The sequence below is a fragment of the Acinetobacter terrestris genome, from assembly GCF_004331155.1.
Lineage (GTDB): Bacteria > Pseudomonadota > Gammaproteobacteria > Pseudomonadales > Moraxellaceae > Acinetobacter > Acinetobacter terrestris.
This window is the reverse complement of record NZ_SJNZ01000012.1, coordinates 1-103,563: the sequence shown is the minus strand read 5'-3', so window position 1 is coordinate 103,563 and position 103,563 is coordinate 1. Positions and strand designations below refer to the sequence as shown.

Annotated in this window: 95 protein-coding genes, 2 tRNA genes and 7 pseudogenes; 63 read left to right on the top strand and 41 right to left on the bottom strand. The window is 40.1% G+C overall.

The genetic code is table 11. From position 1 onward, the window contains the following. The 4 genes and pseudogenes from E0H81_RS08610 to E0H81_RS08595 all read right to left on the bottom strand — a co-directional run. Window positions 1-551, bottom strand: a pseudogene (locus E0H81_RS08610) (hypothetical protein); the annotation flags it as partial. A 10-nt stretch (window positions 552-561) separates the two neighbouring features. Then, the gene (locus E0H81_RS08605) at window positions 562-741 is read right to left on the bottom strand and encodes a hypothetical protein (RefSeq protein WP_131268466.1); all 180 of its coding nucleotides are present in this window, start codon (window positions 739-741) and stop codon (window positions 562-564) included. Between the two features lie 346 nt (window positions 742-1,087). After that, the gene (locus E0H81_RS08600) at window positions 1,088-1,273 is read right to left on the bottom strand and encodes a hypothetical protein (RefSeq protein WP_131318198.1); all 186 of its coding nucleotides are present in this window, start codon (window positions 1,271-1,273) and stop codon (window positions 1,088-1,090) included. Window positions 1,274-1,505: 232 nt separating this feature from the next. Continuing rightward, a complete protein-coding gene (locus tag E0H81_RS08595; protein WP_131318196.1) occupies window positions 1,506-1,745 on the bottom strand; it encodes a glycine zipper domain-containing protein in 240 nt (79 codons plus the stop codon). Window positions 1,746-1,988: 243 nt separating this feature from the next. On the opposite strand from E0H81_RS08595, the gene E0H81_RS08590 reads away from it, so the two are divergent. Continuing rightward, the gene (locus tag E0H81_RS08590) at window positions 1,989-2,189 is read left to right on the top strand and encodes a dodecin family protein (RefSeq protein ID WP_131268460.1); all 201 of its coding nucleotides are present in this window, start codon (window positions 1,989-1,991) and stop codon (window positions 2,187-2,189) included. A gap of 92 nt (window positions 2,190-2,281) precedes the next feature. On the opposite strand, the gene E0H81_RS08585 is transcribed toward E0H81_RS08590, so the two are convergent. Beyond that, entirely contained in the window at window positions 2,282-2,980 is a 699-nt protein-coding gene (locus E0H81_RS08585) for a DsbA family oxidoreductase (protein ID WP_131318194.1), read from the bottom strand. Window positions 2,981-3,160: 180 nt separating this feature from the next. Between E0H81_RS08585 and E0H81_RS08580 the strand changes: the two genes are divergently transcribed. Further along, complete coding sequence (locus E0H81_RS08580; RefSeq protein WP_131318192.1) at window positions 3,161-3,910, top strand: hypothetical protein; 750 nt, start codon at window positions 3,161-3,163, stop codon at window positions 3,908-3,910. A gap of 142 nt (window positions 3,911-4,052) precedes the next feature. Here E0H81_RS08580 and E0H81_RS08575 read toward each other — a convergent pair whose 3' ends face one another. The 3 genes from E0H81_RS08575 to ompR all read right to left on the bottom strand — a co-directional run bounded on the left by E0H81_RS08575 (window position 4,053) and on the right by ompR (window position 8,273). Continuing rightward, on the bottom strand, window positions 4,053-5,570 hold the full coding sequence (locus tag E0H81_RS08575) for a succinyl-CoA:acetate CoA-transferase ScpC (RefSeq protein ID WP_131318190.1): 1,518 nt from the start codon (window positions 5,568-5,570) through the stop codon (window positions 4,053-4,055). 205 nt (window positions 5,571-5,775) lie between these two features. Then, the gene (locus E0H81_RS08570; protein ID WP_131318188.1) at window positions 5,776-7,236 is read right to left on the bottom strand and encodes an ATP-binding protein; all 1,461 of its coding nucleotides are present in this window, start codon (window positions 7,234-7,236) and stop codon (window positions 5,776-5,778) included. A gap of 272 nt (window positions 7,237-7,508) precedes the next feature. Continuing rightward, the gene (ompR, locus tag E0H81_RS08565) at window positions 7,509-8,273 is read right to left on the bottom strand and encodes an osmolarity response regulator transcription factor OmpR (RefSeq protein ID WP_067726874.1); all 765 of its coding nucleotides are present in this window, start codon (window positions 8,271-8,273) and stop codon (window positions 7,509-7,511) included. 336 nt (window positions 8,274-8,609) lie between these two features. On the opposite strand from ompR, the gene E0H81_RS08560 reads away from it, so the two are divergent. Then, window positions 8,610-10,976, top strand: a complete 2,367-nt coding sequence (locus E0H81_RS08560; RefSeq protein ID WP_131318186.1) for a Tex family protein — start codon at window positions 8,610-8,612, stop codon at window positions 10,974-10,976. A 50-nt stretch (window positions 10,977-11,026) separates the two neighbouring features. On the opposite strand, the gene E0H81_RS08555 is transcribed toward E0H81_RS08560, so the two are convergent. The 3 genes from E0H81_RS08555 to E0H81_RS08545 all read right to left on the bottom strand — a co-directional run bounded on the left by E0H81_RS08555 (window position 11,027) and on the right by E0H81_RS08545 (window position 13,904). Further along, window positions 11,027-11,341: a hypothetical protein gene (locus tag E0H81_RS08555; protein WP_131268449.1), complete on the bottom strand. Its 315-nt coding sequence runs from the start codon at window positions 11,339-11,341 to the stop codon at window positions 11,027-11,029. An 82-nt stretch (window positions 11,342-11,423) separates the two neighbouring features. After that, window positions 11,424-12,311 (bottom strand): SDR family NAD(P)-dependent oxidoreductase, encoded by an 888-nt coding sequence (locus E0H81_RS08550; RefSeq protein WP_131268448.1) that lies wholly within the window; start codon window positions 12,309-12,311, stop codon window positions 11,424-11,426. Between the two features lie 315 nt (window positions 12,312-12,626). Continuing rightward, window positions 12,627-13,904 carry an O-acetylhomoserine aminocarboxypropyltransferase/cysteine synthase family protein gene (locus E0H81_RS08545; RefSeq protein WP_131318184.1) on the bottom strand — a complete coding sequence of 426 codons (1,278 nt, stop codon included), beginning with the start codon at window positions 13,902-13,904 and terminating at the stop codon, window positions 12,627-12,629. A 305-nt stretch (window positions 13,905-14,209) separates the two neighbouring features. Here E0H81_RS08545 and ettA point away from each other — a divergent pair, with 305 nt between their 5' ends. After that, window positions 14,210-15,868 (top strand): energy-dependent translational throttle protein EttA, encoded by a 1,659-nt coding sequence (gene ettA, locus E0H81_RS08540; protein ID WP_131318182.1) that lies wholly within the window; start codon window positions 14,210-14,212, stop codon window positions 15,866-15,868. Between the two features lie 74 nt (window positions 15,869-15,942). Here the strand turns inward: ettA and E0H81_RS08535 are convergent, their stop codons facing one another. Continuing rightward, a complete protein-coding gene (locus tag E0H81_RS08535; protein WP_171458585.1) occupies window positions 15,943-16,443 on the bottom strand; it encodes a tetratricopeptide repeat protein in 501 nt (166 codons plus the stop codon). A gap of 331 nt (window positions 16,444-16,774) precedes the next feature. On the opposite strand from E0H81_RS08535, the gene E0H81_RS08530 reads away from it, so the two are divergent. After that, window positions 16,775-17,737, top strand: a complete 963-nt coding sequence (locus tag E0H81_RS08530; protein WP_131318177.1) for a cation diffusion facilitator family transporter — start codon at window positions 16,775-16,777, stop codon at window positions 17,735-17,737. A 30-nt stretch (window positions 17,738-17,767) separates the two neighbouring features. Here the strand turns inward: E0H81_RS08530 and E0H81_RS08525 are convergent, their stop codons facing one another. From E0H81_RS08525 to E0H81_RS08505, 5 genes are all read right to left on the bottom strand, one after another. Further along, window positions 17,768-18,109 (bottom strand): hypothetical protein, encoded by a 342-nt coding sequence (locus tag E0H81_RS08525; RefSeq protein WP_131268439.1) that lies wholly within the window; start codon window positions 18,107-18,109, stop codon window positions 17,768-17,770. 138 nt (window positions 18,110-18,247) lie between these two features. Beyond that, window positions 18,248-18,323, bottom strand: a tRNA-Glu gene (locus tag E0H81_RS08520). 30 nt (window positions 18,324-18,353) lie between these two features. Further along, window positions 18,354-18,429, bottom strand: a tRNA-Ala gene (locus tag E0H81_RS08515). 58 nt (window positions 18,430-18,487) lie between these two features. Further along, the gene (gltX, locus tag E0H81_RS08510; RefSeq protein WP_131318175.1) at window positions 18,488-19,996 is read right to left on the bottom strand and encodes a glutamate--tRNA ligase; all 1,509 of its coding nucleotides are present in this window, start codon (window positions 19,994-19,996) and stop codon (window positions 18,488-18,490) included. Window positions 19,997-20,127: 131 nt separating this feature from the next. Beyond that, on the bottom strand, window positions 20,128-20,430 hold the full coding sequence (locus E0H81_RS08505; RefSeq protein ID WP_131318173.1) for a hypothetical protein: 303 nt from the start codon (window positions 20,428-20,430) through the stop codon (window positions 20,128-20,130). 350 nt (window positions 20,431-20,780) lie between these two features. Between E0H81_RS08505 and E0H81_RS08500 the strand changes: the two genes are divergently transcribed. The 9 genes from E0H81_RS08500 to E0H81_RS08460 all read left to right on the top strand — a co-directional run bounded on the left by E0H81_RS08500 (window position 20,781) and on the right by E0H81_RS08460 (window position 31,600). Next, entirely contained in the window at window positions 20,781-21,797 is a 1,017-nt protein-coding gene (locus E0H81_RS08500; protein WP_280526100.1) for a sulfate ABC transporter substrate-binding protein, read from the top strand. 244 nt (window positions 21,798-22,041) lie between these two features. Further along, a complete protein-coding gene (locus E0H81_RS08495) occupies window positions 22,042-23,061 on the top strand; it encodes a sulfate ABC transporter substrate-binding protein (RefSeq protein WP_131318169.1) in 1,020 nt (339 codons plus the stop codon). A 521-nt stretch (window positions 23,062-23,582) separates the two neighbouring features. After that, complete coding sequence (gene rsmH, locus E0H81_RS08490) at window positions 23,583-24,506, top strand: 16S rRNA (cytosine(1402)-N(4))-methyltransferase RsmH (protein ID WP_131318167.1); 924 nt, start codon at window positions 23,583-23,585, stop codon at window positions 24,504-24,506. Beyond that, window positions 24,506-24,838: a cell division protein FtsL gene (gene ftsL / locus E0H81_RS08485; RefSeq protein WP_131318165.1), complete on the top strand. Its 333-nt coding sequence runs from the start codon at window positions 24,506-24,508 to the stop codon at window positions 24,836-24,838. Before rsmH ends, ftsL begins: the two co-directional genes overlap by 1 nt. Window positions 24,839-24,851: 13 nt before the next feature. Continuing rightward, window positions 24,852-26,675: a penicillin-binding protein PBP3 gene (gene ftsI, locus E0H81_RS08480; RefSeq protein WP_131318163.1), complete on the top strand. Its 1,824-nt coding sequence runs from the start codon at window positions 24,852-24,854 to the stop codon at window positions 26,673-26,675. A gap of 10 nt (window positions 26,676-26,685) precedes the next feature. After that, on the top strand, window positions 26,686-28,182 hold the full coding sequence (locus tag E0H81_RS08475) for a UDP-N-acetylmuramoyl-L-alanyl-D-glutamate--2,6-diaminopimelate ligase (protein ID WP_131318161.1): 1,497 nt from the start codon (window positions 26,686-26,688) through the stop codon (window positions 28,180-28,182). 9 nt (window positions 28,183-28,191) lie between these two features. Next, on the top strand, window positions 28,192-29,598 hold the full coding sequence (locus tag E0H81_RS08470; protein ID WP_131318159.1) for a UDP-N-acetylmuramoyl-tripeptide--D-alanyl-D-alanine ligase: 1,407 nt from the start codon (window positions 28,192-28,194) through the stop codon (window positions 29,596-29,598). Further along, window positions 29,598-30,716 (top strand): phospho-N-acetylmuramoyl-pentapeptide-transferase, encoded by a 1,119-nt coding sequence (mraY, locus tag E0H81_RS08465; protein ID WP_131268421.1) that lies wholly within the window; start codon window positions 29,598-29,600, stop codon window positions 30,714-30,716. The genes E0H81_RS08470 and mraY overlap by 1 nt, the downstream gene beginning before the upstream one ends. 80 nt (window positions 30,717-30,796) lie before the next feature. Beyond that, a complete protein-coding gene (locus E0H81_RS08460) occupies window positions 30,797-31,600 on the top strand; it encodes a putative RNA methyltransferase (RefSeq protein WP_131318157.1) in 804 nt (267 codons plus the stop codon). 39 nt (window positions 31,601-31,639) lie between these two features. Here E0H81_RS08460 and ponA read toward each other — a convergent pair whose 3' ends face one another. Beyond that, a complete protein-coding gene (gene ponA / locus E0H81_RS08455; RefSeq protein WP_131318155.1) occupies window positions 31,640-34,168 on the bottom strand; it encodes a penicillin-binding protein PBP1a in 2,529 nt (842 codons plus the stop codon). 165 nt (window positions 34,169-34,333) lie between these two features. On the opposite strand from ponA, the gene E0H81_RS08450 reads away from it, so the two are divergent. The 17 genes and pseudogenes from E0H81_RS08450 (at window position 34,334) to E0H81_RS16170 (ending at window position 53,836) form a co-directional block, all read left to right on the top strand. Then, window positions 34,334-35,395: a pilus assembly protein PilM gene (locus tag E0H81_RS08450; protein WP_131318153.1), complete on the top strand. Its 1,062-nt coding sequence runs from the start codon at window positions 34,334-34,336 to the stop codon at window positions 35,393-35,395. Beyond that, the gene (locus E0H81_RS08445; protein ID WP_131318151.1) at window positions 35,395-36,036 is read left to right on the top strand and encodes a PilN domain-containing protein; all 642 of its coding nucleotides are present in this window, start codon (window positions 35,395-35,397) and stop codon (window positions 36,034-36,036) included. The genes E0H81_RS08450 and E0H81_RS08445 overlap by 1 nt, the downstream gene beginning before the upstream one ends. Next, on the top strand, window positions 36,033-36,758 hold the full coding sequence (locus E0H81_RS08440) for a type IV pilus inner membrane component PilO (protein ID WP_131318149.1): 726 nt from the start codon (window positions 36,033-36,035) through the stop codon (window positions 36,756-36,758). The genes E0H81_RS08445 and E0H81_RS08440 overlap by 4 nt, the downstream gene beginning before the upstream one ends. Continuing rightward, window positions 36,758-37,285: a pilus assembly protein PilP gene (locus E0H81_RS08435; protein WP_131268410.1), complete on the top strand. Its 528-nt coding sequence runs from the start codon at window positions 36,758-36,760 to the stop codon at window positions 37,283-37,285. The genes E0H81_RS08440 and E0H81_RS08435 overlap by 1 nt, the downstream gene beginning before the upstream one ends. A gap of 16 nt (window positions 37,286-37,301) precedes the next feature. Beyond that, window positions 37,302-39,407: a type IV pilus secretin PilQ gene (locus E0H81_RS08430; RefSeq protein ID WP_131318147.1), complete on the top strand. Its 2,106-nt coding sequence runs from the start codon at window positions 37,302-37,304 to the stop codon at window positions 39,405-39,407. A 36-nt stretch (window positions 39,408-39,443) separates the two neighbouring features. Further along, complete coding sequence (gene aroK / locus E0H81_RS08425; RefSeq protein ID WP_131318145.1) at window positions 39,444-39,992, top strand: shikimate kinase AroK; 549 nt, start codon at window positions 39,444-39,446, stop codon at window positions 39,990-39,992. 17 nt (window positions 39,993-40,009) lie between these two features. Continuing rightward, window positions 40,010-41,095 (top strand): 3-dehydroquinate synthase, encoded by a 1,086-nt coding sequence (aroB, locus tag E0H81_RS08420; protein WP_131318143.1) that lies wholly within the window; start codon window positions 40,010-40,012, stop codon window positions 41,093-41,095. A 3-nt stretch (window positions 41,096-41,098) separates the two neighbouring features. Then, window positions 41,099-41,941: a hypothetical protein gene (locus tag E0H81_RS08415; protein WP_131318141.1), complete on the top strand. Its 843-nt coding sequence runs from the start codon at window positions 41,099-41,101 to the stop codon at window positions 41,939-41,941. Window positions 41,942-42,396: 455 nt separating this feature from the next. Beyond that, window positions 42,397-46,872 carry a glutamate synthase large subunit gene (gene gltB / locus E0H81_RS08410; RefSeq protein WP_131318139.1) on the top strand — a complete coding sequence of 1,492 codons (4,476 nt, stop codon included), beginning with the start codon at window positions 42,397-42,399 and terminating at the stop codon, window positions 46,870-46,872. A gap of 74 nt (window positions 46,873-46,946) precedes the next feature. Then, a complete protein-coding gene (locus E0H81_RS08405; RefSeq protein ID WP_131318137.1) occupies window positions 46,947-48,368 on the top strand; it encodes an FAD-dependent oxidoreductase in 1,422 nt (473 codons plus the stop codon). A gap of 331 nt (window positions 48,369-48,699) precedes the next feature. After that, window positions 48,700-49,575: a metal-dependent hydrolase gene (locus E0H81_RS08400; protein ID WP_131318135.1), complete on the top strand. Its 876-nt coding sequence runs from the start codon at window positions 48,700-48,702 to the stop codon at window positions 49,573-49,575. Between the two features lie 153 nt (window positions 49,576-49,728). Next, window positions 49,729-50,319: a LemA family protein gene (locus E0H81_RS08395; RefSeq protein ID WP_131318133.1), complete on the top strand. Its 591-nt coding sequence runs from the start codon at window positions 49,729-49,731 to the stop codon at window positions 50,317-50,319. A 28-nt stretch (window positions 50,320-50,347) separates the two neighbouring features. Continuing rightward, the gene (locus E0H81_RS08390; protein ID WP_131318131.1) at window positions 50,348-51,430 is read left to right on the top strand and encodes a TPM domain-containing protein; all 1,083 of its coding nucleotides are present in this window, start codon (window positions 50,348-50,350) and stop codon (window positions 51,428-51,430) included. Further along, complete coding sequence (locus E0H81_RS08385) at window positions 51,424-51,984, top strand: TPM domain-containing protein (protein WP_131318129.1); 561 nt, start codon at window positions 51,424-51,426, stop codon at window positions 51,982-51,984. The genes E0H81_RS08390 and E0H81_RS08385 overlap by 7 nt, the downstream gene beginning before the upstream one ends. Before the next feature lie 313 nt (window positions 51,985-52,297). Continuing rightward, a pseudogene (locus tag E0H81_RS08380) lies at window positions 52,298-52,840 on the top strand (hypothetical protein). Window positions 52,841-53,051: 211 nt separating this feature from the next. Next, window positions 53,052-53,195 (top strand): hypothetical protein, encoded by a 144-nt coding sequence (locus tag E0H81_RS16175; RefSeq protein ID WP_244926523.1) that lies wholly within the window; start codon window positions 53,052-53,054, stop codon window positions 53,193-53,195. A 134-nt stretch (window positions 53,196-53,329) separates the two neighbouring features. Further along, window positions 53,330-53,836, top strand: a complete 507-nt coding sequence (locus E0H81_RS16170; protein WP_244926522.1) for a hypothetical protein — start codon at window positions 53,330-53,332, stop codon at window positions 53,834-53,836. A 32-nt stretch (window positions 53,837-53,868) separates the two neighbouring features. On the opposite strand, the gene E0H81_RS08370 is transcribed toward E0H81_RS16170, so the two are convergent. Together E0H81_RS08370 and E0H81_RS08365 are read right to left on the bottom strand one after the other, a co-directional pair. After that, window positions 53,869-54,489, bottom strand: a complete 621-nt coding sequence (locus E0H81_RS08370; protein ID WP_131318202.1) for an HAD family hydrolase — start codon at window positions 54,487-54,489, stop codon at window positions 53,869-53,871. A 102-nt stretch (window positions 54,490-54,591) separates the two neighbouring features. After that, entirely contained in the window at window positions 54,592-54,858 is a 267-nt protein-coding gene (locus E0H81_RS08365) for a hypothetical protein (RefSeq protein WP_005024237.1), read from the bottom strand. Between the two features lie 159 nt (window positions 54,859-55,017). Here E0H81_RS08365 and E0H81_RS08360 point away from each other — a divergent pair, with 159 nt between their 5' ends. After that, window positions 55,018-55,245: a helix-turn-helix domain-containing protein gene (locus tag E0H81_RS08360; RefSeq protein WP_004994336.1), complete on the top strand. Its 228-nt coding sequence runs from the start codon at window positions 55,018-55,020 to the stop codon at window positions 55,243-55,245. A 19-nt stretch (window positions 55,246-55,264) separates the two neighbouring features. On the opposite strand, the pseudogene E0H81_RS16400 reads toward E0H81_RS08360, so the two are convergent. Both E0H81_RS16400 and E0H81_RS08355 read right to left on the bottom strand, forming a co-directional pair. Continuing rightward, window positions 55,265-55,372: pseudogene (locus E0H81_RS16400) on the bottom strand (Arc family DNA-binding protein); the annotation flags it as partial. A gap of 7 nt (window positions 55,373-55,379) precedes the next feature. After that, on the bottom strand, window positions 55,380-55,976 hold the full coding sequence (locus E0H81_RS08355) for a LexA family transcriptional regulator (protein ID WP_165492610.1): 597 nt from the start codon (window positions 55,974-55,976) through the stop codon (window positions 55,380-55,382). A gap of 75 nt (window positions 55,977-56,051) precedes the next feature. Here E0H81_RS08355 and E0H81_RS08350 point away from each other — a divergent pair, with 75 nt between their 5' ends. The 6 genes and pseudogenes from E0H81_RS08350 (at window position 56,052) to E0H81_RS08325 (ending at window position 62,632) form a co-directional block, all read left to right on the top strand. Continuing rightward, window positions 56,052-56,249 (top strand): hypothetical protein, encoded by a 198-nt coding sequence (locus E0H81_RS08350; RefSeq protein WP_131318125.1) that lies wholly within the window; start codon window positions 56,052-56,054, stop codon window positions 56,247-56,249. Window positions 56,250-56,266: 17 nt separating this feature from the next. Then, window positions 56,267-56,620 (top strand): phage antirepressor N-terminal domain-containing protein, encoded by a 354-nt coding sequence (locus tag E0H81_RS08345; protein WP_131318123.1) that lies wholly within the window; start codon window positions 56,267-56,269, stop codon window positions 56,618-56,620. Window positions 56,621-56,862: 242 nt separating this feature from the next. After that, entirely contained in the window at window positions 56,863-58,290 is a 1,428-nt protein-coding gene (locus E0H81_RS08340; RefSeq protein ID WP_131318121.1) for a tyrosine-type recombinase/integrase, read from the top strand. Beyond that, complete coding sequence (locus tag E0H81_RS08335) at window positions 58,287-60,224, top strand: hypothetical protein (protein WP_131318119.1); 1,938 nt, start codon at window positions 58,287-58,289, stop codon at window positions 60,222-60,224. The genes E0H81_RS08340 and E0H81_RS08335 overlap by 4 nt, the downstream gene beginning before the upstream one ends. After that, window positions 60,221-62,278, top strand: a pseudogene (locus E0H81_RS08330) (hypothetical protein). Before E0H81_RS08335 ends, E0H81_RS08330 begins: the two are co-directional and overlap by 4 nt. Window positions 62,279-62,281: 3 nt before the next feature. Continuing rightward, entirely contained in the window at window positions 62,282-62,632 is a 351-nt protein-coding gene (locus tag E0H81_RS08325; protein WP_131318117.1) for a hypothetical protein, read from the top strand. Between the two features lie 102 nt (window positions 62,633-62,734). On the opposite strand, the gene E0H81_RS08320 is transcribed toward E0H81_RS08325, so the two are convergent. Further along, window positions 62,735-63,268 carry a pilin gene (locus E0H81_RS08320; RefSeq protein ID WP_131318115.1) on the bottom strand — a complete coding sequence of 178 codons (534 nt, stop codon included), beginning with the start codon at window positions 63,266-63,268 and terminating at the stop codon, window positions 62,735-62,737. A gap of 766 nt (window positions 63,269-64,034) precedes the next feature. On the opposite strand from E0H81_RS08320, the gene E0H81_RS08315 reads away from it, so the two are divergent. Both E0H81_RS08315 and E0H81_RS08310 read left to right on the top strand, forming a co-directional pair. After that, window positions 64,035-64,907, top strand: coding sequence for an O-antigen ligase family protein (locus E0H81_RS08315; RefSeq protein WP_131318113.1), 873 nt, complete (start codon window positions 64,035-64,037; stop codon window positions 64,905-64,907). Further along, complete coding sequence (locus E0H81_RS08310; protein ID WP_131318112.1) at window positions 64,885-65,319, top strand: hypothetical protein; 435 nt, start codon at window positions 64,885-64,887, stop codon at window positions 65,317-65,319. Before E0H81_RS08315 ends, E0H81_RS08310 begins: the two co-directional genes overlap by 23 nt. A gap of 235 nt (window positions 65,320-65,554) precedes the next feature. Here E0H81_RS08310 and E0H81_RS16325 read toward each other — a convergent pair whose 3' ends face one another. Continuing rightward, window positions 65,555-65,764: a pilin gene (locus tag E0H81_RS16325; RefSeq protein ID WP_131318110.1), complete on the bottom strand. Its 210-nt coding sequence runs from the start codon at window positions 65,762-65,764 to the stop codon at window positions 65,555-65,557. 223 nt (window positions 65,765-65,987) lie between these two features. Between E0H81_RS16325 and E0H81_RS08300 the strand changes: the two are divergent. Together E0H81_RS08300 and E0H81_RS08295 are read left to right on the top strand one after the other, a co-directional pair. Continuing rightward, window positions 65,988-66,651: pseudogene (locus E0H81_RS08300) on the top strand (IS5 family transposase). Window positions 66,652-66,751: 100 nt separating this feature from the next. Further along, a complete protein-coding gene (locus tag E0H81_RS08295) occupies window positions 66,752-68,389 on the top strand; it encodes a PglL family O-oligosaccharyltransferase (protein ID WP_131318108.1) in 1,638 nt (545 codons plus the stop codon). Between the two features lie 51 nt (window positions 68,390-68,440). Here E0H81_RS08295 and bfr read toward each other — a convergent pair whose 3' ends face one another. The 6 genes from bfr to gmk all read right to left on the bottom strand — a co-directional run bounded on the left by bfr (window position 68,441) and on the right by gmk (window position 73,272). Beyond that, window positions 68,441-68,905, bottom strand: a complete 465-nt coding sequence (bfr, locus tag E0H81_RS08290) for a heteropolymeric bacterioferritin subunit Bfr (protein WP_131318106.1) — start codon at window positions 68,903-68,905, stop codon at window positions 68,441-68,443. Window positions 68,906-69,153: 248 nt separating this feature from the next. Then, window positions 69,154-69,348 (bottom strand): bacterioferritin-associated ferredoxin, encoded by a 195-nt coding sequence (locus tag E0H81_RS08285; RefSeq protein ID WP_131318104.1) that lies wholly within the window; start codon window positions 69,346-69,348, stop codon window positions 69,154-69,156. 164 nt (window positions 69,349-69,512) lie between these two features. Next, entirely contained in the window at window positions 69,513-69,896 is a 384-nt protein-coding gene (locus E0H81_RS08280) for a RidA family protein (RefSeq protein WP_067726797.1), read from the bottom strand. Window positions 69,897-69,964: 68 nt separating this feature from the next. Continuing rightward, window positions 69,965-72,070 (bottom strand): RelA/SpoT family protein, encoded by a 2,106-nt coding sequence (locus E0H81_RS08275; RefSeq protein WP_131318102.1) that lies wholly within the window; start codon window positions 72,068-72,070, stop codon window positions 69,965-69,967. Between the two features lie 220 nt (window positions 72,071-72,290). Continuing rightward, window positions 72,291-72,572, bottom strand: a complete 282-nt coding sequence (rpoZ, locus tag E0H81_RS08270; RefSeq protein ID WP_004650579.1) for a DNA-directed RNA polymerase subunit omega — start codon at window positions 72,570-72,572, stop codon at window positions 72,291-72,293. Between the two features lie 76 nt (window positions 72,573-72,648). Further along, on the bottom strand, window positions 72,649-73,272 hold the full coding sequence (gene gmk / locus E0H81_RS08265) for a guanylate kinase (protein WP_131318100.1): 624 nt from the start codon (window positions 73,270-73,272) through the stop codon (window positions 72,649-72,651). Between the two features lie 134 nt (window positions 73,273-73,406). Between gmk and ispH the strand changes: the two genes are divergently transcribed. The 11 genes from ispH to trmD all read left to right on the top strand — a co-directional run bounded on the left by ispH (window position 73,407) and on the right by trmD (window position 84,018). Next, on the top strand, window positions 73,407-74,357 hold the full coding sequence (gene ispH / locus E0H81_RS08260; protein ID WP_131318098.1) for a 4-hydroxy-3-methylbut-2-enyl diphosphate reductase: 951 nt from the start codon (window positions 73,407-73,409) through the stop codon (window positions 74,355-74,357). Window positions 74,358-74,523: 166 nt separating this feature from the next. Then, window positions 74,524-75,081 (top strand): pilus assembly FimT family protein, encoded by a 558-nt coding sequence (locus E0H81_RS08255; RefSeq protein ID WP_131318096.1) that lies wholly within the window; start codon window positions 74,524-74,526, stop codon window positions 75,079-75,081. Then, the gene (pilV, locus tag E0H81_RS08250; protein ID WP_131318094.1) at window positions 75,081-75,596 is read left to right on the top strand and encodes a type IV pilus modification protein PilV; all 516 of its coding nucleotides are present in this window, start codon (window positions 75,081-75,083) and stop codon (window positions 75,594-75,596) included. The genes E0H81_RS08255 and pilV overlap by 1 nt, the downstream gene beginning before the upstream one ends. Then, entirely contained in the window at window positions 75,596-76,552 is a 957-nt protein-coding gene (locus E0H81_RS08245) for a prepilin-type N-terminal cleavage/methylation domain-containing protein (RefSeq protein ID WP_131318092.1), read from the top strand. Before pilV ends, E0H81_RS08245 begins: the two co-directional genes overlap by 1 nt. After that, on the top strand, window positions 76,549-77,358 hold the full coding sequence (locus E0H81_RS08240; RefSeq protein ID WP_131318090.1) for a pilus assembly protein: 810 nt from the start codon (window positions 76,549-76,551) through the stop codon (window positions 77,356-77,358). The genes E0H81_RS08245 and E0H81_RS08240 overlap by 4 nt, the downstream gene beginning before the upstream one ends. 9 nt (window positions 77,359-77,367) lie before the next feature. Further along, on the top strand, window positions 77,368-81,255 hold the full coding sequence (locus E0H81_RS08235; protein ID WP_378235334.1) for a PilC/PilY family type IV pilus protein: 3,888 nt from the start codon (window positions 77,368-77,370) through the stop codon (window positions 81,253-81,255). Between the two features lie 15 nt (window positions 81,256-81,270). Beyond that, window positions 81,271-81,801 carry a type IV pilin protein gene (locus tag E0H81_RS08230; protein ID WP_131318088.1) on the top strand — a complete coding sequence of 177 codons (531 nt, stop codon included), beginning with the start codon at window positions 81,271-81,273 and terminating at the stop codon, window positions 81,799-81,801. Next, on the top strand, window positions 81,795-82,253 hold the full coding sequence (locus E0H81_RS08225) for a type IV pilin protein (RefSeq protein ID WP_131318086.1): 459 nt from the start codon (window positions 81,795-81,797) through the stop codon (window positions 82,251-82,253). The genes E0H81_RS08230 and E0H81_RS08225 overlap by 7 nt, the downstream gene beginning before the upstream one ends. A gap of 144 nt (window positions 82,254-82,397) precedes the next feature. Beyond that, complete coding sequence (rpsP, locus tag E0H81_RS08220) at window positions 82,398-82,655, top strand: 30S ribosomal protein S16 (protein WP_131318084.1); 258 nt, start codon at window positions 82,398-82,400, stop codon at window positions 82,653-82,655. A 31-nt stretch (window positions 82,656-82,686) separates the two neighbouring features. After that, on the top strand, window positions 82,687-83,235 hold the full coding sequence (gene rimM, locus E0H81_RS08215; RefSeq protein ID WP_131318082.1) for a ribosome maturation factor RimM: 549 nt from the start codon (window positions 82,687-82,689) through the stop codon (window positions 83,233-83,235). A gap of 42 nt (window positions 83,236-83,277) precedes the next feature. Then, window positions 83,278-84,018, top strand: coding sequence for a tRNA (guanosine(37)-N1)-methyltransferase TrmD (gene trmD / locus E0H81_RS08210; protein WP_131318080.1), 741 nt, complete (start codon window positions 83,278-83,280; stop codon window positions 84,016-84,018). Between the two features lie 18 nt (window positions 84,019-84,036). On the opposite strand, the gene E0H81_RS15940 is transcribed toward trmD, so the two are convergent. Further along, the gene (locus tag E0H81_RS15940) at window positions 84,037-84,186 is read right to left on the bottom strand and encodes a hypothetical protein (protein ID WP_165492609.1); all 150 of its coding nucleotides are present in this window, start codon (window positions 84,184-84,186) and stop codon (window positions 84,037-84,039) included. Between E0H81_RS15940 and rplS the strand changes: the two genes are divergently transcribed. Further along, the gene (rplS, locus tag E0H81_RS08205; protein ID WP_131268353.1) at window positions 84,172-84,549 is read left to right on the top strand and encodes a 50S ribosomal protein L19; all 378 of its coding nucleotides are present in this window, start codon (window positions 84,172-84,174) and stop codon (window positions 84,547-84,549) included. The genes E0H81_RS15940 and rplS overlap by 15 nt on opposite strands. Window positions 84,550-84,629: 80 nt before the next feature. Here rplS and E0H81_RS16395 read toward each other — a convergent pair. From E0H81_RS16395 to E0H81_RS08185, 4 genes and pseudogenes are all read right to left on the bottom strand, one after another. Continuing rightward, window positions 84,630-85,520, bottom strand: a pseudogene (locus E0H81_RS16395) (esterase/lipase family protein). A gap of 88 nt (window positions 85,521-85,608) precedes the next feature. Beyond that, window positions 85,609-86,574: an esterase/lipase family protein gene (locus E0H81_RS08195; protein WP_131318078.1), complete on the bottom strand. Its 966-nt coding sequence runs from the start codon at window positions 86,572-86,574 to the stop codon at window positions 85,609-85,611. Window positions 86,575-86,772: 198 nt separating this feature from the next. Then, the gene (locus E0H81_RS08190; protein WP_378235341.1) at window positions 86,773-87,687 is read right to left on the bottom strand and encodes a lipase family alpha/beta hydrolase; all 915 of its coding nucleotides are present in this window, start codon (window positions 87,685-87,687) and stop codon (window positions 86,773-86,775) included. Window positions 87,688-87,872: 185 nt separating this feature from the next. After that, window positions 87,873-88,901: a lipase secretion chaperone gene (locus E0H81_RS08185; RefSeq protein WP_131318074.1), complete on the bottom strand. Its 1,029-nt coding sequence runs from the start codon at window positions 88,899-88,901 to the stop codon at window positions 87,873-87,875. A 154-nt stretch (window positions 88,902-89,055) separates the two neighbouring features. On the opposite strand from E0H81_RS08185, the gene truB reads away from it, so the two are divergent. The 3 genes from truB (at window position 89,056) to E0H81_RS08170 (ending at window position 91,359) form a co-directional block, all read left to right on the top strand. Further along, the gene (gene truB / locus E0H81_RS08180; protein ID WP_131318072.1) at window positions 89,056-89,961 is read left to right on the top strand and encodes a tRNA pseudouridine(55) synthase TruB; all 906 of its coding nucleotides are present in this window, start codon (window positions 89,056-89,058) and stop codon (window positions 89,959-89,961) included. A 27-nt stretch (window positions 89,962-89,988) separates the two neighbouring features. After that, window positions 89,989-90,759 (top strand): sulfite exporter TauE/SafE family protein, encoded by a 771-nt coding sequence (locus E0H81_RS08175; RefSeq protein ID WP_131318070.1) that lies wholly within the window; start codon window positions 89,989-89,991, stop codon window positions 90,757-90,759. Between the two features lie 135 nt (window positions 90,760-90,894). Beyond that, a complete protein-coding gene (locus tag E0H81_RS08170; RefSeq protein WP_165492608.1) occupies window positions 90,895-91,359 on the top strand; it encodes a hemerythrin domain-containing protein in 465 nt (154 codons plus the stop codon). A gap of 70 nt (window positions 91,360-91,429) precedes the next feature. Here the strand turns inward: E0H81_RS08170 and E0H81_RS08165 are convergent, their stop codons facing one another. The 3 genes from E0H81_RS08165 to serA all read right to left on the bottom strand — a co-directional run bounded on the left by E0H81_RS08165 (window position 91,430) and on the right by serA (window position 95,009). Next, a complete protein-coding gene (locus tag E0H81_RS08165; RefSeq protein WP_131318066.1) occupies window positions 91,430-92,305 on the bottom strand; it encodes an EamA family transporter in 876 nt (291 codons plus the stop codon). Between the two features lie 177 nt (window positions 92,306-92,482). Next, window positions 92,483-93,364, bottom strand: coding sequence for an EamA family transporter (locus E0H81_RS08160; protein WP_131318064.1), 882 nt, complete (start codon window positions 93,362-93,364; stop codon window positions 92,483-92,485). 412 nt (window positions 93,365-93,776) lie between these two features. Then, window positions 93,777-95,009 carry a phosphoglycerate dehydrogenase gene (serA, locus tag E0H81_RS08155; protein WP_131318062.1) on the bottom strand — a complete coding sequence of 411 codons (1,233 nt, stop codon included), beginning with the start codon at window positions 95,007-95,009 and terminating at the stop codon, window positions 93,777-93,779. A gap of 355 nt (window positions 95,010-95,364) precedes the next feature. Here serA and E0H81_RS08150 point away from each other — a divergent pair, with 355 nt between their 5' ends. The 6 genes from E0H81_RS08150 (at window position 95,365) to craA (ending at window position 100,323) form a co-directional block, all read left to right on the top strand. Further along, window positions 95,365-96,774: a D-2-hydroxyglutarate dehydrogenase gene (locus E0H81_RS08150; RefSeq protein ID WP_131318060.1), complete on the top strand. Its 1,410-nt coding sequence runs from the start codon at window positions 95,365-95,367 to the stop codon at window positions 96,772-96,774. 110 nt (window positions 96,775-96,884) lie between these two features. After that, complete coding sequence (locus E0H81_RS08145; protein WP_131318058.1) at window positions 96,885-97,262, top strand: hypothetical protein; 378 nt, start codon at window positions 96,885-96,887, stop codon at window positions 97,260-97,262. Window positions 97,263-97,356: 94 nt separating this feature from the next. Further along, window positions 97,357-98,085, top strand: a complete 729-nt coding sequence (locus E0H81_RS16140; RefSeq protein ID WP_244926516.1) for an AbiH family protein — start codon at window positions 97,357-97,359, stop codon at window positions 98,083-98,085. An 11-nt stretch (window positions 98,086-98,096) separates the two neighbouring features. Continuing rightward, complete coding sequence (locus tag E0H81_RS16135; protein ID WP_244926515.1) at window positions 98,097-98,435, top strand: AbiH family protein; 339 nt, start codon at window positions 98,097-98,099, stop codon at window positions 98,433-98,435. Between the two features lie 107 nt (window positions 98,436-98,542). Further along, complete coding sequence (locus E0H81_RS16130; protein ID WP_244926514.1) at window positions 98,543-98,842, top strand: hypothetical protein; 300 nt, start codon at window positions 98,543-98,545, stop codon at window positions 98,840-98,842. Window positions 98,843-99,093: 251 nt separating this feature from the next. Continuing rightward, window positions 99,094-100,323, top strand: a complete 1,230-nt coding sequence (craA, locus tag E0H81_RS08135; protein WP_131318057.1) for a chloramphenicol efflux MFS transporter CraA — start codon at window positions 99,094-99,096, stop codon at window positions 100,321-100,323. A gap of 374 nt (window positions 100,324-100,697) precedes the next feature. Here the strand turns inward: craA and E0H81_RS08130 are convergent, their stop codons facing one another. From E0H81_RS08130 to E0H81_RS16390, 3 genes and pseudogenes are all read right to left on the bottom strand, one after another. Beyond that, window positions 100,698-101,003, bottom strand: a complete 306-nt coding sequence (locus E0H81_RS08130) for a DUF3817 domain-containing protein (RefSeq protein WP_131318056.1) — start codon at window positions 101,001-101,003, stop codon at window positions 100,698-100,700. A 121-nt stretch (window positions 101,004-101,124) separates the two neighbouring features. Further along, the gene (gene yccS / locus E0H81_RS08125) at window positions 101,125-103,275 is read right to left on the bottom strand and encodes a YccS family putative transporter (RefSeq protein WP_131318055.1); all 2,151 of its coding nucleotides are present in this window, start codon (window positions 103,273-103,275) and stop codon (window positions 101,125-101,127) included. A gap of 153 nt (window positions 103,276-103,428) precedes the next feature. Beyond that, a pseudogene (locus E0H81_RS16390) lies at window positions 103,429-103,563 on the bottom strand (IS4 family transposase); the annotation flags it as partial.

Sequence of the window (103,563 nt, the reverse complement as noted above, 5' to 3'; positions counted from 1 at the left end):
GTCTCGGTCTCGGTCTCGGTCTCGGTCTCGATCTCGGTCTCGGTTAAAGTAGGCACAAGTGGCTTTTCTAAAAGAACAGGTTTCTGTCTTAATTCATCATCAGTTTTTAGGCAGTTATAACGTTGCTGCTGTTCTAGCATCCACTGATAAATGTCATCCAGATTTCCCCATTGGCTGATCAATGCGCTACGGTTTGGCGCTGGAATTAGCCAGATTTGCCAGCCTTGTGCAGGATGATACAGAATAGCCCAACCTGATTCAGTATTTTGGTATAGCGCCTGTTGTAAAGTACCTTGCTGCCGGAAAAGACCCCGATAAGAAAGTTTAAACAGGGTGTAATCCGCAAAATCTGTTGCGGCTTGCTCTGGTTGAGTTTGAGACTTAAATTTCAAAATTTGTTTTTTAAAAATCGGTTCATCACATAAGCGAAAAATTTCGGTTAAACGTGATTTTGATTTTGCAGTTTCAAAAAAAGACAAAGAGCGATGTTCCAAACCATCCAGCAGTTGATGTAATTCTTTAATCAGTAGCGCTTTTTCTAAGGCATTCATGAACTGACCTCTAGAGATGTTTTTGTGCTTTTTCTAGATAACTTGCCAATACAATATTAATAGCAAGTTCAAGTAATTTATATTCTGCAGACGTGGGTTTCGGGTGGCGTTCAGCGAGCACAATCAAACGATCAATATGGATGGTTTGTGGAGGAATTTTACCTTGAATCAGCGCTTGAAGTTCTTGCATAAGAAAATGGTTTCATAGAATGAATTATTAATTTAATGCTTTGATTATATGGATTTAAAAAGAAAAAGCATGAAGAAATATTGTCATGTTTTGAGCATTTATAGACATAAACAGCAAAAAATGTAGATTTTAGATAAAAAATATTCAAATTTTTTCAGCGGGATTTGGAAAAACAGATCGTAATTTATCGTTTGATTTTTCATCACATTGAAAATAAATAAATTAATTTATCGTTAAAATCTGCTGTCGATCCTAAATAGGAGGGGAGTAAATAAGATGATTTTTTCATCACAAAAAAACAGACTGAATTAGACCAGTCTGTTTTTTAATGGAATAAGATAACTTTTTAAGCTGCTTTTTCAGTAGCAGTTTTATCTTGAAGGACCGCTTCCGAAGTCACAACTTTTTGATCGGTATTTACGGTTTCAGCTGCTTTTTTAGCAGGAAAATCTGGAATAAAAACAATTTGAGCAGATACATTTGCAGAAAAAGCCACAATAGCGATAGCCAAAACAGATTGAATACGGTTCATCATCATTTCCTTTAGGTGAAAGGATGCCCGTGAAACAGGGCAAGGGAGAGAAATAAAATAAATTTCACATAAATGATATCAAAAAATAATCAAATTAAGGAAGGGCTAAAGGATGAAAAAAGATGAACGGTGAGTTTAAATTATTATATAAATCATGTGTTTAGAGTTTTTACTCTAAGACAGATTGTGTTTGAACAACCTGTCTTAAAGGGTTTGAAAATATAAGAAAATATTAATTTTTATGGCCTTTATTCTGGCAATTGCTTTGACATCTTTTCTCGTAAACCTTACCAGAAATGCCGCCAATAATAGCGCCACTCACGGTACCAAAGACAGGAAGTATACTACCTGCAACTGCACCGACCAATGCACCTGTTACGGTTGGAGAAAAAGGTGATTTCGTGCTTGAGCGCTGGTTAGGGGTAGAGTCGACAGTTGAATCAGCACTAGAATTTTGAGTATCAGTATTCATATTTACCTCTTATAAAGTTGCATGATTGAGAACTTAATTGTTCCGTATATCAGCCTAGCGAATTGTGCGTCTGCTTGTGTCAAAGCCTTGTATATATAAGTTGTGTTTTGTAAGAAGCAAATTGCTGATATTGGTATTGTTTCTTACGTGTAAGTTTTTGCGGTGTAATGTTAAAACCCAAAGTTTTGTTTAGAAAATATCCTATGATCAGGACTCACAAGAATAAAACTCGAGGTTTAAAAAATGGCTATCGCAAAAATTGTTGAAGTGAATTCCAGCAGTAATAAAAGCTTTGAAGATGCAATTCAAACAGGGATTGAGAAAGTAACCGAAACAATAAAAAATGTGCAAGGTGCATGGATCAACGAGCAAAAAGTAGTGATTAAGGACAATAAAATTACTGAGTATCGCGTGAATTTGAAAATTAGTTTTTTAGTCGACTAGATTGATGAATGATAAAATAAAAAAATCCCCTGATTTGGGGATTTTTTTTACCAGCAGTTGTAGTAAATCTATACCATTAAAAAGAAAATAGATTATTTCTCGGGAACATCGCAGCTATTATCTTTACAGATCGCTGCATCTTCAGTTTCCACTTTCGCTTGAGGTGCTTCTAAGGCTTTTTCAAAGACTTGCAAAAACACTTCGCGCGGTTGTGCACCGGCTAATGCAATGCGTTGATCAAAGACAAAGAACGGTACACCGGTCACTTTCAATTGATCTCGCGCCACATCTTCATCGAATTTAACAAAATCTGCATATTCTTCTGAATTTAAAACATCTTCCACTTCTACTGGATTTAAGCCAATGCGTGCAGCAACATCTTCAATTGTTTCACGTTCGCCAATGGGTAAACCTTGGGTCATGTAACTATAGAAAAAGGCTTCTTTGGCTTCTGAACCCAAGCCCTTACTTTGAGCCAGGTGAATAATGCGATGTGCATTGAAGGTATTACCCGAGTTGGCATTTTCCCAATTGAACTGGATGCCTTCTTCAGCAGCCATAGCGGCAATATTACGTTGCATCTCTTCAACGTCTGCAACTGTACGGCCGTATTTTTGCGCGAGACGTTCAGAGTTTGAAACTTCCTGACGGATGGGCGCTTCTGGATCAAGTTCATAGCTATGCCAATGAACTTCAAGTTCTAAACCTGCCTGTTCAGCAGCAGCTTCAAGACGTTTTTTGCCAATATAACAAAAAGGGCACACCACATCTGACCAAATATCTACGCGCATGAGAAATCTCTAATCTTTTATTGCCTATATTGATGGGGGTGCGGAGCAAAATTTAAAGCATGAAAATTGAATTAAAGCTGAATGGCGCTAGAAAAACTTGATAAGTTTGAGCTGAATAAATAACCAGAAGGCTTATGAATCGGGTTATGCTATTCAAAAGTCAGTAGAATGGAGTTTCACGTGCCAAGGATTTTTCTCATTTTAGGATTGGCGACATGTGCCGTATTTGGCTGGATGTTTTATCAGTATTCAGTACAGCAAAATGATCTGGGCCAACTCCATAATTACCAAACTGTATTGTATGAAAAAGCTGAACTCATTTATGAGCAAGCCCAAGACTGGTCTGAACCGATTGATGTCAATGTGGCAGATAAGCGTTTACAGGGCGATTATAAAGTGATGGCAGATTTTGTCCTCAGTCAGATGATTCAAAATGCTGAAGCCAGGAATGAGTATTTACGCCAGCTTAAAGCAATCCATTGGGATGAGTTTTTAAATATTGACCGCTTAGACAAAGACCGTGCACAGAAGTATGTAGAAACGGAACAGATGCTGAAACAGGTCCATCTTCTGGCTGCGCAGTACCAAGAGCAAACCCAGCAACGTGAAGAAGACACCTTGGCAAGAGCCAAACATTTATCAATCAGATCTAATCTGCGGCATCAATTAATAGATAGCCTGCGCGAAAGTCGTGATAATGATAAAACCCACGCTTTATTTGCCTTGGAATTGCAAATATTAACTAAAGCCGATGCTCTGTTTGAAATTCTGAAAAATAATAAATGGCAGAAAAAGAACAAAACTTTTATGTTTTATGAAGATCAGCCGTTGAAACAATTTAATGCCCTGTATCAGGAAGTGTTGCAGTTAAATGCAGAAATGGAAAAAATTAAAAAGCAAAATCGCAAGGCGGTGGAGCAGAAGTTATAGCATTTGAATTGGCATGATCCTGAACAGATCATGATTCAATTTAATCTTTTTATGTAAAAGAAATGATCTGCTTAGAATCATTTTCTTAAAATTAAAAAAGCGTACCGTAGTACGCTTTTTTAATGTCATTTAATCTTGGTGATTAAGCAATTTTAGCTTCTACTTGAGCTGCTAACATATGACCAGTTTCTTCAAAATTAGAATGCCATGAAAGCGCTTCACGAAGAAGGTGAGGCGTATGGCCACCTTTTGCACATGAACGGTCAAAGTAATCATTCAATGCATCGCGGTACATTGGGTGAGCACAGTTGTCGATAATGGCACGAGCACGTTCACGTGGCGCTAAACCGCGTAAGTCTGCAAGACCTTGTTCAGTCACAAGAATATCAACATCATGCTCAGTATGGTCGATATGTGATGCCATAGGCACGATTGAAGAGATGTCACCACCTTTTGCAATTGATTTGGTCACAAAGATCGCCAAGTGCGCATTACGGGCGAAGTCACCTGAACCACCAATACCGTTCATCATTTTAGTACCACAAACGTGAGTTGAGTTTACGTTACCGTAAATATCAAACTCGAGTGCAGTGTTGATGCCGATAATACCTAAACGACGAACCAATTCAGGGTGGTTTGAAATTTCTTGTGGACGAAGTACCAATTTGTCTTTGTACGCTTCTAGATTGTTAAATACTTTTTCGCCATATTTAGCAGAAAGCGTAATTGATGAACCTGATGCAAATTTCATTTTACCGGCATCAATCAATTCGAAAGTACAGTCTTGAAGGACTTCTGAATACATCACAAGATCTTCAAAATTTGAATCTTTAAGACCGGTCAATACTGCATTGGCAATCGAACCAATCCCTGCTTGTAATGGGCCTAAATCTTTCGGTAAACGACCTTCAGCAACTTCTTGTTCAAAGAAATTGATCAAATGGTTGGCGATCCCTTGAGTTTCATCATCTGGAAGGGTCACAGTTGATGGAGAATCGTGGTAATCGTTGTTAAATACGATCCCTACAATTTTAGATGGATCGATATTGATCGCATGCGTACCAATACGTCCATCCACTTGAGTCAATGGAATTGCTTGGCGTGTTGGACGATAAGTCGGGATATAAATATCATGTAAGCCTTCAAAAGCAGGGCTTAAATTGGTGTTAATTTCGATAATTACTTTTTCAGCAAAAATGGCAAAGCTTGCAGAGTTACCTACAGATGTCGTCGGAATAATGCCGCCATCTTCAGTAATCGCAACTGCTTCAATGATTGCAATATCCGGTTTTTTAAGCTGAAGGTTACGCATTTGTTCAACGGTTTCAGACAAATGCTGATCGATGAACATCACTTCGCCTTTGTTGATGGCTTTACGTAAAGTACTATCTACTTGGAAAGGTAAACGGCGAGCAAGAACACCAGCTTCAGTTAATTGTTTATCTAAGTCGTTACCCAGACTGGCGCCAGTAATTAAAGTAATTTTCAAAGGATTACTGTGAGCTTGTTTTACAAGTGCTAAAGGAACAGCTTTTGCCTCACCTGCACGAGTAAATCCACTCATACCTACAGTCATACCATCTTGGATAAAAGTAGCAGCTTGTTCTGCGCTCATGACTTTGTCATGAAGTGACGCTAAACGAATACGATCTAAAGACATGGTTTACGCTCAATTCTTGTTCAAAACTAGACGGATTGTACCGCCCTAAAAAGGAATTGTGCATGCCTGTTAGGCTAAGGTCTAATTTTTTGAAAAAATGTGGGTATAACGATTTTTGATGGTTTTTAATTGATTGATTTAACTAATGTAAAAACCAAGAGCTTAATAGTTAAACAAAACTGTTTGTTTGTTAATTAATCAATGGCTAAAAGTGTCCGGTGAAAGTTTGCTTAATTTTTCCCAAGGCACTGTGGGGTACATCTTCCTCAATTTCATCGTGAAGTATAGGTAAACAAATTACTGCTTCCAAACCACCCTCAGGACAATTGTGAATGCTAAGTTGCCCTTGATGCATGTCGACAATACGCTTCACAATGGCTAAACCCAAACCGCTGCCTTGTACCGTACGCGCTTCATTACCTCGTACAAAAGGTTGCATCAGGTCTTCAATTTGATCTTCAGGAATGCCTTCACCATGGTCTGCAACACGGATAAAAATATGTTCATCTTCCACTTTTGCTGACAATTCAATCGGTTCAGCACCATAACGTCTCGAGTTGTTAATTAAATTGCCAATCATGCGTTTTAAAGACTGGCTACGTGCCTGAATGACCGGAACATCCTGGACGGTAAAACGGATATCTAAAGGTTTAAACTGAATGACTAGTTCTTGTAATAGCATATTAATGTCAGTGTCTTGAAGTTCCTCATCTGAGCCATCTCGCATGTAGGAGATGAACTGATCAAGAATCGCGTCCATATCTTCGACATCATAAATCAAGCCTTCTTTCAGAAAGTCTTCATCCGGCATCATTTCGGCGCTTAAGCGAATTCGGGTCAGTGGCGTCCTCAAGTCATGGGAGATTCCGGCCAGCATAATACGGCGGTCACGCTCAGTCTGATCGAGGGTATAAATCATATGATTAAAGGCCTGGTTGACTTCACGAATTTCTTGGGGACCATGATTGGTTTCCAGATAAGGCGCAGAACCCTTTTTACTATAATTATTTGCCGCATATTGCAGGCGGCGCAAGGGGCGATTTAACTGGCGAACCAAGGTCAAAATGATGGCAGCTGCAATAAGGGGCACACCCAGCAACCAGCCAAACACCAGTTCAGGACTATAGTTGGCATAGGTTTTTAACGGTTCGCGCACCCAATGTCCGTTCATTTCCGGGGTCTGAATCCAAATACGCGGGCTGGGTTTAAACTGGAAATAGACCGTGACTTGTTTAACTTTCAGTTCTTTGGCTAACTTTTTTTCAATTTGATTGGTAAAAAATTCGGCAATGACTTTGTCACGAACACTCGGATATTCTTTCGGATCGGTAATGTATTCAATTCCAACCCGGTTTTTTAACCAGGTATCGACATCCACTTCAGCATCGTTATGAAAAATACGTAAATCTGGATTGTTGAGAATTTCGAGTTCAACCGCTAAATAGCGGGCGTGTTGTTGAATTTCTGGAAGATACAGGGTGCGCCAAAAGAACCACAACGACATAAATAAACTGAAAAATACAATGAATAACACGAGCACTGTAGTACGCATTGCAGCAGAACGCGGCTTGATCTTGTCAAAAAAGCGTTCCGAACGGGTACGCTTCTTTTCTGAGTAAGCCTCAAAATCAGTAAATTTCTGTGGGTCGATGGGTTCGAGTTTCACACCAGCTTCCTGTAGGTATTTTTAAATTGAGCAGTAATAATATTCGCGGTAGAATTTTACTGCCTGTACCTTCGATGGAAGGAGCTTGTTGTGTTACTTTTAAAAAGTAACCATAAAGTTTTGCCATTCACAAAACCTGTTCACTGTTATCTGTTTACTCAGAGCATCGCAGAAACAATATTTATCGAGTGAAGGCAGGTTGTGAATGGCATGAATGCGTATCTAATCTCAGTTTGAGTAATAAATAGCTTTGTATTCAAACATTGTAGTCATTATTCCGCACCATCTGGAACAAAGACATAACCGACGCCCCAAACCGTCTGGATATAACGTGCGCGGGCAGGGTTTTCTTCAACCAGACGACGTAAGCGAGACACCTGAACGTCAATCGAACGTTCCATTGCACCCCATTCACGACCACGCGCCAGATTCATTAACTTGTCACGCGTCAACGGTTCACGCGGATGTTGTACCAGCGCTTTAAGTACGGCAAACTCACCTGTAGTCAATGTCACCACTTGACCTTCGCGCGTCAGCGTACGGGTAGACAAATCCAGTGACCATGGGCCAAAGCTGACCACTTCCATGTGCTGACTCGGTGCACCCGGAACTTCGCGTACTTGACGACGCAGTACTGCACGAATACGCGCTAACAGCTCATTTGGATTAAATGGTTTAGGCAAATAATCATCAGCGCCGGCTTCAAGCCCTGCAATGCGGTCAGAATCGCTGCCACGTGCAGTCAGCATGATAATGGGTGTATCGATATTGGACTGGCGTAAACGACGGCAAATGCTTAAGCCATCTTCCACAGGTAACATGAAATCGAGCACGATCAGGGAGAAAAGTTCGCGCTGTAATAAACGATCCATTTGTGTTGCGTCGTGTGCAGTTTTAACCACGAAGCCTTTATCTTCTAGAAAGCGCTGTAATAACGTACGTAAACGCACATCATCATCTACAACGAGAATGCGTTCGACGCGATCAGTTTCGTTCTGTACTGGATCTGTTTTTTCAGCAGGTACAACTAAACTCATGATGTGCTCCTTTATTCTTTATTGTCATCGTAAACAAAAGTTCGGATAGCCTTGAGTATACGATTCATTTGCATCTGTTTACTATGCTCTAAAGCAACAAATATAGCAGGTAAAATCAAGACATAGATACCAAATGTATACATCTAAATTAGGGTGAATCCCGCCCAATATGTCCTTTAAAAAACGACTTATCACTTAATTTTGTAGGGAATTATGAAAATGCCATGAATTGGCAATATTGACCACTTATAAATTTAATAAAAACAATTGTGGATTTTATGGTCTTGGTCTTTATAATCATGCCATTTAGTACTTATCCTTGTGGGATCAAACACGATGACTGACTTAGTTCAGCAGTTAGCAAAAGAAATTGCCGTACGTCCAAATCAAGTAGAAGCTGCCATCAAGCTGATTGATGAAGGTGCAAGCGTTCCATTTATTGCACGTTACCGTAAAGAGGTAACTCAGGGCTTAGACGATACGCAGTTGCGTCAACTCGACACGCGTTTATCGTATTTACGCGATTTATTTGAGCGCCGTGAAAAAGTAATTGAATCTCTGAAAGAACAAAATAAATTGTCAGATGATTTACTGAACCGCGTCAACGCTGCTGAAACCAAGAATGCTTTAGAAGAACTTTACGCGCCGTACCGTCCAAAACGTACCAGCAAGTCGTTTAAAGCCAAAGAGGCAGGTTTGGGTCCAATCGCGGCAAAAATCTTTGCTGAAGCCATTGATCCAACCGAAGCTTTAGCCGGTTTTAGCCATGAAGATTATCCCGATGTGGAAAGTCAGCTGGATGCGATCCAGCACATTCTGATTGATGACTGGGCGCAAAACATTGCTTTAACCACCGAATTAAAAGCGACCTTTGCCAAAACCGCGGTTTTAAAAAGTGCAGTTGCAAGTGAAGATAAAAAAGAAGTCGGCAAGAAATTCCGCGATTACTTCGATTTCTCTGAAAACTTCAATAAAGTAGCTTCACACCGCTTACTGGCAATGTTACGCGGTCGTCAAGAAAACGTATTGGGCTTAAAGGTTGATGGTGAATATGATGCACTATTGGCGCGTATTGAAACTGAATACAATCTTGATTCGGTTCAACCACAAGCGCGTGCAGATTACTTGAAACAGACCGCTAAACTGTTCTGGTTAGGTAAGGTTCGTCCACAAATCGAACATTCACTACTGACTGAAAAACGTTTGGCTGCTGAAAGCGAGGCGATGGAAGTCTTTGCTGAAAACTTGCGTCATTTATTGCTTTCTGCTCCTGCAGGCGCGCGTACCACTTTAGGTGTTGATCCTGGTATCCGTACCGGCGTGAAACTGGCTGTAGTCAATGCTTCTGGTGATGTGGTTGCCCATAGCACCATTTACCCATTTGCGCCAAAAGAAGACAAAGAAGGTTCAATTGCTGAACTTACACGTCTTTGCCGTGAATTCAATGTCGATTTAATCGCGATTGGTAATGGTACTGCTAGCCGTGAAACTGAAGCGGTTGTGGCTGAAATGATGGCTGCAAACGCAGACTTGAACTTAACGCGCGTTTCAGTATCCGAAGCGGGTGCATCGGTTTATTCAGCGTCTGAATTGGCCTCACAAGAATTGCCAGAGCTCGACGTTTCTATTCGTGGTGCAGTTTCAATTGCCCGTCGTTTACAAGATCCATTGGCTGAACTTGTGAAGATTGATCCTAAATCGATTGGTGTAGGTCAATATCAACATGACGTGAACCAAACAGGTTTAGCGAAAACCCTTGAAGCTGTAGTTGAAGACTGTGTGAACTCGGTTGGTGTGGATGTAAATACCGCATCTCCTGCAATCCTGTCGTATATCGCAGGTTTGAATAAATCCATTGCACAACAAATTTATGAATACCGTAAAGAAAATGGCCGTTTTGACAACCGTCAGGCCTTGAAGAATGTACCTCGTTTAGGTGAGCGTACCTTTGAACAGGCAGCGGGTTTCTTGCGTATTCAAGATGGTTCTGAGCCACTGGATGCATCTGCGGTTCACCCTGAATCTTATGCTTTGGTGAGCAAGATTGTTGAAGCAAAAGCAACCACTGTAAAAGATATTATTGGTAATTCTGAAATCATTCGCCAAGTCGATGCTGAAGCATTTGCAGATGACAAATTCGGTCTGCCTACCATTCAAGACGTACTGAGCGAACTTGAAAAACCAGGTCGTGACCCACGTCCAGAATTCCGTACTGCAAAATTCCGTGAAGACATTACCGAAGTATCGCAATTGACTGAAGGTTTGCAGCTTGAAGGCGTGATCACCAATGTGACCAACTTCGGTGCATTTGTTGATGTTGGTGTACACCAAGACGGTTTAGTGCATATTTCTGAACTTGCCAATGAATTTGTATCGGATCCGCATAAAGTGGTGAAACCGGGTCAAATTGTTCAAGTACGCGTATTGCAAGTGGATGCTGAACGTAACCGTGTCAACTTGTCTATGCGTCCTGAAGGTTCAGAAGCACCGGCTAAAGCGCCACGTCAGCCACGCCGTGAGCAAAATGCTCAAACTGAACAACGTGCTGAACGTAAGCCGCAAGCGAAGCGTCCGCAAAATACACGTCCTCAGGGTGATCGTCCACAAGGTCATAAAAAACCTCAAGCTGCTAAACCACAAGAGCAAAAAATTGGTGGTTTGGGTGCATTGTTATTACAAGCCGGAATTAAAGGTTCTAAATAATTTTTAGAGTTCTTTAAGATTTAAAAAAACCTCCCAAGTGGGAGGTTTTTTTATACAAGCTTTGGCACAATCCAGCTACAAATAATCAGCATAATGCCTAAATGTCCCAACTTACGGCTCACTTTTTCTAATGTTGAAATTTGCACAGGCGACTGTTGAGATCCACTTCTCAGTTTCATCGATGCCATCGACTTATTGAAATGTAAAAATACAGCCAGATCGATACAAATTAAAATACTGCCGACATCACTGACGATATCCATCAATTGATAATCTTGTTGATAAACAGAAGTCGCTATTTGGTAGCAAAGGAACAGGGCAAAAGCCAAACAGGCACATTGAAAAATAACAGCAGCAATCCGCATAAAAAATCTAAAAACAAAAAAATGATGTGTGTTTATAACATAAAAAAGCCAGACTAATGACTGGCTTTAATATTGCACAATCTTACCAATGTTCACCCGGGAACAAACGTGCATACGCTTTTTGAACCCAATTCAATTTTTGTGGTTGACCGACCGAAGCTGAAGAGCTTGGGAACAGGTTATAACCAATCGACATCAATTTATTATTGATGTCTGGTGCAATTGAGTAAGTGATAGAAGCCAAACGGCCTAAGTGGGTTGCCACTTTCTTCGGACGTTTCACAATTGCATAAGCAATTAAATCTGCTGCCTGTTCAGGAGAAAGCGTTGGCACATATTTATAAATTTTGGTGGGCGCAATCATCGGGGTACGTACCAACGGCATGTAAACCGAAGTAATCGCAATTTTATGTGAGTGAACTTCAGCAGATAGACAGCGACTGAATGCATCCAGTGCGGCTTTAGATGCGACATAAGCTGAAAAACGGGTCGCATTGGCCAACACGCCAATTGAGCTGATGTTAATAATATGGCCATCACGACGAATCATCATCTGCGGTAAGATATTCATCACTAAACGGATAGCGCCGAAGTAATTCAGCTGCATGGTGCGTTCAAAATCATGGAAGCGGTCTGATGATTCATGCACTGCACGACGAATAGAACGTCCTGCATTGTTAATTAAAATATCAATATGATCGACAGACGCTAAAATTTGTTTAGAGACTTCATCAATCGATTCCATGTTATTTAAATCACATGGATAGACTGAAGCCTGGCCACCTTTTGCTTCAATTTCTTGTTTAACTTGATCTAATGTGTCTTTGGTCCGTGCAACCAATAAAACATGGGCACCGGCATCGGCAAGTTTATGTGCAGCAGTTAGGCCAATACCACTGGATGCACCTGTAATTAAAACCACTTTACCGTTAACTCGGTTTCGAAAGAGTTTCTCTAGTCTTGAATTCACGCTGTTTTTTCCTGATTTAAATAGAACTAAATTCTAGATTATGTTTTTTGTAGTTGATTATTTGGCTCAAAATATTGGGGAATTGAGCTCTTCTCATCTGGGTTATGATAACCAATGTTGAAAAAAAATCTATAAATAAGTTGTTGAATTTACAAATAGAATTAGAGTAATTGCTCTATTATTGTTCTTCTTATAACTTAATTTTTACCACGAATTCAAAACAAAGCAAAGAGAAATAAGCACAAAGTATTGAAGAAATAAAAAACCTTCTTCCCGATGAGGAAGAAGGCTAGATTTAAAGTCGATGACAAAACATTAAACTTGAGCAAGCGCCTGTTCTAAATCTGCAATTAAATCATCAATATGCTCAATCCCAACTGACAAGCGAACCATATCCGTGCTGACGCCCGCAGACTTTAATTCTTCTTCATTCAACTGGCGGTGGGTTGTGGTAGCCGGGTGGCAAGCCAGACTTTTTGCATCGCCAATATTCACCAGACGGGTGAAAAGTTGCAGCGCATCAATAAAGCGAGTGCCGCCTTCAAGGCCATCTTGTACGCCAAAAGACAGAATCGCAGACGGTTTACCTTTCACATATTTTTGTGCCAAAGCATGCTGTGGATGATCTTTTAAGCCTGCGTAATTGACCCATTTTACTTTGGGATGCTGCTTTAAATACTCCGCCACCTTTTGCGCATTTTCAGTATGGCGCTCCATACGTAAATTCAAAGTTTCCAAACCTTGCAGGATAAGGAATACGCTGAGAGGACTAATGGCAGCACCGGTATTGCGTAATGGCACCACACGTGCACGCGCGATATAAGCCGCCTCACCTATAGCTTCAACATAGTTCACACCGTGATAACTCGGATCAGGTGTATTCAACACTTTAAAGCGCTCAGGATATTTGCCCCAAGGAAATTTGCCGCTATCGACAATGGCACCGCCAATCGAGTTGCCGTGACCGCCAATATATTTGGTCAGTGAGTGCACCACGATATCTGCGCCATGTTCAAAGGGTTTCAGCAGAGCAGGGGTGGCGACTGTGTTATCGACAATGACCGGAATGCCATATTCATGCGCAATTTTTGCAATCGCTTCCAGGTCGATGATATTACCGAGGGGATTACCAATCGATTCCACAAACACCAGTTTGGTCTTGTCATCAATCAGACCGCGCAGCGCTTCTGGATCTTGATAATCGAAAAAACGGACTTCAATCCCCTGTTTTAGCAAGCTGTGTGCAAATAAGTTGTAAGTCCCACCGTATAAAGTCGAAACCGAGGCAATATTGTCACCTGCTTCAGCGATGGTTTGAATGGCATAAGTAATTGCCGCCATACCTGATGCTAAAGCCAATGCGCCAATACCACCTTCAAGTGCAGCCAGACGTTGCTCTAAAACAGCAGTAGTTGGGTTCATAATACGGGTGTAGATATTCCCCTGAACCTTTAAATCGAATAAATCGGCCCCATGTTGCGTATTGTCAAAGGCATAAGATGTGGTTTGATAAATCGGTACAGCCACGGCTTTTGTTGTTGGGTCTGGGCTATAACCGGCATGAATGGCCAGGGTTTCGTCTTTATAGGTCATGTTTACATCATCTTCGTGAGTTAAATATTGATCGAGTTTAGCATTTTTATATATAAGTCAAAGTGCTATTTAAGTGCAATTGTTATCTTAAATATTCATATGATACTGATTTTAGTACAAGCTGAACAAAATTAACTGTGTATGAATATGTTTAAAAAATAAACGTGTCCTGAGTTGTAACATTCTATTGAAGATGCAAGCTATACCTTATTTTTTCAGCGCTTTCATCGTATAATGCCGGCAATTATTTGTTCGCATAATATTATGGTTATGCGAATGTTGTTTTTTCTATAGAGGAGTCCTACGTGGCCCAATATATTTACACGATGAACCGTGTGTCGAAGATGGTTCCGCCTAAGCGCGAAATCCTGAAAGACATCTCTTTATCATTTTTCCCAGGTGCAAAAATTGGTGTGCTTGGTTTAAACGGTGCAGGTAAATCTACCTTGCTTCGTATTATGGCGGGCGTAGATAAAGATTTCTCAGGTGAAGCACGTGCTCAACCGGGTATTAAAATCGGTTATCTTGAGCAGGAACCACCATTAGATCCAAATAAAGACGTTCGTGGTAACGTTGAAGATGGTTTGCGTGAACCGTTGGATGCCTTGGCGCGTCTGGATGAAGTATTTGCAGAATATGCAGCAGAAGATGCTGACTTTGATGCACTTGCAAAAGAACAAGAGAAACTGGAAGCGATTATTCAGACTTGGGATGCGCATAACTTAAGCAACCAGATGGACCAGGCCGCAGCTGCATTAAACCTTCCCGCTTGGGATGCAGACGTAGCCTTGCTTTCAGGTGGTGAACGTCGCCGTGTTGCACTTTGCCGTTTATTGCTTTCTAAACCGGACATGTTGCTTCTTGATGAACCGACCAACCATTTGGATGCAGAATCTGTATCTTGGTTGGAACGTTTCTTGAAAGATTTCGCCGGTACAATCGTTGCGATTACGCATGACCGTTATTTCTTGGATAACGTCGCCGAGTGGATTCTGGAGCTTGACCGTGGACATGGTATTCCTTACCAAGGCAACTATTCTTCTTGGTTGGAACAGAAAAATGCCCGCTTAGAGCAAGAGAACAAGCAGGAAGAATCTTTTGCGAAAGCATTGAAGAAAGAACTTGAATGGGTTCGTTCAAATGCTAAAGGTCAGCAAAAGAAAAATAAAGCACGTATGGAACGTTTTGAAGAGTTGAACTCTAAAGAATTCCAACAACGTAACGAAACTTCTGAAATCTACATTCCACCTGGTGCACGCTTAGGGAATAAGGTTGTAGATGTTGACGGGATCAGTAAATCGTTTGATGGTCGTTTGCTCTATGAGAACTTAAGCTTCTCTGTGCCACCGACTGCGATTGTAGGTATTGTGGGTCCTAACGGTGCAGGTAAAACGACACTGTTTCGTATGATGACCGGCGAGCAACAACCTGATACCGGTACGGTAACTCTGGGTGAGTCAGTTAAAGTGGCTTACGTAGGGCAGTTACGTGATACTTTGGATGACAATAAAACCGTTTGGGAAGAAATTTCTGGTGGTTTAGATATCTTGAAAGTGGGTGATTACGAAATCGCATCACGTGCTTATATCGGTCGTTTCAACTTTAAAGGCCAAGATCAGCAAAAACGTGTTGGCAGCTTGTCTGGTGGTGAGCGTAACCGTCTGCAACTTGCAAAAGTCTTGCAGCAAGGCGCAAACGTAATCTTGCTGGATGAACCATCGAACGACTTGGATATCGAAACTTTACGTGCGCTTGAGGATGCAATTCTTGTATTCCCGGGTACGGTAATGGTGGTATCGCATGACCGTTGGTTCCTGGACCGTATTGCGACACACATCTTGTCATTTGAAAATGAACAGCCTGAATTCTATGCGGGTAACTATGCTGAATATGAAGCATATCGTCAGTCACGTTTAGGTGATGCTGCTGTACAAAAGCGTTCTAAATACAAAAAAATCGGTTAATTGCTTATTTTGATGTAAATAAAAAAACCAGCCTGCGGGCTGGTTTTTTTATTGGTGATTTTTATTGATGATTTTTAGGAAAAAGCCAATTGGCTATATGCCTTTTCTAAGGTCATCTGTGCTTCATGATGGCCTTGCTTAGCTGCTTCTTTTAACCATTCTTCCGCAAGGGTATAGTTTTTATCTAGGCCTGATTGCCCATGCAGATAAGCTACACCTAATTTATATTGCGCATCACTATGACCTTGCTTAGCCGCTTTGGTTAGCCATTCCTGCGCATGGGTATGGTTTTTATCTAGCCCCAATTGCCCCTGCAGATAACCTAAACCTAATTTATATTGTGCTTCACTATGGCCTTTTAATGCGGCAGTTAAAAAGTTCCACATTGCATTTCGATTATTATGAACGGATTGATCGTGATCAAGCATGTAATGGTGCTTGATTGCAAGCTGCTCGAAAATTTGACCTTGTTCAAATGCCAGATTTGCTTCATTTATCTTTATATTTTGCGTACCTTGCGAAGGTTGATCTGAAGGACTAAGTAAATTATTTACTATTTTTTTTATCTTATTCACGATCATAATCAACTCCTCTTTAAGCATTGAATTATCATAATCTAATTATTTCAATGAAACGGTTATTTTTTATTCTAAGTACAAGCTGTTTGTAAGTAAATGAATTTTTTTTGTTAATTCAAAAAAATGGAAAGGGTTCAATGTTGTTTATTCATATAATATCAAAGTGAATAGTCTTCATATTTTATCCAGATCTTTTTACTGCCTCTTAGAGATATTAGATCTTGCTAAAGAGATTAATTGATATAGGGTGGATGCTAAAAAATTAGAGTATTCATCTCTATGCTTACATAAGTTATTAAGATAAATAAGAATAAAGAGAGGGGGTGCGATGGGTGAACATCATGGGCATGATCATAGTCATGCGGTTGTGACCGAAAATAATGCCAGAAAATTAACCTTTGCCTTGCTGCTGACCACCACATTTTTAATTGTTGAAGTGGTCGCAGGTTTTATCACGCAAAGTTTGGCTTTGCTTTCCGATGCAGCCCACATGTTTACCGATGCTGCCGCGCTTGCGATAGCACTGGTGGCAATAAAAATAGGCAAACTTCCGGCCGACGATAAACGCACTTTTGGCTATCAGCGCTTTGAAATTTTAGCAGCCCTGTTCAATGCATCTATGCTATTTGTAGTGGCGATGTATATTTTGTACGAGGCTTATCAGCGCTTTTCAAACCCACCTGAAATTCAAAGTGTCGGTATGATGATTGTCGCGATGATTGGTTTGGTGATTAATCTGATTTCGATGAAAATCCTATTTTCCAGTAGCCAAGAAAGTCTAAATGTAAAAGGCGCATACTTGGAAGTTTTGAGTGATGCTCTGGGTTCTGTAGGTGTGTTTATTGGGGCAGTGATTATTTATTTTACTCACTGGGTTTGGGTCGATACTTTAATTGCGGTGCTGATCGGTTTTTGGGTATTGCCTAGAACATGGGTTTTACTGAAGCAAAGCATCAATATTTTGCTTGAAGGTGTGCCGGAAGAAATTGATATTGAAAAACTGCGCAATGATTTGCTGAATTTAAAAGATGTCGAAAGTATTCATCAACTCAAGGTTTGGGCGATTACTTCGAAAAATGTACATCTGACCGTGCATTTATATGCGCCCCAGGCTGATCGTAATGCCCTGTATCAGCAAGCTTTGGAAATGTTAAGCCACATACATGGTATTACTGAAATGACGCTACAAATTGAAGAGGATGAATGTCTTGCGCATTCACATGGTCAGCTGGATGAAAATCAACAACAATCTCCTCATCAGCATAAAGGTTCACATCAGCACCGAGACTGAACCTGGGGCTGATGTGAAATGAATTTTATTTTAAATTTCCCACTCGTGGTTGCACTCACGACATTTCCATTTCTTTTGCGACTGCATAAAGCCTTGCATTGAAATTTTAAAGTCGGGTAGGTCGCGGTAAAACATAAAGCCTGCAATTAGACACAGCACAAATACAACTACAGTTGCAGATTGTAATGTTGTGCCTGCACCATCACCAAAAATCCACATTGCAATACTAATTAAAACCAACAGCAATAAGATGAAAACAGCAGGAATTAACAAGACTAAGCTTTTAGGTACCACTGGTCGTACCGCAGGTCCGCCGGATTGTGCAACTGGCATAATTTTAGGGCTTTGGCATTTTGGGCAACGGTATTGCATTACAACTCCAGAATTTTAATCTATGGGTTATTCTAATCTGAATGTCACGGAAAGCAAAAACACCGCTCATAAAATACCGTGAATAAAAAATTTAGACAATAAAAAAGCCACTGAATAGGTCAGTGGCTTTTTTGAATTTGGCGTCCCTACGGGGATTCGAACCCCGGTTACCGCCGTGAAAGGGCGATGTCCTAGGCCTCTAGACGATAGGGACTTATCGAGGCAACACAGGTAAAACTAGATATGGTGGAGTCAAGGAGGATCGAACTCCTGACCTCTACAATGCCATTGTAGCGCTCTACCAACTGAGCTATAACCCCCAGTCTGTGTGAGCGCAATATTAGGGGCATTGTGCTCACACGTCAACTATAAAATCAATTATGCCTCATCAACTGCATCATTTTTCGGCAATTTTAGGCTTTCGTTGAGTTTTTCCCAGACTTTTGTTTCTTTTTTGCTCGGACCGCCGACAATTTCAAGTGCATGGCGTAAACGAGCGAATGTTAAGTCAGGACCAATCGTCACCATAGATTGCATAACCGGGGTTGAACTGGTCGAACCGGCAATGGCAATAAAGAAGGTTGGCATAAAGTCACGTAACTTCACTTCCATCTGGCTTGCCAAGTCCATTAAGGTTTGGCTAACTGTGTCATTATTCCAGCTAAATAGGCTTTCCAGACGCCAAATCGCAAATTGTAAGCTTTGACGAACTTGTTCTTCAGACAATTTTTTGCTTTCAAACTGTTCTTTCGACAGTTGTGGGAACTGGTTGAAGTAAAAACCTGCCCAATTCACCGCTTCAGACAACAAGTTGATACGCGGTTGAATCGCAGCTGCAATGTCTTCCAACATTTTACGGTCTGCTTTCCAGGCCAAAAGTGTATTTAACAATTCGGCAGGAGAGAGCGCTTTAATCCACTGACCGTTGAGCCAGTTGAGTTTTTCGACATCAAAAATTGGACCACCAAGAGATACACGCTTAATGTCGAAATGTTCAATCATTTCAGCCAGAGTGAATTTTTCACTTTCATCCGGCATAGACCAGCCCATACGGCCCAGATAGTTCAACAGCGCTTCTGGAAGTACACCAATGTCTTTGTAATAATTGATTGAGGTTGGGTTTTTACGTTTCGATAATTTTGATTTATCCGGATTACGTAATAAGGGCATGTGGCAAAGCACAGGCATATCCCAGCCAAAGTATTGATACAACAATTGATGTTTAGGCGCAGATGGAATCCATTCTTCACCACGGATCACATGGGTAATTTCCATTAAATGGTCATCGACCACATTGGCCAAATGGTAAGTTGGCAAGCCATCCGTTTTAAGCAAAATTTGCATATCGACTTGTGCCCATGGAATTTCCACTTCGCCACGTAGCATATCGTCAAATTTGCAGCTGCCTTCAGCAGGCACTTTCATGCGGATCACGTGTGCTTCGCCTGCAGCTAAACGGCGTTGAACTTCATCTTCAGATAAAAGTAGACCACGACCGTCATAACGTGGGCTTTCACCACGGGCTTGCTGTTCAGCACGCATTTGATCCAGTTCTTCACTCGTTGCGAAGCAGTAAAATGCATGACCTTTTTCAACAAGTTCTAAAGCATATTTTTTATAGATGTCCATTCGTTCCGATTGGCGATATGGCGCATATGGACCACCGACATCGGGACCTTCTGACCAATTCAAACCTAACCAACGTAATGAATCTAAAATCATTTTTTCAGATTCAGGGGTTGAGCGAAGTTGATCGGTGTCTTCAATACGAAGAATAAATTCACCACCATGCTGTTTGGCAAAACATAAGTTGAACAAGGCAATATATGCAGTGCCTACATGTGGGAAGCCTGTAGGAGAAGGGGCAATACGAGTACGAACAGTCATAATCAATATTTTTCAGAATGTGAATGGAAAGTATTATAACGAAAAAGCCTAATCACTTAATGTTAAATTCAACATTGCAATGATTAGGCTTCATCTGAACTTCTTAAAGGGGCAAGAAGTCCAGTATTCAATTAAGAATTATTTTGCGGGAAGAATACTTGAACAAAACGGGTAAATTTTTGATTTTGTGAAGCAAAAAAGCTTTGTGTAGGGGCAACTTTAATTTCAGTCAGGACTTTTAAATCATTGTCGTTACGAAAAGTGTTGGTGCCTTGTTTTTGCTGTTGCAATGCTTTTTCAATCAGTGACGATTTTTCAGGTGAAAGACTAAGTTTGGCATCGGTGGCTTTGATGGCAGCTGCGTGTCCGATTTGGGCCATAAACCCTAAAGTTAGACTTAAACTCAATGCTGTAATAACTGGTGTAAATTTCATTTCCACATTCCCCTTACTGGTGTTGGAAGTCCCTAGATATTATTTTTCTGTTCTAGAGATACCATTTAAACACATAAAAAAATACAAAAGTAGAACTAGGTCACACTTTATTACAAAATGATAAGAAACTAATTCAATGTAGCTACTTTGTATCAAAAAACTATGGAGACAGCATGGAGAACCAGGCAAAAGATGAAGATGTGTAGCAGTTTATGCATCTTTTAGTAGTAAAAATGCATAGAAAAGCATTTTCGTGGATATCTCTAAAACTGATTTTTAATCAATAAAACAATATAAGCATATGATTGTTAAAAATATTTTATATTTATATAGTGCTTTGATCATTAAGTATGAGCTTAAAACAGATGAAAAAAATAATAGCATCAACCATTCTTGCAGTGTTAGGGGGAATCACTTCACATAGCTTCGCTGCAAAAGATTTTCTCAATGTTTCCTATGATCCGACGCGTGAATTTTACCAAGAGTATAATCAGGCTTTTGGTGAATTTTGGAAACAGCGCACTGGACAAGAAGTGAATTTTAAACAGTCGCATGGCGGTTCAGGTAAACAAGCGCGTTCAGTGATTGATGGTTTGCAAGCCGATGTGGTGACCTTGGCTTTGGCCAACGATATTGAAGAAATTGTAAATAAGGGATTAATCAATAAAAACTGGCAAAAACACTTCCCCAACAATTCAGCACCTTATACCTCAACCGTGGTGTTCCTGGTACGCAAAGGCAATCCTAAAAGTATTAAGGACTGGAATGATTTAACCCAGCCGGGTGTAGAAATTATCACGCCAAATCCTAAAACTGGTGGCGCGCCACGCTGGATTTATCTTTCGGCTTGGGGCTATGCACTAAAACAACCGGACGGTAACGATGCCAAAGCCAAAGAATTGGTGAAAAAAATTTATCAAAACGTGAAAGTGCTTGATTCGGGCGCACGTGGTTCTTTAACCACTTTTGCTGAACGCGGCATTGGCGATGTATTGCTGTCTTGGGAAAATGAAGCCTTACTGGCGACTCAAGGCTTGGGTAAAGATAAATACCAGATTGTTTATCCCTCCATTTCAATTTTGGCAGAGCCATCGGTCGCGATTGTCGATAAAAATGTGGATAAAGACGGTAACCGCAATTTAGCCAAAGGTTATCTCAACTATTTGTATTCACCCAAAGGACAGGATTTGGCGGCACAGTATTTCTTCCGTCCACGTAATCCGCAAATTGCAGCAAAATATGCAGCACAATTTCCAAAAATTAAACTGTTTAGCATCGGTGATGTTTTTGGCGGTTGGGCAAAAGCACAGAAAACCCATTTTGTGAATGGTGGGATTTTTGATCAGATTTATAGTGAGAAAAAATAAATTGGATTGATGATTAAAGATTTTTACAAGAAATGGATAATAATGTTTATCCGTTTTTTGTATATATAATTCAGAAAACGGTATATATACAGAATAAGTAAACTGTTTAATTTATCTTGAATAAAAACATGAATTTAATATGCGGGTAAAGTATTTGGTTGAATGCTAAAGGGTTTAATTCATTGCGATTTATGATTTTATTTCATATATTTAGCAGTAATGAAGATAACTTGTCTGTACTGTGATGAAAACTCAATTTAAAGCGTTATTCAGTGCGGCATTGCTGGCAACCGGCATTGCTTTTACTGCAACCACTGCTCAGGCAGCAGATCGTGAATTTTTAAACGTATCTTATGATGCAACCCGTGAATTTTACGATGAATTTAATAAATCATTTGGTGCTTACTGGAAAGTACGTACCGGCCATACTGTAAATTTTAAACAGTCGCACGGTGGTTCAGGTAAACAAGCGCGTTCAGTCGTAGATGGCCTACAAGCTGATGTGGTGACCCTGGCTTTGGCCAATGATATTGAAGAAATTGTTAAATCAGGTCAAATCCAATCCGGCTGGCAAAAAGAATTCCCGCATAACTCTGCACCTTATACCTCGACCATCGTATTTATGGTGCGTAAAGGCAATCCAAAGCATATTAAAGACTGGTCTGATTTAACCAAACCGGGCGTACAAATTATCACGCCAAATCCGAAAACTGGCGGTTTACCACGTTGGGTCTATTTATCTGCTTGGGGTTATGCACTTAAGCAACCGGGTGGTACTGATGCTAAAGCCAAAGACTTTGTCGGCAAAATGTACCACAACGTAAAAGTCATGGATTCTGCTGCACGTGCGTCAATGACCACTTTTGCTGAACGTGGCATTGGTGATGTATTGCTGACTTGGGAAAATGAAGCTCTGGTGACTCAAAAGAGCATAGGTAAAAATAAGTTCGACATTATCTATCCTTCAATGTCAATTTTAACTGAACCTTCAGTGGCAATTGTGGATAAAAATGTCGAAAAAGATGGCAATAAATGGTTAGCCAAAGGCTATATCAATTACTTGTACTCACCATTGGGTCAAGAAATGGCAGCAAAATATTTCTACCGTCCACGTAATCCAGAAGTGCTCGCTAAATATTCTGCTCAATTCCCTAAAATTAAAACCTTTACCATTGATGACGTGTTTGGTGGCTGGGCTCAAGCGCAAAAAACTCATTTTGTGAATGGGGCAACTTTCGATCAGATTTATAACACTCGTAAATAAATGATCGATTTATAATTTAAAAGCCTCCTATGCAGGGGGCTTTTTTGTTTTTGATCGCACATTTTTAAAATCAAATTTTGAATTGAAAAATATGATTTTTCTTTTATTGATTAGCGGCCAGACATTTTAAATGAGTGACCAGTATGTTTAGTCTGAATTTGCTGTTCTGTACTGATGTTTAAATAAGCTCGAATTATATGCTCTAAGTCTAATTTTGAAATAAGATAAATAAACATATTGATGACTTGTCAAAGATAAACAACCAGAATATTCAGCTTGATCTTTGAGTCGTTGATCATTGGTGTGGGAAAGAGCCTGATTTTAACAAACAATTTGCACCAGTATTGAGCTGTTACAATGCGATAAAAGCACATGAAAGATGACTTAAATCTGCGTTGCATAAATCCAGAAACGGTTTTCTCTATAGAAAGTAATATTTCCCTACAAAAAGTCGTTTGGAGCTTTGTCAAAACAAGGTAATAATGTGCAGTTAAATTTTTCATAGTCTTGATTGAACCCTTATGTCGCATATTTCTGTACTACTTCACGAAACTGTTGATGCCTTATTGGCAGATCGAAATACAGGAATTTATGTCGATGGCACTTTTGGCCGAGGTGGTCATACCCGTTTCTTGCTTTCTAAATTAGATGAAAATGCACGTGTATATGGCTTTGATAAAGATCCACAAGCTTTGGAAGCTGCGGCAATATTGGAACAAGAAGATTCACGTTTTAAAATCATTCATGCCAGCTTTGCTGATTTAAAACAAGAACTTGAGTCACGAGGCATTGGTCTGGTTGATGGGGTGATGGCAGATTTAGGGGTATCTTCACCACAGCTGGATCAGGCTGAGCGTGGTTTTAGCTTTATGAAAGATGGCCCGCTGGATATGCGTATGGACAATTCAAAAGGTCCGACTGCAGCTGAATGGCTGGTAAATATTGAAGAAGAAGCCTTGGCCAATGTTATTTTTAAATATGGTGAAGAACGTTATAGCCGTCGTATTGCTAAAGCTATTAAAGCTGCGGGCTATATCGACACGACAGCGCAACTTGCTGAAATTGTGAAAGTTGCCCATCCGAAATGGGAAAAAAATAAACATGCCGCAACACGAACTTTTCAGGGTATCCGTATTGCCATTAATAAAGAATTAGAAGATATTGAAGCATTCTTGCCGCAAGCAGTGGAGGTGCTAAAAACTGGGGGGCGTTTAGCAGTCATTAGTTTCCACTCGCTAGAAGACCGTTTAATTAAACAATTTATTCAAAAAGAATCGACTTTAGCGGAAGATACTAGTTGGGGCATGCCACAAGAACGGGAAGATACCCGTCGATTAAAGAAAATTTCCCGAGTGCGTGCCAGTGAAGAAGAGATTAAAGTCAATTTTCGTTCACGTAGTGCATGGCTTAGAGTTGCAGAACGCTTAGCTTCGAAAGGCGAATAATGAAAACTGAAGTTGTTGAAAAGAAAACAGATAACTTGCCGATGAAAAAATTCATCAGTTATGTCGTTTTACTGGTCTTGGTCTTTTTTAGCGCAATTATGGTGGTGTTTCAAGTCTTTGAATACCGTCATGATTACCGTGAATTAAGTGCCTTTAACCGAGAAAAAGATGATCTGAACGCAGAGTGGGGGCGTTTGCTCATCGAGCAGCAAACCTTTGGTGCAACAGCGCAAATTGGCACACGCGCTGTGACCCAGTTGCGAATGTATTCGCCACCTGCAACGCAGACGGTTGTGATTTCTTTACCAATGACTTCAGAAGATAAAAAATAAGGCTAGCTGTAATATGGTGGACAAGAGAAACAAGCAAGTGCGTAAAAAACAGCAGTCTGTGACGGATAAAAACACCCTGAGCGTAGATATGTGGCGTTTTTATTTGATGTGGAGTGTGGTTTTACTCTGCTTTTTAGCTTTGGTCGGTCGTGCATTTTATGTACAGGTGATTAATAAAGACTTTTTGCAAAACAAAGCCAATGCCAACATTTTAAGAACGGAAAAAGTCAAGGCGATGCGCGGTGTAATTTATGACCGTCATGGGGTGCCCTTGGCAATCAGTACACCGGTCATGAAAGTGGTGATTGATCCGCGCGATTATTTTGAGGCTAAAAAACAGTTTGATGAGATTACTGCTGAACTGGCTAAAGATCCCACTAACCGTAAATTAAAACGTCAATTACCGGATAAAAATTTAAATCTGGATGAACTTGCCGATGCGGTCGGAATCGATCGTGCCGAGTTGAAAAAGAGAATGAACGAAAAACCGCGTTCACGCTATCTGGTTCTGCAAAAAGAGATTCCACCGCAGCAAGCTGAACTGATTGCCAAACGCGAGTTCCAAGGGGTTTATACCGAGAAGAACTATAAGCGTTACTATCCGCAGCCGCAGCCGAATGCACAGATTATTGGTCTAACCAATAGTGAAGGAATCGGAATTGAAGGTCTGGAAATGCAGTTAAATACTGCTTTATCCGGTCATGATGGTGAACAGCAGATCGTCCGTGATAAAAAAGGCAACCGTTTTAAAGATCCGGAAGTGATTAAGGAAGTTGAAGCCGGGGAAAATATCACTTTAAGTATTGATTCACGTCTGCAATATATTATGTACCGTGAACTGACGGCAGCCGGTGTGGCGAATAATGCCCGTTCAGCCACTGCCATAGCAGTAGATATCAAAACAGGTGAAATTCTGGCAATGACCAGTTGGCCATCTTACAACCCGAACGATAAAAAAAGTTTAGGCAATAAAGATGCCATGCGTAACCGTGGTGCAGTGGATTCCTTTGAACCGGGTTCAACCATGAAACCCTTGACGGTCGCCATGGCTCTGGAAAGTGGTAAATACACCGCAAATTCAGTGGTGAATACTGCACCGGGTAGTATGCGTATTGGTAACCATACCATTCGTGATACCCATAACTATGGTGTACTGACTTTGGGTGGCATCATCCAGAAATCATCTAACGTGGGTGTTGCTAAACTTGCATTGTCCTTGCCTTATGCCACCTTACCTACTTTTTATAAGCGTGTAGGAATGGGCCAGCGTTCAGCAGTAAAATTCCCTGGTGAAAGTGGAGGTTTAATCTTGCCACCAAGCAAATGGAATGTCTCTGAAGTGGGAACCATGGCTTATGGTTATGGCCTGAATGCTACAGTGCTGCAAATTGCTGATGCCTATGCCATGCTTGCTAATAAAGGCGTCAAGGTTCCTTTAAGTTTATATAAATTAGAGCAACCTCCGAAGGGTGAGCAAATCGTTGATGCAAAAATTGCCGATCAAGTGCTGTTGATGATGGAAACAGCGACATTGCCAGGCGGAACTGCTACACGTGCCACTATTCCGGGCTATCGTGTGGCCGGTAAAACTGGTACCGCACATAAGCTACGTGCTGACCGTAAAGGTTATTCAACCAGCGAATATCGTGCTTTATTTGCCGGTGTCGCACCAGTGAGTGATCCGCGTTTGGCCATGATTGTCGTGGTGGAAAATCCTCAAGGCTCTTACTATGGGGGTACGGTATCTGCCCCTGTATTCGCACGCGTAATGCAAGAATCGCTACGTTTAATGAACGTGCCTTTAGATAAACCTTTAGATACTCCCAAAATCCAGTAATAGGTGATGAATGTCCATTACATTTCAAGATCTCTACACCGCTGAAAAAATCACTGGATGGATGACCAAGCCATTCAGTGGCTTTGGTTTAGATAGTCGTAAAGTTGAGCCAGGGCAAATTTTTATTGCCCTGAATAGTTTTTCTCAGCCTGAAAAAACCTTGCAGTTTGCACAGTCTGCTTTGGCAAACGGTGCCTTGGCTGTGGTCAGTGAAGCCGATTTAGACTTGGAAAATAGTATCGTGGTGCCAAATGTCCGTCATTTGATGGGGCTGTGGCAAAAGCAATATTTACAAGCGACTCAGCAAGTACAGGCAGCACGAATTCTTGCGGTTACTGGTACCAACGGTAAAACCACCATTTCACGACTGGTTGCTGAATTGTTGATGTTGCAAGGAAAAAAATGTGCAGTAATGGGAACCACGGGTAACGGAATTTTACCGAACCTTGAAGCATCTTCGCATACCACATTAGATGCGTTACATCTGCAAAATGCCTTGCATGGTTATGCTCAACAAGGTGCTGAATTCGCAGCGATCGAAGCCAGTTCTCATGGTTTGGAACAAGGCCGTTTGAATGGCTGCAATATTGAAATTGCAGCTTATAGTAATTTAAGCCGTGATCATCTGGATTATCACGGTACGCTTGAAGCTTATGCTGAAGCCAAGTCTCGTTTATTCAAATTCCCGAGTTTAAAAGTGGCGATTATCAATATTGATGATGAACATGCCAAAGTCATGATCGATGCTGCAAAAGCCAATCCTGCGCAACCGAAAATTTTAAGCTATTCAACGACGCAAATTGCGGATTATCAGGTTAAAGATATTCAATATAGTTTGAATGGCGCAAACTTTAAATTGATCACTAAACAAGGTGAATTTGAAGTTCAGAGTCCATTGCTCGGTCATTTTAATGTAGAAAACCTGGTGGCAAGTTTGGTGACTGCGGAACAAGCGGGTTTTGATCTTGCGACACTGATTTCAACAGTGTCGCAATTGCAAGGCGCTCCGGGTCGTATGCAGGTGATCCGTGATGCAGATCGATTATTTGTGGTGGATTATGCCCATACCCCTGATGCTTTAATTCAGGTGCTGAAAACCTTAAAACGTCATGTATCTAATCAGTTATGGGCGGTGTTTGGTTGTGGCGGTGATCGCGATCGTGGCAAACGTCCACTGATGACTCAAGCGGCACTCAATGGTGCTGATATTGCGTTGATTACATCGGATAATCCACGTACGGAAGACCCAGAACAAATTTTTGCTGACATGAAAGCGGGGATTAATGTTGCAGTTGATACTGTCCATGAAATTCATGACCGCCGTGAAGCAATTAAATTTGCCGTGCAAAAAGCCCAAGCAGGCGATATCGTGGTCATTGCCGGTAAAGGTCATGAAAATTATCAAGAGATTGATGGCGTGCGTCACTGGTTTGATGACGTGATTGAAGTGCAATCTGCAATTGCTACCCAACATCACACCACAGCTTCAGCTTATCCGGCTCAATAGGAAACAAAAATGCATACATCGACTACCAGTACGGTGCCTTTGGAGCCGTGGACAGCTGCGCAGCTTACGGATGCCACTCAAGGTTACTGGTTGAATGAGAAAGTGCCTCAAGGCAATATTAAACGAATTTTGACGGATTCCCGTGATGCTGAAAAAGCCGATGCTTTTTTAGCGCTACAAGGCGAACGTTTTGATGCACACGATTTTATTGCTCAAGTTGCAGCACAGGGTTGCGAAATTGCCATTGTCAGTCATCCGGTGGATGCAGATATTTGCCAGCTCGTGGTTGCAGATACGCGTTTGGCCCTCGGCCATTTAGGCGCTTATCGCCGTGCGCAAAATTCACAAGTGAAAGTAATTGCGCTGACCGGCAGTAGTGGTAAAACCACGACTAAAGAAATGCTGGGTAGTATTTTATCTCGCTTGGCACCTACGTTGATTACTCGCGGTAACTTAAACAATGATTTAGGTGTGCCGGTGATGTTGTTAGAGCTTCGTGCCGAACATCAGTATGCAGTGATGGAGCTTGGTGCTAGTCATCAAGGTGAAATTGATTACACCTCGAATCTGGTTCAACCGCATGTCGCCGGGATCATTAATATTGGTACTGCACATTTGGGTGAGTTTGGCGGACGTGAGGGCATCTGCCGGGCTAAATCTGAAATTTATGCACATATCGCCAAAACTGGGACATCGATTGTTCCTGCTGCAGATGATTTTGCCGATACGATTCGTCAAGCTGTACAGACTGAACAGGTCTTAAGCTTTGGTGAAAATGGGGATGTTTTTGCTACAGAAACTGAATTACATCCGCAATCCTCTACCTTCACATTAAATACACCAAATGGTGTACGTCAGGTCAACCTGCCGTTTGCCGGTGAACATAATGTGCAAAATGCCACTGCTGCGACCGCTTTCGCCCTCGCGATTGGTGTTGCTCTTGATGACATCGTGATGGGATTAGAACAGGCGACAGGTGCCAAAGGTCGCTTGAATTTCATTCAAGCTAAAAAACATTTATTTATTGATGATACCTACAACGCCAACCCGACCTCGATGCGTGCAGCAGCTGAAGTGCTTGCGCAGCAAGACGGGGTGAAAGTGATGGTGATTGGTGACATTGGTGAATTGGGAGCAAGTGCGGCACAACAGCATTATATGTTGGGCCGAGATCTGGTGGCGACAGGCGTCAATTTTGTGGTAGCGGTGGGCGAGTTTTCACCGGCAACCCAAGAAGGGGCACGCAGTACCCAATATGGTAAAAAAATGCAGGCTTTTCTAAATCAGGAACAAGCCCTTCCTTTTTTACTGAGTCTAATTGAAACACATCAACCTCAATCCATGAGTTTCCTGTTTAAAGGTTCTCGTTATACCCACATGGAAACATTGATGGCTGATTTGATGGAGAAACTTTAATGCTGTTATGGCTATTTGAACAACTGGCGGGCTACAACAGCTCGTTCCAGGTAGTTCGTTATTTAACATTACGTGCTTTGCTCAGTGTCTTAACCGCATTGACCATTGGACTGGTTTTGGGTCCGGTGATGATCCGTAAGCTACAAGCACTCAAATATGGCCAGGCAGTCAGTTCATTTGCTCCTGAAGGTCATGCCAAGAAAATGGGTACACCAACTATGGGTGGGGTATTGATCCTGCTTTCGATTGGTATTTCAACCTTGCTTTGGGCCGATTTATCCAATCCCTATGTCTGGATTGTACTTGCGGTGATGGTAATTTTTGGTGCCGTGGGTTGGGCAGATGACTGGATTAAAGTCCGTTATAAAGATAATGCTGGCTTGCCTGCGAAGAAAAAATTCTTTTGGACTTCAGTCGGTTCTTTAGGTGCAGGTATTGCGCTGTATGTGATTGCGACCCAACAGGCCAATCCTGTGCATACTGCGAATATGCTGGATCTGCTGATTCCATTCTTTAAAAATATCAGTATTCCTTTGTCCGCTATTCCATTGGGTATCGGTTTTATTATCTTTACTTATCTGGTAATTAACGGTGCATCCAATGCAGTCAATCTGACTGATGGTCTGGATGGTTTGGCGATTATGCCAATCGTCCTTGTTGCAGCAGGTTTGGGTGTATTTGCTTACCTTGCTGGTGATGTGCGTTTTGCCAATTATCTGCATATGCCGTATGTGAAATATTCATCTGAACTCGTGGTGATCTGCGCTGCAATGATTGGTGCGGGCTTGGCCTTCCTTTGGTATAACGCACATCCAGCTCAAGTATTCATGGGTGATGTCGGTGCATTATCTTTGGGTGCGATGCTGGGTACCATTGCGGTTATGGTTCGTCAGGAAATCGTGTTTGCGATTATGGGCGGTGTGTTCGTGGTCGAAGCCATTTCTGTGTTCCTGCAAATTGGTTCACTGCGTATGCGAAATAAACGTGTATTCCTGATGGCACCTTTACATCACCATTACGAGAAAAAAGGCTGGCGTGAAACCCAGGTGGTGATTCGTTTCTGGATTATCACGATTATGCTGGTAGTTTTAGGCTTAATGACCTTAAAATTGCGTTAAGCAAATATTCGAAAAAGCCGGCATTTGCTCCCACATCTGCCGGCTTTTTTAACGCCTGATTTTCAGGCACTGGAGAAAATATGAATCTGCTGATGTGTCCTGTATGTCGTGAAGCACTGAAACTGACCGAGAAAACATGGCGCTGTGCCAATAACCACAGTTATGACGTGGCAAAACAGGGTTATGTGAACTTGCATGTGGTGCAGCATAAACACAGTAAAAATCCGGGCGATACCGTGGAGTCGGTGCAGGCACGCCGTGCATTTTTAAGTGCCGGATTTTATGCACCGCTACAACAGGTGGCGGTCGAAAAAATTAGGGACTTGCGCGTTGAAAACCTGCTCGATATTGGCTGTGGTGAAGGTTATTACACCAATGCCATGCAGGCAGAAGTACTGCAATGTATCGGTGTGGATATTGCTAAAAATGCAGTTCAGGTCGCGGCCAAGCTAAATAAAAAAGTGACCTGGGTGGTGGGAACGGGTGCCACACTTCCTGTTCTAGATGCTTCAATTGACTTATGTACCAGTTTGTTTAGTCCTATTCCCAAGCAGGAAATATTGCGCGTACTGAAGCCGAATGCCTATTTGATGGTCGTGACCCCTGCAACTGAACACTTATATGCGATGCGTGAAGCCTTGTTTGAAGAAGTGAACCCGCATGAACCACATAAGTTTGTTGATCAATTGGCAGATGCTTTTGAATTAATAGATGAAAGTATTGTTGATGCGCCTTTTACCGTGCAACAGGCAGATTTGAAAAACCTGATTGCGATGACGCCGTATGCTTATAAAGCAAAACCGGAACGCCGACAGGCGCTAGAGCAGAATGAGCAATTCGAGTTAAAAGGGCAGTTTCAAATTTATTTATTTAAAAAGAAATAAGCCGAATAAAAAGCCCTCATTTGAGGGCTTTTTACGATTTTATTCAAATACATCAATTAAGCGTTCAAGTGCATCCGGCTTATTATTTTGCTTTTGCGTGTTTGAAGAGTCTGCAGGATCTGGAGCCTGTATTTCTTCTCCAGGCAGGTCATCAAAGTCACGTTCTGGTACCCGTACTGGTGCAACTGGTGCAGGGCGGTACAATGGACGAGCCAATGGGGGAGAAGAGCGATCTTCTCTGACTGGTTCGCCAACAGTGATAGTCTGGGTGTGGTTGGTTGGTGCTTTGGCATTTTTATCGAAATGGACCCATGCTGCTGGTGTGCCTTTTAAGGCATTGCCCATAAAGTTGGTCCAGATCGGTAAAGCTGCAACACCCCCATATTCACGACGACCCAGTGTAGTAGGCTGGTCAAAACCGACCCATGCCACAGTCACCAGCTTGCCATTGAATCCGGAAAACCAGGCATCTTTAGCATCATTGGTGGTCCCTGTTTTACCGCCAATATCGCCACGACCAATTTTAAGTGCCGCACGGCCTGTACCTTGCTGAATCACATCACGCAGAATATTGGCCATGTCATAAGCAGAGCTGGATTTTAAAATACGCTGTGCCTGACGATATTGACTTTTCGATTCATCCAATTGCAGTTTCGCCAGTTCTTTTTCTGCTTGCAAAGTTTGATTGGTGACTTCAATCACTTCATCATCTGGAGTTGCTGGTTCGGCTGATTCCTGTTCTGGATCATTTTGATTGATACAAGAAATACACGCATATTCTGGATTGCTTTGATAAATCACTTTGCCATAAGCATCTTCAATGCGATCAATAAAATGCGGCTGAATACGGTAACCCCCATTGGCAAAGGTTGCATAACCGGTTGCCATTTGAATCGGGAGAACTTGCGGTGTGCCTAGCGCAATAGTGTAATTCCGTGGAATTTGATTTTCGTGCAGACCAAAATCCATGAATAATTGGCGTGTACGTTCAATTCCGACAGTTTGTAATAATCGAACAGAAACAGTATTTCGAGATAGGTACAAAGCACGACGTAAAGGAATCATGCCTAAATAACGCCCATCCGAGTTCTTCGGCGACCATTTGCCAATCGTAATCGGACTGTCATTGACCATGCTATAAGGCGTCATGCCACGTTCAAGTGCCAACGCATAAACAAAGGGTTTAATGATTGAACCCGGTTGGCGCCAGCCTTGAAGTGCACGATTGAATTTGGATTGGTAAAAATTGTATCCACCAACAATGGCTTCAATTGCACCGTTATTTGGATTGATCGCGATCAGTTGCCCTTGCGCTTTAGGGACTTGTATCAGTGCCCATGAGGTTTTATTGTCATTGGGACGTAATCGAATAATATCTTTAAGTTTAACAATCTGAGAAGCCTGACGTGGGGCAGGGCCGACACTGTTAGCATTTCTATAAGGATAAGCCCACGACATACCTGACCAAGGCACAGTCACGGTAGAGCCATCTTGCATCAGTGCATCAAAAGAATTGCTGTTTACTTTAATCACTTTCGCGGGATAAGTGTTTGCGTAAGCGCTAAATTCGCTAAGCGGTTTGTCATTTGCTTCAGCACCGCGCCAGCCATGGCGACGATCATACGCCTCTAAGCCTTCTTGTACTGCCTGTTCTGCATAGGCCTGGCGTTTGCTGTCAACGGTTGTATAAACTTTATAACCAGAATCAGTGGCTTGTTCGCCAAATTTTTCAACCAGTTCCGAGCGAACCATTTCCCCGACATAGGGATATTTGTTATTAATGCCGCGGTCTGGCATATCCAGATTAACCGGTTCGGCAATGGCTTTTTGATACTGTGACTGGTTGATATAGCCCAATTGCAGCATACGTCCAAGAATCCAGTTGCGACGTTCCAACGCGCGTGTTGGATTGGCCACAGGATTATATTTAGATGGTGCTTTGGGTAGGCCGGAAATCATCGCCATTTGGGCAATGCTCAGCTGATCCAGGCTTTTGTTGTAATAAATTTTCGCTGCGGCAGCAATACCGTAAGCATTTTTCCCCAAGAAAATTTTATTCACATAGAGTGTTAAAATCTCTTCTTTGCTTAAGTTTTGCTCTATTTTACGAGCAAGGAAAATTTCTGTAAGTTTTCGTTTTAGTGTTCGTTCAGGACTTAAATAATAGTTTTTTGCCACTTGCATGGTGATGGTTGAACCACCCGTTTGCACGTTCGATCCCGTGATCGTTTCACTGACTGCTCGTCCTAGGCCTTTGAAGCTAATGCCGCTATGTTCAAAGAAAGAGGAGTCCTCAGCTGCAAGAAAGGCAGAAACAAATGGTTTGGGGATTTGTTTGTATTCTACAGGCACAGATAACTTGCCACCATACTCTGCAATTAGCTCATTATCGGCACTGTACACTTGCAAGGGCTTGAGTAACGGCGCCTTTTTTAAAGTGGTCATTTTAGGTAAGGATGGGGCAATATAGAGATACATGCCATAGAATCCCATCGGAATTGCGACCAAGGCTATAATTATGATCAAAAAAAATGGATGAACATGGCCCGAACGAGATAGCTTTTTCATAACAAGTAAGTTTTAATAAGAGCTAATGGCAAACTAATTGGCGGTCAGTATAGCCTTTACACATACAGATTGTTAGATGCGTTATTGTATCTGTATAAAATTATAGACCAAGACTGATTAGTAGGTTACTTTTATTGGGGATAAAAAAATAATAGGAATTATATAGTGCTCAGGTTATATCGTAAGCCGAATAAGGGGTTAATTGGAGTAGATATTAGTTCTACTTCTGTTAAGTTGTTAGAACTTTCTGTTAAAAGCGGTAACAGGTATTGGGTGGAGAGCTATGCGCTGGTGCCTTTACCTGAAGGCAGTGTGGTCGAAAAAAATATATTAAATCCAGAGGCGGTCGGGGATGCATTAGAGCGAGCACTCAATCTAGCCAATACCCAATCTACAGCTGCAGCACTTGCAGTTCCAACTTCAATGGTCATTACCAAAACGATTGAGATGGATGCAGATATGACGGACGATGAACGTGAAGTTCAAATTCGTATGGATGCAGAGCAATATATTCCTTTCCCATTAGATGAAGCCAGTCTTGATTTTGAAGTGTTGCCGGAGCGTTTGGCAAACCCGAATCGAGTCAATGTGCTTTTGGTTGCGACTCGTCTTGAAAATGTAGAAGCACGTTCTGAAGTGCTGGAACTTGCTGGTCTAACTCCCAAAACTGCTGATGTTGAAAGTTTTGCAATCGAAAATGCGTATCAAGTATTTTCCGATACTTTGCCTATGGGCGTAAATACAGTCGGTATTTTAGATATTGGTCATACCATGACCACCTTATCGGTGATGCAAAACAATAAAGTTATTTATACGCGTGAGCAGGTGTTTGGCGGAAAACAGCTTACTCAAGAAATTCAAAACCGTTATGGTTTGTCTTTTGAAGAAGCTGGCCGTGCCAAGAAAAGTCGTTCATTGCCTGATGATTATGATGTTGAAGTTTTAGAACCCTACTTGGAAGCGGTGGTTCAACAAGCAGCACGCTCATTACAGTTCTTTTTCTCATCTTCACAGTTCAATGAAATTGACCATATTTTATTGGCAGGGGGTAATGCCAATATTCCGGGGCTCGCGAAGCTGCTACAACAAAAATTGGGTTATCGTGTGACTATTGCCAACCCATTTTTACAAATGGGCTTTTCTCCACAAATTGATATTAAAAAGATAGAGAACGATGCTTCCTCACTCATGGTGGCATGTGGTTTGGCATTGAGGAGTTTTGATTAATGGCGAGAATTAACCTGCTCCCTTGGCGTGATGAGCTAAGAGAGAAAAGAAAAAAAGAATTTATTACAATTTGTATAGGAATGGCATTAATCGGGGCTTTAGCGGTCACCTTGGCATGGTTTTATTATGGCCATAAACTTGAAGATCAAGAACAAGCGAATCAACTTATTACCAGTACCAACCAAAATCTGGATGTGCAATTAAAATCCCTGGAAGGTTTGGAAGCTCAGCGAAATGCCATTATTGAACGCATGAAGTTGATTCAAGGTTTACAAGGGCAACGACCGATTGCGGTTCGCCTGATTGATGAAATGGTACGTGTTACGCCAAGCAATTTGTACATTACCAAATTCGTCCGTACCGGCGATAAATTTACCCTTGAAGGCAAGGCAGAAAGTCCGAACACGGTTGCAGAATTTTTGCGTAGTTTGGAAGCATCAGCTTGGTATAGAAATGCCTTTATGAATTCTTTTTTAGCCGTTGAAGAGCAAAAAGACAAGGCACCTAGTTCTGTGGTTCCTCGTATTGAAGAGCGTTATGGCGCATTCGTGATTACTGCTGACTTGGATCAAATCGCACAACCGGTAACGCCAGAATTACAACAAAATCCAGCTAATTCAACAGCGGGGGCAGCACAATGAGTCTCGACGAATTTGATGAATTAAACCCAAATGAAGGTGTTGCTGCTCCTAAAAAGAAGATGACCTTAGATAAGTTTCTTCAGCAGTTCAATACCTTGGATATGAATAACTACGGCAGCTGGCCATTATCCGTTAAAATCACTTGCTGGATTTTAATTGTGATGATGATTGGTATTCTGGGATATTTTGCGCTGATTAAAGGTCAAATAGAGGCCATTTCCAATGCCAGCGCTCAAGAGCAAAATTTGCTGAATGAATTCCGTGAAAAAGATTCAAAGCTTCGCAATTTGCAACAGTTACAAGCGCAGTTACAAGAAATGGAAGCGAATTTTAATCAGCAACTCGAACAGTTACCTAAAGAAACGGAAATCCCAGGATTGGTTGAAGATATCAACGTCAGTGGGGTGAATTCAGGTCTGAAATTTAAAAATATCCGTTTAGAAAATGAAATTAAGCAAGAGTTCTTTATTGAGCAGCCGATTTCGATTGAAGCAACAGGTGACTATCATGCCTTTGGTTCTTTTGTCAGTGGTATAGCTGCACTTCCGCGTATTGTCACTTTGCATGATTTCGAGATTACGGGTACGGAAAATAAAGAGAAAAAAACCGATATTCCTCAAATTACCTATAACGTGAAAGCCAAAACCTATCGTTATATCGGTGCTACGGATACTCAAGCAGCAGATGCGAATTCAACTGCTACAGCTGGAGGGGCACAGTAATGAAAATAGAAAAAATGACTTTGAGCCTGATTTTGGGCTTGTTACTGGTGGGGTGTGATTCTCGTATTGATGCGGTCAATGAGCAAATGGCAAGTATTCGTAATCAGCCGCCATTACCGATTGAACCGGCACCGGTTTTTCCACCTGTGCCAACATTTGACTATGCAGCCCATCAGCTGAAAAGCCCTTTTTTGCCGAGTTCACTGGCTGCTGAATTGAGAATTATGGCAGGAAAACGTGTCTATCCTAACTTGTCACGTCAACTGCAACCTTTGGAAAGTTATGCCATCGAATCCTTAAATATGAAGGGGAGTATGCGTAACCAGTCCGGGCAGATCCTGGCATTAATTCAAACACCAGATGGTGAAATAGAACGCGTACAACGTGGTAGCTACATGGGTGTGAATCATGGTCGTGTGGTGAGTATCACGCCAACACAAATCGATCTTATGGAAATTATTCCAGATGGACGGGAAGGATATGTAGAGCGTCCAAGAAGTCTGATATTAATTGGACCAGCGCCTTAAGTTTAAAGGAATAAAAATGAATAACAGTTTGAAAGATTTTATATTTGGGGATGGCAATACAATGAACCATTTGTTCCGTCAATTTTCTATGGGTGCTGTGGCAATAGCAGTAATGCAGGTTGCCAATGCACAAGTCAGTATTACCAATATTGTACCGATGCAGGTTGCAGGTCAGGGTACAGAAATTCGTGTCATGTTTAACGGCTTGCCGCCACAGCCGCAAGCGTATCAATTAGAGCAGCCATCACGTCTGATTCTGGATTTTGATAAAGCACAGCAAAATTTAAAACAAAATAGCATTGCAGTTGCAACTAAAGAAGCAAGTTCAGTTGATGTGAGTTCTGATGCTCAACGTTCACGTTTAACGGTGAATTTGGCGGATGCCGGTGCCTTTACCACACGTGTGGAAGGTAATACTTTTATTTTAAAAATTAATTCGGCTGCGGGTAATAATGCATTTGCTCCTCAGCAGGTCGCAGCTCAGAGCCAAGGATCAACCCAAGGCATTTCCAATATTGGCTTCCAGCGCGGTGGTCAAGGTGAAGGGCAGGTTGTGATTGATTTGCTTGGCACAAACACACAGGTTGATGTGCAGCAGCAAGGCAGTAAAGTTGTTGTACGCACATTAGGTAGTAAAGTTCCTGCACATTTGGCGCGTCGTTTGAATGTCAATGATTTTGCAACGCCAGTTTCTACGATTGATGCAAATAATAATGGTGGAAATGGTGTAATCACCATTCAAACTGCTGGTAGCTATGAATATATGGCCTATCAGGCGGACAATAAACTGACCATCAGCTTAAAACGACCTGAAGATAAAAATCCGCTTAAACCGAAAGCGGCTAATAGCTATACCGGTAAAAAGATTTCACTAGATTTTCAGGATATTGAAGTACGTCGTGTGCTGCAGTTATTGGCAGACTTCACTGAAATCAATATGGTGACCGCTGATACGGTACAAGGTAATATCACCTTGCGCTTAAAGGATGTACCTTGGGATCAGGCACTAGATATTATTCTAAAAACCAAAAATTTAGATAAACGTCGTAATGGTAATGTCATCTGGATTGCCCCAGTTTCTGAATTAATCAAAGCAGAAGATGACGAAGTTAAGGCAATTGCACAAAGTGTCAAGTTAGCACCGATTCAGACAGAATATATGCAATTGAGTTATGCAAAAGTAACTGATATTGAAAAATTAATTACACAAACTAAATCATCGAATAACAATAGTACTACTGGTGCTAGTAATTCAGGTGAAAGTTTATTAAGCCCTCGTGGATCAATATCAGTTGATGCAAGAACAAATACATTAATAATTAATGATACTGTACAAAATATTGATAAAGTGAGAAAAATGATTGATTTGCTGGACGTCGCAGTGAAGCAAGTAATGATTGAAGCGCGTATTGTGACGGCGGAAACTGATTTTTCCCGTGAGTTAGGTATTCGTTGGGGGCTTCAACGAAATAATCCAAGTTTGGCTTTAGGTGCAAATGGCTCAAATGTTTGGGGCGGAGATTATTCTCCAAAAATTGATTTAGGTGTTGATTTAGGTACAGCAACAGCTGGAACATTTAATTTTGGTCTATTAAAAATATCTGATTATATGTTGAATCTTGAATTAACTGCGTTACAAGCAGATGGTCATGGTGAAGTAATTTCTGCACCTAAAGTCTTAACAGGTGATAAACAAAAAGCTAAAATTTTACGTGGTTCACAAGTCCCATATCAAACGTATAGTGCAGAGTCGGGAACGACGACCAGCTTTGTAGATGCAAATTTAGAACTCGAAGTTACGCCGAGTATTACTCCAGATGGTAAGGTTCAAATGGCATTGAAGATTACAAAAGACTCTTTGGGGCAACTGACACAAGCTGGCTTTTTGATTAATACTAATGAACTTGAAACCAATGTTTTGGTGGGGGATGGTGAAACGATAGTATTAGGTGGAGTTTTTGATGATGTTAAGCAAAACTCAAGCACTAAAGTACCTTTCTTAGCAGATTTACCAGTTATTGGTAATATCTTTAAAAATAATATTCGTAATTCTCAACAAGCGGAATTACTAATCTTTGTTACACCACGAATTGTTAATGACAGTGTTTCAAGAAATCATTAATATATTTTGAATTTAGCAAAATAAATAGGTGACTCCTTGCCAAGCAATGAGTTTGAAACCCTGCCAAATATTTATTTGGTAGGGCCAATGGGGGCTGGGAAAACAACTGTTGGTCGACATTTAGCGGAACTGTTAGGTCGAGAGTTTCTTGATAGTGATCATGAAATTGAACGCAAAACAGGAGCGACAATTCCTTGGATTTTTGAAAAAGAAGGTGAAAAGGGATTTCGTAACCGTGAAACAATGGTGATCGATGAACTCACTGCTCACACACAACTGGTTCTGGCAACTGGTGGTGGCGCAGTGACCCAAGCGCTCAATCGCGAGTTTTTAAAACAACGCGGAATCGTTGTTTATCTCTATACTCCTGTTGAAATTCAATTACAGCGTACCTACCGGGATAAAAACCGTCCTTTATTGCAAGTTGAAAACCCTGAACAAAAGTTACGTGATTTATTGGCGCTTCGTGATCCTTTGTATCGGGAAGTTGCGCATTATATTATTGAAACCAACCAGGGGGCTGCTCGTGATTTAGCCCAAAAAATCTTACATCTGATTGTTTCTCAAGAAGCAGATTTAGTCTAATTAACGGTTTTAATTTCATGCAAACTTTACATGTTGAACTCGGCGATCGCCGCTATCCTATTTTTATTGGCAGTGATTTAAATCCACAATCATTACTTGAACCTTATATCAAGGGTAAGCAAGTGATGATTGTGACCAATACAACGGTTGCACCTTTGTATTTAGAACATTATGTGACTGCAATTGAAGCTTTAGGGAAAACAGTTGCAACATGCATTTTGCCTGATGGTGAAAAATATAAAAATATTGAACATTTAAATTTGATTTTTGACGCTTTATTGGAAGCCGGATTTAACCGAGATGCTACCGTTCTGGCACTGGGGGGTGGCGTGATTGGCGATATGGCTGGTTTTGCCTCTGCCTGTTTCCAACGCGGCGTATATTTCATTCAGGTTCCGACCACGCTTCTGTCGCAAGTGGATTCAAGTGTGGGAGGAAAAACCGGTATTAATCATCCATTAGGTAAGAACATGATTGGTGCTTTCCAGCAGCCACAAGTGGTGTTGGCCGATATGGCGCAATTAAGCACTTTGCCTGATCGAGAACTGTCAGCGGGTCTGGCAGAAGTGATTAAATATGCCTTGTTGGGTGATCTGGATTTTTTGCTTTGGCTCGAAGAAAATATGGATGGCCTGGTCGGGCGTGATTCGGCATTACTGGCTGAAGCAGTTTACCGTTCATGTGTACATAAGGCGCGTATCGTTGCGAATGATGAAAAAGAGCAAGGCGAACGTGCTTTGCTTAACTTGGGACATACTTTTGGTCATGCTATCGAGTCTTACTTAGGATATGGCGTTTGGTTACACGGTGAAGCGGTCGCAACGGGTATGGTGATGGCTGCGGATTTGTCGCAACGCATGGGCTGGATTTCAGCGGAAGATTTAGAACGTACAAAAAAAATCATTCAACGTGCCCATTTACCCGTAAAATGCCCAGCTATTCCACTTGATGAATTCCTCGCATATATGACACATGATAAAAAAGTGCTGAATGGACAGTTACGTCTGGTTCTAATGAAATCTTTAGGACAGGCTGTAATTAGCAAAGAATTCGATGTGGAATTGATGAAACAAGCGATTTTAGCGAATCAAGAGAAGGCATAAGTCATGGCAACCCTCCGTACACAATGGCAACGTATTCAAAACTATATCTGGCTGGTGTGTGGGTTGGTGTGCCTGTTTGCAGCACTTATTTTTTGGGCAATTACCGATAGTGATGCTTTGGTAGAAGTAGAAAAATCTGCTGAAACTGAATCTGAATTACAAATTCAACCGGAAAAAGTTGCTGCAACCAGCCTTCTTGGCGCACTTCAAGAAGAAGTACGTCCTTTGGAAATGACCACACGTGTGGTCAATACGGGAAGCTATGAACCCGAATTTCGTGGCAGTAAATTTATCAGTGATAATAAAAACGCCACCACGATTGAACTGTTTCGAGCAAGCAAAGATGATGTGATTCGAAGTTTTCTAAAAAAACAGTCTGATCGTAAGAATTTTTTCTACATTCGCTTAAGTGGCGAAAATCAAATTGAACAATATGTTCTGCTTTATGGGATCTATCGAAATAGCGATCAGGCAAAACAGGCCCTTCAACAATTGCCGTTCCAGTTTCCCAAGTCTATTCAAGCTCAAGTTCAGAATATTGAAGATTATGCTGCCTTGGTCAATGATATGGGCGCAGATGAAATGGGCTCGAATAGCAAACTATATGCAGTCAATTTGAAGTCTGCACCATTGCCTCGCATTGATGAAAGTCTATTGGTCGTACCTAAACCCAAACCGACTGTACCCGTGGTTGACCCTAAAGCAACAACTACTACAACTGTTACGCGTCGTGATGAAGAAGGAAATGTGGTTGATGTTCAGCAGTCACATTCCTCAGTTGAACCTGCGCCGAAAAGAAATGGCAATAAAGCAGCAGAAACTGAAATTAGCGATCCATTTAATTAGAAATAGAGTTCTAAAATAGAGCAAATTAAGCTATAAAAATAATTGAATGCACAAAAATAGTGCGAAAAATGCTGCCAAAAAAATAAGCTAACTGAGATGAAGCTTTAATGTTTCTATATTTAAAACATTTAGCTTTATCCTTTCTTAATTGGCATCATTTTTGCTTTATTGGTGCATGAATTGAGTTATTGTCCCTATTTTGGCGCGAAAAGATTCAAAGATTGTGCGAAGTTGCTGAATTTGCCTGCTTTAAAAAAGTGCGTAACATCAGTAAAACATTTTTGTAATTGATCCATGCATAGAAGATGAAATGCGATTATCTTAAGTATGTGAAGAAAATGATTCTGCCCAGTCTTGATCTGCGTGTGAGTAAATTGGACTAAATCGCAAAGAAGATATTTGATTGTTAGATGCCCGCTTTATGGGCCATGTTGAAAGAAGGGTACGCTATGCACATGCCATCGCCTAATACTGTAGCTCCCGCTCAAGGTTTATACCAACCGGATGAGTTTAAAGATAACTGTGGTTTCGGTTTAATTGCCCATATGCAGGGTGATGCAAGCCATGATCTGGTCAAGACCGCGATTCATAGCTTAAGTTGTATGACCCACCGTGGTGGTATTGCCGCAGATGGCAAGACAGGTGATGGTTGTGGTTTATTGCTGGCTATGCCGAAAGCATTTTTCCGTGAAGAAGCAAAAAAACTCAGTGATATCACTTTAAGTGAAGTCTTTGCAGTCGGTACGGTATTTTTAAATCTAGATCCTGCAATTGCTGCGCATTCAAAACAGGTTTTAGCCAAAGAAATCGAATCTGAAGGCTTAAAAGTTCTTGCTTGGCGTGTGATCCCAACCAATGTCGATGCTTTGGGTGAAATTGCACTTCAATCGATGCCGGCATTTGAACAGATTATTGTCAATTGCCCAATGGGTGTGACTGAAGTTGAATTCAACCGTAAATTATTCCTGGCACGTCGTCGTGCGGAACAATTACTGAGCAATGATTCTTCATTCTATGTCACAACATTGTGTTCAACAGTCATCACCTATAAAGGTTTGATGATGCCTGAAGCAATCGCAGACTTTTATACCGATTTAGCAGATCCACGTTTGGAATCACACATTGTGGTCTTCCATCAGCGTTTCTCGACCAATACATTACCGCGTTGGCCTTTAGCGCAGCCGTTCCGTTATCTTGCACACAATGGTGAAATCAATACCATTACTGCAAACCGAAACTGGGCAATGGCGCGTTTGCCAAAATTTGAAAACCCATTACTTCCAGGTTTAACTGAACTCAATCCAATCGTGAACCGTACCGGTTCGGATTCTTCAAGCCTGGACAATATGCTTGAAATCTTGGTCGGTGGTGGTATGGACCTGTTCCGTGCGCTACGTATGCTGGTTCCCCCTGCTTGGCAAAATGTTGAAACTTTAGATGCCGATCTTCGTGCATTTTACGAGTTTAACTCTAAGCACATGGAAGCCTGGGATGGTCCTGCAGGCCTGGTAATTCAGGATGGACGTCATGCCATCTGTATGCTGGATCGTAACGGTTTGCGTCCTGCACGTTGGGTAATCACTAAAAATGGTTATATCACTCTTGCATCAGAAATTGGTGTTTGGGGCTATCAACCTGAAGATGTGATTTCTAAAGGTCGTGTGGGTCCAGGTCAAATTTTGGTGATTGATACGCTCACTGGTAAATTGCTTGATACTCAAGATGTCAGCAACCATTTGAAAAAAATGCGCCCTTACCGTGAATGGTTACGTGAAAATTCAATTCGTCTACAAGGTAGTCCAGAACTTGAAGAATATTTATGTGATCAAGGCTTAAAAGGCGATGCGCTCAAAGCCTCACAAAAAATGTTCATGGTGACCTTTGAAGAACGTGATCAATTACTTCGTCCAATCGCGGAAAGCGGTCAGGAAGCAGTCGGCTCCATGGGTGATGATACGCCAATGGCCGTATTGTCCCGTCAGGTTCGTCATGTGTCGGATTATTTCCGTCAACAGTTCGCTCAGGTAACTAACCCACCGATTGATCCATTACGTGAATCGATCGTGATGTCTCTAGAGACATGTTTGGGTCGTGAGCAAAACGTATTTGAACAAAGTCCTGAACATGCAGATCGCCTGATCATTTCAAGCCCGGTATTGTCAAACTCAAAAATGCACCAAATGCGTACTTTGGGTCGTAAAGGCTACGAAATTGCCGACATCGACTTGAACTATGTGGCAAGCGAAGGTTCGCAGGCGGCGATTGCGCGTATCTGTGAGGAAGCGGCTCAAGCGATTCGTGATGGCAAAACTTTACTGGTGCTGTCAGACAAGAAAATTCGTGAAGGTTATTTACCCGCCAATGCCTTGATGGCGACAGGTGCGGTGCATCATCACTTGATTCAAGCCGGTTTACGTACCGATGCAAACATCATTGTAGAAACCGCTTTGGCGCGCGATGCACATCAATTTGCCGTGATTCTGGGCTTTGGTGCCACTGCGATTTATCCATACCTAGCTTATGACGTGATCAATGACTTGATCGCGAAAGGCGAGTTGTTGGGTGACCCAATTCATGCCCAAGCGAATTTCCGTAAAGGCATTGAGAAAGGCCTGCTTAAAGTGCTTTCTAAAATGGGTATCTCAACTGTTGCGTCTTATCGTGGTGGTCAGTTATTCGAAGCCGTAGGTTTGTCCAATGAAGTGGTTGATAAATGCTTCACTGGCGTGCCAAGCCGTATTCAAGGGGCAACATTTGCTGACCTTGAAAATGATCTTAAAAAATTGGCTGAAAATGCGTGGAAAGCCCGTAAGCCGATTGATCAGGGTGGTTTGCTGAAATTCGTATTCGACAAGGAATATCACGCATTTAACCCAGACGTGATCAATTCTCTACATAAAGCAGTACGCTCAGGGGATTATGCTGACTTTAAAGAATATGCAGAATTGGTCAATAACCGTCCGATTACCACGATTCGTGATTTATTCAAACTGAAAACAGACAATTCAATTGCGCTCGACCAAGTGGAATCGGTGGAAGAAATCTTGCCACGTTTCGACTCTGCAGGCATGTCTTTAGGTGCATTGTCACCGGAAGCGCATGAAGCGATTGCAATTGCCATGAACACCATTGGTGGTCGTTCAAACTCGGGTGAGGGCGGTGAAGATCCTGCACGTTATGGCACCATCCGTAACTCGAAAATCAAACAGATTGCATCAGGTCGTTTCGGTGTAACACCAGCATATTTAACGTCTGCTGAAGTGTTGCAGATTAAAGTGGCGCAAGGTGCGAAACCGGGTGAAGGCGGTCAGTTACCGGGTGGTAAAGTGAATGGCTTAATTGCACGTTTACGTTACTCCGTTCCGGGTGTCACTCTGATTTCACCACCACCGCACCATGACATCTACTCAATTGAAGATTTGTCACAATTGATCTTTGACTTAAAACAAGTCAATCCTCAAGCAATGGTGTCAGTAAAACTGGTTTCTGAACCGGGTGTAGGGACAATTGCGGCAGGTGTAGCAAAAGCATATGCCGATTTCATTACCATTTCTGGTTATGACGGTGGTACTGCGGCTTCTCCACTTTCCTCAATTCACCATGCAGGTTCGCCATGGGAGCTGGGTCTGGCTGAGGCGCATCAAGCCCTTCGTGTAAACGACCTTCGTGGCAAAGTGCGTGTACAAACCGATGGTGGTTTGAAAACAGGTTTAGATGTGGTTAAAGCAGCGATTCTGGGTGCAGAAAGCTTCGGCTTTGGTTCTACGCCAATGATTGCACTCGGTTGTAAATACCTGCGTATTTGCCACTTGAACAACTGTGCAACCGGTGTAGCAACTCAGCAAGACCATTTACGTCAAGAGCATTATATTGGCGAGCCAGAAATGCTAATTAATTTCTTCCACTTTATTGCAGAAGAAACCCGTGAATGGTTAGCGGCTTTAGGCATTTCGAGCTTGAAAGACTTGATTGGCCGTACAGATTTGCTTGAAGTCTTACCGGGCGATACAGATAAACATGCTCATTTAGATTTAAGCGCCTTGTTAACCTCACATCCTTCTGCTGAAGGTAAAGCGCAATATTGCCAAGTTCAAGGTAATACACCATTTGATAAAGGCTTGCTTGCAGAGAGAATGGTTGATGAGATGCTTCCGACTATTGAAGCAGGTAATAGTGGTGAGTTTAACTACAATGTGGTGAACTGTGACCGTTCAATTGGTGCACGTATTTCAGGTGAAATTGCGCGCCGTTATGGCAACCTGGGGATGGAAACACATCCTGTTGTCATGAATCTGAAAGGAACCGCAGGTCAGTCACTCGGTGTTTGGAACGCTGGCGGTTTGCATATCAAGCTTGAAGGTGATGCCAACGATTACGTCGGTAAAGGTATGGCAGGTGGCCGTATCTCGATCTTCCCGCCAAAAGGTTCGCCATTCCAGACGCAAAATACCGCAATCATCGGTAACACATGCTTGTATGGTGCAACTGGCGGTAAAATCTTTGCTGCAGGTACTGCAGGCGAACGTTTCGCAGTGCGTAACTCGGGTGCATTTGCCGTAATTGAAGGTGCGGGCGATCACTGCTGTGAATATATGACTGGTGGTATTGTGACTGTACTGGGTAAAGTCGGTCATAACTTCGGTGCAGGTATGACAGGTGGTTTTGCTTATGTACTTGACCTTGATAATGACTTCGTTGACCACTATAACCATGAGTTGATCGAGTTAAACCGTATCTCTACAGAAGCGATGGAAGAACACCAAGAGTTCTTGTGCCGCATCTTGGATGAACATATTGCTGAGACAGGTAGTGCTTGGGCGTACAAGATCCGCAACGAGTTTGATTTTTACAGCCGTAAATTCTGGCTTGTAAAACCAAAAGCTGCTAATTTGCAAACGCTTTTGAAAACGACTAAAGCTGATCCACAATAATTCCACGACGAACCGATTTGATAGGCAGGTGTAGCGGATAAATAAACCGACTGCACCTACCCACGGAGAGAGACATGGCAGAGCGCCTAAACAATGACTTTCAATTCCTGGATGTAGCACGCCAAGATCCAGAGAAAAAAGATCTAACTGTCCGCAAAGCAGAGTTTGTGGAAATTTATAAACCTTTTACAGCGGAAATTGCGAGTAATCAATCGCACCGTTGTTTAGGCTGTGGTAATCCGTATTGTGAATGGAAATGTCCGGTACATAATTACATTCCAAACTGGTTAAAACTAATTGCTGAAGGTCGTATTTTTCAGGCAGCTGAACTTTGTCATCAAACCAATACATTGCCTGAAGTGTGTGGTCGTGTATGCCCGCAAGACCGTTTATGTGAAGGTGCTTGTACCCTCAATGACGGTTTTGGTGCAGTTACTATTGGTAATGCTGAAAAATATATCAATGATACCGCTTTTGCTTTGGGCTGGCGTCCAGATATGTCCAATGTAAAATGGACGAATAAAAAAGTCGCGATTATTGGTGCAGGTCCTGCCGGTTTAGGCTGTGCAGACATTTTGGTGCGTAACGGTGTTAAACCGGTTGTATTTGATAAACGTCCTGAAATTGGCGGTTTGCTAACGTTCGGTATTCCAGAATTCAAAATGGAAAAAGACGTTATGAAACGCCGCCGTGAAATTTTCGCGGGTATGGGTGTTGAATTCCGTTTAAATACTGAAATTGGTACAGATATTACCATCGAGCAACTTCTTGCCGATTACGATGCCGTGTTCATGGGTATGGGAACATACACCTACATGAAAGGTGGTTTCGCGGGTGAAGATCTTGATGGTGTGTATGACGCGCTTGATTTCTTGATTGCCAACGTGAACCGTACCCAAGGTTGGGAAAAAGACGTTGCTGAATACATCAGCGTTGAAGGTAAAAAGGTGATTGTACTGGGCGGTGGCGACACTGCGATGGACTGTAACCGTACTTCAATTCGTCAAGGCGCTGAATCAGTAGTCTGTGCTTACCGCCGTGATGAAGAAAATATGCCGGGTTCTCGCCGCGAAGTGAAAAACGCACGCGAAGAAGGTGTGGACTTCATGTTCAACCGTCAGCCCATTGAAATTGTCGGTGAAAATGGTAAAGTGACTGGCGTTAAAGTGGTCACTACCCAATTAGGCGAACCTGATAGCCGTGGCCGTCGTAGTCCAGAACCAGTTCCGGGTTCAGAAGAAGTTTTAGCTGCCGATGCAGTACTTTTAGCTTTCGGTTTCCGTGCCAGCCCTGCAGACTGGTTTGCGGGTGCAAACATTGGTCTGGACGGTTCAGGTCGTGTGGTTGCTGCTGAAAAACAGCAATACCGCTTCCAGACTTCTAACCCGAAAATTTTTGCCGGCGGTGATATGGTTCGTGGTTCTGACCTGGTTGTGACCGCAATCTGGGAAGGTCGTGAAGCCGCTGAAGGTATCCTGGATTACTTGGATATATAAGCAGGATATTTCATCTGATTAAGCTTTAAATGAATTTTAAAAACCCACTTCGGTGGGTTTTTATTTTGAGAAAATGAGAAAATGAGAAAATGAAAAAGTAGTAAATGTAATGTAGATTCTCGCCCTTTGGGAGAGAGTTGGAGAGATGGAACGAATCTAAAAAGTGGCTTGTGAGAATCTGAAAACACATCGGATGAAGAAGAGGAAGCGTTTTACAAGAATAAACTTTTGAACCTTTTCGCTAATTCAACAAGCGCTTTTGCCATATCTGCTTTAAAAAATGCTGTCCATACTGATGTCATTGTCCGATCAAATTTTCAGGATTAACAACATGACACAAGTGGCGACAGAAAAATCATATCTAAATCGTCCCAAAGCGATCGGGATTACAGTCAGAAAACTACAATTTAACCCAAAGGCCATTCGCCGGCATTATTTCGCCAATTCTCCAGTAATGTCACATATGCTCACAGCACTTTCTTCGACATTTCCCATTGGGGAGCAATTCTTTGTGCATAGCGTTCGTAATGTGCGTGATAAAGTCAAAGATGAAAAGTTGCAGGCACAGATCACGGCTTTTATTGGACAGGAAGCGATGCATTCCAAAGCGCATGCCGAATTCAACGATGCATGGCGAAGTGATGATTATCATTTAGACCGGTTTCAGGCTTGGCTTGCACGTAAAAATGAGTATGTTAAAAATCTGCATCCTAAAATTCAACTGGCCATTACCTGTGCTTTTGAGCATTTCACTGCCTTGCTTGGTGGATATATTCTTCGGCATCCGGAAGTTTTAGCCACTTTAGATGATGATGCCGTAAAGCTTTGGGTTTGGCATGCCATTGAAGAAATTGAACACCGCACAGTGGCTTTTGATGTGTATCAAGCCGTATATGGCGATGATAAAATTCGATGTATGATCATGCGAAGTGTCACCACAGGTTTTGCCAGCCTCACTTTTTATTCTGCAACGCGGTTGTTTCTACAAGACAAAGCTAAAAGTTTACCTAAAGTGGGCGGCAATGTTTTTGGTCTTTACTTGCTCGGCAAGATGTTTATCCAGCTTTTGCCAGAATACTTGTCTTACTTTAAAGCTGATTTTCATCCTTCAGATATTGATTACACTAAAATTGTGAATTATTGGAAAGAGCGCTTGGCAGAAGATTATCAGCTGGAAAGTTTTCAACATGAATTAAAGCCAGTTTAACTCGGTTCATGAATGAAATAAAAAAGGCGAACATCTCTATTTGCCTTTTTTTATGCAAGCTCTGAAGTACTGAAATTAAACAGAACTAGGCTTAAATATGTTTACAATAAAAATATTCAAACAAATACAAAGAAATATAGAGGATATAGATATATGAATGTAATGAAAAAAAGTTTAGTTACTATGGCTCTTGTCAGTACTTTAACGTTATCGGGTTGTGGCTATAACACGTTACAAGTCAAAGATGAGGCGGTGACAGCATCTTGGTCTGAAGTACAAAACCAATATCAACGCCGTGCAGACCTTGTACCTAACTTGGTCAATGTGGTGAAAGGCTATGCCAAACATGAAGAGCAAGTGCTGACAGAAGTCACTCAAGCCCGTGCCAATGTTGCAGGCCTAAAAGTAGATAAAGAAGTTCTGGAAGATCCTGTCTTATTCCAGAGATATCAAGAAGCACAGGCGCAGATGACCAGTGCATTATCACGTTTAATTGCGGTGTCTGAAAATTATCCTGACTTAAAAGCCAATGAACAATTCCGTGATTTACAAGTCCAACTCGAAGGCACTGAAAACCGGATTGCAGTTGCGCGTAATCGTTATATTACCACCGTTCAAGACTTCAACTCCTATTCGCGCCAGTTCCCACAAGTCATGACGGCTAAAGTCATTGGCATGGATACCAAGCCGAACTTTAGTGCAGAGCAAAGTGCACAAAACGCACCTAAAGTATCTTTCGACTAAATCATTAATTGCTGAATAAGGATTGCCGATGTCTGATTCTTATAAACAATACATTTCACCCATAAGGAGATTAGTGGCAGTTTTCTTACTGAGCTTTAGTGCGCTGATGTGTTCACTTAGCTGGAGTGAAGTTGCAACTGCTACAGATGATAGTACTGATGCTGTAGTAGTCGGTAAAATTATTCAGGATCAACAGCAGACCTCTCAGAATCAAACAGCCAGCAAAGAGAATACTGAAACCACGGTTCAATCACCGTCAGTTGCCAATGATATGGCAGAGGATGAATCCATTCGTGGACTGCCCACGCTAAATGCGCCCGTTGTGGATCAGGCAAACTTATTAACAGAAAGTCAGAAACAGGAAATTAGCCAACGGATTTTAGCGCTACATGAACAAGGCAAGGCACAAATTGGTGTGGTAATTGTTCCAAGCACAGGGCAAGAAGATATTTTCGACTTTGCCATGCGAGTTGCGGAAAAATGGCAATTGGGTTCAGCAAAACAGGATAATGGTTTGTTGATGGCGATTGCTGTGAATGATCGTCGTATCCAAATTCTGACAGGTTATGGTTTGGAAGGTGTGATACCGGATATTGTGGCAAGTCGGATTATTCGAAATCAGATCACGCCTTATTTTAAACAAGCTCAATATGCACAGGGGATTGATGCGGGTTTGGTTGAAATAGAACGTATTTTAAATATGGATCCCGAGGTAGCGCAGAAGGCAGCTGAAGAACTTAAAGAACGCCAACAACAAGCTTTGCATGAACAGCAAGCCAAAGAGAAAACTTTTAGTACTGCATTATTTATTTTGATTGCGGGGATTATCGGTTCCTTTATTTTTGGCAAGGGTTTAAGTGCATCGACTGCAGCGGTGGCTGGAACAGTCGCTGGATTAGTGAATGGTGCAGGATTAGTCACCAGTTTATTGATTGGCGGTGGGATTTTCTTTTTACTGATTACCGCTATTGCACAAACCATATTCCATCTGTTTTTGGCTTCTGGTGGGGGGCGCGGAGGTCGAGGCGGAGGCGGCGGCTTTGGGGGTGGGGGCGGATTTAGTGGCGGCGGTGGCGGCTTTGGCGGTGGAGGGGCATCAGGCTCATGGTAGTAAAAACAGAAACGACAGAGATTGTTACGCAACCTAAAATAGAAGAAGTAAACCAACCAAGCTTTAAGCGCTGGTTAAAGCATTTTCTCTATATGCCTGCGGCTAAACGTTATTTTTCCAAGCAGGATCAACATGTAATTGCCCAAGCTGTTACTGAGGCAGAGCATGGGCATGTGGGTGAAATTCAGGTCGTGATTGAAGGTTGCATTCCAGCTAATCAAGCTTATAACCAAAATACACGTATCCGTGCACAACAACTTTTTGCTGAACTGGGTGTATGGGATACTGAATATAATAGTGGTGTACTTTTATATTTAAATTTGTGTGAACGAAAAGTAGAAATTGTGATTGATCGGGGAATAAGGAAAGCAACGGAACAAGTCGTTTGGGATGAAATTTGTCAAAGAATGATTAAGCAACTTTCACGACACCAATATCGAGATGCTGTGATGACAGGTGTATTAAGCATAGGCGAAGTATTAAATGAGTTTTATGCGCACTCAACAACGGATCAGTATAATGAATTAAGTAATAAGCCAATCATATTGGGCTAGGAAATGGTAGCTAAGTGACAAAAAATGTCATTTTTTTACTAAAAAAAACATTAAAACTACGTTGTAACAATTTTATTTTTACAAACTGCTGTTTTTTCTGTAAATTTTATTATAATCATTTTTGGCACAGTTTGTGCTAACTATAAATTAAGCTAAATTAGCTTTACAAAGCTTATAAATAAACAAAAAACATTTGTGGAGAATGTTATGAATGCTCAAAAAGGTTTTACTCTAATTGATACTCCATAAGTGTCCATATAAAATGAACAATCCATAAGTAAGTCAATATGGACATAAAAATAATAAATTTGATATGAAGAATACATATTATCTTTTTCTACTTTTTTCACTCTCTGCTTTTACTCATGCTCAAAAACTAGATTTAATTCAATATTCAGATATTTCATCAATTCCTCAAATTGCTTTGAATCCAAAAATCCAAACAGAACTTCAAACATTGTTAAAGCATGATTATCTAAAATTTCAATCTAATTTCGATAATTACTCAGCGCCCTATTTACTAAAAACAGATGAGGCTCTGTATTATGAAGGTCGGTCTGGAAGCAGTTCAGATGCTTCATCAGCGATTGTTTTTAAAGATGGGCGATTGTTTGCTGCAATTTATTTTGCCAAAACCAAGACGTTAAAATACTTTAGCAATGATGCAAGTTGCTCAAAACAGTTACATCCTGCGATTCAAGTCTTTGCTCAGCAGCGTGAAATTTAAAGTATTGAGTATGTGACAGCAAGAGTGGAAAGCGCTTTAAAATATCATCTTGGTTTAGCTGCTCAATGTGAGGCTTACTATAGAAAAACTAAAGAAAGGAAACTCAAGCTTTTTGAACATCTAAACTAAGATGAAAAATCTATAATGGCTCAATGGAAAGGTAAGTGAGCCGTATAAAATAAATGGGGAATATTTTTCCTTCAATGAGCTTAGTCGGACGCTTGTCGAAGCCATTGTGTGACAATATACTCCTATGGACTAACTTATACTCAACTTGCACAAATTATGTTGCGTAACGTATGTAACAACTTGAAATTGTTAAAAAATAGGATAACTAAAAATGCAACCGACTGAATTAAAAAAATTACCAGACTGGTTATTAGAACAGTTACCCCAAATGACTGAACGAGCAATTTTATCACTGCGAGATACGAAACTTGTCGTCACTTACCCCGATCGTATGGAAGCAATTCACGAAAGCTAAAAGACGTACAACACCAGATCCATCATGTCAAACCGACAGATTTACAGATTCTACCAGAGGTTTATCAATATTTTGGTGAGGATAAAGAAAATGGTTGCCTATTTTTTAAAACCTCTGAGCATCTTTCTAGTAATTTGTTTTCCTATACCGATCAAAATAAATTTGAGCATTTACAATCTGCTTTACAGACTGCCTTTGAAAATGAGCAAGCATATCTCGCAAATCCAACGGACTTTTTAACTGCCTATCATTTTATTGATACACACCCAGCTTTTTGGACGGTTACTGGCGATGTACCATCATGGCACTGGAATACATGGGGGCATTGCCAAAATGTTTATCACGGTGCATATAATGATGAAGATGATGGGAAATTAGTGATTTATTTAGAGACTGGCTCACATCTCAATAAAGTAGAAGATGGTGGTAAATTATACCAAGAGCATTATCATGATTATCGTTTAGATGTTTGGGCAGATACGTTTGAACAGGCGTTTATCAAGTTGGCCGCAATGGTGTATAAGTTTTTTGACCATCAAGGTGTTGAGCGTCCAGATGTGCCACATATAAAACCAGCATGGGTTCTGGAGCTTGATGAACGAATTGCAGAATTTAAAAAATGGAAAGATGAGGAGCTGTGAGTATTCACTATAGGGGGGACGTCCACGAGTTGTTAAAGTATGTCGTTTAAAACTTCTGCCAATGTTTGACCATTGTTACGATTGATCAATCTGGCAGACATGCCAAATGTTGTTGGCCCTGTAAAATCTGCAAGTGCTGTATCCCCAATAAATAAAACTTCTGAAGCTTGGCAATCTACTTGGTCAATGAGTGATTGATAGATTTTCGGCTCAGGTTTAATTGCAGCAACTTCATAACTCCAAGCATAAGCATCAAGGGGCGGTAATAATGAAGAAACAATTTTTCCATATGGCGTAGCTAAATTTGAGCATAATGCCAATTTAATCCCCAATTTCTTTAATTCTTCCAAAGTTGATAAGGTATCTTCATACAGTGTAATAGAGCGTAACTCTTCATCTAAATCATGCTCAAGTTCTTGCAGAAATTGGTCTGGAATATTTACTGCTAATCGCTTTGCAAGCTCTGCCAAATTTAAATTGTGGGACATAATAAATTTGGCATCATCAGGTTTTGGTTGTCGCCCATTTCCTTTTAGCCATTTCATTAATTTTCTATATGGGGAACGTCTTTCCCCTATTTTTACAAGTGTACCAAACACGTCAAAAGCAATGACCGATGGCTCAATATGACTTGCTTTTATCGATGAATCCATATTTTTACAACCAATTAAATTAAGTTTCACTTTTAATCGAGATTACAATAAGAGGGTCAGTTAAAAATTAAGGGAGATATTTGATATCTCCCTTTGTTTATTTTATTCACTAAAGTTTGCAAACATAATTTTAGGAAAGTTTTTCATAAAGTGACGTCTAACATGATTGAAATCACTAAGATCATGTTGATTTTTTTCAAAATAATTAACCCAGGCCAAAGTTGCATCTTGGTCATTTAAGTTAGGATTAACATTCAGGAATAAAGCTAAATCAAATGTACGGTCAATATTAAACTCTTTGATTAGAGCAACAGCAGTTGAGCGGACTTCTTCTGAAACAAAGAACTTTGGAGAAAAATAGTTATTCATAGCTGAACTCGCATAGAAATTATATAATGATATTTAGAAAGGTTAACTTGTTTCACTATGAAACAAAATAACCTACTATAGGTTAAATTATCATTCTAAAAATTATTTATCAAGTTAAATTAACTTACTGTAGGTTATTATTTTGATTTGAAGGTTGCTATGATTAGATGTAGATTGTCAGCTTTAATGGGTGAACGAAAAATTTTAAAGTTAAGTGAGGTAGCTCAGGCGACCAGTATTAATCGCAATACGCTAACGAGTCTTTACTATGACCGGGCAATACGAATTGAACTTTCGGTTGCTGATACCTTGTGTAAATATTTTGATTGTAATATGCAAGATCTATTTGAATATACTAATGGGGATGAAGAAAGGGATGACACTTAGTAAAATGTCATCCCTTTTTTTAAAGCTGAATAGGATGTTTTAGATACAACTCAGGATCATTCCAAATTGTCTGAATGTATTCTTTTTCTTTGAAATCACGCAATACTCTTGCCCTCATACTTGAGAACTATTATTTAGATCAAACCTTGCCTGTATACTACTTTACCTAAAACTATTATTTCTGACTCGTTCACCGTATTGTCAGGATGAGCTGAATTGTCTTTAGTTATTTCAATCAACCCATTAGCGCTACGGTGTAAACGAACAGCCATTCTTTCACCGTAGAAATATATTAAATAAATTAATCCCGATATAAAGTATTTATCTGACGTATCAACTAAAACTAAATCATCATTAAAAAGGGTTTCCTGCATTGCATCCCCCTTAATCTTAAAAACGCTTAGTATATCTACCTCATTTAAGTGATTTTTAGTGCAAAATGATTTAGAGAGGATAATTTTATCTCCATCATTATTGCTAAAAGATATAACCTGATCGCCATCTAAATCATTTATATCAAGAGAACAAAGATCACTTTTACTGAAAATCTGATCACTTATATCAAGCGCTTTTAAGATTTTCATATATGTAGCTTGACGTGGTTTTGCGGTACCAACTTCATAATCAGAAATTTGTTTTCTTGAAATACCAACTATATTAGCCAATCCTTGTTGAGATAGCCCTCGCTGTGATCGAAAAAACCTTAAACGCTCAGAGAAATCAGCAACCATAAAAAATCCTTGACAGTTATCAAAACCTATCATAAATTATCAATTGCTATCTTGATGGTTATGAAAGGAGTTACCATGTACACATGTTCTTATGATGACGAATTAGCAAATATTGTCAAGGCTGCTGCAAAACGCGAAAACCGCACATATCGCGGTCAATTCAACCACTATTTAAAATTGATTCTTCAACACGAAGGTCTTTTAGAAAATCCAGACAATAAAAAAGCAGATTGCACTCGCCAAAGTAACCAATCTGCCCACGTTCAACCCTAACCAAAGGAATCGAAACCATGACAAGTCTAACTCAAATCGCAGTAACTTTCTATAATGCTGAATTATATGTTGTTAAGCATGAAGGGCAACCCTACACCCTAATGCAAACTATTGTTGAAGGCATGGCCTTGGATTGGAAAAGTCAATTCGTCAAACTAAAACAGTCTTTTGCACAAGGTATGGTGGAAATCCCCATACCTACAATATGTCACTTACATTTAATGGCCGTACTGGAAAGCCACAAGTGTCATTTATTTCAAACAATTCTTGAATACTGGATAGCGAAAATATTGCAGGAATCATTGGTGATCCATCTGGACCTAAGAAAGAGCTTCTATCTGAAATTATTCAAGCAGCAGCTAAACGCTTAACCAAATAATTTCACCACTTATTCCGTTTTATGGAGTATCTATGAACTATTAAATTCCACTATATATTCCGTAGAGCAATGATTTTCATTTGGCAAAAAGTATAAAAGCCCATGTTGGTCGCATGAGCTCTTATAGATTGTCTTGATTGTTGTCCAGACAATCCCATTTTGATGAATAGGGGCATTTTTGTCAATCCTATCTCAAGTCGCTTTTTGCCTGTTTTTAATAAACAGGAGGCTCAAATGAGCACTAAACTTAAAAATGGTCAGTCACGTTATCAGTCTAAAGCCAAAGTCGTGACCATCAAAAAATTTCAGTTATTGACGTTGGTTAAGGCAACCCGTTGTTTAAATGATGCAGAGTTCGCAAAATATGGTGACGCTTACTTCGAATTCCCCATGATTATTCAGGGAGATGGTAGCCCTTCAGAAATTTTTAATCTGTACTTGCTGAAAAAATTACAGCAAACAATACAGTATGATTTTAAAACATTTACATCTATTGCTCATCAGCTTGTTGATTTTCAGCGCTTTTTGGAAGATGAACAGCTGGACTGTTTGAAATTTCATAAACTAAAACAGTTGAATGCGATTTTTAAATATCGTACTCGTCTTATAGACCAGACGAATGCAGGTTTAATTTCAGCCAGTTCTGCACGTAGTCGAATTAATGCTGTGGTGAACTTTTACCGATTCCTTGTCACAGAAGATCTGGTTGATCATCAGCGTTATGGCATGCCCTTTCAAGATGTCTACAAATACATTGCAGTGGATAATGAATTTGGCGCACGTAGAAAAATGGCAATCAAATCGCATGATCTTGCGATTCATGTTCCAGCCAAAGCGCCGAATTCTGAGGCGATTGTGGATGGTGGTGAATTAAGCCCACTCACTGTTGAAGAGCAGGCCGTTATATTAAAAGCACTGCAAAAATCATCACGTGAATATCAGTTGATGTTCTATCTTGCATTGTTCACGGGTGCTCGCCTGCAAACAATTTGTACTTTACGAATCAAATATTTACTCAATCGTGAATCTGATAGTCATGGCTTTATCCGTCTGCCTGTTGGAGCTGGGACAGGTATTGATACTAAATTTCAAAAGCCAATGATGCTGCTAATTCCAAATTGGTTGGCACAAGATCTTAAAATTTATATCAATAGTGAGCAAGCACGTAAGCGTAGACGAAAGTCAAACTATGGCGACTCGGATGAAAATTATGTGTTTCTCACCAAGCTTGGCACACCTTTCTACACCAGCAAAGCTGAACAGCAGGAATTGACCGAGAAGATCAAAGCTTCTGACTCATTTGGGACTAGGCTTAAACTCTATGAAGGCGAAGCGGTACGTAGTTATTTAAAAGTCGTGTTATTACCCGAGATTCGCTTGATTGATCCGAAATTTCAAAGTTTTAAATTCCATGATTTACGTGCCAGTTTTGGGATGAATCTACTGGAAAGCCAATTACAGCACCTGCCCGAAGGACATTCGGCTATGACAGCTGTCGAATATGTCCAAGCCAGAATGGGTCATACCAATATTAGTACGACTTTACAGTATTTGAACTATAAATCGCGACTAGAATGGCGCAGTAAAATTCAGCATGAGTATGAATCAAATTTAATGAAGTATGTGATGTCTTCTGTCAATTCAGCAGGAGATTTGTCATGAGCTTCATACGTACCCCATTGTTTGTCCATATCTCCGATATCAACAAACAGATTAATGAATATGAGCGACTTGTTCTCGTCTGCAAAGATAAAACTGCTTCTTTTGGTTTTAAGACATTAGATATTGGAACTCTGTTTTACCGTAAAAGAGTGTCTGACGAGGTTTTGTCGGAACAACAGTTATCTGCATCTTTTGATGAAAAAAGGCGTTATTTTTTACAATGTTTGACCGACTATTTGCTGCAAATGGGTGGAGCAGATTTGTCAAAAGGACTCTTTTACTACACTAGTAAAATGTTTCTAGATTGGGTAGATCAGCAAAAGAAAGTTTTTGATTTATCGAAACAAGATAGTGTGATTGATGCGTATCGTCGTTACAGTAAATATTTAGTTGATCGCACTTTGCTTGCTGACACTGAAGAGGAAAGTTTGGCTGCACATACAGCAAAGCAATATCAACGTAATGCAGCAAAACTAATCGCATATATATTTGACTGTCATGAAATTGATGTTGTTAGTCAAGCGATGCAAGTCCAATCTCAGCGTTATGATGTTCCTGTTTTACCAATTGCGGAAGAAGATCATCAAAAAACTTATGCAACTTTGTTGAATGTCTTTCTTGAAATCCATCGTATTGTGATACAAGAAGCAGATTTTCCTGCACATTTTCAATCTGTGAATGAAGAAGACTTCTGTTTTTACTCGGGCTTTCATCATCAAACTGAAAAACAGCATATCCAGTTTGATATGCAGAGTTATTTAGCCAAATATCCAGTTATTCCAGCTTTTTCCAAAATGCTAGCTGATTTCGATCTTGCTGAGGATAGTAAATATAGAAAGCGCTTACGTGAAAATCGTAATGAAGCTCTGTATAAATTGCAGCAACGTAATGAGAATAAGCGACACATAGAGCGTGAAAGACTTGCTTGCTATGGTCTTTGCATCGGCATGTTGTTATTTATCGCACAAACTGGGGCAAATTTAGACACTGCTCAACAGTTACAACTCGATACGATGGAAATCCTACCCAGTACCCAAGGGCGAAGGTTTTCGGGAACAAAAAGCCGTGCAGGAGGCAAGACAGTATACCCAGAATTTGGGGTGAAATTTGAGCCAGTGTTTAGGAAGATTCTGGAACTTCGTGAATGGTATATTCAAGATGAACCATGTGATTTCATCTTTCCATTACGCAACGAAATTCAACAGTTGGGACCATTCAGCTACGGCAGATTACAATTAATGAAAAAGCTTTTTCAGCGCATTTTCCCAAGAATGGTCTGGATTACACCGCAACAGTGGCGTAAGCATAAAAGCAGTCAATATGTTGAGTTAAGTGATGGTGATCTACTGCTTGAAGCAGAAGTAATGGGTCACTCTCTCGAGACCGCACGGAAAAACTATAGTCGAACTTCATTTCAAGATGCAAGTCAGCAAATTTCTCGATTTTTTAATGAGCTGCGAGAAGTTGCCGTTACAAAAACTCGAACTGTTGAACATATTGCTGTGCAAACTATTGATGTGACTGTAGATACACACTCTTTACCTGTCGGTGCTTGTTCTACAGTAAGCCCACAGCCTGAAAAAGCTATTGGGTTTACTGAACAAGCCCCTGTGCCCAACTGTCGGCAATTTGAGCATTGTTTATTCTGCAAGCACTATGCCGTACATGCCGATGATGAAGATGTACGTAAGCTTTTGTCACTGAAAAGCCTATTGAGTTACGTCAAACAAAAAGCAATGGATTTAATCAAGTGGGAACAAGAGTTCGGGGTTATATTACATCGTATTGATGAAATACTCAAAGAGTTATCAAATAGTTATGAGACTTTAAAAGATCGTATTTTTTCGATTCAGGAAGAAGTTGAAAGTGGTGATTTAGATGCGTATTGGCTGAATCATTTTGAATTGCTAATTGATTTAGGGTGGGTCGCATGAGTTCATTGAATCATTATTTATATGCACGTGGCGTTGCTGAGCAGTTTTTACCTGACGAATACCATCTTGAGAATAATCAGCTGAGTGTTCCCACAAGCTTTATATTATCCCGTATGTCAAATGGCTCAACACTGTCTAAATTTGGCGATGATGTTTGGGACTTTTCACCGTATCTACCGAAGTGTCACTGTAAATTAAATTTTAAGAGCTGGTCGAAACATGCTCGTGAGAATGATTTTATTTTCGGTCAAATTCGTGCAGAAATGAAAAAAATCATTTTTGCCTTACTGTACGTTAAAACAGGCCCATCAATTATTAAAAGTATTGAGCAACGGCATATTGTCTTACGATAGTTTGCTGCCATTGCCTACCGAAATGGTTGTACATTGACACAATTATTTAGTGATGCAGCTTATATTGCGAAAGTACAGGATGCTTATGCTGGCATCAGTTACCAAAAAGCTAATCACATCAAAGCATTTTTAACTGATTGTTTTACTATACAACAGCAGTACCCCTTATTAATTCCAGCATTTAATACATATCAACCAATTAAGCATTTAGCAAAGCTCGCTGCACAAATACGCTTGCAGTCGGGCAAAGTAGGTCCACAGACTAAGTTAATTCCTTCACGTATTTATATTGCCTTAATTAATACTTTAGTGGATAAGTTGAATGAGTTTAATCGGTATGTACCTGCTTTATATCAGTGGTTTCAGCGCATTCAACAAGAGCCTTCTTTTGCGCGTATGCCACGTGAGTTTAAAGATTATAAAAATGCAGTGAGTTTTATGGATGCTCGAGATTTGCTTGGTTTAACAGAACTATTTGAAAATAATCAGATTCAAAAACATGCCAATCTCACCCGTTATATGACGTTGATTCAAGGTATGGCCAAGCTTTGGATTCATCTGTTTACAGGCATGCGGGATAATGAAGTTAATCAACTGTCTTATGACTGCTATCAAACGGTTCAGAGCAATGAGCATTTTGTGCATATGTTAATGGGCTATACTTCCAAGTTACATGGTGGCGGTAATAAGTCTACCTATTGGATCACGTTTGAGGACATTAAATTTGGCGTGAATGCAGCACAAAGTATTGGTGAAATCTATGCCTTATTTAATCCGCATTACGATTTTTCTAATCCTTGTGAATATCCCTTATTTCCAACACGATATTCACAAAAACATCGGCATAAAAATAATCGAAATATTGAAAATGAAACGGATTTTATTTCCAATTTTTCAGGTGCTCCGACTAGAACACAGTCCAATTTTAACGAGTATTTGAACCATATTTCGGCATTACTTGGTGATGAGTTGCGCATCTGTGAAAGTGACTTGGCTGAACTGGAAGCCTTTGATGGTTTCCGCAATTGGCGAGAAGAAAAGGACTGCCAGCTGGGTGAATATTGGAATATCTGTACACATCAATTCAGGCGTTCACTCGCTGTTTATGGAGCACGTTCAGGCATTATTGGATTAGGTGCTTTATCAGTTCAATATAAGCATTTAACAGAAGCAATGACTCTGTATTATCGCAACAATGCGGTGTTTGCCCCCAATATTTTAGCTTCGGATAGCCAAAAGGAATTTATTCAAGAGTTGGAATATCAGCGACTTGTGCATTCTTATACTCAGTTTGAGAATGGTGTAATTAACAGTTCGAGTAAGCTGTTTGGTGGCGCAGGAACGTATTTGCAGTTGCAAAAAGATCGTGAGCAATTACTGAAGGTTTTTCCTAACCGTGATGAAGCCATTAAGCGTATGAAGAAAAGCGAAATTGCCTATAAGCCCAGTCTTTTTGGTGCCTGTACCAACCCAGATTCTTGCGAAAAAATTTCCTTTACTGCTATTACGAGCTGTCTGAGCTGTGCACATGCAGCTTTTGATGCTGACAGTGCTGATAAAATGCAAAAAGCAGTTCAGCGACTACAACGCGTGCGTGACGCACAAGTGCAAGGTAGTTTACTGTACAAACAAATGGACAGCGACATTATGTCTTTAAACAAGACCATTCAAAAAATTAAAACGATCAATATTGAGGTTTAAAACATGAGTGCACTCAATGAATATTATGCTGCTTTAGAGCGTCTAAAAGCCAATAAGCCGACTGTTCTACCGAAAGGTTCTGCGATTAATAATGATACGGTGGCACTGGAAGCAGGGCGTAAACGGGGTTCAATTAAGAAGAGCCGTCATGCTGCGCTTATAGAGGCAATTGAGCTGGCTGCACAGGAAGCAGGGAAAAATGTTCTTTCGACTATACAACAGGTTGAAAAAGCTAAAAATAAGACTAAGGCAGTTAAAAGTGATCATGAGCAGTTAAAAGAAGATTATGGAAAATTGCTGGAAAAAGTTAATTCGCTGTTGTTAGAAAATTTTGAATTAAGACATGGCAAATGATTTTTTAAAGTGAAAAGCCACTAAATCAATGTTTAGTGGCTTTTCTATATATCAAATAAACCCTATTTTAGTAGAAGATCTATTTTAACTTTATATTTTTGATTAAGAGGCAACTACAGGGGGTGCAGTACCTTTTAATGTAGTTACGGTTGGGCATGATTTACTAGCGAATTTAGCATCAATATTTGTTTCACAAACCCAAGCGCCATTTTCACTGCGATACATTTGTACTACTTTCCCACGTACACCAGGGTTACCTTGTTGGAATTGTAAACGAATGATGCCTTCGCCTGCTTTAGGAGTAGCTTTACCAATATCTTCTAAATTCATTTTACCTAAAGTAGATGTATTGATTCCTAGATCTTCCATACGTTCACCACGTACTGCTGGTATTATGTTATCTGGATCTGTATCGTCTGCTTCTTTAGGTTTGGTTGTGCCATCAGGAAATTCACCATATTCCATTACATATTCTTCTAAACCAGTTTTATTTGCTGATAAAGTTGAAACAGCAGCAGCTACATTCGAACGAGCAACATAATTTTGATATTGCGGAATTGCAATAGCAGCCAAAATACCGATAATAGCGACTACAATCATCAACTCGATCAGCGTAAAGCCTTTTTGAGCGTTCATAACATTCTCCACAAATGTTTTTGTTAATTTAATTATAAGCTTTGTAAGCTAGTTTATAGTTTGCACAAACTGTGCCAGAGCATATTATCCAATTATTTCGCATAAAATCAACACATTGTTTAATAGATTAGAGAATGTAAAAAATCATAAAGTAAATCTATGTAACTAAGTGACAAAAAGTGTCAGTTTTATTGCTTTTGTGGGAGCTCAAATTACAAGTTGTCTGTACTTGAAAAGTTAGATTTTTAGTAGGCCGAAAAGTAGACAATTATTACTTGAGTCGTGATTAATTGCGCTAGTTACGAAAGCAATTAAAATCGAATTATGCTGTTCTATGCTGAATGTTTTATACATGGAAAAGAGCTATTAAATGAAACGGCTAAACGATTTCAAAATCACCGATGAGCCCTTCGCCTCGTTATAAAAATTTTTACCTATGCAATTTAGTGGCGATGAAGCGACTCGGCATATTGTGATAGATCATGCAAGACGTGTGATGTGTCAGCATGAGGAAGAAATACAGAAATTGGCTTATAAATGAGTCTGAGTTTTTCCATTTTGTTTTTAGAATTATTTAACTCTTAAAATATTTCACAACTTTCCTGCTTTTATAAAATTTATCCTCTCACACTGAATAAAAGCTTTTTTCAATATGGACAAAATTCAAAATTTTGTCTATTAAAAAGCATGTCCATATGGACAAAATGAATAATGATGTAAAACAAGAAAATTCAATGGTTTGATGCATGTCCATATAAAGTGACTTATGGAATGTATTTTAAGTGGTGTATTAAAAAATTATTTTATAAAAAGTAATAAATTATTAGATGTTGTAATGGTTGCATTAATTATTTCAGGAGTTTTATCTTCAGTTATTTCAATCTATCAATGGCTGGATTTTGCAAAAGGGAGTTTATGGCTGTATGAGGTAAGGAGTACTCGTTTTTCCGCAAATTTAGCACAGCCGAACCATCTTGCAACACTTCTCTTACTTTCTTTATTCTCTTGTTTGTATTTTTTCAATAAACTGAAAATAGTTTATATTTTAATTTTTATACCTTTATTACTATTTTCTTTGGTGCTGACACAATCCAGAGCTGCTTGGCTTGCATTAATTATTATAGTAATTTTAAATATTTTGAAATGGAAGGAAATAACCTCTAGTGTAAAGATAATAATTTTTTCGCTTATTCCTTTATATATGGGAATTGTTAATTTATTAAGTAGAAGTAATCAATCAAATGTTGCTGATAGAGTACATAGTGGATTCGAGCGTTTGGCGATATGGAAAGATTTTTTTTGTGTTTTTCCTCATTTAAATTTTTGGGGAAATGGCTGGAAAAATGTTGAATATTATCAATTCCAATATGGGAATAATTTTTTTGTATATCTTTCATCTTACCATAACTTACTATTAGATTTGCTTGTAATATTTGGAATTATTGGTGGTGTTTTTTTTATTTACATATTTATTAATCTGTTAAGAATATTTTTTAGGATAAAGTCTGAAAGAGATTTCATTGTTTTTTTAATGTTATTTGTTTTAATTAATCATTCTTTATTAGAATTTCCTTTATTTTATAATTACTTTTTATTTGTATTTTGTATTTTGTGTTTTGTATTTTTATTTAAATTCTAAATACTCCTCAAGTAATATTGAATTTAATGTTGGTAATAATTTTTTTTCTATTTTGGTTGTCCCAATTATCATTGCAAGTTTTTTCTATAGTCAGGCTTTCGAAAAAAATAGAGGAAATTATCGTGCAGCTTTTTTAGGCTATTGCGTTGCTGGATTAGAGAAAAATATTTTATTTGATGAATTTAATAATTTAGCATTCATAAATTGCAGGGAAAATATTTCTTTAAATAATATTTCCTATTTTGAAAAAGGATTGCTTCAAAGACCTTCATCAAATAATATTTTAAAATTAATTTATGTTTACCATCAAGTGGGTGAGTATGATAAACGAGATATCCTTCTTCGCCAATACAATGCCAAATATCTCCCTAAATATACCTTATATGAAGTTCTTCAGAAAAAGTTTTTTTAAATAAATTACTTACAGTAGTTTGGTAAGTAAATGCTGCTAATGTCCGAGGAATTACAGGTTCAGTGAAAAGTATCATTATCAGTATTACTTATTGTGAAATTAGAATCTAAGTGTTTGTTAGCTAATTTAGAATAAATATTTGAATTTTTTAAAGTAAATGAGAGATGATAATTATTATTAATAGGAGTAGATACTGTTATCGAGAGGATAAAAATATTCTTGGATTGGCGTAAGCTTAGGTGATCGATTTCCGCTTGAGTAGGACATGCTCCAATTTGGCTATATGTAAGCTTACAAAAGTTTTATACTTTTCTGTATCACCTATAACATTAATAATCTGTGCTTTTGAGACATAATGTAAATAGGAGGGGAGGGCTAAAGCAGCTAAAATAGTAATGATTGCTATAACAATCATTAATTCAACTAATGTAAATCCAGTTTTCATAATTTTATTCGATATTAAATACATATATAATCAAAAAGCATGCCAAATTTATTACATTAAAAATCAATAAATTATATTTATTATTTGTACTATGTTGAAAAGAATGACAATAATTCATGATTTTTGTCACTTTTTAGTAGTTGGTTAGCTTTATATAAATTATTTTTCTAGGGCCTCTCATCAATTAGCTTGAGAGAATCTAGCTTGTCCTCATTATCTTTTCATGACTAAGCGCTATGCATTAAGAAATGATCAATGCGAACACAATAAGGATCTGTTACCGCAAGGTATCCCTTGGCGAGATTTACCAGAACGCTTTAGTGATTTTAGAGCAGTGCACACTCGCTTTAGCTGTTGGACTAAAACAGGTAGGTGGCAGAGGAGTTTTGAAGTGCTGCCACATGATTGTGACAATGAATATGCATGCTGAACTCTACCATTGTGCGTGCTCATCAACACAGTACCGGAAAAAGATCAGGCGATCACGCATTAAAGGTGGCTTAAGCACTAAAATTCATGCCCGTACTGATGCTTTAGGCAATCCAACAGGATTTATCTCACTACCGGGCAGATTCATGACTTAAAAGATGTTGATGTGCTGCTGGACTTACCGTTAAGCCAGACTTGGCTTATGGGTAAAGCTTACAATTCCAAGGATCGGGTTTGATCCTATCCATAAGATCAAGGGTTAGATCGTGATGCCATAAAAAAGTAATGCGATTGACCAGCGTGATTATGACCAGCATCTTTATAAGGCAAGACATCTAATCGAGAACTTTTTTGCCAAACTCAAGCAGTATCGTGGTATTGCTACATACTATGATAAATTGGCTCAAAACTTTCTGTCAGTGATTTACCTTGCTTCAACAAGAATCTGGCTTAATTGATGACACGTCCTAGAAATTTTGGTATACATAAGTTGAAAATTACTGCCATAAAACAACCTTTTCTCTATCATATAGCAAGTTCCTTTTCTTGCTTTAAAATATGAAATTCCTTCTACTCCTCTTAGCCAGTGTATTTATTGCATTGGCCTGGCTTCTCCCCATCCATTACCGACCTTGGGTCACTTATACAGGCGAGCTATTTGCCTTCTTATCTCTTTTTTCATTAGTTGCAATTTATTTAAAAGACAAAATTAAACTGCCTGTATTAAGTTTGCCTTTACTGTTTCTTGCTACTATCCCGCTAATTCAATGCTTGGGTGGTGAATTATTTTTCTTCGATAAAGCTTTGACCAGTACGCTATTTGTCTTTGGATTTTGGCTGAGTATAGTTATCGGCTATAACTTGTCGGTAGAAAAAATAGATCGTGAAGAGGTTTTTACTGGACTAAGCTATGTATTTTTAATGACGGGAACAGCAACAGGTATTATTGCGATCTGCCAATGGACCAATTTAGATGCCTATTTGCCGGGAATGGTCAATATACAAGGCAATAGACGTCCTTTTGCAAACTTTGCTCAGCCTAACAATATGGCGACTTTTCTACTCATGTCATTAATGGCATGTTTATATCTGTATGAAAAGAAAAAAATTCAGACTAAATGGGTCGTAGCATGTGCTTTACCTATCGTTATCGGTGTTGCCTTAAGTCAATCACGAACTTCCTGGGTCGCGTGTTTGTGTATTTTAGTCTATTTGGCTTATCAGCAGTATCGTGGCTTCATTCGCCTTAAATGGTATTGGGCAGTTACATGGTTTATTTTATTTGCGGGACTGATTGTAATATCCCCTGTATTGAGCCAGCTACTTGCACAAGCCACTGATGCACAAATTATACAGAGTAAAGATGTAGTACAGCGCGCAACAGGAGATATGTCTCGCTTAGCCATTTGGAATCAAATGTTACATGCGATTGCAGACCGTCCATGGTTTGGCTATGGCTGGAACCAGACCAGTGTCGCTTATACGCTGGTCAGTGATCATTTCCAAGGTCCAGTATGGGTTCGGAGTGCACATAATTTTATTTTGGATTTTATCCTGTGGAATGGCTTAATTATTGGCATACCATTCTTAGCATATTTTGGCTATTGGGGCTATCAACTGAATAAGCATGTCAATTCGGTTGAGTCTGTGATCGGTATTTTAATGATTGGTGCTGTACTGATTCACTCAATGCTGGAATTTCCGCAATACTATGCGTATTTCTTGTTACCGGTTGGTTTTATTATTGGCCTAGTTCAGTCTCAGCAAGCTAATATTAAAACCATCACACTTTCGCCCAACTATATGCGCGTAGGATATGCGGTTTCTTTAGTATTGCTGATTTTAATTGTCAGAGATTATTCGGTGATGGTGCCCAAACTGAACCAGTCGATGCGTTATGAGCAAACGCCTGAGAAAATCACCAATCAAGATCAAATTTATCTGCTAGAAGAATTTAACCGACGTATTGAGTGGATTCGGATGAATCCGTATAGCAAAGTAAATGCAGAGCAATTAGACGATATTAAGGAGATGGTGCTTAACTATCCGACTAAATACGATCTGATTAAATATGCCAAAGTACTTGCTTTTAATGGCTATGAGCAAGAAGCCAAACATCAACTGTGGTTATTGAAAACATTACGTAAAGTTGATCTGGACTATGCTTCATTGGCCCAACCGGTTTCTGAGAAGTAATATCTAAAACTAAAAAAGCCAGTCAATTGACTGGCTTTTTTATGGAGAGCATTAGATTTGGCTTTGAATATAATTTTCGATCCCGACTTTCTCAACCAAATCAAGTTGAGTCGTGGTCCAGTCCAAATAGTCTTCTTCTTTTTCTAGAATTTCCTGTACAAGATCACGGGTCACATAATCCATTTCCTGCTCAGCTAGACTGACCGCTTTTTGTATCACTTCAATATTTTCGTTTACCTTGCGCACATCACAATTCAGCACTTCAACCGTATGTTGACCGATGTACAACTTGCCCAAATTTTGTAGGTTCGGTAGACCTTCAAGAAATAAAATACGTTCAATAATTTTATCGGCATCTTTCATTTGCTGAATGGATTCTTTATATTCTGCAGAACCAAGCTTCTCAATTCCCCAGTGATTAAACATACGAGAATGCAGGAAATATTGGTTAATGGCAGTCAACTGGTGATACAACACCTGATTTAACTGATTAATCACATCACGATTGCCTTTCATTGTAAGTTCTCCATCAACAATTTCTGCCTTAACCATGTGTCAGGCAATCAAAAAATTATTATTACAATGATCTTAAACAAGAACCGAAATAATGGCGAGTAATTTATTGAACGGAAAATGAAAATCGGAATCAAAAACGATTAAAGGTCAAAGTGCAATACTGTAATAAGAAAACCCGCTTAGAGTCATAAGCGGGGGAGGAAGATGATCTTTCGATCATTAAACTTTGATTATTATGGTTATGGTGTTTAAGCGGCTATCGATATACGGGCAGCGATTTCTGAAAGCTCATCGCTAATGATGGCGCGCGCTTCTGGCGCACAGCGGCCACAACAGGTACCCAAATCAAGCAAGTCGCGAATTTCACGAAAGGTTTCAGCGCCATTTGCTACAGCATCTTTAATATCTTGATCGGTAATACCACGACATAAACAAACGTACATTTTCGACTAGCCACAATAGTGAAATAGGATAAGTAATATTATTGATAATTATTATCGTTTGTCAATGAAATTCATTTGAAATATCATTCTTATTCATTGGGTTTTTGAATAAAAAAATACCACCTGATCGGTGATATTTTAGACGATTTTTTAACTATTTGATTTTATTTGTTAATAATGACCACGCCATCCATTTCGACTAAAGCGTCTTTAGGCAGACTTGCGACACCTAATGCTGCACGTGCAGGGTAGGGTTGTGCAAAGTATTCACCCATAATCTGGTTCACCAGCTGGAAATGCGAAAGATCAGTCAGGAAAATGTTCAGTTTAGCGATATCTGCCAAAGAGCCACCGGCTGCTTCACAGACTGCTTTTAAATTATCAAATACGCGACGAATTTGTGCCTCAATACCTTCAACCAATTCCATACTGTAAGGATCTAAGCCAATTTGACCAGAAAGATACAGTGTATTTTCCACTAAAATCGCTTGAGAATATGTACCAATTGCTGCTGGTGCATTTTCCGTATGGATTACTTGGCGGGACATTGATTTCTCCTTATATCATCTTCATACATCATAGCGTATATCAGTCAAAAAAGTTGCATATGATTGAATTAACTTGCTTTAGATGCTTCTGTAATATTAATCGGTTGGGCTAAACGGGTAATGCGCGGGAAACCAAAATGCATGCGTAAATCACGAATGATTTGCGCAATTTGTTTACGGTTGTGCACCACAATATTCACGTAAGTTTTGCCTTCATGGTTATGCACCATTTCTACACCGGTTTTTTCTTTACGGCATTGGTAGATGAGTTCAGAAATTTGTTCATCATTCATGACCATATCAATGCTTAAATAGGCGGTAAAGCTAATATCATCGGCATCTTCAGAAGCCCAGTGCAAAGGCATAATATTTTCTGGATGCTGGTGCTGTTCATGTAGAAGGTTGTGGCAACGGGCACGATGTACGATTAATCCACGGCGCGATAAGTGTCCCTGAATTGGATCACCGAGAACAGGGTTGCAGCAATGTGCATATTTGACGTCCACACCTTCAGTGCCTTGAATCAGGCGGGTTGAAGATTGGGTTTCTAAACTCTGATCTTGCGCAAACAGATGATTGGCCACCAATTGCGGAAGCAGGTCGCCGACAGCGACTTGTTCAAATAACTGCGCTTTAGATTCGATGTGACGCCATTGCAAGATATCAATCCAGTCGGCTTCTGTTAAATCTTTCATTGAGCGATTAAACAGTTTAAGCGCACGATTCAGTGCTTGCTGGCCGACCAGCTGCTGCTCTTCAATATCTTGATCACGTAAAATATTTTGTAAAGCACGGCGGGCTTTTTGGGTGTTAATAAAACTGAGCCAGTCTGGATTGGGTGTCGCGAGGACATCAGTAATAATTTCAATTACTTGACCGCTAATCAGTGGTGTTGAAAGCGGTTTGGTTTCGCCATTTACTTTTGCACCCACAGCATGGTTGCCTAAAAATAGACTGGCTGAATAAGCGAAATCGACGGCTGTCGCACCTTGAGGCAGTTCATGCAAATTGCCATGTGGGGTATAAACCCAAATTTTTTCCTGATGTAAATAATCTAACAGATCACTAAAGGTGGTTTTGGCACATTCGCCATCTACCAGCACATTTAGGTTCTGCATGGAAGCTTGAATGGCTGAACGGCAGGCTTGAGGCGCATTTTCACCTAAGACCACACCAAAACGGGCAGCCTTACGCATCAGTTCAGTTTGAATGGTCAGTGATAAAGTGGTTTTCTCACCTTTTAAACGCATCATCAGTGATTGATTTCCGCCTGGAAGGGGACGGCGGATATGATCTTCATAATGCAGAATCTGGAAATTTTCCCGCAAGATTTCTGCCAGGCGGTCACAGTCGGCAATGCTTTGTAAAATAATTTCAAAAGCATGGCTATGCGTCAGTTCTTGCAGATTGATATCGTTTTTAACGAAGTGACGCAGTAATTCAATATTGTTATTTTTCTTTTTAATACGACCCGCAATTTGATGCTGCTGCAGCAGTTGGGTCAGATTTTTTTCCCAAATGCTTTGATATTCACAGCGTTTAGGTTTGGTTTGAAATAATGCTTCTTGCACATTATTAAACATATCAAGATCGAGATTTTGATAGCACAGATGTTCCAAGTTATCGGCCATCTCATTCATGCCGACAATACGTGCCATCGGAACAAAAATATCAAAGGTTTCTTGGGCAATACGCCGACGTTTATCAGGACGTAATGAACCCAGTGTGGTCATATTATGATAACGGTCTGCCAATTTAATAATAATGACACGTGGGTCTTGTAGAGTTGCTTGCAGAATTTTACGGAAAGAGGCGGCTTTATTATATTCTTTATCACTGGAATGGCTAAGTTTAGTCACACCATCAACCAGTTCAGCAACGGTACGTCCAAATTTTTCAGTGATGTCTTCTTTATTGAAGTCCGTATCTTCAATGACATCATGTAAAAGCGCAGCCATCAGGGTTTCTGCATCCAGACGCATATGCGAAAGAATGCTACTCACCGCGATAGGGTGCAGGATATAGGGTTCACCACTTTTCCGGGTGATGCCATCATGTGCAATATCGGCATAATCGCAAGCCACAAGCACGCGCTCGACATCGCTTGCACTTAAGTAAGCGTCGATAATGATTTTGAGCTGTTGTCTGGCTTGGCTGACCTGTGGGCCTGGCATATAACACCTTTACTACTTCAGTTTTACAGTTTAAATCGTTAGCCCTTTAATGAAAAACATATTGCATGACTTGTCAAATTTTTCATTTAAAAAAAAGCAAGAAAATACATCGTGAATAACGTATCTTTCTACTTATGTTATAACGGTTATTGAGCAAATATAAAAGTTTTCCAATAAAAAAAGCCTAGTTAAAAACTAGGCTTTCTTAAGATTTCTTTTCTTATTGGAAAGAAAAGCCATCTAAATTCAAGTTGTTTGCAGAAAGTGCAAGGTCAAGACTAGACGTTTGATAGTCTTGATCACGCTGTTTCAAAATATCTTTAGATACATGACCTGCTGCAATTTCACGTAAAGCAACAACGGTCGGTTTGTCGTTATCCCACTCTACAGTTGGTTCGATACCTTGACGTGCCAATTGACGCGCGCGTTTGCTTGCCACTAGTACAAGCTCAAAGCGGTTGTCTACATGGTCTAAACAATCTTCAACGGTTACGCGTGCCATAAGAATTCTCGTTTGAATATTAAATTTGAACAGACTGGGCAGTATAAAAGGCTTTGCCTGTAGACTCAAGTTTTAATCACAATTCAACGGGAGTAATTAATTTTTGAATCAATTCTTGCTGACGACCCGCTTGTTGAGACAGAACCAAACGATTGGCAATAATCACGCATTCCAAGTCATGTAATGCTTTATTAAAGTCATCATTAATAATGACATAGTCAAAGTTTGTATACTGTCGCATATCTTCAACCGCACAACTTAAACGCTGTTCAATCACTTCAACGGAGTCTGTACCACGGTTCGATAAACGCTGACGCAAATCAAACTGGCTTGGCGGTAAAATGAAAATTTGTTTAGATTCCGGGAAAAGTTTACGAACCTGATCTGCACCTTGCCAATCGATTTCAAGTAAAACATCATGACCTTTAGCCAATTGCTGTTTCACTGTGGCTTGCGCTGTGCCGTAATAGTTACCAAAAACTTCGGCATACTCAATAAAACCACCTTGCTCGACCAAAGCAAGAAAATCTTCTTTTTGGGAAAAATGATAATGCACACCTTCGAGTTCACCAGGGCGTTGACCACGAGTAGTGTGAGAGACAGAAACGTGTAAATTATTCACACGCTCAAGTAGGGCTTTAACGAGAGATGTTTTGCCTGTTCCAGATGCAGCAGAAACGACAAACAAGAGACCCGACATGATATTTTTCCTGATATGATAAAATATCTTCTCTATTTTAGAGCAGACAGCCAGCAAACTAAATAGCTGTTCGTAGGTTGTTTGCATTTATTTCAAATTATTCAGTCTAAATTCAAGTGAACATTGAGGGTCTTATGGAAATTGTATTGGCCAATCCACGTGGTTTTTGTGCAGGTGTCGACCGAGCAATTGCGATCGTTAATCGGGCACTTGAATGTTTTAATCCTCCGATTTATGTCCGTCATGAAGTGGTGCACAACAAATTTGTGGTCGATGATTTACGTCAGCGCGGTGCAATTTTTGTCGATGAACTGGATGAAGTACCTGATGATAATATTGTCATTTTTAGCGCACATGGGGTCTCTAAAGCTGTACAAATCGAGGCTGAACGTCGTGGTTTGAAAGTCTTTGATGCAACTTGTCCATTGGTGACCAAGGTGCATATTGAAGTGACTAAATATGCCCGTGAAGGAACTGAAGCCATTTTAATTGGTCATGAAGGTCATCCTGAGGTTGAAGGAACCATGGGGCAATATGACAAAAAAAATGGCGGTGAAATTTATTTGGTCGAAGATGAACAAGATGTGGCAGCTTTAGTCGTCCATAATCCTGAAAAAGTGGCTTTTGTCACGCAAACGACTTTATCCATTGATGATACCGCTAAAGTGATTGACGCACTGCGTACAAAATTTCCTGAAATTCAGGGTCCGCGCAAAGATGATATATGTTATGCCACCCAAAACCGTCAAGATGCAGTGCGTGATTTAGCTCTGCAGTGCGATGTGGTTTTAGTGGTTGGTTCTCCAAATTCATCTAACTCAAATCGTTTACGTGAATTGGCTGAGCGTATGGGGAAACAGGCTTATTTGGTTGATAATGCAGATCAGCTTGATCAAAATTGGTTTAATGAAAATACTAAAATTGGAGTCACTGCAGGCGCGTCGGCACCCGAAATTTTAATTAAACAGGTCATTCAGCGTTTACAGGATTGGGGGGCAAAAGCACCAGAAGAGCTTGCAGGACGTGAAGAAAATATTACTTTTAGTTTACCCAAAGAGTTACGTATTCCTGTAACTCAAGCATAAAGCGTGAATGATTTAACATTCTGAAAATTTTAAAAATTTGACAGATAATTGCTTTTTGGCAGTTATCTGTTTTTTTATGCCTTTTATCCTGTTATGTGTTTAATTTGTAATTAAATTGAGTAGTATCTTTAATAGGGTAAAGTTTTGTTGTCTTTTTGGGGGGGGTATGCAGGAAGCAAAAAAAAATCAAGGATTCACTTTAATTGAGTTAATGATAACGATTGCTGTGTTGGCGATTATTGCAACGATGGCGGTTCCTTCTATGGGTAATATGATTAACCAAAAAAGATTAGATACAAATACGAAAGAGTTAATACAGGTACTTAGCTTAGCTAGAAGCCAAGCAGTATTGCTGAAGACAAATACAACTGTAAGTTTTAATGATAATTTTACTTCAACGTCAACTAATTTTTCATGGGTTCCTACTTACAATAGTATCAAAATAATTGGTATACCTTCAGGATACAACACTGCCCCTAATATCGTTTTTAGTTCAGAGGGAATGATGCTATCTCGAAATTTTGTAAAATTAAAACAAGTTGAAAATGAGAATGGTGAAAAAGTATGGGTGGCGGATACAGTTTTAATAGATGGTGCAATGAAAAATCAGACAGAAAGTTATCCCAGAACGATCGCAATTTGTTCTGAAGATTTAAATAAGTCAAAAATTATAACCTATTCATTAATTGGAACTTATGAGTCTATTACGGATGGAGACTGTTAATGAGGAACTCTCAAAATGGAGTCGGGCTCATGGAAGTTTTGGTAGCACTACTTTTATTGGCAGTTGGGGTTTTAGGTTATACAGCATTGCAAGTTAAAGCAGTCGAGGCAACGACTGAGGCAACTCAGCGATCACAGGCTTTATTTGTATTAAAAGGGTTGGCTGAGAGTATTCGAGCAAATAATGCAGGTCGTAATGTATATCTTGGATTAGTTAATGCTGCTGTTCCTGAATCTGTAAATAGTGAATGTATTAATCCTGAGGGAACTGAATGCACTTCAGCTATTTTAGCAAGAGATGATGTACGTCAGGCGCAAGTCAATGCACGTAATTTTGGTATACATTTAAGAATGGAAAACTGTCCTGGAACTGCAACATTACCTGTTGGTAATCGACGTAATTGCTTATTTGCAGCATGGGGGGAGACGGATATTACTCAGAATGTACGTCAATGCATGAATAATACAGGTATTTATGTAGTGGGTTCCAACTGTATTATGATGGAGGCTTATTAATGAACTCTTATATTTCTAAGCAGACTGGATTCACTCTGTTGGAGTTAATGGTTGCTTTGGCACTAGGGTTAATCATTACTGCGGCTGCAACTCAATTGATTTTAGGTAGTTTTATAACAGCTAAATTACAAGAAGCAAACTCTCAAATTCAGGATAGTGGTTTGTTTGGTTTAGATTATTTAGTTCATGATATTCAAATGTTGAATTTTGGTAATAGCAATCAATATGAGATTCGATCAAATACGCCTAAAGGGGGAATTATCTTAACGGGAGGCACTGCTACATCGAATTTGAATGCGACATTGAACGGTACAAATATTAACGCAGTGATTAGTCAATCAAATGGTCCTTCCAATATAAATGCTATTTCCAGCGATCAGTTGACAATTCAATTTGTAGCTCCTTCAGATATGTTTAATTGTGAGGGTACATCTGTAAGAAAGGGTGACTTAATCGTTCAAAGATATTATTTACGTAATGACAATAATATATTGTCATTAGTATGTGATGCAAATTTACCAACACCTCCAATGATTACGGTGACTGATCCGCGTGATGCCACTAAAGAAATTTCTCAGGCTAATCCTCCACAAAACACACCTACAGTTATCTCCGGGTTAGGAACTGGAGCACAAGTTATTATTCCAAGAGTTGATCAATTCAAAGTATTACTTGGGGGAATGACATCTTCAGGTAATTTGGCTTATTACGATATAAATACTTTTAACACAAAAAATAATCTAAAAATTGTTGCACTTAAAATAAGTATATTAATTCGTTCCGATAATGTAATTAAAAGTTCACATATAGATCCGTCAAAACAATTTGATTTATTTGGTATTCCGGTAACAGGTTTATCAGGGTTATTAACAAATACATCCTCAACAAACCAAATTCCACGCCAACTATATATAGCTACTGTCGCACTTAGAAATGGATTGGGGGAAAATCGATGAAAAATATCCAATTCAGCTCAAAGTTATTAAGTAATCAAAGAGGTGCAACGTTAATTGTAGTGCTCTTTTTATTATTAATTATTATGGTTATAGGCACTTATGCAATAAAAATAGGTATTACCTCTTTAGGTATTTCAACGAATGCTCAAGTGAATCAGTTATTGGCTCAGTCTGCAGATACACCCTTAAATAAATACTTAAATACTTCAGATTTAAAAACATTAGTAAGCTATTCAACTGCTGTTGGTGCTGCTTTGGATGAAAAACAACCTAATAGAGAATTTATTTTTTGTTATAAACCCACGATTAATCGGGCTTTTGGTTTAAATATTGATACTTCAGTAATTGAAGCAAAAGAAAATGGTGATGATGCAAAACTAGTCGATAGTGGCATATCAGGATTTTGTAATATCAAACGTGATTTTGGCAGTGCAAGACAAGCTGTAGTTACACAAGTTGCAATTACAATTCCCAAAGAAAAAGATGAAACGAAGAAGCCTGGTGATAATTTAGTTCGAGGAACAAATTTGGCACTAGGTTCTGGGCTGCCTGAACATTTGGTTTCTCAGCAAAGTATTCGGGTAACTACAACTTCTTTTTTACCTGCCTATGCAAATACGGATATTGATACAGTGCAGAGCAATTGCCTTTCAAGTAATAAAACGTACATTTCTGACAATCTGAGTGAATCTTTAACTTCGAAAAAAACACTCAAAGAGTGTTTAAGTGATTATAACATTCCTGTTGTGAGTCAAGTCCAAGAATTTACTTTAGCTTCTTTCCTACAGCAAACTGTAGATCCATAGGTGATGAAAATGAATATGCAACTCAAAAAAATAAAGATGTCTACGTTGAGTGTTTCATTAACAGCACTTATGTTCAGTGGAGTCAGTCAAGCCAGTGATTTGCAGATTTATGCAACCCCAACAGCAGGACAAAAAACTGTTGTATTAATGGTTGATGTATCTGGAAGTATGACAAGCGGTACAGGAGTGTTAGGAGTAAATCGTCTTCAAGCGGTAAAAAATGGTCTGTTAGCTGTTCTAGATAGTAAGGATTCAAAGTTAAACAATATTGTTTTAGGTTTAGGTGTATACCCAAGGGTATCCAATATTGATGCGGGAAAAATACTTGTTCCAGCAGAAAAATTAGGAAATCCAGCAGGAATTAACACTCCTGAATCTGCACAAAGGCAACGTCTTAGGGCGATTGTAATAAATTTGACTACAGCAACTGGCACACCTACTTCACATGCATATGCGGAAGCAGCTTCTTATTTGATGGGAACTAGACCATATGGTGAAGTAACAACAACCTATTATCAAAAATATAGAAGATATAATTCTAGTTATAACGAATGTAATAACTATTCTAGCTCATTTAAAACATTAGAATATGATTCAGATGTTAAATATTATTATGAGTGTTCTTTGTGGAAAACTAGTAATGTAGGTCTACCCTCAACTTCAAGCTATGCATTTAAATTAGGTTCAAATAATAATGAAAGATATTATACTGTTAAATCCACTACAGAAAACATAAAAATTGATACTACCTATAGCGGTTTTGATAGTGCTGTAAGTGATGCAATAAAAAATACGTCAGGAGTTTCACACTATAAATCGCCTTTACCCACTAATAAGGTTACTTGTGACGGGCAGGGTATTTATGTCCTGTCAGATGGTGAGCCGAATGGAACATCGAATACTGCTGCTCAAACCCAAATGAGACATGTGTTGACTAATCCATTGGCTAACACGCCAAGTAGTTTTTCATGCGCAAATAGTACGACACTTACAAATCCATTAACTGGTGGTGACTCAGGAGGAAACTGGCAATGTATGGGGGAATTTGCGAAAGCACTGTATTCGGGGGAGAATCCTGCAGGTGTAAAAATTCAAACAGCTTTTGTAGGGTTTGGCTCAAGTTTCAATAATTTAAACTCGACTTCTTCAAATGCACAAGATATTAAAAATGCCTGTAAGCTAGGATCTCGTTTGAAAGGGGATAGTTGCTCTTATTATCAATTAGATGGAATTAATCAAAATACAAATGCGACTCTAAAAAATCCTCTTACTGGATATGGAAATGGTGGTTTTTATACTGGTAACAATGCTGCAGATGTAACCCAAAGTGTACTTAATTTTATTGATAATTTAGGCACAGATCCACTAGAGCCATTACCAACTGGTTCTATTTCTATTCCTGTCGATGCTTTAAATCCTAATGGACTACAGAATGTTGGCTACTTACGAATGTTGGAACCAAATCCAGCACAACCGAGTTTGCTAACATGGGTAGGTAATTTAAAAAAATATAGTATGACTAATGGTGTTCTGGTTGATGGAACTACTAATATTTTTAATGCAACTGGTGGATTTATTGCTGCAACTAAAAATATGTGGGGCGCACGTACACAAAATGATGGCGGTAAAATTAATATAGGTGGTGCATATGAAATGATGCCTGTACCTATTAGTACAAATACTACAAAACTAAGAAATGTATTTACGGATGCTAGTAGTGCGACTTCAAATTCAATTACTTCGCTAGTAACAATAAAGTCCGATGGTCAGTATGATGCTTCAAAACCTTTATTAAAAATTGGTGATTTGGCTACCGGAACTGTAATTTCAAAAGATTCAATATTAAATGCGTTCAGAGCGCAGAGTATTTTAAAGGATTTTCCATTAAATATCCGTTTGAAATTACTTAATTATATGGGTTTTAAAGTTGATGCAGCCTTAGAGGAGTTTCCTGCGAATGACGATGTTGCTTATGAAGGATCACCTTATTTCTCTATGGGGGGAATAATTCATTCATTTCCCGTTCAAATGACTTATTCAGGAACTGTGACTGAATCTGGTGAATTAGCAACGACTGATATTGTTTTACCCGACAATACAATTCTCAAACCACGTCAGCAATCAGTTTTATATGGTTCTATGGAAGGTGGATTACATATTGTTGATGCCTCTACTGGAATTGAACAAATGGCATTTATTCCAGCTGAATTGTTAAATAATACAAATACTTCTAGCGCACTAGTGAAAAGTGGATCTGGGACACCTGCACCAGCTCATGGTGTAGATTCTCCTTGGGTACTTGATGCAACATATCGGACAGTGGGTACTTATCCAAATTCGCAAATTAAAGCTACTAAAATGGATGTTTTGGGTGGTTTAAGAATGGGGGGGGCTAGTTATTATGGATTAGATGTATTGGATCCTACTGCACCTAAACTTAAATTTAGAATAGGAGCAGATCAAACTGATTTTGCTAGAATGGGGCAATCTTGGTCAAAGCCTATACTTATTAATATCCGTTATAATGGTGTGCCAACACGCGCATTCGTAGTTGGTGGCGGATATGATGCTTGTTATGAAGAGCCAAGATTTACATTATCAAGCTCTGCTACTGTGAATGATAGTACAAGTTGTACAGCTAAAACTCGCGCAAAAGGTAATGCTGTTTATGTGGTAGATGCTGAAACTGGAAAACGTTTGTTTTGGGCAAGCAATACAGGTTCAAATGCTGACAATGCAAACTTAAGACATAGTATTGTTTCTCGTATTAGTACTCTGGATCGCGATGGGGATGGTTACATAGATCATTTATACTTTGGAGATTTGGGTGGGCAAATTTTCCGTGTTGATTTGGATAATTTTCAGAAAAAAACAACTACTACCTTAGCAACAGGTTCCACAGTTTCATATTCAGCATTTGGTGTAAGAACTATCCGTTTAGCGAATTTGGCAACGACAAGCACAGGTGCTGCTATTGCAGCGGGTGATCAGCCTCGTTTTTATGAACCTGTTACATTAACAATTCATGATGAAGTATCAAATACATTTATTTTGGTGGGAGCAGCATCTGGTGACCGCAGTACACCTTTAGACGTTGCGCCAATCGATGGACGAGAAGGCTTAAGTCCTGCAGTGGCATTAACTGGACGGCCAACCAATAAAGTATTTGGTATTTTTGATCTTGATTTTCAAAAACAAGATTTAATAACAAATCTTAATTTAACAGGGAATTACGATAGTACGACTGCAATTAATAGCGTGCCTTTGAAAAATCGTTTAATAACACGAGATATTACCTTAAAGGATCTGTTGGCAGATCCTCAAACCACCCTTACTGGAAATGAAACGATTTATTCAAAATTCTTCAATGGTACAGCTTCTAAATTTGGCTGGTATCGCTCTTTATCGTGGAGTTGGGATACGAATGTAACTGGCTTAGAGTTATCTGGAAGCGGAACAGCTGCATTTAGAAAACCAGGTGGATTAAAAGCTTTTGAAGAGCCTATTGCAATTGGGAATAATTTATTTGTTTCGGTCTATGATCCGGAAGGAACAGGAGTAACTCCTCAAAACCCTTGCTTGCCACGTGTTATTGGAGAAACTGATAGGCAACAATATTGTTTACCATTTGGTATTTGTGTGAATGACAGTGGTGCAATAGATACCACTAGAGAGAAAAAGACTGGCTTTAAAGTAGAAAAATTGCCTGATGGTACATATAAAAACACTAATGTAATTGGTAAAGGTATTCAAGGTTTAGCACTTGCAAATAATGGTGGCGAAGGTGGGGGATCCAATAATTGTGGTAATTTTACTCTAGCTACAAATACGGAAGGATTAGGTAATTGGCAATGTACACGTAAATTAAATCCAACTCGTTGGTTTGAAAAAAGATAAGGGGGTAGATGTTAAATGAAAAAAATTAATAGTGGCTTTACCCTAGTTGAGTTGATGGTAGTGGTTATGATTATAGCTGTTATTGCCGCTATTGCTTTTCCAAGTTATCAAACATATATCAGAAAATCGGCAGAATCTGGAGTCATGCAGGAAATGTTGAAAATTTCAAGTTTACTTGCAAAACATAAAGCAAAAAATTTTACGTATAAATGCTTTGATCTGGCTGATTATTATGGTGGAAGTAATAATCTTACAATGATTAATTACCCACTGAATTCAAATGGAAATAATATCCAATACACTTTGTCTCTAGTTGATAATAGTTCTAATAACCAAGTATTGGTTGATGCCTCTTGTGATGATGCAAATACTGATACTCTTGGTTTAGCCCAACAGTGGGCAATAATTGCAACTAAAAATCCAAATAATAATTTAGTTAAAGATAAGAGTTTTAATTTTTTGTTTACAAGTCAAGGATTTAGGTGTCGTAATAAGGCTAATAATGTAACTCGATCTGGATGTGGTGGAGGGGGGGAGCAATGGTAAATAAAGGTTTTACTATTATCGAATTGATGATAGCAGTTGCGATTATTGGAGTTTTGGCAGCTATTGCTTATCCTGGTTATCAAGAATACGTTAGAAAAACTGCACGTGTTGATGCACAATCAGAAATGATTGAAGTCTCAAGAAAATTGGCAAATTTTAAGGCTGCAAACTTCAGATATAATGGTGAAAATATAGCGAATTTAGGAATTCCGTCACAGTTGCCTTTAGCAGGTAAGGGATTGTATCGATTGGCTATAACTCCTTCCAATGAGGGAATAATGACAGGTGAAAATTGGGAGTTACTTGCTACACCCATGTCTGGTACTAATCAAATTGGTGATGGTCACATTGTCTTAAATCATCGTGGTGAGCGTTGTTGGATCCAAGGTTCAGATAAAAATTCAGGTACTCCCTGTGTACCTGGAGCAACAACAAACTGGGACGGCCACTAAAATAAATTCAAACTGTGGACAACTTAAAATTTGATCTTTCTTTCGAAGTAAATATGACGTAAAATATTGCCCTCTATGAAAGGGGTTTGAAATGCTGCCGATGGTCGGCACAGGGATAATCCGTAAAAACTATAAGGTTGTATCATGGTCGTAATTCGTCTAGCACGCGGTGGTGCTAAAAAACGTCCGTTCTATCAAGTTATTGTAACTGATAGCCGCAATGCGCGTGACGGTCGTTTCATCGAACGTATTGGTTTCTTTAACCCTACAGCTCAAGGTCAAGCAGAAAAACTTCGTTTAGATGCTGATCGTTTTGCTCATTGGGTTTCTCAAGGCGCTCAACCTTCTGAACGTGTTGCTTCTTTAGCTGCTCAAGCTAAGAAAGCTGCAGCTACTGCATAATTTATTGCGAATTAAGTAGTAGGTATAACCCATGACACCAACACAGAATGTTCCCGAAGATCGTATTCAGATTGGACAGTTACGTTCAGCATATGGATTAAATGGGTGGCTCTGGGTCTATTCCAATACAGAACCCATGAGCAACATCTTTGACTATCTGCCTTGGTACATTGAGACCAAAGAAGGTTGGCAAATAATAGATGTAAAACGCTGGAAACCGCATGGTAAAGGCTTGGTTGTTTCGTTGAAAGGTGTGAGTGATCGCACAGCAGCGGATGGCCTGGTTGGCACAAATGTCTGGATTTCAAAATCGCAACTTCCGAAAGCAGGAATGGACGAGTTTTACTGGACAGATTTGAAAGGCTTAACAGTGTTAGGTTTGGATGATGCTGAACAAGAAGTAAATCTCGGTAAAATCCATGAACTGTTTGAGACAGGTGCCAATGATGTGATGGTGGTTCACGCAACACCAGACAGCGTTGATGCTGAAGAGCGTATGATTCCATGGCATAAAGATGTGGTACAGCGAGTTGATCTTGAAGCTGGTCGTATCTACGTAAATTGGGGCGTAGATTATTAATCCTTTAAGGATGAATGCAGCAGGAAAATAGAGGAGTCTGCGATGTTTTTTGCAGTCATTACGCTTTTTCCTGAAATGTTTGAAGCGATTACAGCCTACGGTATTAGCGGGCGTGCAGCAAAACGTGAAATAGTACAAGTCACTTGTATTAATCCACGTGATTTTGCAACGGGCAACTACAAACGAGTGGATGAACGTCCATTTGGTGGTGGTCCGGGTATGGTGATGATGGCTGAGCCTTTGTCTCAAGCAATCCAACATGCCAAAAATCTTGCAGCGCAAGCGGGATGTGTTCAAGCGCCTGTGGTGTATATGTCTCCACAAGGCAAAACCTTAAACGAAGCTGCGGTACAGCAATTTGTCGAATATGACGGGCTGATTGTATTGTGTGGACGTTATGAAGGGGTGGATGAACGTTTGATCCAGCACTATGTTGATCAGGAATGGTCCATTGGTGATTATGTTCTGTCGGGTGGCGAACTTCCTGCGATGGTTTTATTGGACAGTATCATTCGGAGACTTCCGGGTGCAATGTCAGATGAACAATCAGCCATACAAGACTCATTTGTGGATGGTCTTTTAGACTGCCCGCAATATACCAAGCCAGACCAGTTTGAAGGATTGGAGGTGCCCGTGGTGTTAAAATCTGGGCATCACGCCAATATTGAAAAATGGCGGTTTTTGCAGCGCTATCAACGAACCCTTGATCGCAGGCCTGAGCTTGTAGAGAAAGTTGAGTTGACCAAGCAGCAAAAAAAATGGCTAAAAGATTCGAATACTTAAAGTCGACTTTAAGTATTTTTAAACAGGCTCTTTATCGACCGCAGTGAAGACTGAGGTGGTAAAGGGAAAGATAAACGGGTCGATATGCGCTTTAGCCTCTGTCCCCAGCGGTAAACAGACCTCTTCTGAACCGCACATATTGGAGATACCCACATGAGTGGTAAGCATCCTTTAGTTCAAATTATTGAAAATGCTCAATTACGTACTGATCTTCCTGCATTTGCACCAGGTGATACAGTAGTTGTATCTGTAAAAGTTAAAGAGGGCGACCGTGAGCGTCTTCAGGCTTTTGAAGGCGTAGTTATCGCAATCAAAAACCGTGGCTTAAACTCTGCGTTTACAGTACGTAAAATCTCTAGCGGTGTTGGTGTTGAGCGTGTATTCCAAACTCATTCTCCAATCGTAGCTAAAGTTGAAGTTAAACGTCGTGGTGACGTTCGTCGTGCTAAACTTTACTACCTACGTGAATTGTCTGGTAAAGCTGCACGTATTCGTGAAAAATTACCAGCTCGTAAAGTTAAAGCTTCTTAAGTTTAGGCTAAAGTTAAGTTTTGTCTTGAGTTAAAAAATGCGCCTTTAGGCGCATTTTTTATGTCTGAATCTTTTTAATTTTATAAACCTTGCAGCTTTAAGCGGTTGGCATGTTGGCGGTACAGCGTGACAGGATCTTGTGCAAATACACCGATAATTCCAAAGAAATGATTTGCTTCATCAAAGTGATTATATACCTATAGTCTTGACGAATAATTTGTCCATAACGACCGCTAAATAAAGGAAGAGCACCATCTTTTTCTCGGTTTAATGAGTTGGCTCGCCAGCGTTACAACTGTTGATTCCACGACATCCAAGGCATTGGTGGCTTGCTGATTTCCCATCCAGGAATAATGATAGATGCCATTTTTAGTGATTTTATCGCCATTGGATTGGCAGTCTTTGGTAATCGCAGTTGATCCATATCTTTGATTAAACTTTTCCATTTCTGTGGTGCTCAGGGCAAGCATGGAATCTTCTGCACGGAACTATTACGTGCTTTTTTCATAATTGGTGTGCCTTTCATCGCGCCTGCAACGGCCATTAACGAGGCAACTTTTTGTGGTGCAATGGCTTCAATCTATTGAATGATGGGGCCACCTTGACTATGACCAAGCAGATTCAGTTTCGGCACCGCTAATGACTAAGACTTTAGCGACTTGCATTAAGAGCTGTTCGCCGCGCAGTTCATTGGAAGCCACAGCTGACAGTTTAGTAGCAAAAGCCGTTGCACCATTGCGAATTAAATCCTGTGGAATTTGATACCAATAATCTAGACCCATGCTGTCTATGCCAATACGGTTAAAACCCAGACCAAAACCATGCACGAAGATCATGGGATAACGGGTCTTGGCATAATTAGACACAGTAATTTTGGCTTTATATTATAAGACTGGTGTCTGATTGGCATGGGTCAGCTGCAGTATTGTCATGCTCCATAGGGCGGCTAATGTGAGGAAGAATTTATTCATTAAGTACTTTGAAGAATCCAAACAAAATGATTTTTATTTTTAAATGATAAAAAGGGATTTATACGCTCAGTGATAAATCCCTAATTTCTTATAAGCCTTGCAGTTTTAGACGGTTTACATGTTGGCGATAGACATCAACAGGATCGGGTGCAAAGAGTGCTTTTAAGCCGAGTACCTGATTGACTTCATCTAAATGGTTCCAGTTGTAATTATCACGAATGGTTTTACCGAATTTCGCACTGCAACGGGATACCAAGCCATCATTTTCCTTGCCGCCATCAATCAATAAACTGGTGACTTTCAAGGCCGAATCCAGGTCCAGAATATTGGTCACGCCACCAATTCCGGTGAATGAATAGTTATAGATCCCGTTCTCAAATGCTTTACCTTCAGCACAGGTTTGGCTTGGCATTCCCAGGGGAAACTGGCTGTTAAATTTGGCTGAACCGGCAAGGGTTAAACTTTTACCACCGGCCAATGCATCATGCGGAAAACTTTTTGGATCAAGCCCTTGAGCCCAAGTTACAGCTTTAGAAACAAAGTTAATTAAACCGACTAAAGGACCTTGAATACTTGTACCTTCAGCTTTCAAAATGAGGTCGGCAACCGGGGAACCCGCATTCGGTGCACCCACGCCTGTTAAGGATGCGACCAATTTCGGCGCAACACCCGCGACATAACGAATGGTTGGGCCACCATGCGAGTGACCAATTAGATTGACCTTCTTGGCACCGGTAATAGCAGTAATTTCTTTAACCTGCTGTAAAAGTTGCTCACCACGAATTTCTGATGAGTTAAATGGCGAGACGCGTGTCGCCCAGACATTGGCACCATTTCGGGCTAAGTCGGGAAGGATTTGATAGAAATAATCCAGTCCAAAGTCATCCGTGCCGACCGTAATAAAACCAGACATGCCGTGTGAGAAGACCACCGGATATTGGGTTTTAGCGTAGCTTGAGCTAACTTTGGAGTTAACCTGGGTCGCGTTGCCTGCTTGTACCTGGCCAATAGCACTGAGTGACATTAAGCCTGCAATGAAGAGTCCGTATTTCATATTGAGTACTCGAAAATATTATTGTTTTAAAAATGCTGTTTTATTTGACAACTTAAATTGTCAAAATTCATTATTAAATATTCATGGTCTGATTTATAAATTTAGCTGACCAAAGTAATAAAGAGTTGTAACAAGGTGTAGAGATGAAAATGCCCATAAAAATGTCTTTATGGGCATCACTGGCTGGGAATTTCAGGTTTATAAACCTTGCAGCTTTAAACGGTTTGCATGTTGACGGTAAACTGAAACTGGATCAGGTGCCAAGAATGCAGTTAAGCCAAAGAATTGGTTAATTGCATCCAGATGATTCCAGTTATAGTTGTCGCGAATGGTTTTACCGTATTTCGCGCTACAACGACCGACAAGTCCATCATTATCACCTTTAGGGTCAGTCAGCTTTGCGGTAACACCTAACAACATGTCCGGATCAAGCGGATTGGTGACTGTGCCTGTACCGGAGAAGGAATAAAAATGAATGTATTTTTCAGTTGCAGGACCTTCACCACAGGCTGTTTTTGGCATACCCAGTGGATAGCGTTTTTGGAAGTCGGTTGAACCGGTCACGCTTAAACTCTTACCCGCGCCCAATGAGTCGTGCGGGAAGGAATTTGGATCAAGCCCCTGTGCCCACACCAGCATTTTAGAAGCAAAGTTCACAACACTGACCAAAGGACCTTCCAGAGTCGTGCCTTCAGCTGCAATAATATAATCCGCAACCTTAGAGCCTTTCAGTGGGCTAGAAATAGCAGTCGATGAAGCTACCTTTGTGGGTGCAATGTTAGAAACATAGGCAATACTGTGACCGCCGTGACTATGACCCAGCAAGTTGACTTTTTTCGCACCCGTAAGCGCTAAAATTTCATCCACTTGCTGCATGAGCTGCTCACCACGAACTTCAGAGCTATTAAAAGGGGTCACACGCGTTGCCCAAACATTTGCACCGTTACGTGCCAAATCGGGCAATATTTGATACCAATAATCGACGCCAAGTTCATCAAATCCTGCACGAATCCATCCGCCCATACCATGTGCAAATACTAGCGGATATTTGGTTTTGGCATAACTGGATGTCACTTTATCTGTAATTTGTGAAGCCTGGCCTGCTGAAGCCATTTGAGGCAATATAATTGCCGCGCTTGATAATATTGCGCACACGAGTGCCTTAGAGTTCCATTTCATTGTATTTATCTCACTTTTTTTATTTTTTAAACCGCTATCAGGCATTTTTTAGCTTTTGACTCATAGCGGCTGTATAACTCAGATGATCAACCTAGTCACCTGATAGAGCTACATTGCGATTACTCGCCATATGGTAATTTTCCTCCCTGATCATGAACGGATTCAAAAGTTCCTACCCGGAGTTGTTCTTCTGGTTTATTAAAATGCTGCATCCGTAATTGTTGAACGGCTTTTTGCTTGGCCTCATCACTCAGACCACTTTTTATGATGTTGTCGCGTTCTTTTAAATAACCATCGACCTTGTTTTTCCAGTCACTGCGCTCTCTATCTAGGCTTTCTAAACGCTGCGTGGCCTCAGGACCGACCAGATTCACCCGCATTTGATGAATTTCTTCCGCTGAACCACCGCGTGCTTTAATGTCTGCGGTCAGTTTGCGCAAGTCTTCGAGTTTGTTGAGCTGCTCTAAATTTTCTTTCCAGTCCTTGGGTAATTGATTAAACAGGTCTTTTAATTTTTGTGCTTTTTGCGCTTCAGTTAAGCTTTTGTCATCCATGACTGTCATGCGGCTTAAGGTATATTCATGGTAAATATCTTCAGTACCGAATAAGCCTTCAATTTCGTAGTCCGAGAAGAGTTGTTTGCGCAAATTTTTCATATTGGCAAAGATGCTTTGATAATATTTCGGATCTTCTTTATCAATATTCGGTGCCTGTAAATCACCCAGTTTTTCACGGTAATCGATATAGCGATTCCACAAATCCAGAATTTGTGCGAGGGCAGGTGCTTTATAGGCTTGCTGGATATAAGCTTTAAAATCATTTTTAATCTGCTGGATATCTTTTTCCCCATACTGGGTAATGAAATATTCAAAACAGTTGCGTGTTTGCTCATTCACAATTAAACGGTTAGCCCCATCCATACGCAACTGACAGTTCACTTCAGTGTCCTGTTGGCTTTTACTCATAAAAGCCCCGCCTTGAACTAAGTTTGCTGGCGTGTTTTCGGCTAAGGTATTTCCTTGAGGATAAGCAGTTTGTGCGGTAGGTATTTTTTCTGCAATCGATTGTGAGGGGGCCAGCCAAAATAACAGTGCACCAATCCCCACAACAATAAGCGCCAAAATAATCCATAACTTATATTTCTGCATTTCCTATGCAACCTTCTTGCTTGTTTTATTTTATTAAGTCTAAAAATAGAACTTGAATTTGCCATTAAAGAGGTAAATGTAACGTAGAAAAGTTGTAAAAACGGACAAGCGGTTGTTAACATGTCAGCCGTTTCAACTTGCTTGATCTTGCGCTATGAAAAAGACCTCACCTAAGATTCAACGCCGGCATATTAGCGGTGTGTTTTTATTGAACAAGCCTTTGGGTATTAGTTCTAATGCTGCATTACAGCGAGTACGTGGCTTATATCGGGCACAAAAAGGCGGGCATACCGGTGCTTTAGATCCTTTGGCATCCGGGTTGTTGCCCATTTGTTTGGGTGAAGCGACTAAATTTTCCCACTATTTACTCGATTCAACCAAGCGTTACCAAACCACCATTCATTTAGGTCATAACACAACCACGGGTGATGTCGAAGGTGAAGTATTGTTGGAACAGGCTGTTCCTGCGCTGACTGAAGAAAAAATCCAGCAGGTTTTGGCAAGCTTTACGGGTGATATTCAGCAAGTTCCGCCCATGTATTCTGCCTTGAAAAAGGAAGGGCGTCCGCTGTATGAATTGGCGCGTCAAGGCATTGAAATTGAACGTGAAGCCCGCCCACTTACCATTGAAGCGATTGAATTACTGTCCTTTACCGAAAATAGCCTGACTTTAGATATTACCTGTTCTAAAGGTACTTATATTCGGGTGTTGGGTGAAGACATTGCCAAAGCCTTAGGTACTTTTGGACATCTGACTTATCTACACCGGATTAAAACCGGTCAGTTTGACCTGATTCCAAGCTATACCATTGAGTATCTGGAAAGCCTGACTGAATGGGAACGGGAAGCCTTGTTACTTCCAGTATTTGCACCGGTCGAGCATTTCCCGAGAGTTCAGATTCCTGAAGGACGTGCAGAATATTTCGGGCATGGCATGGAAAGCAATATTGAACATGAAGCAGTCGCAGAAGTATTGGTGTTTGATGGTGAGAAATGTTTAGGTTTGGCCGAAATTACCGATAAAAAACGCCTGGTGCCAAAACGCGTGTTAAATCTCTAATCATTATTTCAGAGTAGATAAAGCTATATGGAAATCGACATTATCATCAGCCTACTGTTTTTTGCATTCTGTGCAGGTGCAATCGATGCAGCAGTAGGCGGTGGTGGTCTGATCCAGATTCCAGCGATTATGAATGCCATGCCGCAACTGTCACCGGCTACTGTTTTTGGCACCAATAAACTGTCATCTATCTGTGGTACGGCATCGGCAGCTTATTCATTCGTGCGGAAAGTCAAATTGCGCTGGAAGCTGCTGGCGATTATTGCCAGCTGTGCTTTTGTCAGCTCATTTGCTGGTGCGGCCTGTGTCACCATGATTCCCAAAGAAGTGCTGCGTCCCTTTGTACTGGTCATGCTGATTGTGATTGCGATCTATACCTTTATGAAAAAGCAGTTTGGGCAAGTGCATGTGCAGCAGGAGTTAACGCCTAAAATTTTGTTTCTGGCTGCTGTTGGTAGTCTCGCGATTGGTTTTTATGATGGAGTTTTTGGTCCGGGAACCGGCAGTTTTTTCATTTTCTTTTTTATTCGTTATTTAAAAGCTGATTTTTTGCATGCTTCCGCTTTGTCTAAGGTGGCCAATTTAACCACCAACTTGGCTGCACTGAGCTTTTTTGCCCCGACGGGTCATGTGCTGTTTGGCCTGGGTTTGATGATGGCTGTTGCCAATGTCGCAGGCTCATTGGTCGGAGTGAAAATGGCCCTGAAATACGGTAGCGGTTTTATCCGGATTCTGTTTTTGATTCTGGTTTCCATGCTGATTTTACGCTTAAGTTATCAAATGTTATTTGTAAGTTAATAAAAACATTCACAAAAATTAACAGTTTTTTCGAATCGTCTGGCATAAGAATAAGAGATCTACAAAGGGTGGATTCGCCCTTTTATGTAAGTTTTGTCGCGATCATATAGCCTATAGCCAGAGGTCATTAAAATAATGAATATATTTGAAGCATTACGTGAAAGTCATGAAATCCAGCGGGATCTGTCAGAAAAATTACTGCAAACTTCTGGAGATAGCCCAGAACGCCATGAGTTGTTTAAACAACTCAAGAATGAATTATTTGCCCATGAAACGGCTGAAGACCGTTATTTTTATATTCCGCTGATGATGACAGATTCTGGACTGAGCATTACCCGTCATGCCTTGGCAGAACATCATGAAATGGATGAGATGATTGAAGAGCTGAGTGAAACTGATTTTAGTAATCCCGGCTGGATCGCGATAGCCAAAAAGCTTTCTGATAAGGTGCATCATCATCTGAAAGAAGAAGAGCACAGCTTTTTTCAGCAGGCCGGAAAAATTCTGGGAGAAGAACAGAAAACAGCTTTAGCCGTGCAGTACAAGAATGAATATCAGCGTTATAAAGACATGAAAAAAGATATGCTGGTACAAAGCTAAAATTTAAATTCAAAATTGCATGATAAAAAAAGATGGCATTTTGCCATCTTTTTTTATGCTGAACTCCTGATTATTCAGCTTGAAGCTGTTTATTTTTACTGGCTCTAAAGGTCACACCCACCGAAGCAATCATGATGCAAACTAAGGCAATAGTTTGCAGAACGGTGATCTGTTCTTTAAGCAAGAACCAGCCTGCCAAAGCACCGAGAGCCGGGGATAAACTGGACAGTGTGCCGTAACTGAGTTTACTTAGCCGCTTCAGTGCCATCAGGTCTAAAGCATAAGGAATAGCGGTGGCAAGCAGGGCAATGACCAAGGCTTGTCCCCAATATTGGGTTTGAATCAGTGCTGTAGGATTATGCACTGCGCTGATCGGCAACATCACCATGGCAGACAGCACAATGGCAATACTCAGCGCATGCATGCCAATATTTTGCCGTACCACACGTTGTCCGAAATAAATATAAATCGCCCAGCAGATCCCCGCACCCAAAGCAAAAGCCGCCCCTAAATATGAGAAGTTGTCAGCGGATGTATCTTGCCATGGCACCATCAGCGCAACGCCTAAAATTGCCAGACAGACCCAAAGATAATCCGTTCTTTGTTTAATCGAAAGTAGCGCCAGTGTCAGCGGGCCCAAGAATTCTAAACCGACTGCAATCCCTTGCGGTAACTTGCCTAAGGATGCATAAAACAACACATTCATTAAGCAGACAGAACCACTATAAAACAGCAAGTCTTTCCATTTTAAATAGGGGAGGCGGTTGATGATTTTCCAGGAACGGAACATCAGCACAATTAAAATGGAGGCAAAGCAGAGGCGTAAAGTCACCACGGTAAGTGGATCAAGGACTTCAAACAGTTGCTTGGCAAAAGAGGCACTGATCTGATATGCCACCATGGATAAAACCATGAACAGGACAGCAGTAAGTTGTGAATTAGGCATGCGACACGCAGGATCACCAAGTCAGGTGAATCCACTGGAAAAGATGGCGCCAGTATAGCAATTCTGTTTAATTTTTGAGGGCCTGAAAGGTCTTACACGCTTTAAATTTAAAACTTTGAATTTAAAAATCAGCGCGTAGATTTGGCTCGATTAATTTGAATTTAAATGACGTATTTTCTATTTATCTTTAGCCTTGTTCTTGGCTTGTTGCGTGGTATAGGTGCAGCCAATGGATGCGGCAATAATGGTCGCAAGCGCTAACCATTGGTTCCATAACAACTGCTCGCCTAAAAATATAAACCCTGATAATGCTGCAATCGCGGGTTCTACGCTCATCAATGTACCGAAACTCAGCGCAGTTAAATTACGCAGCGCAATCATTTCCAGAGTAAAAGGCAGGGCACTGGCAAGTACCGCTAAAGTAATAAAATAAACCAGATTTGAAGGTTCAAAAACATGGGTTGACATGCCTGAAAATAGCGCAATGGGTATCAAACACAGCATGCCGATAAACATGCCCAGACACACGGTATGATTGCCTGAAATACCCGAAGGTTTTTGTCCGGCAACGATATACAGCGCCCAGCAAGCGCCTGCAGCCAAGGCAAAAGCAATTCCGATTAAATCCAGGTTTTGTGAAACCTGATCAAACGGAAACAATAAAATCAGGCCAAGTATGGCCAGTCCAACCCAGACAAAATCGAATTTTTGTCGTGCGTAATACAGCGCGAGGCTGAGTGGACCTATGAATTCAAAAGAAACGGCAATGCCGAGGGGAAGGCGATTAATCGACAGGTAAAACATAGCATTCATACCAGCAAGCGCGATACCGTAGCTGATAATGGCTTTCCACTTCACCTGTCTGAAATTGATCTGCCAGATTTTAAAAATAAGTGCCAAGATTGCAGCGCCAAGTAACAGACGCATGGCTGCAACGGTCAGAATAGGAAACTGACCGAACAGGATTTTGGCAAGCGAGCCACTGCTCTGCACGCTGATCATTGCAATCAGCAATAACAGCAGTGCCTGAACATGTGGCGTATTTTTAAAATTCAACATCGACTAAATTTGTTTCGATTTCTCGAATAGCGGGAGATCAGCAAAGGCTTAATAAATATTTCCGAATATGAGTGAAATAATAGAGGAACGACGGTGTCTTAGCATTGAGATACTTATTTCAGCTTTAGCTTATTGTTACTTTGGTTTTGTCCTGAGAAGCATTGCTTCGTAAGACTAAAGCCACCTTACGAACATTTTAAACATGTTTCAAATGTTCTCATCGCAGAACTCGACAGATTGAGATATTTAAATAAATTGTTTGCAGAAACATAATTTACTGAAATGTTGATCTGCCTCGAACAGTTGCGAATGGCTTTGTCACGAAATTCAATTCCGTTCAGGATATTAAATTTTGGGCTTAAAAAATAAAAAAACCACAGCACGAATGCTGTGGTTTTTTTAAAATCTTAAATTAGAACAATACGCGAACTCGGATGGTACCTTCAACTTCCTGAAGGGTATCTAACGCTTCTTTAGAAGCAGTTGCGTCAACGTCCATCACCAAGTAACCAACGTCACCTTTAGTCATCAATGATTGACCAGAGATGTTGATGCCGTGTTCAGCAAACAGGTTGTTGATTTTAGAAAGAACGCCAGGAATGTTTTTGTGAATGTGAAGTAAACGGTGTTTACCTTCAGTCAACGGCAACGCGATTTCCGGGAAGTTCACAGCAGATAAAGTCATACCTTTATCTGAGTAAGCAACAAATTTCTCTGCAACTTCTAAACCGATGTTTGCTTGTGCTTCCATGGTCGAACCACCCACGTGAGGAGTCAAAATCACGTTGTCCAGACCACGAAGTGGAGAAACAAATTCTTCACCGTTGGCTTTAGGCTCTTTAGGGAATACGTCAATTGCAGCACCGGCAATGTGACCTGTTTTAATCGCATCAGCAAGGTCTTCAATCAGCACACATGTACCACGCGCAGCATTGATGAAGATCGAACCTTCTTTCATTTGCGCAAATTGGTCTTTGCCAAAGAAGTTACGTGTTGATGGAACGTCTGGAACGTGTAGAGAGACAACGTCAGCGTTTGCAAGCAACTCGGCAAGAGAACCGACTTGGCGTGCATTACCCATAGGAAGTTTGGTCACTGCATCGTAATAAATCACGTGCATACCCAAGCTTTCAGCAAGTACTGAAAGTTGAGAACCGATTGAGCCGTAACCCACGATACCTAAAGTTTTACCACGTGTCTCAAACGAACCCGCTGCAGATTTGTTCCAGCCACCACGGTGAGTAGAAGCAGATTTCGCAGGAACGCCACGAAGTAAAAGAATTGCTTCAGCAAGTACAAGTTCAGCAACTGAACGGGTATTTGAATACGGTGCGTTAAATACTGGAATACCGCGAATCATCGCAGCATTCAGATTAACTTGGTTCGTACCGATACAAAAACAGCCAACAGCGATCAGCTTGTTGGCTGCTTCAAATACTTCTTCAGTCAGTTGAGTACGTGAACGAATACCGATGAAGTGAGCATCTTTAACCGCTTCTTTCAACGCTTCACCCTCAAGCGCAGTTTTACGGTAATCGATGTTGGTGTATCCAGCAGCATTTAATGTGTCGATTGCGTTTTGATGAACGCCTTCTAACAACAAGAAACGAATTTTATCTTTAGGTAGAGAAAGATGTTGGCTCATTACGGCTCCGCTACAAAGGCCAAATTTAGTCGCGATATGATAACATACGAGAAGGGTCTATATACATTTCCTTTATGACGGAGAGCATAGGTATTTTTGCAATACATACGCCGTTCCCTACAGATTTTGGTCTAACTAAAGCTGTAATTTTTAAGGCGAGATTGTCAAAATGCTTATTTCCGCAGGGTTTCAGTGGAAAATGCCTTATAATGCTGCGCAGTGAAAACCGCCACAGCCATGCTGTTGCTTTTATGGTCACGCCAGTCTAAGACACCATTGCATTGTTATTCTTTTTACAAATGAATGATCTATAGACCATCCACCACTTGTATATTTCTTGCTAGGTCTGCAAACGATGAATGCTCCAGTCGCTTTAACACCTGAGTTATTAAACCAATTGACAGCCATTGTCGGTGAAAACCGCATTAAAACAGATGCTGCTAGTCTCGATGCCTGGGGCAGAGACTACACCAAGCATTTTGATCCAAATCCATCAGTCATCGTTTTTCCATCTAGCACAGAACAGGTGCAGGCGATTGTTAAATTTGCGAATGAACACAATATTGCCATCACGCCATCTGGCGGCCGTACCGGTTTATCTGCTGGTGCTGTTGCATCGAATGGTGAAATTGTCGTTAGCATGGACAAGATGAACCAGATTCTTGAGTTCTTCCCTGCAGACCGTATGGTCCGTGTACAGGCAGGTGTAGTGACTGAACAATTGCAGAATTATGCTTCCGATCAGGGCATGTATTACCCAGTCGATTTTGCATCTTCAGGTTCTTCACAAATTGGCGGCAACATTGGTACCAACGCAGGCGGTATTAAAGTTATTAAATACGGCATGACCCGTAACTGGGTACTGGGTTTAACGGTTGTGACCGGTAAAGGCGATATCCTGCGCCTGAACAAAGGTATGATTAAAAACGCGACCGGTTATGCGTTACAGCATTTGTTCATTGGCGGTGAAGGGACTTTAGGTTTGGTGACTGAAGCTGAAATCAAGCTTGAGCGCCAACCACATGATTTACAAGTGATGGTACTGGGTGTACCTGACTTTGATGCAATCATGCCGGTACTTCACGCTTTCCAGAAGAAAATTGATTTAACTGCATTCGAGTTCTTTGGTGAATTGGCCATGCAGAAAGTACTGGATCATGGTCACGTGCAACGCCCATTTGAAACGGCTTGTCCTTTCTATGTGCTGCTTGAATTTGAAGCGCCATTTGAACCGATTATGGATGCTGCGATGGAAATTTTCGAGCATTGCATGGAACAAGGCTGGGTGCTTGATGGCGTAATGAGCCAAAACCTGGACCAAGTGCATAGCTTATGGCGTTTGCGTGAAGATATCTCTGAATCGATCGCGCCGTTCACACCATACAAAAATGACATTTCAGTGCTGATTACTCACGTTCCTGCATTTATTAAAGAAATTGATGCAATTGTGGAAGCGAATTACCCTGACTTTGAAATTTGCTGGTTCGGTCATATTGGTGACGGTAACTTGCACTTAAATATCTTGAAACCTGCTGACCTCAGTAAAGATGAATTCTTTGCCAAATGTCAGGTGGTGAATAAATACGTGTTCGAAACCGTGAAAAAATATGATGGTTCGATCTCTGCCGAACACGGTGTGGGTATGACTAAAAAGCCTTACCTAAATTACACACGTTCTGAAGAAGAAATTGGCTACATGAAAGCTTTGAAACAGGTATTCGATCCAAACGGTATTATGAACCCAGGTAAATTATTCGATCTTTAATATTTGATCTATAAGTTGTTTTACCGATGACTACATAACTGTTATCGAGTCAGAAAAAAAGGCATGGCATCATGGATGCAGTGCCTTTTTTTTATGGGGGAGATTTCCCAATGTTACGTCTACTCTCTGCCTCAGTCATTTGTTTAGGGTTAATGTCGGGCTGTGCAACGACCCAAAAATTAGCCTCTAAAGTGAATCTTGGTTCATCCGGTACGCCATTGCAGCAAGTCTTGAAAGAAAGACCTGATTTGCGTAAGGACTCGGCAACGGTTGAGATTCGTCAATACTTTAACAGTGCTGAGTCACCAACAGCTGCACAGGTAAAAGTAACCGAAACAGGTTTAAGGGATGATTCCGTTCGTTCGATTCGTACCACGTACAGTTTTAAAAATGTAGATGGTGACTGGAAGAAAACAGGTACGCAAGCTGAGTATCAATGTATGCGCAGCAAAAATACCAAGTCTTTTCAAAAAGCAAAATGCTCTTAATAAATATTTGATTTATAGTTGAAAATTAGGCTGTGATGCCTCATAAAAAGCGTATCGATTGATGCGCTTTTTTGTATTTGGGGATAGAAAAATAATGAATATTTTGATTGTCGGAAACGGTTTTGATTTGTCGCATTACTTGCCGACCAAATATGACCATTTTATGGATGTGATGGCTGCGATTGAGAATAAAGATTTAGGAAAAGAAGTAAAAAATGTCTTGATCAATCCTGTACAAAGCCCAATTAGTTTATTGAATAAAATTTTAGAAATAAAGAAATTAATTAATCCAAATAGTTATAAAATGAATTTTGATAATTTGTTTAGTGAATGTAGAGAAAAGCCTTTTATAATTAAAACAAAAGAAATTTATGATACAAGCACTGTGCAACTATCATTTGAGCAAATAGCAAAATTGCAATTTAAACTTCAAAAAAATATTTGGTATCAGTATTTTTCACATCATGTTAGAGAAATAAAAACTTGGATTGATTTTGAAACTAAAATAAATGATGCATTAAAAGCAGTAGCTATATTTATTTTTCAAATTAATAAAAAAGCAGAAGAAGTAGGTTCTTTTTCTGATCATATCTGCCATGTAGGCGAATGTTCAAGATATCAAATTTTTTTAAAAAAAGAATATTGTAAGATACTTGAACAATTTAAATTTTTAACTTCCGGATATTATCAAGATGTAGAAGAGAATGATGAATATGATCGTCACTTTACTTATCCAGTGGAAACAGGTGATGATGTTCAGGGTGACTTAAGATTTTATATAAATACCAAAATTATTCCGACTATTCAGAGTATAAAAAAATAAATGACAATTTATTGCTAGATGACTTACAGGAACATTTAGATGATTTTGTTGAAATCTTTAATACTTATTTAGAGGTTGTCATAGACGAGTTAATTCCAAAATATGGAATTAAAATTCAAAATAATGACTGGATAACTCCAGATAAAATTTATTCTTTCAATTATACAAATAGCTTTCTTAAATTCTATAAGTTAGTACCTATAGAATTTTTACATGGATCATTAGGAGAAAAACAAAATATTGTTTTAGGTGTTTCAGATGTAGTAGATGAATCATTGAAAAAATTAAAAGCTTATGGATTACCAAGTATCATCAAAAACTTTTTAAGAATACTGATTACTTATTTTTAGATGAATTCAAAAAGAAAATTCAGCAAGATCACAAACAGATTGAAATTTTAGGGAAAAAGGTAAATAGTGCTTTAGAGTCTAATATTTTATAGTTTTACGATAAACAATTGGATAACTTAGAAAAAAACCAAAATTTAAATCTCAATTTTTATATTTGGGGGCATTCTTTAGATACTTCTGATAAGGATTACATCATAGATTTATTTAGCTTAAATGATGATATGGACCGTAATGTTCAAGTAATAATTTACTATTTTGATAAAAATGCAAAATTTACTTTACTCAATAATTTATTAGCAATTTTAGGAAAAGATAAAGTTGAACAATGGATGAAAAATAAATGGCTTCAATTTAGGCCAAATCCAGAAATTAAATTTGATAAAATGATTTCGGAAAAAACAGCTTAAAGACAAGAAAAAAACTCTCTGTTAAACTACACCTACTCAAACCAGTAGGTGTTTTTGTTTGAGTATCCATCTTTGAAATCTAATTGTTTTATGAATGAAACATGATTTAAAAATCACTGTCTTAGCCTTTTATTGCTTTATATATTTTTCAAAATTTAATTTAAATACTCAATGCTTGTCATTGGGCGAATGCTGATCTCCCTAAAAATAGTATTTCGTTCCGCAAGCCTATAACCCTATGTAGAAAAACAATGCAAAAAGTTCAAACCGCCACTTTAAACCGTGCCACGCTGATGTTCCCATTGGCATTGGTCCTGTTTGAATTTTCCGTATATATCGGCAACGACTTGGTTCAACCTGCCATGCTCGCCATTACCAAAGACTTTGGCGTAAGCAGTTCATGGGCACCATCCTCCATGTCCTTTTACCTGTTGGGCGGGGCATGTGTGGCGTGGTTACTTGGACCATTGTCCGACCGTTTGGGGCGCAGAAAAGTATTGCTCTCGGGTGTGCTGTTCTTTGTATTGTGCTGCTTGCTGATTTTATTCACCCAAAATATTGAAAGCTTTTTAGTGCTGCGCTTTTTACAGGGGATCGGCCTAACCGTAATCACCGCTGTTGGTTATGCCGCGATTCAGGAAACCTTTGAAGAACGCGACGCGATTAAAGTCATGGCGCTGATGGCAAATATTTCTTTGCTTGCACCATTACTCGGTCCTGTGGTCGGTGCATTCCTGATTGATCATGTGTCATGGCATTGGGGCTTTATTGGTATCGCATTTTTGGCTTTTTTAAGCTGGTTTGGTTTAAACGCCAAAATGCCGGACACCAAATTAAGCATTCCGAAACAGCCACTGAGTTATGTGCTGGATGACTTTAAACAGGTCTATAAAAACAAACGCTTTTTAGGCATGACTTTGGCACTACCTATGGTCAGTATGCCGCTGATGCTGTGGATTGCGCTTTCACCTGTGATATTGGTAGAAGAGTTGGGTTTTAGCAGCATGCAATATGGCTTGGCACAGTTTCCGGTCTTGGGCGGATTAATCCTCGGCAATATCGTGCTGATCAAAATTATCGACAAACTGGCTTTGGGTAAATCGGTGCTGATTGGTTTGCCGGTTATGTTGCTGGGAACAGTGGTTTTAATTGCCGGTGTGATTTGGACGGATTATCTGATCTGGTGCTTAATTGCAGGCATGACTTTAATCAGCTTTGGTGAGGGAATCAGTTTCTCGGTGCTGTACCGTTTTGCACTGATGTCATCAGAAGTATCTAAAGGTACAGTTGCAGCAGCCGTGTCGATGCTGCTGATGTTCAGCTTCTTTATTATTATTGAACTGGTCCGGATAATGTATGAACAATACCATTTGTGGGCATATAGCGTAGCGTGTTTTGTTTTAATCGCGCTGTGGTTTAGTTTTCCCCGAAGCATGCTTAAACAGATTTTAAAAGAACGGGTAGAGCAGGGACGGTTTTAGCTCTTTACCATTTAAAAAGAGAAAAGCACCTTCTCCCTGTGGGAGATGAGGAATATATCCTGCAAGGGATGAAGGTTTATTTAGATTGTAAAATGACCTCTCCCTTGCGCAGCAGCGCTGCTCATCTCCTAAAAGGAGAGGGAACATATGGGTTTGAAATTAATGTCTTTATATTTTTTTAATAAAAAATACTTCCTCTACCTCAGGGAGAGGGCTGGGGTGAGGGAATTTGTTTAACTCACTTTCCAAGCATTCTATTCAAGATCAGATCGCTTTATCAAAAAATAAAATTACAAATTGAATAAACAACCTCTCCTAGAAGGAAAGGGAACATTATTATTTGCTGAAAAAGTTAATAACTCTTTAATTAGAAACTATATCTTGGACTCAGCAATTGGCTGCTGAAAAGTCTTTAATTTGCGATCGAAAACAAAAGTGCCGAACGGTAGAATGGATGCAATTAAGCCCAGAATAAACATATAAATTGACCATTTCTGTTTTTCACATACCGTAAACAACACGATTAAAAACAGCATGAACAGTACGCCGTGCCCCATGCCGACATATTTCACCAAGACCGGATTATCCAGCATATATTTCATCGGCATCGCGATAAACAAAAGCAGCAGAAAGGAAATTCCTTCCAAAAGACCAATGATACGTAAAGTTTGAATATTCATGCTCATGCTTAAATTAATCAGAATCAAGCATGAGTTTACTGAATATTGCAGCAGCAGGGAATTAAAAATAAATATATTTATAAAATATATCAATAACTTATAACCAACTGTTTAACTCGGATTATTTAATTTCCTGTGCCCACAATTCGGTTCTTAATTTCAATAATTCAGGCAGTGTTTCCAGTAATAAGCTGATCTGTTTCAGTACCAATAATAAATCTTCAGATAGATTTTCCTGCGTACTCATCTGTTTAATTTCCTCAAGCTTGGCCTGAATTTTGTCCATATCTAGCACTTGTTGCTGTAACAGCACGGCAAATAAAGTGTCTTTACAGCCCAGCATTAAATCCAGCACTTGCGCATCCTGAACCTGTTCACGATGACTTCCCAAGGCCGAAACATAACTGAGTTGACTGTGGCTATAGACCAGATAGCGAAAGGCAGAATGAATCAGCGCCTGGTTCGGATTGGGTTCGGTACTTAAACTGGAAATCATGCTCGACAGTTCAATCTGTGCATTGTGTGCAGTACGACGGGCACGACGATAATCCAGACTGTTGTTTTTACCGAACTGGTATTGCTTCACCACCGCATCGAAATAGTCCAAAGTGGCCTGATTACTTTTTTTGATGGTGCTGGAAATGTTACGGAAATTCCAGTCTGGCCAGATAAAACTGACCGCAAACCACGCAATTAAGCAGCCTAAAATGGTATCGACAATGCGCGGTAAAATAATGGCATAACCTGCACCTTTTAAATTAAAAATCAGCAGAACCATTAAAGTGACCATCAAGGTTGCCATGGCATATTTTTTGGAACGTAAATAGAAAAAATACACCCCGGAAATAATGGTCAGCACCAGTTGTCCTTCAATACTCGGCACAAAATATAAAACTGGAATGCCCAAAAGCACCCCTAAAATCGTGCCTAAAGTCCGCAGTTTTAACCGGCTTTTGGTGGCGAAATAACTGATCTGACAGACAAATAAACTGGTGAGTAAAATCCAGTAGCCATTTTTGGCGAATGGCATTAATGAGATGGCGTAGCCCACGGTAAAAACAAAGGCAATCCGCACCGCGTGACGAAATAGCGCTGAATTGGGCGTAAAATGTTGTTTCAGTTTCAGCCATAAATCGGGCACATCATGAATATCATCGTCGAGCAGATTTATATTTTCCTGATGCTGAAGGTAGTTTTGACGATAATTATTTTGCTCATGACTTAAATTGATGAACTGTTCCTGGATTTTTCTCAAATTCCTCAAAATCAGTAACAAGTTTTTTACTTCCAGATTCTGTGGATTTTCCTCAATCCATAATTGGATGGAACTTTCCAGATTGGCAATGGCAATATCCGTATCCGGATTCGACTGATAGCTCTGATGGCTGAGAATATCTCGCGCCAGTTTCTGACAGGATAAAGCATGCAGTTTTACATTCTTTTGAATGCGGAAAATCAGATCTGTACGGCTAAAATTTTTATGAATATTTTCATAATGCAAATAATTGGATGTCGCCTGTTCATGAATGTCTTGCGCCAGAAAATAAAGATTCAGCCAGTAAATGGTATTTTTATTGGCACGAGAGGCTTTTAAACGGGTCAGTAAAGAGGCTTTGGTGGTATTCAGGCTTTGTACCACTTCGCTATTTTTTAAGGAAAGTTCATACAATAGTGGTTCAATATTGTCGGTATTATCCGGGTCAAACAGACGGGCTTTGGCCAACAGTAATGCGGCAATGGCATTGAAGTTGGCAGCCAAATTGTCTTGGACGGCCTGAGTCGGTTTAAGTAAATAAAAGATGATCGAAGTCAGTCCATACCAAACCGCACCCAGCACAAAATAGCTCGGCTGCTGATACCATTCGCTGTATTCACCCAGTCCAAACATGGTGTAAATGGACAATAAAATGGTGCCAAAAGAAATGGTGGCATAACGCTGTCCCAAAGCGCCCATTAAAATAAAAGCGGCACTCGACAGCGATAAATACAGAATAAAAAGCAGTTTATAGGGATAGAGAAATTCAAGAATACTGCTGACGCCAAAAAACAGAATGCAGACATAGACCAGATTGCGCAGGCGAATACTTAGGCGATCATCAAAATCGGTCAGGGCAGTAGCAATGGCACCTAAAGTCACCGGAACAATTAAGGCTTCATAACCTAAAAACAGTAAGCCTAAGGTTGTGCCCGTCAGGACAATAAAAATCTGGAAGCAATAGATCAGAATGGAATTGGATTTAAAGCGTTGAAGCAAATCTTTCAGGCTATTCACGATTTTTCTAAAGATAAATTATTGTGAATATAGCGTGAGCTTTTTTCGCTGTGCTGTCAATTTATGATCGTTTTAATTGCAGGATTTGTTCGAATCATTTCGCAATGTAGGGAGAAAAAAAGCAGACCTTGCGCCACTGCTGTCCCACAATTTTTACAAGAGGAAGCTCATTTAAGCTTCTCTTGTTTGATGGGGACTTTATCGGGTGAAAATAACGCTTTTAAGGTTTTTATTTCAAATAAATTCACTTGAATTATTCTGAGTAAGCGCTGAACTGTCCAGCCTTTT

Bases quoted from the DNA above. Each gene is read 5' to 3' on its own strand.
- E0H81_RS08605 (WP_131268466.1), bottom strand. From the start codon at position 741: ATGCAAGAACTTCAAGCGCTGATTCAAGGTAAAATTCCTCCACAAACC.
- E0H81_RS08600 (WP_131318198.1), bottom strand. From the start codon at position 1,273: ATGAACCGTATTCAATCTGTTTTGGCTATCGCTATTGTGGCTTTTTCT.
- E0H81_RS08595 (WP_131318196.1), bottom strand. From the start codon at position 1,745: ATGAATACTGATACTCAAAATTCTAGTGCTGATTCAACTGTCGACTCT.
- E0H81_RS08590 (WP_131268460.1), top strand. From the start codon at position 1,989: ATGGCTATCGCAAAAATTGTTGAAGTGAATTCCAGCAGTAATAAAAGC.
- E0H81_RS08585 (WP_131318194.1), bottom strand. From the start codon at position 2,980: ATGCGCGTAGATATTTGGTCAGATGTGGTGTGCCCTTTTTGTTATATT.
- E0H81_RS08575 (WP_131318190.1), bottom strand. From the start codon at position 5,570: ATGTCTTTAGATCGTATTCGTTTAGCGTCACTTCATGACAAAGTCATG.
- ompR (WP_067726874.1), bottom strand. From the start codon at position 8,273: ATGAGTTTAGTTGTACCTGCTGAAAAAACAGATCCAGTACAGAACGAA.
- E0H81_RS08560 (WP_131318186.1), top strand. From the start codon at position 8,610: ATGACTGACTTAGTTCAGCAGTTAGCAAAAGAAATTGCCGTACGTCCA.
- E0H81_RS08555 (WP_131268449.1), bottom strand. From the start codon at position 11,341: ATGCGGATTGCTGCTGTTATTTTTCAATGTGCCTGTTTGGCTTTTGCC.
- E0H81_RS08545 (WP_131318184.1), bottom strand. From the start codon at position 13,904: ATGACCTATAAAGACGAAACCCTGGCCATTCATGCCGGTTATAGCCCA.
- E0H81_RS08530 (WP_131318177.1), top strand. From the start codon at position 16,775: ATGGGTGAACATCATGGGCATGATCATAGTCATGCGGTTGTGACCGAA.
- E0H81_RS08525 (WP_131268439.1), bottom strand. From the start codon at position 18,109: ATGCAATACCGTTGCCCAAAATGCCAAAGCCCTAAAATTATGCCAGTT.
- gltX (WP_131318175.1), bottom strand. From the start codon at position 19,996: ATGACTGTTCGTACTCGTATTGCCCCTTCTCCTACAGGCTTCCCACAT.
- E0H81_RS08505 (WP_131318173.1), bottom strand. From the start codon at position 20,430: ATGAAATTTACACCAGTTATTACAGCATTGAGTTTAAGTCTAACTTTA.
- E0H81_RS08500 (WP_280526100.1), top strand. From the start codon at position 20,781: ATGAGCTTAAAACAGATGAAAAAAATAATAGCATCAACCATTCTTGCA.
- E0H81_RS08495 (WP_131318169.1), top strand. From the start codon at position 22,042: ATGAAAACTCAATTTAAAGCGTTATTCAGTGCGGCATTGCTGGCAACC.
- rsmH (WP_131318167.1), top strand. From the start codon at position 23,583: ATGTCGCATATTTCTGTACTACTTCACGAAACTGTTGATGCCTTATTG.
- ftsL (WP_131318165.1), top strand. From the start codon at position 24,506: ATGAAAACTGAAGTTGTTGAAAAGAAAACAGATAACTTGCCGATGAAA.
- ftsI (WP_131318163.1), top strand. From the start codon at position 24,852: ATGGTGGACAAGAGAAACAAGCAAGTGCGTAAAAAACAGCAGTCTGTG.
- E0H81_RS08475 (WP_131318161.1), top strand. From the start codon at position 26,686: ATGTCCATTACATTTCAAGATCTCTACACCGCTGAAAAAATCACTGGA.
- E0H81_RS08470 (WP_131318159.1), top strand. From the start codon at position 28,192: ATGCATACATCGACTACCAGTACGGTGCCTTTGGAGCCGTGGACAGCT.
- mraY (WP_131268421.1), top strand. From the start codon at position 29,598: ATGCTGTTATGGCTATTTGAACAACTGGCGGGCTACAACAGCTCGTTC.
- E0H81_RS08460 (WP_131318157.1), top strand. From the start codon at position 30,797: ATGAATCTGCTGATGTGTCCTGTATGTCGTGAAGCACTGAAACTGACC.
- ponA (WP_131318155.1), bottom strand. From the start codon at position 34,168: ATGAAAAAGCTATCTCGTTCGGGCCATGTTCATCCATTTTTTTTGATC.
- E0H81_RS08445 (WP_131318151.1), top strand. From the start codon at position 35,395: ATGGCGAGAATTAACCTGCTCCCTTGGCGTGATGAGCTAAGAGAGAAA.
- E0H81_RS08440 (WP_131318149.1), top strand. From the start codon at position 36,033: ATGAGTCTCGACGAATTTGATGAATTAAACCCAAATGAAGGTGTTGCT.
- E0H81_RS08435 (WP_131268410.1), top strand. From the start codon at position 36,758: ATGAAAATAGAAAAAATGACTTTGAGCCTGATTTTGGGCTTGTTACTG.
- E0H81_RS08430 (WP_131318147.1), top strand. From the start codon at position 37,302: ATGAATAACAGTTTGAAAGATTTTATATTTGGGGATGGCAATACAATG.
- aroB (WP_131318143.1), top strand. From the start codon at position 40,010: ATGCAAACTTTACATGTTGAACTCGGCGATCGCCGCTATCCTATTTTT.
- E0H81_RS08415 (WP_131318141.1), top strand. From the start codon at position 41,099: ATGGCAACCCTCCGTACACAATGGCAACGTATTCAAAACTATATCTGG.
- gltB (WP_131318139.1), top strand. From the start codon at position 42,397: ATGCCATCGCCTAATACTGTAGCTCCCGCTCAAGGTTTATACCAACCG.
- E0H81_RS08405 (WP_131318137.1), top strand. From the start codon at position 46,947: ATGGCAGAGCGCCTAAACAATGACTTTCAATTCCTGGATGTAGCACGC.
- E0H81_RS08400 (WP_131318135.1), top strand. From the start codon at position 48,700: ATGACACAAGTGGCGACAGAAAAATCATATCTAAATCGTCCCAAAGCG.
- E0H81_RS08395 (WP_131318133.1), top strand. From the start codon at position 49,729: ATGAATGTAATGAAAAAAAGTTTAGTTACTATGGCTCTTGTCAGTACT.
- E0H81_RS08390 (WP_131318131.1), top strand. From the start codon at position 50,348: ATGTCTGATTCTTATAAACAATACATTTCACCCATAAGGAGATTAGTG.
- E0H81_RS08385 (WP_131318129.1), top strand. From the start codon at position 51,424: ATGGTAGTAAAAACAGAAACGACAGAGATTGTTACGCAACCTAAAATA.
- E0H81_RS16175 (WP_244926523.1), top strand. From the start codon at position 53,052: ATGCAACCGACTGAATTAAAAAAATTACCAGACTGGTTATTAGAACAG.
- E0H81_RS08370 (WP_131318202.1), bottom strand. From the start codon at position 54,489: ATGGATTCATCGATAAAAGCAAGTCATATTGAGCCATCGGTCATTGCT.
- E0H81_RS08365 (WP_005024237.1), bottom strand. From the start codon at position 54,858: ATGAATAACTATTTTTCTCCAAAGTTCTTTGTTTCAGAAGAAGTCCGC.
- E0H81_RS08360 (WP_004994336.1), top strand. From the start codon at position 55,018: ATGATTAGATGTAGATTGTCAGCTTTAATGGGTGAACGAAAAATTTTA.
- E0H81_RS08355 (WP_165492610.1), bottom strand. From the start codon at position 55,976: ATGGTTGCTGATTTCTCTGAGCGTTTAAGGTTTTTTCGATCACAGCGA.
- E0H81_RS08350 (WP_131318125.1), top strand. From the start codon at position 56,052: ATGTACACATGTTCTTATGATGACGAATTAGCAAATATTGTCAAGGCT.
- E0H81_RS08345 (WP_131318123.1), top strand. From the start codon at position 56,267: ATGACAAGTCTAACTCAAATCGCAGTAACTTTCTATAATGCTGAATTA.
- E0H81_RS08340 (WP_131318121.1), top strand. From the start codon at position 56,863: ATGAGCACTAAACTTAAAAATGGTCAGTCACGTTATCAGTCTAAAGCC.
- E0H81_RS08335 (WP_131318119.1), top strand. From the start codon at position 58,287: ATGAGCTTCATACGTACCCCATTGTTTGTCCATATCTCCGATATCAAC.
- E0H81_RS08325 (WP_131318117.1), top strand. From the start codon at position 62,282: ATGAGTGCACTCAATGAATATTATGCTGCTTTAGAGCGTCTAAAAGCC.
- E0H81_RS08320 (WP_131318115.1), bottom strand. From the start codon at position 63,268: ATGAACGCTCAAAAAGGCTTTACGCTGATCGAGTTGATGATTGTAGTC.
- E0H81_RS08315 (WP_131318113.1), top strand. From the start codon at position 64,035: ATGGAATGTATTTTAAGTGGTGTATTAAAAAATTATTTTATAAAAAGT.
- E0H81_RS16325 (WP_131318110.1), bottom strand. From the start codon at position 65,764: ATGAAAACTGGATTTACATTAGTTGAATTAATGATTGTTATAGCAATC.
- E0H81_RS08295 (WP_131318108.1), top strand. From the start codon at position 66,752: ATGAAATTCCTTCTACTCCTCTTAGCCAGTGTATTTATTGCATTGGCC.
- bfr (WP_131318106.1), bottom strand. From the start codon at position 68,905: ATGAAAGGCAATCGTGATGTGATTAATCAGTTAAATCAGGTGTTGTAT.
- E0H81_RS08285 (WP_131318104.1), bottom strand. From the start codon at position 69,348: ATGTACGTTTGTTTATGTCGTGGTATTACCGATCAAGATATTAAAGAT.
- E0H81_RS08280 (WP_067726797.1), bottom strand. From the start codon at position 69,896: ATGTCCCGCCAAGTAATCCATACGGAAAATGCACCAGCAGCAATTGGT.
- E0H81_RS08275 (WP_131318102.1), bottom strand. From the start codon at position 72,070: ATGCCAGGCCCACAGGTCAGCCAAGCCAGACAACAGCTCAAAATCATT.
- rpoZ (WP_004650579.1), bottom strand. From the start codon at position 72,572: ATGGCACGCGTAACCGTTGAAGATTGTTTAGACCATGTAGACAACCGC.
- gmk (WP_131318100.1), bottom strand. From the start codon at position 73,272: ATGTCGGGTCTCTTGTTTGTCGTTTCTGCTGCATCTGGAACAGGCAAA.
- ispH (WP_131318098.1), top strand. From the start codon at position 73,407: ATGGAAATTGTATTGGCCAATCCACGTGGTTTTTGTGCAGGTGTCGAC.
- E0H81_RS08255 (WP_131318096.1), top strand. From the start codon at position 74,524: ATGCAGGAAGCAAAAAAAAATCAAGGATTCACTTTAATTGAGTTAATG.
- pilV (WP_131318094.1), top strand. From the start codon at position 75,081: ATGAGGAACTCTCAAAATGGAGTCGGGCTCATGGAAGTTTTGGTAGCA.
- E0H81_RS08245 (WP_131318092.1), top strand. From the start codon at position 75,596: ATGAACTCTTATATTTCTAAGCAGACTGGATTCACTCTGTTGGAGTTA.
- E0H81_RS08240 (WP_131318090.1), top strand. From the start codon at position 76,549: ATGAAAAATATCCAATTCAGCTCAAAGTTATTAAGTAATCAAAGAGGT.
- E0H81_RS08235 (WP_378235334.1), top strand. From the start codon at position 77,368: ATGAATATGCAACTCAAAAAAATAAAGATGTCTACGTTGAGTGTTTCA.
- E0H81_RS08230 (WP_131318088.1), top strand. From the start codon at position 81,271: ATGAAAAAAATTAATAGTGGCTTTACCCTAGTTGAGTTGATGGTAGTG.
- E0H81_RS08225 (WP_131318086.1), top strand. From the start codon at position 81,795: ATGGTAAATAAAGGTTTTACTATTATCGAATTGATGATAGCAGTTGCG.
- rpsP (WP_131318084.1), top strand. From the start codon at position 82,398: ATGGTCGTAATTCGTCTAGCACGCGGTGGTGCTAAAAAACGTCCGTTC.
- rimM (WP_131318082.1), top strand. From the start codon at position 82,687: ATGACACCAACACAGAATGTTCCCGAAGATCGTATTCAGATTGGACAG.
- trmD (WP_131318080.1), top strand. From the start codon at position 83,278: ATGTTTTTTGCAGTCATTACGCTTTTTCCTGAAATGTTTGAAGCGATT.
- rplS (WP_131268353.1), top strand. From the start codon at position 84,172: ATGAGTGGTAAGCATCCTTTAGTTCAAATTATTGAAAATGCTCAATTA.
- E0H81_RS15940 (WP_165492609.1), bottom strand. From the start codon at position 84,186: ATGCTTACCACTCATGTGGGTATCTCCAATATGTGCGGTTCAGAAGAG.
- E0H81_RS08195 (WP_131318078.1), bottom strand. From the start codon at position 86,574: ATGAAATACGGACTCTTCATTGCAGGCTTAATGTCACTCAGTGCTATT.
- E0H81_RS08190 (WP_378235341.1), bottom strand. From the start codon at position 87,687: ATGGCTTCAGCAGGCCAGGCTTCACAAATTACAGATAAAGTGACATCC.
- E0H81_RS08185 (WP_131318074.1), bottom strand. From the start codon at position 88,901: ATGCAGAAATATAAGTTATGGATTATTTTGGCGCTTATTGTTGTGGGG.
- truB (WP_131318072.1), top strand. From the start codon at position 89,056: ATGAAAAAGACCTCACCTAAGATTCAACGCCGGCATATTAGCGGTGTG.
- E0H81_RS08175 (WP_131318070.1), top strand. From the start codon at position 89,989: ATGGAAATCGACATTATCATCAGCCTACTGTTTTTTGCATTCTGTGCA.
- E0H81_RS08170 (WP_165492608.1), top strand. From the start codon at position 90,895: ATGAATATATTTGAAGCATTACGTGAAAGTCATGAAATCCAGCGGGAT.
- E0H81_RS08165 (WP_131318066.1), bottom strand. From the start codon at position 92,305: ATGCCTAATTCACAACTTACTGCTGTCCTGTTCATGGTTTTATCCATG.
- E0H81_RS08160 (WP_131318064.1), bottom strand. From the start codon at position 93,364: ATGTTGAATTTTAAAAATACGCCACATGTTCAGGCACTGCTGTTATTG.
- serA (WP_131318062.1), bottom strand. From the start codon at position 95,009: ATGAGCCAACATCTTTCTCTACCTAAAGATAAAATTCGTTTCTTGTTG.
- E0H81_RS08150 (WP_131318060.1), top strand. From the start codon at position 95,365: ATGAATGCTCCAGTCGCTTTAACACCTGAGTTATTAAACCAATTGACA.
- E0H81_RS08145 (WP_131318058.1), top strand. From the start codon at position 96,885: ATGTTACGTCTACTCTCTGCCTCAGTCATTTGTTTAGGGTTAATGTCG.
- E0H81_RS16140 (WP_244926516.1), top strand. From the start codon at position 97,357: ATGAATATTTTGATTGTCGGAAACGGTTTTGATTTGTCGCATTACTTG.
- craA (WP_131318057.1), top strand. From the start codon at position 99,094: ATGCAAAAAGTTCAAACCGCCACTTTAAACCGTGCCACGCTGATGTTC.
- E0H81_RS08130 (WP_131318056.1), bottom strand. From the start codon at position 101,003: ATGAATATTCAAACTTTACGTATCATTGGTCTTTTGGAAGGAATTTCC.